This window comes from Sivoneniella epilithica UHCC 1019, assembly GCF_040830845.1.
Taxonomy (GTDB): Bacteria; Cyanobacteriota; Cyanobacteriia; order Leptolyngbyales; family Leptolyngbyaceae; genus ULC077BIN1.
On record NZ_JBFPDP010000001.1, the window covers coordinates 230,687 to 333,875 of the forward strand.

Here is a 103,189-nt window from a genome sequence, read left to right on the forward strand (position 1 = left end):
CAACACAATCCACACCCGCTAGCGTATATGCCAACGTCAGGTTACGAACAGCGGGAAGATGCTGGAAACTAGCTCCACAGATTAGTTTAAACCAGTGCCCTTCTCTTAAAGATTGCAGCGGATAGTTTTGTTCACTCACCCCTTAATGCTAATGCGCTATGAGAAAAATTAGGATCTTAAAGTAGAAATATTTTAAATTTCAGGTATGACGCAACGTCCGCAGCAACAGATCCGCAGCAACAAAAAAGACGCTCTGATGGAGCGCCTCTTAACATCACCAACCTTAAATCACAGACCTGAACACGCTACGCAGACATTACAGCTTGCTTCAAGGGTTGCCAACGGAAGTAGCGATCGCCGCCCAGTTCCACAGCAATTTTAACCCGTGGCTCTGTGGCAGGTAAGGTCGTCAAATATTCAATCTCCTGGCTAGTTAGGATATGTCCCTCAATAATCCATAACAGAAGCCCCTTAGAGCTAGCCGGCAGCTTTTCCAACTCATAGGGAATGATGGGTGGAATGTAATAGCGATACCCAACCATTGCCCCGGTAACCGTGCCGCTCTTTTTACCTAGATGAGGAGGACGAACTCCATGAACCTCGGTTAAGTAAGCTGCCACATCTCCTAATCCTCGCGCCGTAATCGTCAGAGAATGATATCCAGCAGCACGAATTCGTCGCTGATAACGTCCTTCAAAACCGCCTTCCAGCGGAACATGCAGACCCAATGAACCATATAGCTCTAGATCTCGAATCAACTTTTTGCCAGTTGTAATTAGCGGCATCGATTTCTCTCTAACTATCAAAAGTTGCTAAAACAGTGCAGTCAAAGGCAACACAAACGACAGTGCAATGCCTCGATCGCCTAACCCATACTCCAGCAATAGTCTCTCATACTCTATAAAAAAGCTCCAAGATCGGATGGATAGAGTTTTGCTATGGCTAGAATAGGAATAAGCAGGGATCTTTTTCAATCCACAAATTTTTCATTTGCAAAATAGGTTAGCCAGAAAGTCTACTCCCTTGCCTCAACAGGTTAACGGTTTGCGGCAACACTCCAACCATTAAAGCAAAAGCTTCATCAGGAATTTTAGCAACCGTGCTAGAACCAAAGTAATTGTCAAATTGATTTAAAATCATCTGCGCCCTTTGCGATGGAATGGGGTTATCCGTCAGTTGATGAGTCAATCGAATCCACTGTCGTCGGATGAGATAGGCTTTTTGTCGCTCTTCTTGATCTTCAGGGCAAATTAAAGACAGTTCTCCTACAGGCAGTACTTGATGGGAATCTACATCAAAAAAGCTGCCCACTGCCGCTCCAGGACCAGCAAATTCTGCGTAGAACTGCTTATAAATGATCAGTCCATTTCGCCGTCTACTATTGACCATCCAAAGCTGCCCACTCGTTAGCTGACCAAGAACAAGGCTGTTATCTTGCTCTCCAGCAGAATTAGGAAAGGATCTTAGACTTTCATTCGTCATATTGCTGTGATCAATCAACCAGTTACTCAGCCTGCTAGAAATGGTAACCCCTTAAATCTGAAAAATAAGCATTGAAAGAGTAAACAGCACGATTATTTCAGTAAATTCCGTCTTTACTTTTCAGGTAATTTATATTGTCTTACAATGCGCTTGGCGTATTCGGGAACGTGGGCTTCTAGCTTTTCGGGATAGTTGCGCTGGACATAGAGATAGTTGCGCGTGAAGTGTGAGTCGATCGAAAACCGGGCATATTCTAGTCCTTTGGGTCCAATACGCTCAATCACTACGCCCATTAGTTTAGCTGCCCACATGGGTAAGGTCACGCCCTTATCGTAAGCAGGAATACTTTGCTGAACGGCATTTTTGCGATCGCCTTGGGACTCCACAGGCTGAGTTTCAATTTGATCCTGAATCAGATCCAGCATTTCCTGACCGCGATCGTTTCTCACCGTGATCCATTGCCAGCCAAACGGCGCACCCATATAACCGACGACGATATCCGCCAAAGAATTCACATAGTCAAAACAACTCATGCAGGATGGCGCAAACACATCTTTGAGTTGATTGGTTTTTAAGCCAAAAAATGGAACCGTTTCAGTGGAACCATCTTCATGCTTAAAGTGAACGCGGAAATCTTGCATGAATTCGTAGGAAACGACGGTGGAGGGCGATCGGCTGGTGGTATCCAAAAACTTTTGCAGTCCAGCGCGAGTCACATTATCGACACAGGGAGTTCCCAACACATACAGCTTTTCTAAGCCCAATTGCTTTTCTACCGTCCGTAACGCTTGAATTTGACAGCCAACTCCAATCACTAGCAATCGCTTCATGCCCGATTGCTCAATTTGTTCTAAGACGGATAAATTAGGAGAAAGCGTGGGTTTGTTAACTCGCGCTGCCAAAATTTCTTCTGGGGTGCGGGCAATAATCGGTTGAGGCTGAAAGCGGTCTTCCTCGGTATTTTGCACACAGACGACCCCTTCCACCATGCCGCAAGTCAGCATTTCAATTGCAATACTACTGACTATCCCCGTCCATTGGGCACCGGCGATCGGCTCGGTTTTTCGGGCTGCGGTCATACTTTGATGCACGCCAAAGTACCACTCATCTTCGTTCTCCAAATTGCGGCTGCGATCGTGGGTTTCTTCTTCCAGTTCGCTAATGTGCTGAGTTAGAAAAGCGCAGGCTTCTTTGACGTAATGAATATAGTAGGTATCACAAAGCCCACATTCACTGCACAATTCCTTTGCAGGGCGGCGATTGGAGGGTTTTAGAGCTTTGGCTTTTTGGTGGGAAGGAGTGGCGGTCATGTTTAAAGCAGCGCGATGATAAAATTTTTGAAAATATGTAGAGCGTCTTCGCAAGTTATCGAGACGATTCATCGAATTTGCTAGATAGCCTGAATCCATTCTTTCACTTTATAGTCAGTCCAAATGCCGTTTTGCCAGTAGGGATCAGATTCAATCAGGTGGCGGACGACCGCTTCATCGTCCGCTTCATAAATGCCAAAACACTGGGTCAGGTCTTTCGTGGGTCCAATGGTGATTAGCACTCCGGCTGCTTTTTGCTGAGCGAGTCCATCTAAATGAGCTTGACGGTAAGGAGTGCGTTTTTCTATAACGTCGTCGCAGTAGGTGCCCCAGAGAATATATTTCGGCATATAAAGATGAAGGTAAACGTTAAAAGTGAAATAGGGTCAGGATGGTCTTGAGCGAACTATTGCTGAAGTGCAAAGATTTGATCAATGGTTAACTGCCAGGTTGGGATGAAGGGCGATCGCAATTGATTTTCTCCCACAAAAACCGTATCTTCATACTGACCTTCCACCCATTGATAAACCGTAATTTGCCAAGTTTCGGGATCAACAATCCAGTATTCCAAGATTTCTCTGGCGGCATATTCCGTGCGTTTATGGCGATAGTCACGGGTACGGTTGGTGCTGCCAGGACTGACGATTTCGATGACTAATGCAGGAGGCGGCAGATCGCGAGTCAGGATATTTCGCTTACTGTCAATTAAGGCGGCTCTTGATTCCTCTGTATGAACCACCAAGTCAGGTAAACGGCATTTTGCCCTGCGTCCAGTCACTTCAATTTCAAGGTCTTTGTAAGCTAAAAGAGGCAAGGGAAACAACTTTAGCAGTTCAATCAGCAAAAATCGTGCGAGGTCGCAATTTCCTTGACTTTCTGGCGGCATTTCAACGAGTTCTCCATTCACCAATTCGTAACGGGTATCGGTGCCATCGTCGTAGGCAAGATATTCCTCCATCGTCATTAGTTTTTGGGTGGTGGTTGCCGCCTGACTCATGGTGTTTTTCCCCCTTAAACTCGGTTAACTTCTCAAATCGACTCTAAATTTTTCCACTAGAGTTTCGCGAACTTTTTGCTGGATGGGATTGATATCATCTTCGGTGAGGGTGCGATCGCTCGATCTATAGACCAACCGAAATGCCAAACTACGCTGTCCTTCGGGCACGTTTTGACCGCGATATTCATCAAATAAGTTCATGGAATCTAGCAGGTTGCCGCCGGCAGTACGAATCGTGCGTTCAATATCTGCGACTGAAAATTGGATAGGAACGAAGAAAGCAATATCGCGATCGGAAGCTGGAAACGCAGAAAATGGCTTGAAGGTAGGAACCAGCAGTTCATCTTGATCAAGCTGGCTTAGCAGGACATCCAGATCTAGCTCAAAGGCATACACTTCATCGGGAAAGCCGCGCTCTAGCCGAAGCTGTGGATGCAGTTGCCCAAACGTGCCCAAGCGATTTCCACGTACCCAAAGTGAGGCAGTGCGTCCTGGATGAAGCCGCTGATCGCGTAAATCGGGCTGATATTCCACAGCGAGGTCGAGTCGGCAAAACACATTTTCCAATAGTCCTTTTGCTTCAAACCAGGTGATTGGTTTGTCACGTCCTGCCTGTACCCATTTCCCGTGAACAGGGTCGCCGCCAAAAATACCCGCGATCGCGTCTGCTTCTTGCAATCCTTCTTCTTCAGACCAAAAAATACGTCCATATTCAAACCCCTGAAGCGCCCCATTCCCCTGCTCTAGGTTGTACTGAAATGCATCAATTAATCCTGACAGCAAGTTCGTTCTGAGGGCTGAATAATCTGGAAAGAGGGGATTGGATAAAACGACTTGGCGCTCTTCGTTAGGTTTTACTAAAGAATAATGAGCAAGTTCAGTTAACCCGACAGCGCGAAAGGCTTCGCGAACTTTGCGAGTAAGCTGCTGCTCGATCGATAAATATCCGGCTTCTGTTTTCTCAGGTAAGGTTTCAGAGAAATTGTTGTAGCCATATAGACGGGCAATTTCTTCGATGAGATCAATTTCTCGTTCCAAATCACGATAGCGGTAAGGTGGCACGATAACGTTCCAAGCTCCTTCGGTGTTAAGAGCAGACACTTCACATCCTAACGCTCGTAAAATTCGCTCAATGTCCGCAGGTTGCAGTTCGCCTAGCTCATCGCCCAAGGTGATAGGACCTAAAATTTGGTTGACGCGCTCCAGCCGTAGCGCAATCGATCTCGTCATGCTGGACTGATTGCGCGTATCAACACTGCCTTGGGATGCGATCGCCCCACCTGCTAATTCTGTAATTAATGCCAACGCACGACGACAGGCAAATTCTAGCTCTGCCTGGTTGACTCCGCGTTCATAGCGGGCTGAAGCTTCGGTGCGTAAACCTTGAGAGCGAGCAGACCGCCGAATGGTTGCCGAGTCAAATAATGCCGCTTCCAGCATCAGGGTTTGAGTGCCCTCATACACCTCAGAGTCTTCGCCACCCATCACACCCGCCAGCGCTACCGGTTTGTCATTGGCAGTAATCAATAAAGCTTGCTCTACAAACGATCGCGTTTGCCCATCTAGGGTTTTTAGGGTTTCTCCGGCATTAGCAAACCGCACTCCCATTTGCAGAGGAGTTTCTGGAGGTTGATGGCTGCCTGAAAGCAAGCGATCGCGATCGAAGGCGTGTAGCGGTTGCCCCCACTCCAGCAGCACGTAGTTGGTAATATCCACCACGTTATTGATTGGACGAACCCCAGACGCTTGCAAACGCTGCTGAAGCCAAACAGGAGACGGGGCGATTGCAATTCCTGTCACTTCGGTTCCAATATAAGTCGGACACGCTTGAAGTTCAGAAATTTTGATCGATAAGGTGCCTGTATCGGCTGGCACTTTTAGCTCCGGCACTTGAGGTAACCGTAGATCAGCACCCGTCAACGCCACAATCTCCCGCGCAATTCCTACCAAGCTTAGGGCATCTGCTCGATTGGCTGTCGAAGTTAAATCCAAAATCACATCATCTAACCCTAACAACGGGCGCACATCTACCCCTGGCTTAAAAAAATCACCCTCAAACTGATGAATTCCCGTAGATTCTTTTGCCAAACCTAATTCCGCGAGAGAACAGATCATTCCTTCAGAAGCGACCCCGCGCAATTTAGCAGGTTTGATTTTGAGTCCCTTTTCTCCTACTTTCGGCAAAAAGGTGCCTAATGTAGCGACAGGCACATATAAATCCGCTTGAACATTGGCGGCTCCACAGACAATAGTGGAAGGATTTGCCTGACCAATGTCAACCGTACAAACGCTTAGCTTATCGGCATTGGGATGGGGTTCTCGCGTTAAAACTTTGCCAACGACCACCCCTTCAGCCCAAGTCCGGCGATCTTCAATATCCTCCACCTCAAAACCTGCCATCGTTAGCATTTCTGCCAACTCTGATGGAGTCATAGCAATATCAACTAGTTCTCGCAACCAGTTCAAAGAAATACGCATGGATGCTTCAACCTAACTACATCCGCTATTCTACCGCCTTACCTCCTTCCCCTTACCTCTGAAGCCTTCTCATTGGTCTAACATCTCTCTCTACGGAATCTTGTTTTTGGGGGAGGTATTATAAACATTCGCATGATTTCAATTTCTCAAAGGATGGTATTGATAGGATTGGGGATATGCTTTTGTTACAGAGTGTTCGATTGTGGGCATATTAAAAACAACGAAGCTACGTCCTGACAAATCATCACAGTCCACGAATACTGAATACTATAGATATCCATCACTGCTTGCAGTCAAAACGTCAAAGCTTAGTGCTTTTTTGTGAAACTACCGTAAGAATGCCAGCCCAATTTGGTGTTTGTGTTCGGATAATAGAAAGTAGCGTACCGAAATGTCCTCAGCAGTTGAAATTAGAGCGAGTGAAGCTGAATGAGCTACTGCTTGAATCCAGCCTGTCCTAGTCCTCAGAACCTTACTCACACTGAATTTTGTCAGGCTTGTGGTTCTAAGTTGTTGCTGCGCGATCGCTATCGCATCATTCAAGCCCTTGGACAAGGGGGTTTTGGGGCAACGTTTTTGGCATCCAATGAAAGTCTGCCTGGTAAGCCAAGCTGCGTGATCAAACAACTGCGCCCCAATGCCACCGCTCCCCATGTGATGGATATGGCACGAGAACTGTTTGCACGAGAAGCGACAACTTTGGGGCGGATTGGCAACCATCCCCAAATTCCTTCTTTGCTAGATTACTTTGAAGAAGATGCAATTTTTTATCTGATTCAAGAATATGTGAGTGGGCTAACGCTACAGCAAGAGATTAAAGCGTCTGGACCTCGCAGTGAGAATCAGGTAAAAATGTTTCTCAGTGAAATTCTGGTTATTTTGGAGCATGTTCATGGGAATCAGGTGATCCACCGGGATATTAAACCTGCCAACATGATTCGACGGAACCAGGATCAAAAGTTGGTGCTGATTGACTTTGGGGCGGTGAAGAACCAAAATACGCAGCAGCAAAGTAGCGCTTCTGATCAAACTGCATTGACCTCTTACGCGATCGGCACTCCTGGCTTTGCACCGCCAGAGCAAATGGCAATGCGTCCCGTTCCTGCCAGTGATATCTATGCTCTGGGTGTAACCTGCATTTACTTATTGACCGGGAAGTCGCCTAAAGATCTTGATTATGATCCCTCAACGGGTGAACTGCTCTGGCAAAAATACGTTGCTGTGAGTGATCATTTTCAAGCCGTGCTAACCAAGATGCTTGAAATTTCAGTCAAGCAACGCTATCGAACGGCAATGGAGGTGTTTCGGGCACTGGATTTGGAAGACCATTTGGAAATGTTGGAAAACAGCATGACTTCGGTTAAACCGGGTGGTGCTAATACTGGACGTAAAAATCCAGATTATCGAGGTGCAGATTCGACCGGAGCAAAAGTTTCGCCTCATGCTCGGATGGCAATGGCGATCCGGACCCGGCAACAGCCTCGCCAAGATTCGACTAATCTTCACTCTGGTTTTACCCGTGGACGATTGGCAGATTCAGACCGGTTAAATTCTGGCATTGCTTCTAGAGGTAAAAATTCTGCTGGGAAAGGGCGAGATAACTCAAACGATAAGAAACCACCTTTGCGGTTGGATGCGGAAGGACTTCAAAATTACTACGCCAAAGGTAAGCGAGATTTTGCTAGTCACGATCTGCGATCGCTTTCACTGGTAAAAGCAAACCTGGCAGGTGCAAACTTTCATCAAGCGAACCTCAGCAAAATCAACCTACAAGGTGCGAATTTGTTCAATGCCGATTTTGGCAAAGCAAACCTGAATCAAGCCAGTCTGCGCGATGCCAATCTGGGTAAAGCCTATATGAGTAACGCTGATTTGGAAGGGGCTGATCTGCGGGGAGCCGATCTAAGCGGGGCTTATTTGCTCAACGCAAATCTACGGGGTGCTAATTTATGCGGCACAAACCTATCAGGTGCCAAGGTGACCGAAGAACAGTTGGCAATGGCGCGGATTAATTGGATGACCACTCGACCCAATGGCAAGCGGGGTATTTGGTGATTTTTGAGTTCGGAGTTTGGAGTTGAGAGTGCGAAGGACTTGGGATGAACTTTAAAAGCAGAAAGGCTTGAACAGAGTTAAATTGTTCAAACCTTCCCGCTGGATGCTGTTGTTGTAAACTCTATCGCCTCAACTCCAGCGCTACCTCACTTGCACAGGATGCACTCTAGCACCGGGCACCCGAAAACCTGAACTCCTAGACCCGCACTGCCGACGAGTTAGCGGTCGTTGTGATCAGGCTGATCACTTGCGCCGGAGTCAGGGTTGGATTGGCGCTCAATATCAGGGCAGCCAAGCCTGATACATGGGGAGCCGCCATTGACGTACCAGATAGATAGCCAAAAGTGCCGCCTGGAAGGGTCGAGTAGACATCTCGCGACTCTTGCCCCCGGATTCCCGCCCCACCCGGTGCCACCACAAAGTTCAATGGAGTCGCTCCTGCCCGGTTGCTGTAGGAAGCTAGCCGTTGAGTATCCCCGACGGCACCGACTGCAATGCCTGCTTGAGTGGCATATCTGGCTGGATAACCGGGCTGAAATGAACCGTTGTTACCGGAAGAAAACACCACCACAGCGCCCCTCTGATTGGCATATTGCACGGCTGACAGAATTTCAGATGAGGGATAGGGACCACCTAAACTGAGGTTGATCACTTGTGCTCCATTATTAGCGGCATAGCGAATTCCGGCTGCAACATTTGAATTGCTGCCTCCATTTTGACCCAGTACTCTCACAGGCATGATTTGGGCGTTGTAGGCAACTCCGGTTGCACCGATGCCATTATTGTTGGCGGCGATCGTTCCTGCTACATGGGTGCCATGCCCATCAAAATCGAAGGGTCTGTTATCTCTGCCGACAAAGTCCCAACCGCGCACATCATCAATAAAGCCATTGCCATCATCATCTCTGCCATTATTGGGGATTTCTCTGGTGTTGACCCAAATGCGCCCAGCCAGATCAGGGTGGGTGTAGTCTACTCCCGAATCGATCACCGCCACAATCACCCCTTGCCCGGTGTAGCCTTGTGCCCAGGCTTCTGGAGCGTTGATCAGGTTTACGCCCCAGTCAGTGGCTCCGCCAAAGGTGGGCTGATTGGGGAAGGGTGAAAATTGCCCAGTTGCCCGTGCGACTGCTGCTGCTGCATCTGCCAAGCCATACCCATATTGGGAATTGAACGGATTGCTGGCGGCAGTGGCAGACAGGTTGAGAGTGTAGGTGGTGTTGCTGTCATCAAAAAATGGATAGACCCGGATGAAGTAGCTCCCTGCTCCTAAGTTGAGGTTGATGGACTCAGAGGACGTGCCTGGTAAGTCAGAGATTCGCAGCACTTCTCCAGCATCGACCAGACCATTTCCATTCAGGTCGCGGATCAGTTCTACGTCTGCGTCATCGGTTAACCCGCTCAGCAACAGGTTAAAGTTAGTGTTGCCTGTGAGCGCAAATCGGTAGTAGTCATTGCGATCGCTTTGTCCCACAAAATCCTGGAAAGTGACTGAGCCAGTCAGATTGCCGAGGTTGCGGGCGGTTGCTAGGGTGTTGCCTGCACCATCAAGGGCGATCGCGGTAGTCGTCAGGTTTAGACTATAGCGGGTGTTGGCATTATCCGAGGGCAAGACTCGCACAAAGTAGTTCCCTGGATTAAGCGTGGCAGCAAGAGACGAAGAGCCAATATCGCTAATATCGCGAGTGGTAGCTGCCAAAATCTCATTGCTGTCAATCAACCCGTTGCTATTCAAGTCTTGAATGATCTGAGCGTTGGCGTATGCATCCACTCCATCCAATTCCAGATTTAGCCGACTGCGGGTGTTGAGGCTAAAGCGATAGATGTCGCTGGGGTCGATCTCGCCGATGACATCATTCACCGTGCGGCTGCCGGATAGGGTGCCCAGATTGGCAGCGGTGCCCAAGGTGCTGCCTGCACCATCCACCAGCGGAGTCAGAGTGAGGGAATAATTGGTGTTGCCGCTAAATTGCAAAACTCGGACAAAATAGGTGCCTGCCGAGAGAGTGTTGAATATCGCTTCTGATGCAGATCCAGCGCGGATTGATTCCGCTAACACATCGCTACTATCGACAATGCCATTGTTATTGAAGTCTCGGATGAGTTGAATATCGGCATCGGCAGATAGCCCGTCGAGAAAGACACCAACGCTGCGATCGCTGCTGAGCGTAAACCGATAGAAATCATCAGCATCCGTATTGCCCACAAAGCCTGTCACCGTTCTGCTGGTGGTCAATCCGCCCAGATTGGTCGCCGTGGGCAGCGTATTGTCTCCTACGGCTATCGCACCCAGCGAGAGGCTGTAGTTCGTGTTGCTGCTTAAAAAAGGATAAACCCGCACATAGTAGCTGCCAGCCGCCAGCAGGCGACTCAGCGTTTCAGGGTTGGTGTCGCTATTGATCAAACTAGCCAGGATTTCTCCATTATCCACACTGCCGTTGTTGTTCAAGTCTTGAATTAACTCCACATCCGCATCGGCGGACAAGCCACTTAAATTGAGATTAAAGTTGCTGCCAGTGTTGAGATTGAAGCGGTAGAAATCATTGGTATCTGCCGCTCCGACAAAATCATTAAATGTGAGGGTGTTGGTCAGGGTGCCCACATTCCGCGCCGTGCTGAGGCTATTGCCAGCGCCATCAAAGGATGGGCTAGCCGACAGAGATAGGCGATAGTCGCTGCTACTGCCATTGAAGGGATACACCTGGACAAAATAGGTGCCTGCGGTCAGCGATCGCGCAATGTTTTCTGAGGTAGTGCCGCCTTCAATGGAAGAGGCGATCGTAGTGCCTGCACTATTCAATAGGCGAACATCCACATCTGCCTCTAAACCTGTTAAATCTAGGCGAAAGTTGCTGGTGGTGGGTAAAACAAATCGATAAAAGTCATTAGGGTCAACAATACCCACAAAATCGTTGAAGCTGCGATCGCCGACCAACGTTCCTACATCTCTCGCAGTTGCAGTCGAGTTACCTGCCCCGTCTTGTGGGCTTGCCGTGATGGTGATTTGATAGCTCGTAGCAGCATTACTAAACGGATAGACCTGAATAAAGTAAGTTCCAGCATTAAGTTGACCGGATAAGTTTTCAGGTAAGGTGCCAGAGCGAATTGAAGATGCGATCGCTTCACCAGCATCCACAATGCCATTGTTGTTCACATCCTGAATGATTCGTAGATCCACATCCGAACTCAACTGGGAAAGCCCAATGCTGTAGTTACTCTGGGTCAGCAGGGTGAAGCGATAAAAATCTTGCGGATCGCTCCCTCCTGCACCAGACACAAAGTCATTGAAAACCTGAGTTCCTGACAGCGTGGTATTCAAGCCGTTGAGTTTCCGAGCCGTTGCCAGGGTATTTCCAGCATTGTCGTCTAATGAAATATCTAAGTTCAGCCGATAGTCGATGGTGCCGCCATCAAAGGGCGTAATGCGGACAAAGTAAGTTCCGGCTGGAAGCGTGCTGGAAATTGAATCATCGGTAGTGCCAGAGCGATCGCTACTCGCCAACACCGCACCCAAATTATTCAAGATTTCCACATCCGCATCCGCCGTCAACTCCGTCAGCAGCAGATTGATATCACTGGTATCGTTTAGCTCAAATCGATATAAATCGGCTGGATCATTAAAGCGATTCACACTACCAACTTTGGAATGGGAAATGTAGTTATATCCTCCCAAATCAAACGCCGTGGCTAGGGTCGTCCCAGGTTCTGGAACCGTTCCTCCACTGCCTGCGATTCCGAGCGTGTAGTTGGTAATCGCATCGCCATAAGGGGTAACGCGAAGATAATAAACTCCGGCGGCTAACGGCGCGTTGATCGACTCAGCATCGGTGCCAAAATTTGCCGATGTTTGCAATACCTGTCCACTGCTGTTGAGCAACCGCAAATCTGCATCGGCTTGCAAATTTGTTAATGAAACGGTGAGATTGCTCGACGAGGACAGGCTAAACCGCAGATAGTCGCCCAGATCAGTGCCCCCGACAAAATTTGAAAACGTTCGATTGATCGAGCCGCTCTGGTCTCCTAGATTCAATGCAGTTGCTAGTGTGCTACCGGGATCAACTGGCATAGGGTAGTGCTCCTAAAAGTGGGACTAAGGCTTTATCAGTCGCAACTTTAAAGATTATGCAGGATCACTATTAACTTCTGTTGCTGATAACTAGCAACAGGAGGAAGAAAACAAATAAAATCTCTCCAAAGTTTTGTAACTCATGGAGAGACAGAAAAATGCTTGGTGAAATTATAGCGATTTATACCATCACCGATGACCTGCTCAAAGCGATCGCCCCTCACTCCTTCAATCCACTAGCAAATCACGCAAAAAGTAGAAGCGATCAGTCTGCAAACTGGTTCCTTGAACTCTACCCAAATAACCTGCTAAAGGTGAAGAAAGTTCTATCAAAAACTCATGAACAATTTGATTATCTAAACTGCTCCCATCATGCCTTGAGAAAGCAGCATTATATTGAGCGCGGATCTCTACGACCTCAAACTGTGTCCTATGTGGTTCTATCTCAACAAGCTGTTTAACGGCTTCAATAATGTGTGATCGAACTTTGATTCCGTTCCAAATTTTATCAACATATGCATTTACTTTTATATCAGCAGCTTCACCAAATGGTTCTGACTCCAAACAAGGCTTAAGTTCTACCAAATTAATAGAGCCGTGATGCATCGCTTTTAGTTCAACCAGTTTTTGTAAGGTTTCAGGACGAATGACATTCATTTTGTTTCCAACAGCGGTTTGTTTTGCATGAGCGTTCAACTCACCAGCAGCCATGATTATTTTGATGCACTTTTCATAGTCTTCCTGAAGATGCTTCAAACCTAACTTAACTAATTGTGCTGGTGTACCATCAGGTACGGATTCTGTTTTCGTTGCTTTACACTCACCTACTACGGGGTAAGGTTCTTCACAGTAGAAATCTAATCCTCCCGCTCCTCCACAGCCGCTAGGATCAAGGCTTGCCTGAGGATTAGTATTAGAGTTCTTGAAGCCTAGCTTTACGAAGCTTTTGCGTACCAGCTTCTCAAACAAATCTCCATCACTAGAGTTACCTACATTTGAGATCGAGATAATCCATGTCATATCAGAATCAGTTTGGATCTTCTTCGAGTCATTAACCCAACCTAAAAATACTCGAACTTCTTCTTCTAATAGTTTGGCTGCTGGGTTAATGCTGACAAATTGAGAAACTATACTTTGCAATTCTTCTAATTCGGGATGAACTGACGGGCGTAGTTCATCCAGCTTCCGAGTGTGTTTCGTGAACTCGTTTTCACTCAAAACAGGTGAGTATACCGAAACCATAGTTGGCTCCTTCAAAGGCAAAAACTCACCTTTTGCCTCTGTCACAACTTGAATCGGTTGGGGTATTTCATAAACACGCAGGTATGCTAAAAAGAAAAAGTCTCTTTCTAGCAATTTGCCTTCGAGTAGTTGCTTTTTCCAGATAGTGAGATTAGATAAAGCGTTTAGCAATTTCGGATTATCTATACTTTTACAAAGCTCGCATTTAGCCCAAAACCGCGCATGAGTAGTGTTTTCACCATGAGAGTAAAGAGCGAATGATTGCCCTGGAGAAAGAAAATTCCAAGGCATTGCTGTAATCATCTTCCCTTGTACTAAAGCCTGTAAATCAACCAAGGGAAGACAAAGCGCATTTGCAAGGAAAACAGTCTCAGTCATGCGCTTAATACCGTGAGGAGTTCATCCGCATCCATTAAACTTTCTGCTGAATCTGTTGTGGCTGTAGTGATCAATTGATCTTCATCAACTATACTGTCAGGAATTTGCCCAGATGGGTCGCTTAGAATCTCACGAATCAGATAGTTACTCTCAGCAATTTTTCTTTCTTGCATGAATTCAAAAATTTCCTCGTCAGTTACTTCATATTCCTCCTGAGAGTCGCATACAGCAAGGATTGCCAGCAGGGGTAGAAGATCTTTGCCTTTTAAGGACACCCATTCCCCATTCAGATCAGAAAGAAGAGTATTAAGATATTGACTACCTAACGTATTGGCTTTAACTGCCTTAGACCGTACTAAGCAACCACGAGTAAGATCAAATTTTTTGTAGTCGATCAGTCGTTTAAGACCAGCGCTAACATATTTTGCACCAGACTCTTGAAGAACTGAAACTCCTATCTTGACTTTCTTTTTGTTTTCCTTTCCGATTACTTTAAAGTTAATGTAGCCTTTATCAGCAGCCTTTGCTTCAATTTCTTCAACTTCTTGAACTTGAAATCCTTCAAGAGTTTCCCCGGTTAAGCTGGCAAAGCCGAGCCAAAGTGCGTTAGCGATTAATTCACTATCTTCTAGATAATCATTGACGTTGCTATCGAGAGCTAATAGTTGCTCATTGAATGCCACTTCAACTTGACGGAGGGGCTTGCTTTCGGAACTCGAATGAGTTGGCTGTTCGGAGTCTGCACTTGAAATTTCAGCTTGAATATTGCTTTGAGTTGACGCTCCTACTTCTTCAGGAATTTTCCAATTATCACGACACCACCCTAAGATTTTTCTGACAATTGGCTTCTCTTTGCCCAATTCCCTCAATTCAGATTCATCAAATGGATAGGTAGAAGTCGGTGGAGTCAAACCTTTCTGTTGATAAAAGTCTTGGAGCCAACTTGAAACAAGAGAAACTACATCATCAGAATTGAGATAGTTGAGGTCAAAGTCTTTCTCACCAATTCGATCTACGACTGAATCTGCTTGCGGCATAACTTTTACCTCAAAAGTCCAAGTTCGCGGAAAGATAGCCATCATGAGTACACCACGCTTAATCTTGCTGTACAGATCTTTCGCAAGAAGTGCAACAACTTGTGGAGTAGTTAGCCCTTTCGCATTGCTAGACTTTGGTTCAACTTCATCAAAGCAAATGACGATTGATCGATAATCTCCGATTAAGTCTAAAATTTGGCTTGCAGTCCCCAAAGCCCTAGATTCGCGATCGTCATCTTTGGCAACTGGTAATCCCATGACATCCGCTTGTACCTGCGTCAGTTCTTTTCCAGATAACCAGTGAATAGCATGGATTGCTTTGTCCTCTGCAAGTGTCCAGAAAATAGCTTGAACCACGTAGGGATCTGTGATGTGGGGGTTGCTCTTACAAATTTTTTCGGTCAGCTTGTTGACCAGCTTCGGATCTTTAGCAACTGACCCAGAAAATCGTTTTAGAAGATCTTGAGGAGATAGCTTAGAGTTACGAATTTGATTAATTAACTCAGTTCCTAATTCTTGCCACTGAGTTACGCCCTGACTCCCTTCCTGTTTCAAGCTCGATGAAAGAGTACTCAAAAATTGGGAGTTGATTTTATTCAGGTCGCCGTAGTCTGTTTCACTCATGTAAACAAAGAAACAACCACCCGCTGCTTTGAGATGATTGCGAATCCTGCTGATTAAATGACTTTTTCCTAGTCCTCTCTCCGCCTTGATTGTAATTCCAAGAACTGAACGCTGCCCCTTGCGGATTTGTTCGATTCCGTGAAATACAGCATCAGAAATATCTTTGTTAATAGAAGGAACATCAGGAAATTTTTGCTCCCATACATCATGGCTTCTGACAGTGAGAGATCGATCAAAAGGATTTTCGCTCTCAATCAATTTATGGAGATCTGAAATAGCAGACGTTGAGTTAATTATTGCTTCTGTAGACATGAGATACCTGCAAACTCGTAAATGTTTGATGAGACTTACAAAAGATGGGCTCGACCCTATAAACGTTTGGCATAGCAGCGCAAACCGCTAATTTTTGTAGTGATAGAATCTTCAATTTTGTCAGGGGCGCTATCTTCTACACTGCCCTCTAGAAGTTGGAAAACATCATTTGATTGCAGTTCCAATAACCATTCGTCAAAGTGAGAGCGAGAAACCTGATCGCCAATTTCGCGGCGGATACGATAAATCGGTACTAGGTTGTCCAGGTTGTAGTCACGGTTGAGGCGATCGTAAACTTCAAGTGCAACTGATTTAAATTCTTCGTAGGATGCGATCGCAGTTTTTGCAGCCTTACCATTCGTGGAAGCGATCGCGGTTACAGTCTCCATTTGTTGCAGCCACTTCAACAAACCTCTTGCAAGCCAAGCACCTGTTGTTCTACCGTCCAGTTTAAAATCAACCGTTTTAAGTCCTTCAGCTAGTAGCTCTTCACCTTTCTTTTCCAGCAAGTACGACTTTTGCTTCTCGCCGTTAATCTCTTTGAGCTTAATTGCTTTTTCTGTCACTAAGTAGTTGAAAACTTTTGTAGGTCTCTTCGCGCGATCGGGCAATTCTCGCTTTGTGAACGCTTTCTTATCTGCTCCCAACTCCCACAGCGCTAACAGTAGACGAGTTGTTTCCTGAGTCTTCGGTGGAGACTCCTTTTCTTCGGTAGAGATTTGAGCCGTCATAAAAGTTGATCCTGCATCCGCTAGGTGAAATGGCTTACGCCTTTTTCATAGTTCCCTGCTCAATCAGCAAGATCACGATCGCACGCCATAAACTTCATCAAATCACTACGCTTTGCCCTCAACGCTCAAGCCCCAGCATTGGCTCAATTTCTCTGGGATAAATCAGCCAAGCGCGTTCGTAGGGTTGGGTTAGGGTTTGGACGAGGGGTGAGAGGTCGCTAATTTGCTGTAATCCAGTGGGCATCTGAATTTTTATGCCCTTTTGGTATAGCGTATAGCCTCGGCTCAGGGAAATCCGAATGCCGCTGTAGTAAGGCGCATCAAACTCAGATTGAGTTAGCCAATGCTGTGTTTTGCTGAATAGCGTTTCTCGCTGCGTCTGATCAAGGTGGGTAATGTCCAAGCCTTTGAACAAATCGCGATCGCAAAAGCGACGGCAAAGATCGGACAATACTGGGTCTGGGTGCTGCTGCCAGCGTTGAAGATGATAAGTGAACACACCATCATCGGCGGCAAGATAGGCATTGAGCGAAATGCGATCGCAGTCGCCAGTCAACCATGCGGTCACGGTATCATCGGCGATCAGATTATCGGTAGATAAGAGCGATCGCGCCCGGTTAAATGCTTGCTCCAAAATCCAGGTGGCGGCAATATTTTTAGGATGGTTATAGACTTGGGCATACATAAAATACCGGACGATTAAGTAATGCTCAACCGCCGCCATGCCTTTTCGAGAAACCACTAACTGCTGTGAAACCGGGTCATAGCCCAATGCCATCAGAATCCGATCCAGGTCAATTTTGCCGTAGGATGCACCTGTGAAATAGCTATCTCGCATCAAGTAATCAAGGCGATCGCAATCCAACTGGCTAGATACCAACTGCCACACCAGCGGTACGGGATGGATATGACGATAAACCTGAAGCAGTTGCTCCAAAAGCGTTGGATGAAAGCCGATCAGCGCTTGCCGAATAGGGTCGGATTCCTGCAAAATCCGCTCTGTCCACTGTTCATGATCACAGCCAAAAATTTCTTCGGCGGTATGGCTAAAGGGACCATGCCCAATATCATGCAGCAATGCGCCACATAGCACCACAGGACGGTAGGGCTTCAGCTGGGGATAGGCTTTGGCAATCCGATCAAAAGCACGACGGGCGATCGCCATCACGCCAATCGAGTGAGTGAAGCGAGACGATTCGGCACCATGAAACGTGAGACTAGCGGGACCTAACTGGCGAATTCGGCGCAAGCGTTGAAAGGCTGGCGTGTCGATTAGCCGAATCATCAGCGCCTCGGTTGGATCGCTGCTATCTAACGCGATCGCCCCATGCAAAGGGTCGTGATAAGTTCGTCCAGAATTAGGTAGCACCAGCAACCATCGATGGGGTAGTCAAAAACTCCACTGCCGCCTCGTATTGGCGATCGCGCTGCGTTCCCAGTGGAGTAATGGCAAGCGGATCAAACGGCACGATTACATCCGGCTGAATTCCCTGTTTGTTGATATCAATATGATCCGGGGTTTCATACTTAGCAACCGTCACTGCCAAACCAGCCCCATCGGATAAATCAAACAGCGATTGAATCAACCCTTTGCCAAAGGTTCGCTCTCCTATGATTGTGGCACGCTGGTTATCTTTCAGGGCACCCGCTAAAATTTCGCTAGCGCTTGCCGTTCCCTGATTCACCAACACTACGAGGGGATCTTGAGTTAAGGCTTGCCCCGTTGCCTCAAAACTGCCTTCAATTCCTTGCCGATTGACGGTATAGACAATCGTGCCTTCATTCATCCATAGCCGCGCAATTTCAATCCCTGACAGCAGCAGTCCACCCGGATTACTGCGGAGATCCAACACGTAAGCTTCGGCTCCCTGTTTCTCTAAAAGATTAATCGCTCGACTTACCTCCGTCGTCGCGTTGGCGTTGAATTGAGCCAGTCGCACATAGCCGATTTTGGTTTTAGGCTGGTCTGCCGCTTGACTATCAGCCACTCGCAATTCAAACGAGACGGGGTTTAAAGCAATGCGATCGCGCACAATCTCTACAGTCGATGGTTCGCTGCCCGTTCGTTGCAGCGTCAGCACGACCCGACTCCCCGTCGCCCCTCGCATCCGTTCTGCTGCTTCATCTAAGCTTAAACCTGCTGTTGCAACCCCATCAATTTTCAAGATGGTGTCAGCAGGCTGCACCCCTGCGCGATCGGCGGGAGATCCTGCGATCGGGGCAATCACTTTCAATACTTTCGTTTCTGCATCCAGTGAGATTTGCAGCCCCACCCCCGTCAGTTCGCCAGACGTATTCGTTTGCAAACTGCGATATTGGTCGGGTTTCAGCAATCTAGTAAACGGATCTCCTAACCCCGCCAGCATATTTTGAATCTCTGAATAGGCAGACTCGTGATCGGGCATCGCATGTTTCAGTGCTTTTTGCCGCACGAGCCACCAGTTCTGATGATTAAAAGTGTCGTCTACATAAGCCCGATCCACGAGCCGCCATGCTTCTGACACGAAACGCTGCTCCTCAGTCAGAGCGATCGCGGGAGATGCCCAGCCTCCAATCGTGATCACTACGACTAGGAGTAGTAAAAGTAGGGGTCTCAGCCGAAATATTTTTTGTTTCATAAAAGCTAAATTCAAACTTGCTTAAGACTTTTTCGCTTTCAACGTTTTAGTAGGAGACTAACTAATTTAACGATTCATAAACAAACTTTATCTTAGCTTAAGAATTTTCTAGCGATGAAGCCACTAAAACCCAGTATTTCTGTTGTTAAGTCAGTGAATTTACAGAAATAGGGATGCTCATTATTGCCCCCTCAACTATAGAACGGCTGTTCCGGTTGAAAATTGGCTCGATGATCTTTTTCTACTCAATCAAATCTCATTTCAGATAGAAACCGCTTGGTGTCTGTGTTACATTCTTGTATGGACAGCAATACATTGTTAGGAATTCTTGCTTCATGTTCACTAAGCAGGTAACCAATTCTAAGGCTTACCAGTGGTTTAACGAGCGTCTCGAAATTGAGGCTCTCTCCGAAGATATCAGCAGCAAATATGTTCCTCCCCACGTCAATATTTTTTATTGCCTAGGCGGAATCACACTCGTTTGCTTTGTGATTCAGTTTGCCACTGGTTTTGCGATGACCTTTTACTATAGACCTACGGTCGCAGAAGCCTTCCAATCCGTTGAATACATCATGAATGATGTGAACTTTGGTTGGCTAATCCGCTCCATTCACCGCTGGTCAGCCAGCATGATGGTGCTGATGATGATTCTTCACGTTTTCCGAGTTTACCTGACAGGCGGCTTTAAAAAGCCCCGCGAATTGACCTGGGTGACTGGAGTTGTGTTAGCAGTGATTACCGTTTCTTTCGGTGTGACTGGCTACTCGCTCCCCTGGGATCAGGTAGGTTATTGGGCGGTGAAAATTGTGTCTGGAGTTCCAGAAGCAATTCCTGTAGTTGGCGTGTTAATTGCCGATCTGCTACGGGGTGGTTCTAGCGTTGGTCAAGCGACTTTGACCCGTTATTACAGTGCCCATACTTTCGTGTTGCCTTGGTTAATTGCGGTCTTCATGTTGCTGCACTTCCTGATGATTCGTAAGCAAGGTATTTCGGGACCGCTCTAATATCTATCTACAACAGATGTTGTGTATTCATCTCTGCTGTGTGATGTAGGGCGATCGCTTAAATTCCCACTCATTTTTCGCCGACCTTCTAGACTAAGGAGTGCCTTTAAATATGGCAACAATTAAGAAGCCGGATCTTTCTGATCCAGATTTACGCGCCAAACTAGCCCAAGGCATGGGTCACAATTACTACGGTGAGCCTGCTTGGCCAAATGACTTGCTCTATGTATTCCCCATTGTGATTTTGGGAACAATTACTCTCTGTGTAGGTTTAGCAGTGCTAGACCCTTCTATGACAGGTGAGCCTGCAAATCCTTTTGCCACTCCTCTGGAAATTTTGCCTGAGTGGTATTTATATCCTGTGTTTAACATTTTGCGCGTTGTGCCGAGCAAGCTTTTGGGTGTAGTACTCATGGCTTCAGTTCCGCTAGGTTTGATCATTGTTCCTTTTATCGAAAATGTGAACAAGTTTCAAAATCCTTTCCGCCGCCCTGTTGCAACTACAGTATTCCTATTCGGAACATTAGTGACTTTGTACTTGGGTATCGGTGCCACAATGCCAATTAGCAAAGCCTTAACCTTGGGTTTGTTTTAAGATTTATCATTGATTAGATAGCACCTGTCGAATCCTTGAGCAGCTTTAGCTTCTATGGATTTGATGGGTGTTTTCTATTTAGATGAAGACATTTTAAAGCAGGGCTATCTATAAGGAGGTTTTCCACCACTTGAATAGGGAAATCTCGCCATTAGATTCTTGGCGATCGCGATTACGATAGAATGATTAACTCAAAAGCAGATTAGGAGACGGCTGTGAATCAGAACAGCTTAAAAGATCTTCAACTTGGATTAGCAGATATTAGCCGCCTGCTGCTTCCGTTCATGATCATTTGGCTATTGGGTGCGATCGGGCTAGGTTGGTTAGTTAAATCACTATTATTTCTATTGGGTCTGCTGCTCATTGCTCCAGTCGTAGCTTTTTTGGGCTTTCGATGGTGGCTCAAGCGCAACGTGATTCAATCGGAATGTCCGGTCTGTAGTTTTGAGTCTGTGAACTTAAAAGGGGTAGAGTTTCGCTGTCCTAACTGCAATGAACCTCTCAAAGTCGAGGATAGACGCTTTGTACGGCTTGTTCCTTCCGGCACGATTGATGTCAGCGCTGTTGAAGTGGATACTAGTGCTGTTGAAGTTCCGATGAAACGCATTGAGGAACAATAAGCAGCAGAGTCGCGCAGACACTCTATCGCTTATGGTAGGAAGACAATTTAATGTTTGAAATTCAGATGAACACGGTTTTAATTTCGAGCAATCTGCAAAGTATAAGAATGTTGACCATTGGCGCGATCGCCGACAAAAACTGAGTAGGTTCCTCTACGCCAGCGTCCTGGAATTTCCACCTTACCGTTTGAGTAGCTATCTGCTGGAACGCAAAAATTTTGTCCACTTGAACTACGAATCAACAATGCGGGTTCTCCATTCCCTTGCAAAACGAACCTTAGATCCACATCCTCAGTGACTTGAATAACATGGTTAGGAGTGGCTGCAATGAATCCGGCGCAGCCCCCATCTTTTTGAGCACCACCCGATGTTCCATTCATTTGAATTGATGGAGAACTGGGGGTTACAGTCACCAATTGACTCAAAGCAATTTCAGCACTGCCGAATAACGCGATCGCTAGACCCATCGGCACCATGATGTAACGCTTCAAACCTTTCATTTTCATTTCTGTTACCGAAATTATATCTATCCTTAAAGTATGGCAGGTCTCTAAAAAATCGCTTTTTAGAGAGAGACTGTTCTCAAAGTGGCACTTTATTTAGCTGTCATAGTGTTTAGCTGGCAGTTGACTGTGCTTCTTAGAATTATCTGCTGCCTTATATACTCTAATCATGCCTAAACAACGACTAGATGTGCTTTTAGTAGAACGCAACCTGTGTGAGACACGACAGCAGGCGCAGCGGGTGATTCGGGCAGGTGAGGTGAAGGTCAATCAGCAGGTGGTGGATAAACCAGGAACAGAAATTGATCGCTCTGCTGTAGTGGAAGTCCGACAAAAACCGCCCTATGTTTCTAGAGGTGGGGAAAAACTGGCAAAAGCGATCGCCCATTTTCAGATCCCTATTGCCGATCGCATCTGTCTAGATGGCGGTATTTCCACAGGCGGCTTCACCGATTGTTTGCTACAAGCCGGAGCCGCTCATGTGTATGGCATTGATGTGGGTTATGGGCAAGTTGCCTGGACTGTGCGCCAAGATCCACGAGTTACCTTGCTAGAACGCACCAACCTACGGCATTTGAAACCTGAAGACTTGTATATCGGCGATCGCCCTGTTGCGGATTTAGGGGTTCTTGATGTGTCGTTTATTTCAATCACTAAAGTGCTGTATGCACTGTATTTCCTATTGCAACCGCCGCGAGAAGTGATGCTGTTGGTCAAGCCGCAGTTTGAAGTAGGGCGCGATCGCATTGGCAAAAATGGGGTTGTGCGTGACTCTAGTGATCAAGCTACTGCCATTCTGCAAGTGTTGCAAGCCGCCCAGTCATTAGGATGGATCTATCGTGGGTTAACCTGGTCGCCGCTGGTCGGTCCTGCCGGAAACATCGAGTATTTGCTGTGGCTGCGAGGGGAAAACACTGACTTAGAGAACGAAGGCAAGAGAGAAGACGCTACTTCACCAAAATCCTTGCCCGATCTTCCAGCTCTCAAACAGGTCACCCGCCAAGCTCAGCAAGAACTCACTAAACGCGCCCCCCAGACTAACTCTTAAACTACGTTAGCGTCGAGAGTGCAGAGTTGAAAGTGCAAAGTTAGGAGTGCGGAGTTCAAGATGTGGGCACTTTCTATTGAAATATCAAGCAGGTTTGACCAAAATTAGGATACAATCATAAATCCTTGCTTTGTAAGTAGCCGCTCAGCGAAAACTAGACTCTTGCCCTCAAAGGCAGCGCGATCGCTTTTTAGCGGGGTCTACTTATAGAAGCCGTCTAGTCCGTAAGGAGATTTCCATGCCTCAACTGTACGAAACAATGTATATCCTGCGCCCGGATGTAGGCGAAGAAGCGGTCGGTCAAGCGATCGAGAAATATCAAACAATTTTGAAAGATAATGGAGCCGAAATTATCGAAACCCAGCATCGCGGCAAGCGTCGTCTGGCATACGAAATTAATCGGCATCGAGAAGGCGTTTACATTCAGATGAACTATCACGGCAGTGGTAAGGAAATTGCGCCTCTAGAGAAGGCAATGCGTTTGAGTGAAGAGGTAATTCGTTATCTCACCGTGCGGCAAGAAACTCCAAAAGTAGAAGCGGTTGAAGAAGTAGAAGAATAACGGGTTGCAACCCAATTTTGCCCTACTGCGAGATTGTCCAATTGGGGACTATCCAGGCGGTAGGGCTTTTTAGTGAGGAAATTTTAGATTTCAAGCCTGAAATTCAAGCAGTGCTTAGCTTCCAAGTTTTTTTGGTGCCTTACTTACTGAAGCAGCGGCGATAGTTTAGACTTTTATTGTTAATTCTTTGTAATAGTTGATTGAAAAGAACGGATGAATCGGGTATCAATTGCGATTGCAGATGATACATTAGCTGCAACTAAAGTAGATAACACCGTTGATTGTTTCTTGGCTTCTTTTCTGAGAAACTAGGCGAATTATTCTCAAGCTATTAACACTGGAGTAATGAAGCTGTGACTGAATCGATTGGAATAAATGTAATTGATCCTCAAGCAGAGGTAGCTCGTCTACGGGAAGAGTTACAAATGCGAGACAGCCTGGTACAGCAGCTTTCCCAGGAGCTATTTCGTTTGGTGAAAGGGAATGCGGCTTTTATGCCAAGTCCAGAAGTATCTGAGCGGCATTTAGTGGAAGTGCGGGCGCTGCGAGAGCAATTGAAGGGAGTTGAGGAACAGGTTTCGTTTTATCAAGGACAAATTAGCGATCGCGACGGAGAAATTTATCAACTGCGCCAGTCTGTCCAAGAATTAAGCGATCGCTCACGGATGCTAGAACAGGTTGTAGAAGAACTGCCCAAAATTTACCGCCAAAAGTTTGCAGAACGACTTGCCCCAGTCAAAGAAAAGGTTGTGCAAATTCAGCGAGAAAACCGTCAACTGCACGCCGAACTGCAAAGCGTCAGCTATCGGTTAGCCGTGAGAAACCGTCGCCAAACTCACCTGGATCTGCCCAACTTCCCCCGTCCAGGAATTATAATGCCGAGTTTTGGGAATGCCTAATGTCCTGATTTTAGTCGATTCAAATCACGCGCAGTCTTCAGATTTCTCTGCGGCAACCCCCATGATTGCTGCAATACAAACGGCGATTAGAGATGGAACAACACCTAGCGCTCAGGCTTTAGGCAGCGCGTCTTGGCAAGTAGACGTTCAAGTTGCCGCCACCTTAACCCCCCGTCAGTTTAAGAGTGACAGTCTAGAAAATGCTATTTTTTGTCCTTTAACCCTAGCTCTGCCGAAATGGTTAGCATTTCCGGCACAAGCGGTTTATCAAGCTTGTCAAGATGTTGAAGGTCTGCGACAACGAGTTTCGCAGTGGAAGTATCAAACTGGCGAAGGCAATGGTTGGTTGCCGATTGTGTTGACAGATAAAGGTTCTTTATACGCGGAAGCGATCGGCGCTCAAGGGAAACCAGATGCGATCGCATCTGACCTTAACGCCTACCAATATTTTCAGCCGATTCATTTGGTGGATGTGCAACGACAGTCGCTTTATGGCTTAGCCCAACGATTGCTGCGATCGCTCATAGCTCCTCCTGCAGTTTATCTTCTGCAATTCGGTTTTCATGGAGAAACGCTCCAGTTTGATCGACTGATTCCTTTTCCAGCCGCCCCCGCGATCGCTAGCATCAACCTGCAAGAACCGAACCTTTTTGCTTGCCATTGGCGCTGCCTCACCCATCAGCCTATTCTAGATCTCACTATTTCTAGCGGATCAAGCGCTTAAAGCCCTAATGCAAACGGTGTAACCTCAATCCTTAGAAATATCGTTATGCCACAGCCAGTACTTTTGATTGAATTCGGCTGAACAAGCTAACGATTTCTTGAGAGCTTCTCGCGCCACTTTGGACGATTTCAAATACATGATCCAATCGAGCAATTTCAAGTACCAAACTCACGACTTGTGGAGGATTATGTAGAACAAAGCGACACTTGTGCCTGTCAGCAGAATTTAAACTAGAAACTAAAGCAACCAATCCAGCACTGTCCATTAACACCACCTGAGCAAGATCAATAATCCAGGTCGTATATTGGGTTGGTTCAATCGTTGCAATCTCTTGTTGAAGCAAGGAACCCTTCTTGAAATCTAGTATTCCTTCTAGCTTGAACAAAACATACTCATCTTGTTGGTACGTAATCATAAAGGCGAACTCGGTAGATAGTGACTTAGCTGAAAACTCCCCACTCTTTCAGGAATGCACTGACCCCAGGTAAAGGAGCGTCATAAAACTTTGGGATGTTTGAAATATAGAGATAACTCCGTGAAAGCCGCAGTATTCTGAGATGAACTTTACAAAAAAAATACAACAACCCCCAATCTGTAAGAACGTTTAGTAAAGTTTTCTTGTGAGTATATCAATTAGTATTAAGAAATACATCAAGTGGTTTGAATTGACAGAATTTGCTGCGACACGCCAGAATTGTGACATTAATGACTTTTTGTTAAGGCAGCATAATGTCCCTGGATTTCATCTCCCTTGAATCAATTGAAGACCTAGCTCAGCAGTATGGATATTGGGTTATCTTTTTTGGAATTCTGCTAGAGAATATTGGAATTCCACTTCCGGGCGAAACAGTAACCCTAGCAGGCGGCTTTTTAGCAGGGAGCGATCAGCTAAATTATTGGCTTGTTTTGGGGTATGCGGTGCTAGGTGCTACTTTAGGTGGCAATATTGGCTATTGGCTGGGTCGATATGGCGGATGGTCTTTGATGCTAGGTATTGGGCGGATTTTTCGAGTGCCAGAATCACGTCTAATCACCATGAAAAATCAGTTTGGTGAAAATTCAGCAAAAGCGGTGTTTCTGGGAAGGTTTGTCGCATTACTGCGCGTGTTTGCTAGTCCCTTAGCAGGGATCGCTGAAATGCCTTACCCACAGTTCATGCTATACAATACGCTAGGCGCTGCGACTTGGGCATCGGTCATGGTAACGCTGTCCTACTTTGCCGGTCAGTTTGTGCCCTTGGAAAAGGTAGCGGCTTTGGCAGGTCAATTTAGTATTGTGGTTTTTGTGATTGTGGCAGCCTGGATTGTAATTCCACTATGGCTAGAATCCCGCAAAGTTGCTCAGGAAGTGGCAGCAGCGACTCTTCCTGAAGAAGATTCTACAAAACCCCAGGAATCAGGCAGTTAGTTTAAACTGCTGTTGTTGGGGCAGATTTAGCTAGAAATTTAATAGTTCTGAGAGCAAATCCAATTACAAAATCTGCCCGTACAAGAGACCTCCTGCATAAATCATGAGGCATGTGCCAGTTCGTAGTTCAACAAGCCAGCGATGAGATTTAAGCGTAAGCCAAACCGCTTTCTACGATTACGATAACGTCCCGAAAAGATGCGGAAGATTTTGAAGCGGCGAATCACATGTTCAATTCGCACCCGCAATCGTGCTTTTTCTTCCTTTAGCAACGACTGCTTACGAGGCTTTTTGGTTGGAGTACAAGCGCCGGCATTTTGAACTCAGCACCCGAAAGAGACTCTAACGCCCTATACGCCATGGCTATTCCTCCTAGACTTGATCTTTGCCTGCTTCTCTATCCTTGTCTAACGACACGATCGCTAACTGGCACACTGTTTTACTATTCGTGCAGGAGGTCTAATATCTCTACAGTTTTGAGGTGGAGGATTCGACTATTATTGCGATTTACAAAAAGGGAGAACAGCATTACTATCTCAAACTGCCAAAAACGGCTCCAGATGCAACGCCAGAAAAAATTCCTAGTTTCAATTTTAGACCCGCTCGATCGCCACGCATTTATCAGGCATAAGCGATCGCTTTTCTCACGTGTCTGCAATTCCTCCCCAGAATATAAAACCTAACTTATGTCAAAATCGCGCCACCCATTAAGCGTTGATAGCGATAATCTAGTTCTTGCTGCATGAGTGCCCATTGGCAAAGGGTTTCGTCCTCAGCAATCACTTTTTCAGCCGCTTCTCGTGCTAGTTCCAGTACCGCTTGATCGTCGATCAGACTGGCTAGCGCAAAATCTGGCAACCCTGACTGGCGTGTACCTAACACCTGACCTGGACCTCGAAAGCGCATATCCATCTCTGAAATGAAAAATCCATCCTGAGACTGCTCCAGCACTTTCAACCGTTGACGAGCCGTTTCACTGCGAGAGCTACTCATGAGCAGACAAAATGCTTGATCGGCACCCCGACCCACCCGACCCCGCAACTGATGCAGTTGGGATAGCCCAAACCGTTCGGCGTGTTCAATCAGCATAACGGAGGCATTGGGCACATCTACGCCCACCTCAACGACTGTTGTGGAAACAAGAATTTGAGTTTCATTGTTGCGAAAGAGACTGATGGCAGTATCTTTTTCAGCAGAACTCATGCGTCCGTGCAGCAAGCCCACTTGAAATTCGGGAAAAACAACTTCTTGAAGTTCTTGGTGTTCTGCGATCGCCGATTTCAAATCTAGCTTCTCCGACTCCTCCACTAGCGGCAACACGACATACACCTGTCGTCCCTGGGCAATTTCTCGCCGCATCAATTCATAGGCTTGCATCCGCTCTTTTCCAGTCAGCGCCGTAGTTTGAATCGGTTTGCGTCCCGGTGGCAGTTCATCAATTTGGCTAACATCCAAGTCGCCGTGCAGTGTGAGAGCTAGGGTGCGCGGAATCGGCGTAGCGGTCATGGTTAACGTGTGGGGATGCTCGCCTTTTTGTTGCAGTCGCGCCCGCTGCTGCACTCCAAACCGATGCTGCTCGTCGATTACGACCAACCCCAATCGCTGAAAAGTCACGGAGTCCTGAATCAAGGCATGGGTTCCCACCAGCACCGATAGTTCGCCCGTTTGTAGCTGAGCATGAATTTCTCGGCGTTTAGCGGCTTTGGTCGAACCGGTCAACAGTTCCACAGGCAGATGCAGCAGGTTAAACCAACCGACCAACTTGCGATAGTGTTGCTCGGAAAGCACTTCGGTCGGAGCCATCATTGCGGTTTGATATCCTGCTTGAATGGCTGCCAGCATAGCCACTACCGCCACCACTGTTTTGCCCGACCCAACATCCCCCTGAATCAGACGATTCATAGCGGTCGTTTTTTGTAGATCGTTCAAAATATCGTTGACAACGCGCTGCTGAGCATTAGTGAATTTGAACGGCAGCATTGCATAAAATTCGTTAATCAACTTGCCAGTGGGCGCAAGAACGGCGCTTGCTTGGATCTGTTGTTGAGTTTTGCGGCGTTTAAGCAAGCCTAGTTGTAGGTAAAAGAATTCGTCGAATACTAGCCGATGACGAGCCGCGTCGAGAGCAGCATGGTCAGGAGGAAAGTGAATATGGGCGATCGCTTCATGAATGCCCGCTAATTTATACTGCGATCGCACAGAATCCGGTAACGCTTCTTGAAGTTGCAAAATGGCAGGCAAAGCCGCCACCACTGTCCGCCGGACTAAATCTGCGCCCACTCCTTCAGTTAGCGGATAGACGGGCACTAACCGCCCCACTTTTAAGGAACCAATCTCATCGCCAGAATGATCCAACACTTCAATTTCGGGGTCTTCAATCGTGATGCCTTCCTTGCCGCGTTTGACCAATCCTGAAACTGCGATCGCTGCTCCAGGCGGATATTGCCGTTTTTGTTGCTCCTGCCAACCACGATTGCCATACCGACTCCCCGCATAAAATCGGCTCAGTTTCAGTTGCCCCGTTCGGTCTTTCACTACCAAATTGAAAATCGTTAATTTTGGATTACGCGGACTGCTAAAACAAGTGCATTGCTTCACAAACGCGATCAACGTTACCGTTTCGCCTTCTTTTAACTCGCGAATATTGACCTGACGGGCATAGTCAAGATGATCACGTGGGTAATAATAGAGCAAATCTCGCACCGTCAAAAGTCCCAGTTTTGCTAGCTTTTCGGCATTTTTAGACCCTACCCCTGCTAAATAAGTCAGCGCTTGATCTAGGCTCAGAAGTGGGGAAGAGTTTTGAGTTTTGAGTTTTGAGTTTTGAGTTTTGAGTTTTGAGTTTTGAGTTTTGAGTTTTGTCTGCGTTGTGTTGCCTCCGCCCCCTGCGCCTCCTGCTCTGCCGATTTTTTCGCTGCTTTGCTCCCAGTTTTGCCGTGCCTGATGCAAAAAACGGCGCGTATCTGCCACAAGGTGCTGCCGCTGGGCGAAGCTCATTTCAGAATAGGTTGTGAACTGGCTACTGAGCGTCTGCCAACGACGCTGATCATCGGCAGAAAGCGGGTCAGGGGGCTGATTCAGGGAAAGGCAAAGAAATTCACTGAACCGATGTTCTTTGCCTTGCAGATCATTAAATCCGCGATCGGCTTCAACTGACAGTGCTTTTTGCAAACGCAGCCAGTCGGGTGGATAGGAAGGAACATGCGGGGAAGCGACACCTTTGTTATCGTGATTCATGCAAAAGGCGATCGTGCAACAAGATTACGATGAAACCATCCATCAGTAATCTATCCTACATAATTCAAATTAACTCTCTGGGTCATTGGAATTCATTAACAAGTTTTCTACCCAATCAACGTCCGCTTAAAACGACTTTTAGGCTAACTTAGCCTATATTAGGATCTTAGCTATTTCTTTTAGAAATTCTTTTGAAAAGTTAAGAGGATAAAGCTTTCACAAGATTCTAGTGGTAGTAGAAAATTTCTAAGTACAGGACAAAAGTTGTAGGGATTGCACAAAGTCAGACTCATTGGACAGGGATGGATTGAGCACCAAATGGCGCAAATAATCGAACCCTAAGCGAAACAGGCTTTTGGCGCGACGACCATGTTTTTTAATCTCAATGGGCTGCCATTGATGCAACCATAACCCAGTTTGCATCGCCCAATATAAGGCTAAAGTCAACAAAGCAAACAATTTACTCAACCGTTCATCATCGGTAAAGTGGGTCGCTTCCAGACAGAACCCACGAGTTTTGAAAATACCAAACAGCGTTTCCATCCCCCAGCGCAAGGCATAGTCTTTGACCAAATCTTGCGCCTTGACGGGAGCAATCACCACGAGTGACTCCCCATCATCAAGTCGTAGCGCTTCAACGGCAACTGGGTAGCCCCAGACTCGGCAGGTGCCTGTGAGTTGTTGGGATTGACCGGGTTGCAGATGGGCAAAGACGACCCGCGCCGCCAGCACCCTGCCATCATGCTCAATCTGGTCACTGCTGCGAATCCTTAAGCGAAAGGCGAGGGCAGGTTCGAGTAGAAGATAGCGCACCCAGGCTTGCCCAATGAACTCGCGGTCGGCACACAAGTAGTTCACTCTAGCGGTGGGGAACCGTTTGGCAAAGGTCTCCATTAACCGCATTCGCTCGTCACTGTTGGAATTCCCCCGCTTGTCCAACAGCCACCACAGTATCGGGAAGGCAACTCCTTCATGCACTATGCCCAAAGTCAAAATGTTGTACCAGTGAGTGCCAAATTTCTAGGTGGTGCGATCCACGCTCAACACCCAGTCCCCCGGAATCTGCATCCAACTCACCACGACGCTAGCCAGTTGAGCTTCGCCCTCGCGCAAACCCTCGGAAAAATCGCTGCGATCGCTTGTAGCTCGATTGGGGCAATGCCCTACCACCAAAGCCTAAACACAGTTCGCTCAAGTTCACTGTCTTGACTTTCAGCAAAGCTAACAAGAACAATGCCAGAAATGAAATCCTCGCTCCGTGCCAGTTCAATTGTGCTTGGAGGACTTGCTTTAATTCGCTATTTCGCTATATTGACTCATAGGGTTTCTCATGGGTGTGGTAATTCTGATGAAACCCTACCCTGCTCATCCTTTCAAGCTTTTTGCCCCGTACTGAGAGAAAATTTATGTCGATACTACTGATCTAATTTGCCGCAACCTCAAAAAACAACTAAAAAATAACCACCAACTGGGTTTCTACAGATTGTTTCATGGGTAAATTCATAAAGCGATTTGTGAGAGTTTTTACTTAGGTAAAGGTACTGTAAAGAGTTTTGCAAGACCTTTGCAGTAGACAATCTCTGCATATATATTCTAATCAATGTATAAACAAATCGAGAATAAGCATTTAGGAGGAAAGCAAGTGCAAGCATTTACATAGGGCATTGATAAATATTTATAGATGCAACTGAGATACGCATAAGTTAGCACTTTAATATTTTTAGAAATTGCTAAAAATTGATTATTTATCAAAGTTCTATGTAGACTGAAAGCAGCTTTTTCCTAATATCAAAGTTTCTGAAATCAAAGCTTGATTGCTGAAATTGCGTTACTACTTTTTGCGATCGCAGCTAGTTGGTCAAGCATTTAACTGATTTATACATTTTGTCGTTTATATAAATTACCCATGTCCAATACAAATATACCTTTTTCTCGACTGCATACTACTGGCAATGAGCTAGATTACATTCAAAAAGCTATTTCTAGTGGACAGATTGCGGGTGATGGTACATTTACTAAACGGTGTCAAACATGGTTAAACCAGCACCTCGGCAGTCAAAAAGTATTATTAACAAATTCTTGTACAACGGCATTAGAAATGGCTGTCATTTTGGCTGATATTCAGCCTGGTGATGAAGTGATTATGCCCTCTTATACGTTTGTTTCAACAGCAAATGCAGTCGTTTTAAGAGGCGGTATTCCCGTTTTCGTTGATATTCGTCCAGATACTTTTAACTTGGATGAAGCCAAAGTTGAAGCCGCTATTACCTCTAAAACGAAAGCTATTGCTCCCGTCCATTATGCTGGCGTTGGGTGTGAAATGGACTCCATTTTAGAGATTGCTAATCAGCATGGACTTTATGTGATCGAAGACACGGCTCAAGGCTCATTTGCAAGCTACAAGGATAAACCGCTGGGCACTTTTGGGAACATGGCAGCGTTTAGCTTTCATGCAACCAAAAATATTGTTTCAGGAGAAGGGGGCGCACTAGTCATTAATGATCCTAAGTTAGTTGAACGAGCAGAAATCGTTTGGGAGAAAGGCACTAATCGCAGCCAGTTTTTTCGAGGAGAAGTTGATAAATATACTTGGGTTGATGTGGGGTCTTCTTTTCTTCCCAGTGAATTAATGGCTGCTTTTTTATGGTCTCAGCTAGAACAGGGTGAGCAAATTACGCAGCAACGCTTGGAATTTTGGTCGCGCTATCAGTCGGCATTTACGCGGCTAGAGTTTGAACAGGTCGCACGGTGTCCCCTGATTCCGGCTCATTGTCAACATAATGGTCATATTTATCATTTGTTGCTCGATAGTTTGGCAACTCGGACGGTAATCTTAAAGCACCTTAAGGACAACGGTATACAGGCAACGTTCCACTATGTTCCATTGCATAGTTCGCCGGCTGGTTTGAAGTACTGTCGTAACTCTGGAGAGTTGAGTGTGACCGATGATATTAGCGATCGCATTCTGCGTCTACCCATGTCTACTAATATGACAATGGCAGACTGCGATCGCATTATTTCCTTGGTGTTTGAAGCACTGGGTTCGCATTACAGCATCGAAAAAATGTTTTATCAGTCCTATCCAACATCTACGCTTGACAGAAAACCTTGCTCACAGGTAGCAACTGGAATTAAAGCGAATTGAGTGTGACGTTGGATTGAGACCCAAGTAACATTTCAAAGTTTCAAGTCTGTTGTTCATATTTCTTGGAAAGAATTGAGCAACTCGCTTGGATGAGGTGAGAGATATGGAGAGAAGAAACCTTCTCTCCACTTTTTTGTTTTCCACTTTTTTAGAGTAAAGACTTGCCAAGCAGCAGGGTTAGACGTTCAATAACAGCTAGACCTTTTTTGATTATGACCCTATGCCCTGTCAAGCAACCCTAGCTCAGCTTGTTAGTTTGCTCAACGCTACTCTATTGAATTCATTAGATGCTGCTGCGCTAAAAACTCTAGCAACGGGGATCGCCACCGATACTCGCTCTATTAAGCCTGGAGAAATGTTTGTGGCATTGCGTGGTGAGCAATCTGATGGGCATCAATTTGTGACGACTGCGTTTGAGAAGGGCGCGATCGCAGCGATTGTAGATAGCCAATTTTTGAGCGCATTTAACTTTCAGCAGGCTGAACGCCCATTTTTCTTGATTCAAGTGAAGGATACATTAGCGGCATATCAGGCGATCGCCCATTGGTGGCGGACTCAGTTCACAATTCCAGTCATTGCGGTGACGGGTTCGGTTGGTAAAACTACCACCAAAGAGTTAATTGCTGCCGTTCTTTCATATTCCAGCCTCGGTTCACGCAAAGCTTTAAAAACTCAGGCAAATTACAACAACGAGATTGGAGTTCCCAAAACCTTGTTAGAACTGAATGCTAGTCATGATTACGCGATCGTGGAAATGGGAATGCGCGGACGGGGGGAGATTGCACTTCTGTGCAACATTGCTCAACCCGATATTGCAGTAATTACGAACGTTGGCACCGCGCATATTGAGCGGTTGGGGTCAGAAGAAGCGATCGCCGAGGCAAAATGCGAACTCCTCGCTGAACTTCCGGCTGACAATATCGCCATTCTTAATCACGATAATGCTTTACTCCTGAAAACCGCCGCCGCTGTGTGGCAAGGCAAAACCATCACCTTTGGGCTAGAAGGGGGAGATATTCACGGGCACTTGATTGATCAAAATACGCTGCGAGTTGATGGTATCGAGCTACCCCTACCCTTGCCCGGTCGCCACAATGCCCTAAATTATCTAGCAGCCTTAACTGTAGCGAAAGTTGTGGGTTTAGACTGGTCATCACTGACGCAAGGAATCACCGTAGATCTTCCGGGGGGGCGCGCCAAATGCTATGACTTGCCGAATGACATTGTGGTGTTGGATGAAACCTATAATGCGGGGCTGGAATCCATGTTGGCATCACTCCATTTGCTGATGCAAACCCCTGGAAAACGCCATATTGCGGTGTTGGGCACGATGAAAGAATTGGGGGAGCGATCGCTGGAGTTTCATCAAAAAGTGGGGATGACGACGCAACAACTCCAAGTCGATCACCTGCTAATCCTCGCCGATCCAGCCGAAGCAGCAGCCATGAAAGCGGGCGCTGTGGGAATTCCGGTTGAATGCTTTACCAGCCAGTCCACCTTAGTAGACCGATTGAAAGTGCTGGCGAAAGAGGGCGATCGCGTTCTCTTCAAAGCATCCCGCGCCGTTCAACTTGATCAGGTCGTGAATCAATTCTGTCGCGACCTTGGCAAATAATTTTGGACATCCCAACTCAAAACTTCCTACTGGGTGCGTTTCGCTGCACTCAAAACACCCTACTCGGTTTGGAAACTCAACATTCAAAACTCAACGCTCAAAACTCTCTTCTCAACTCTCTCCTCCTCACTACCGTCTTCCTTTGCCTAACCGACTGCCAACCATGATATTACGAGAACCCCCTCGATTGGGATAGTCGCTTTCATCGTAAATTTCGCCCACCAATTCTTCCAAAATATCTTCTAATGTGACTAGCCCAACCGTACCGCCGTATTCATCCACCACGATCGCAATATGCAACCGTCCTTGCAGCATTTCCTTGAGTAAATCCGTCAAACGCTTGGTATCAGGCACATAAACGGGCGGGTCCATTGCTTCTGTCACCAATCCATCTTGCTGCCCTTCCTTGCGCCGAAGATTTAGCTGTTGCAGTGCCCGCTTTAGGTTCACAACTCCCACAATTTCATCCTTCGACTCTTCTTGCACGGGCACCCGCGAATAGCCAGTTTCCAGGCATAAATCAATCAATTCTTGCAGAGTTGCCTCTCGCGAAATGGTTCGCATATCCACACGCGGCTTCACAATATCTCTGGCGCTAAGCTCGTCCAGCATGAACGTTTTATTCAAAATATTGTGTTTATTCAAATCAAGATGCCCTTTACCACCCAAAATCTCAATCATTAATTGCAGATCTTTAACAGACTCGCCTTCTTGAACAACACCGCCTTGAAAAGTCCGAATAGCAGACTGAGTAATGGTTTCAAATAACCAAATAATGCCTAAAACAGATAATATCTGCGACATCCAATAAATGGGTCGCACCACTACTCTAAATAGGGGAATGACGTTATTAATTGCCAAGGACTTTGGCACAATTTCACCAAAGGTGAGCGTCAAAAAAGTAACGACAAAGGTAGCGATCCCGATCGCCTGATTGCCTAACCACAGCGTAAACAGGTTGCTAGTCAGAATGGCAGTCGTATTATTGACCAAGGTATTGCCGACTAGCAGCGTGGTAATGAAGCGTCGCCGTTTGTGAAGCACCAGGGTAAACAGTCGATCGGGATCGCCCTGCTCTTTAATCAGCGATCGCAGTTTGAGATTATCCAGTGCCGTAATCACCGTTTCGGAGCCAGAAAAAAAAGCAGACAGCAGCAGGGTTAATAGGACAACCGCCACATCAACGCGAATGTCTCCTAAGAGAGGAGCGCTATCAGAAATTGCTAAGAGCGGGGACACAATGGATAAAATCACAGGCTGCCATAAGGCGACATCAACTCAACCAGGTAGATTGTTCTTCTGTGATGATAGCTCCCTTATCTCTACCCATTCATCAGACTTTCTGAACAATTTGGATTTTGACTCGATTGGCTCTAATTTTTTGCCCATGCATATTTTGTAAATAGTCCATCGTAGTAATGAATGAAATGCAGAAACGCGATCGCCTCACTCAAAATCGGGTGGGGACAAACGGGGCGGTGAACTACAGTAGTTTTACAGTCCATCAATAATTTGTGACGGGTGATCTCCCTATGCCATTGGAACAGATGTTTTTCTCGGCGGCAGCCTTAACGATTGGCTCTATTTGTAGCCGTGTGTTATGTGAAGGGGGCATCCGGTTTGCCAGTTGGGTCGAAGCACAAAGCAGTGACGATGCCGCACAGATTATTCAAAAAGCATCGGAGCAATATGCTTGGAACTACGCTAAACGTCACGGCATGATGAAAGTGCTGGGAATGCGAGAACCAGTCCCTTTGGAGTCGGTTTATACGGCGGTGCGATTTTTGGATCGAGAGAGCATTAGTCGATTTGACTCGATTGAAGAGCTAGAAAAAGCATTTCGCGAACAGGGCGATCGCCGTTTTCAGAAAAAGACCAAAAAAATCGATGGGCTACGAGTTGCCAACGACAAACAATATTTGATGGTGTTGGGTGGTCCGGGTGCCGGCAAATCGACTTTTTTGCGCAAAATGGGTTTGGAAGCACTGAAGGGTAATAGTCTCGAAAATGGCTATGTGCATGAGTGCATCCCCGTGTTGATTGAGTTGAAAAATTTTGCCGCAAATGAGATTGCGATTGAGCAGGCGATCGCCCAAGAATTTCGCATTTGCGGCATTCCATCGCCAGAGATTGTCACCACCAAACTGCTAGAAGCAGGCAACCTGCTGATTTTGCTAGATGGGCTAGATGAAGTGCCCAGCAAACAGATGACCCATGCTATTCAACAGATCCAAAATTTTGTGGATCGATACGACAAAAATCGGTTTGTGGCATCCTGTCGCCTTGCTGCCTATCGCAACAACTTTTATCGATTTACCGATGTGGCAATGGCAGACTTTGACCACGAGCAGGTGAAGCAATTTATTCATCGATGGTTTCAGTCGGAAGAAGACCTGAAATTGAATACGGCGCAGCGCTGTTGGCAATTATTGCAGCAGCCAGAATATGCCGCCACCAAGGAACTTGCTCACACGCCCTTACTCCTCACCTTGCTGTGTTTGGTGTTTGATGATTCCCAAACCTTTCCCAAAAATCGAGCCGTGCTATATGGCGAAGCGCTCGATGTGTTGTTGAAAAAGTGGGCATCGGAACGGCGAATTCAGCGCGACCCGATTTACCAAGATCTCAGCATTGCTTTGGAAGAGATGATGTTGGCAGAGATTGCCTACAAACACTTTGAGGCAAATCGATTATTTTTTACGAAGCGTGAGGTGGTGGAGCAAATTCGGTCTTTTCTGGCAGAAAACCTGAATGCACCAAAGCATTTGGATGGAGAAGCGGTGTTGGAGGCGATCGCCATTCAGCAAGGCATCATCGTGGAACGGGCGCAGGAAGTTTACTCGTTTTCTCATCTGACCTTACAGGAATATCTGGCAGCACAATACATTGACGATCACCAACTTACCCAAACTTTAGTAGAGGAACACTTGACTCACGAGCGCTGGCAGGAAGTGTTTTTGCTGGTGGCAGGCGTGATGCGAGGGGGCGCAGATGCGCTGCTGCTGGCAATGGAGGCACAGGCAAACACGTTTATCAATACGCCCAAGTTGAAAGCGTTGCTGCAATGGACTGAAGAGATCACCACAAAATCGATGGGAAGTCTTTCGCCTGCGGCTAAACGCACGACTGCTCTATTTTTGGCGTTGGTGAACCATCGTGCTTTGAATCTAGCGCGGGTGCTTGATCCCAATCTAGCAAGTACGCTGGAACTGGCGCGTACCTTGGCAAATATTCGCACTTTAGAATCAGCGCATACTGAAGATAATACTCCCGCTCGATCCGCGATCCCCACCCGTGCGTTGGCGATCGCCCTAACGCGATCGCTGCCCACTCGCTCCATGGGGCAAGCAATCACCAAAACCTTTACCAAAACCTTTACTGATGAACTTGCCAAGCTCCAGACATTTCAAGAAGCAACCCTTCAGCAATTGGTGACGCAGTTAAAAGCATTGAATCTGCGATCGCCCGATATCCGCCAATCGGCAACCGTGCTACAAGACTTCCACACGCAAGTATTTCACACTTGGTTTAGCATTCTCAAACTGAATCCCACCTGGATCAGCCTTTCCACGGAAGAACTGCGAAAACTCGATCGCTATCTCTACGCCAATTGGCTGCTGGTGCGCTGCAAACAAGCGGCTGTCAGGGTTTCTCCCCGCGCTTGGGCAGGCATTGAAGAACGCCTTTTGCGAGTATCGCCCTAAGGGAGTTTTGAGTTTTAAGTTTTGAGTTTTAAGCAAGTAGGCGTATTTCGGTTGTATGGCTAGCAAGTTTACAATAAGAGGCAATAGTTTACTCTTACGGAAGCCAGCAAGCTAATCTGTTATGCCCAATTGCATTACTCAAATAATTGAATCGGAAGTGAAAGATTTGGGTGGCTTTGAAGTGCGGCGCATCCTCCCTAACGGCGATCGCCAGATGATTGGTCCCTTTATCTTTTTTGACCATTTGGGACCCGCTGTTTTTCCCCCCGATCATGGAGTGGATGTCAGACCGCACCCCCACATTAATTTAGCCACCGTCACCTATTTGTTTGAAGGAGTTTTGCTACATCGTGATAGTTTGAACAGCGTTCAAGAAATTCATCCTGGAGCAGTCAACTGGATGACAGCGGGTCGTGGGATTGTGCATTCTGAGCGCACACCTGCAACAGTTCGGAGTCAGGAGGCAAGGCTGCATGGCATTCAAACTTGGGTGGCTCTTCCCCAAGAAGATGAAGAAACCGAGCCTGCGTTCTATCACTATCCAGCCGCCGATTTACCCACATGGCAAGACAACGGCGTATCGTTTAAGCTGATTGCCGGACAAGCCTACGGCTACACATCGCCCGTTAAAACCTTCTCACCGATTGTCTATCTGGATGTGCAGCTAGCCTCTGGAACGCAATTCATATTGCCCGATGGTTATAGAGATCGCGCTATCTACAGCGTTACAGCAGGTCTAAAGGTCGATGATCAGCCACTTGAACAGTATCGCTTAGCAGTTTTGGCGGCTGACACCCCAATTGAAATCTCTGCCGAAGTAGAAGCCCGCTGCATCATTATTGGCGGGGAACCTGTAGGCGATCGACACAAATGGTGGAACTTTGTTTCTAGCCGACCAGAGCGCATTGAACAGGCAAAGCAAGATTGGCAGACAAATCGATTTGCCAAAGTACCCCAAGAGACAGAATTCATCCCGCTTCCAGAAAATGCCTCTTAGCAATGTCTTCAAGGATTCTCTTACTCCACCACAATACGCCATTCATATAGCTTGTAATGAACACATGCATTGATCACCAGCGGATCTTGCGCCACGATCGCCTGCGCCTCATCCATCGAAGATGCCTCAAACAACAACATACCGCCACCCCGACAGCCCCAGTAGCCAGTTTTTGCCTGATGTCCCTTCGCAATTAGCCTTTGCACAAATTCCTTATGGGCAGGAACATAGTGATCAAAAATTGCCTTATCAACAATCCCTTCCTCGATCTTCACAAACCAGGGCATGACAATGATTCCTTTCCTCACAAGGCATTTATTACAAGTAGTCTGCTTATTTATTCTGCCTCTAAGTTAACGCTCAAAAAGTTCAAGACATATTTCCTCATACGTCATCCTTTCGTGACTTAACGGTTCAGCAATTTCGCGATCGCCCACAAATCAGCTTATTTATTTTTTAGACTATTACCCACAAGCAAAAATATTCAAAATTTCCCCCTCATATTCCGTACCCAGAACTCCACTCTCCACCCTCCATACTCCCCAATATTTTAGAAAGTATCAGAGCTTACAAAAACTTCTGTTAATGGTAGAATTTTTTTGGATAACTAGGAGCCAGCACCATCATGTCGCTTACGCTGACCGCTGACCAAGCCAAAGCTCAAAACGGACTTCGCATCGGGCGAATTTTAGTGGTTGAAGACGAAGAACTCATCCGTGAAACCATTACCCTTGCCTTAACTGAAGAAGGATACGACGTGGTTGCAGCAGCAGATGGACGGGCTGCGCTTGACTTATTGCATCAGGAAGACGGGGGTGACTTCCGCTCTGGAAAATCCTTTGGTTCAGGACAACTCAACCCTGAATTTGATGTAGTTATTCTTGATTTAATGTTGCCCTATGTGAACGGGCTAGATTTATGTCGCGTTGTGCGGCGTGAAGGCAACAACGTTCCCATTTTAATGCTCAGCGCTAAGGGCAGTGAAACCGATCGCGTCGTTGGGTTAGAAGTGGGCGCAGATGACTATCTGACCAAACCCTTTGGCATGAGAGAATTGATTGCTCGGTGTCGGGCGTTGCTGCGTCGTCACTATCACTTTCAGGCAGAACCAGAGCAACCCCTGCTGAAGTTCGACGAAATTATTCTGTATCCTCAAGAATGCCGCGTCATAGTCCGGGGTGAAGAGGTCAACTTCTCGCCCAAAGAATTCAAAATTTTAGAATTGTTTATGAGCTATCCGCGTCGGGTTTGGTCGCGGGAGCAACTGCTAGAACGCATTTGGGGACCTGACTTCATTGGTGATAGCAAAACCGTTGATGTCCACATTCGTTGGCTGCGTGAAAAGTTAGAGCGCGATCCCAGCAATCCAGACTATTTAGTCACCGTTCGAGGGTTTGGCTATCGCTTTGGTTAAAGCATTTGGCGCTGCTGAATGCAAGTATGATTTCTGACTGTAGGGGTAGGTCTTGTGCCTACCCTGGCGTAGGTGGAGGGCAGCCACAAGGCATTGCCCCTACACATTTCATCCCCAGATTCAGTAATGCCAAGCATTCGTATATGACAAATAACTCCACTGGATTGACCCACTAGATTGATCACTATGCCTAGAGCAAAATCGATCGCCGAGTAAAGTTCAACAATCGCCAGCGATCGCCTAAGATTAGCAGCTTAGAATAACGGTAACCCTAATGCAGGGATAGTCTAGCTGTACTCTATTCGGTCGCCATGGAAATATGGGTTTTGATTGGGCTACTGATGAGTTTGGCATTTTTGGAATGGCGATGGCTGCGGCTTAACGCCAAGCTGTGGCGTATTGTGCAAAAATGGCGACCAGATGCTCCCGTGGCATTTTCGTCTACTTCTCGGCTCACACGGGCGATCGCGGCTTACCAAGAAGCCCACTTTTCTCTCCAAACTGAGTTGCAAAGTCTGCAAGCCCTGTTTCAAGTTGCACCTATTGGATTTTTGCAGGTCGATGAAGATAATCAGCTACTTGCTTGCAATAGTAAAGCGTGTGAACTGCTGAGTATGCAGACTTATTTTCCTGGAAGACCGCGTTTGCTCCTAGAACTCGTGCGCTCCTACGAACTAGATGCCTTGATTGAGGAAACCCGTGACGCTCAACAACCCTGCCAAAGCGAATGGGTTTTTCATCCGGTTGATCCCGACTACGCCAAACTATCGCAAAAACAGCCTCGTCCGCTTAAAGGGCACGGCATTCCTCTACCCGATGGCTGTATCGCAGTCTTTATTGAAAGCCGCGAACAGGTGGTGAGGTTGACCCAACAGCGCGATCGCTGGATTTCGGATGTCGCCCATGAGCTAAAAACTCCCCTAACGTCCATTCGGCTCGTCGCTGAAACGCTGCAATCTCGTTTAGAACCGCCCACTCGCGATTGGGTTGATCGGTTGTTAAATGAAACAATTCGCCTCAGCGGTTTAGTCCAAGATCTGCTTGACCTTAACCAGCTTGGAATGCAACCCTCTGCTCGTTTAACGCTGAAAACTATCGATCTTCCTCGCTTGATCCAGTCGGCTTGGCTAAGCCTAGAACCCTTAGCGCGGGAAAAGCAACTCCAGTTAGAGTATGTGGGCTGCGATCGCCTACTAATTTTGGCAGATGAAGCACGACTACACCGAGTTTTATTAAACCTGTTGGATAACAGCATCAAATATAGCCCCACTCAGCAACATATTCGAGTGCAAGTTTCATTGACTCAAGACAATCAAATAGGTGTAGCCAATAATACAAAACAACAGGTTCATCTAGAAGTAATCGATGCAGGTTCAGGCTTTCCAGAAGCCGCTTTGTCTCAGGTATTCGATCGCTTTTATCGAGTTGATCCCTCCCGCACCCGCCAAACTGGAACGAAAGCACTCGCAACCGATGGAATACTGACCTTATCGACCCTTTCCGGCAGCGCTGCCCCAACCCTCAATCCCCCAACCCTCAATCCCCAGCCCTCTGCAAAAAATTGGAAGCAAGACTTTTTCCAAGCAAACAGCGGCACGGGACTCGGTCTGGCGATCGTTCGGCAAATTGTGGAAGCTCATCAAGGCTCAGTAAAAGCCAGCAACCATCCTGAAACCGGCGGAGCTTGGATAGAAGTATTTTTACCCCTAAAAACCGGGGCTGGAGAGGTGGAATAAAATGCTGACCTTTTAATGCTGAGAATTGTTAAGGTGACAGTGTACTATTTAAGTGTGAATACTTATCGCTTGTCTTAAAAAACAAGAAAACAAGGCATTTGTTAAGACTAAACGCCTAATTTGCAAACGCAAGGCTACGCCAACGCATGGATGAACGGGTTCAAAAAGTACTTTCGCGATGGGGCATTGCTGCCCGTCGTCAAGTTGAGCAATTGATTCAACAAGGACGAGTTGAGATCGATGGCACGATCGCATACCTGGGTCAAAAAGTTGATCCAACGGCTGTCCAAATCTCTATAGATGGTGCTGTTGTCAACCCGGTCGCGTGTCCCCAACGCATTTATCTATTGATGAATAAACCAAGGACGGTCGTTTCTACCTGTGATGACCCCCAAAAAAGACAGACTGTTTTGGATCTACTCCCCCCTGCACTCCGTCATGGACAAGGAATTCACCCCGTTGGACGCTTGGATGCAGACTCAACTGGGGCGCTGCTGCTCACTAATGATGGAGATTTGACTTTTTATCTGACTCATCCCCGCCATCACATTCCCAAAACTTACCAGGTGTGGGTTGAGGGCTGTCCGTCTGCTTCTGTTTTAAAGCAATGGCAACAGGGAGTATGGTTAGAAGGACAAAGAACTCTTCCCGCAGACATTTCTATCCTGAAATCGCACTCTGATCGCCGAACATTATTAGAGATTGTTTTGAAAGAAGGACGTAATCGCCAAATTAGGCGAGTCGCAGAGCAATTAGGGCATCCTGTCCAAACGTTGCACCGAACTACCATTGGATGCATTCGGCTGAAAACGAGCAGCCAATCTCAGCTTGAAAGCGGTCAGTATCGCTCTTTGACAAGCACTGAGATTTGTTTTTTGAGATCCCAGATTGATTTAACATCGAAGAGAACGCTTAGCGTGGGTGAGGAGTGCCGAGCATGAGAGATAAAGCGCTTCAATTGAATACAGAACAAACGCAATTGTTGGCTGAAATTGGTAATTATTTGCGTTGCCTTCGACAAGATCGAAAGTTGTCTTTAGAGGCGATCGCGTCTACAACGCTAATTCCCGTGAAAACTTTAATGGCGATTGAAGAAGCAAATGTGGCTCAACTGCCTGAACCCGTGTATGTTCAGGGGTTTATTCGCCGATATGCTGACGCGATCGGCGCGGATGGCACTGAGATTGCCACTGCATTTCCTGCCCAATCTGATCTCAGATCTCCCAAGCCAACCTGGAGTAGTGCTGCCGAAGCGCAGTTACGCCCCCTGCATTTGTATTTGGTTTACATGCTCCTAGTCATGGGTGCCATCAGCGGCTTGTCCTATGTGCTAAACCGCTCTTCTCCCCAAGCGCTTCGCTATGCTAACTTGCCTCAACAGCCTGGAGCAGGGCAATCGACCACCCAAAAAGTTGAATTGTATGGTCCGCCTTTACCCAGTCAAAAACCGACGGGTGCTGGAGTTGGCATTGTGGGCAAAAAAGCGATCCCCTCCACGGCTGCAATTTCTGATAAGCCAGTTCGGATTGGTTTAGCGTTCAAGGCTCAATCCTGGATTCGGATTGTTGCCGATGGAAAAACTGAATTTGAGGGCGTACTATCGGAAGGCGCTCAACAAGCGTGGGCAGCGAAACAGCAGATCACGGTGCGGGCTGGCAATGCTGGAGGAGTCTTAGTGACCTACAACGAGAGTCCACCAAAACTACTCGGCGAACCGGGTACGGTTGAAGAAAAAACGTTCGAGGCGGAGTCTCAAGCGAGAACAACTCTCTCTGAAAGCCCCATTGTTGCAGTGTCTAATTTGCCTAATTTTTAGCCGTTTGGGTTGGAACGAAGGCTGGAGTGTCTAATGAATGTTCCGCAACCAGTTTTTTGCTCCTCACCTACACTGGAGTTATGGCTGGCATTTACCCCTTACCCACTGAGGTTGTTCATCTAATCGCCGCTGGAGAGGTAATCGACTCCCTGGCGGCGGCGGTTCGCGAACTGGTGGAAAATGCTTTAGATAGTGGTGCCACTCGAATTACTGTATCGGTTTGGGTGGAGCAGTGGCGGCTGCGAGTGGCAGATAATGGCATTGGGATGGATCGCCAAAATTTGGAGATGGCGGCAAGTCCTCACAGTACTAGCAAAATCCGCGATCGCCAAGATTTGTGGAACATCACCAGTCTAGGGTTTCGGGGTGAAGCACTGCATAGTTTGGCACAGTTAGCCCAATTACAGATCGCCAGCCGTTTATCCTCACGATCGCCGTCTAGTGATGTTGATCCCAAAGAGAATGAAGGCTGGCAAATTACCTATGATGCTCAAGGATTGCCGATTGCAATGGAACCTGTGGCGATCTCGACCGGCACCATCGTTACGGTTGATCATCTGTTTGCCAGCTTGCCCACTCGTCGTCAAGGCTTGCCTTCTGTTGCCCATCAACTTAAAGCAATCCAAGCCACAATTCATCAAATTGCCCTGTGTCATCCCCAAGTAACCTGGCAAGTGCAGCGGGGCGATCGCGATTGGTTCACCCTTTTTCCTGGCAACACCGCCCGTCAAATTGTGCCCCAGCTTTTACGAGAAGTGGAAGTCAGCGATTTGCAAGAGGGTGAGCAGGTGTTGAGCGTTGGGAATCAGGGGACAGGAGACAGGGGCAAGGGAAGAGAGAACAGGGAACAGGGAACAGAGGATCAAAACTTAGAACTCAAAACTCAAAATATCTCCTACGGAGACGCTACGCGAACAAAACTCAAAACTCAAAACTCAAAACTCAAAACTCAAAACTCCGTACCTTCTCTTTATCTTTTGCTTGGCTTACCTGATCGCTGTCATCGTCGTCGTCCCGATTGGGTACGGGTTGCGGTGAATGGGCGATTAGTCAACTTGCCAGAAATTGAACAGACGATTTTGGCGGCATTTCGGCGAACGTTGCCCCGCGATCGCTATCCGGTGTGCTTTGTGCATTTGCAGGTGCCTCCAGCGCAAATTGACTGGAACCGTCATCCTGCTAAATCGGAAATCTATCTGCATCATCTAGATAAGTGGCGCGAACAAATTACAGCGGCGATCGCTCAAACTTTGCACCTTAATCCTGACACGCTGCCGGAAACGCTCTACTCTGATCGCGTCGGTCAATTGGTCAAAGCTGCCGAAACTGGCGGCGTATGGAACACCTTGCAACCGTCACGAAATATAGAAGGCGATCAAGATAAATTTCTAGCCCCTACCCCCCCGCCCCTCGTCTTTACGCTCAAAGCCCTTGCTCAAGTTCACAACACCTACATTCTGGCGGAACACCCCACGGGCTTGTGGTTGATTGAACAACACATTGCCCATGAGCGGGTGTTATATGAGCAACTGTGCGATCGCTGGCAGATAGTGCCGCTCGAAACCCCAATCATTCTCAATGGATTGACTACTGCTCAAGTGGAGCAATTGCAGCGGATTGATATCGATGTGGAACCCTTTGGTGATCAGTCGTGGGTGGCGCGATCGGCTCCTGTCTTACTAGTGGCGCGATCTGACTGTGCCGAAGCGTTGCTAGAACTTAGCTTGGGTGGTGATTTGCAAACCGCCCAAGTCGCAACTGCCTGCCGCAGCGCGATTCGCAATGGCACAGTCCTATCTGCTTTAGCCATGCAAACCCTGTTAACTCAATGGCAACAAACCCGTAATCCTCGCACTTGTCCCCATGGTCGCCCTATTTGCCTAACGCTAGAGGAGTCTTCCCTATCACGCTTTTTCCGGCGACACTGGGTGATTGGCAAAAGTCATGGAATTCAATGAGTGCGGTAAATTTGCAGCCAAATTGCAGAATGTGGGCTGCAAAACACTACACTAGGCATTGGAACGATTACCTTTAAAGCATTGAGTTTTAGCCTTGTGCGCGATCGCTGCTTGTGGGTCAAGGCTGCCAAAACATTGACTGCTCCGTTCTCCTCCACTGCTCTGTATAGGAAAAATCACGTTATGACAGCAACATCTGTTCGCTTTCCCATTGATCTGAGTGCTTACCAATCGATAGCGCTAGACCCGACTAAACCGACCTTAACCGATGACGAGCGGGAGGCACTAAAAGCGAATATTCAACTCTGCCGTGATGCCATAATTTTCTTTACAGCGACGGGTGCAGCGCGGGGCGTAGGCGGTCATACAGGCGGACCTTACGATACTGTGCCAGAAGTGGTAATTTTGGATGCACTGTTTCGGGGAGCCGCTGACCAGTTTGTGCCAATTTTCTTTGATGAAGCAGGACACCGAGTTGGCACTCAATATCTGATGGCGGCGCTGCATGGAGAGTTGCCCGCTGAACAACTGATGCACTACCGGGAAGCAAATTCCAAGTTGCCTGGGCACCCCGAACTAGGCTTGACTCCCGGCGTAAAATTTAGCTCCGGTCGGCTAGGGCATATGTGGCCATACGTGAATGGGGTGGCATTGGCAAATCCAGGAAAAGCGGTGTTCTGCTTGGGTTCCGATGGTTCGCAGCAGGAAGGAAATGACGCAGAAGCAGCGCGGCTAGCCGTGGCGCAACACCTGAATGTGAAGCTGATTATTGACGATAACGATGTGACGATCGCGGGGCATCCCTCCAAATATCTCCCCGGTTTCACCGTTGCAAAAACCCTGGAAGGGCACGGAGTGAAAGTGCTAGAAGGCGATGGCGAAGATTTAGACAGCTTGTATAGCCGGATTCACGAAGCGATTAACACCCCTGGACCCGTGGCAGTGATCAACAAACGTCCGATGTGCGTTGGCATTGAAGGGCTGGAAGGCTCGACCCACGGACATGATGTGATTTCGGTGGAAAAAGCGATCGCCTATCTCGAAAAACGTGGACATAGCGACGCGGTTGCCGTCCTGAAAGAGATTAAAACCCCTAAAAATCCTTACAAATTCCTCGGTATTGGCGATAAATGGGATTCTAACCGCAACGTGTTTGGGGATGCGGTGGTTGCTGTTTTAGGTCGCATGAGTGAAGCCAAGCGGAAAGAGAAAGTGCTAGTCATCGACAGTGATCTCGAAGGTTCCTGCGGGTTGAAAAAAATCCACGATGCCCATCCTGAAGTCTTTCTGCCTTCTGGCATTATGGAGCGCGGCAACCTTTCTGCCGCCGCTGGATTTGGCATGGAAAAAGGCAAGCAAGGCATCTTCGCCACCTTTGCCGCCTTCTTGGAAATGTGCATTTCTGAAATCACCATGGCGCGGTTGAACTATTCCAACCTACTTTGCCACTTCTCTCACTCTGGCATCGACGACATGGCGGACAACACCTGCCACTTTGGGATCAACAACTTTTTTGCCGACAACGGTTTGGATGATGGCTACGATACCAAGCTCTATTTTCCTGCCGATGCCAACCAGATGAAAGCCTGCGTCGAGGCGGTTTTCTTTGATCCAGGGCTACGGTTTATTTTCTCGACCCGCTCCAAAACGCCAATTTTGCTGAATGCTGAATGCGGCGAACTATATGGCGAGGGCTACACCTTCACCCCCGGCAAAGATGAAGTGATTCGGGAAGGCACCGCTGGCTATATCGTTGCGGTGGGGGATGCGGTGTATCGGGCATTGGATGCGGTAGAACGCTTGAAGCAAGAAGGGATTGACGTGGGGCTGATCAATAAATCGACCTTGAATGTGGTGGATGAAGCCGCGATCGCTAAAATCGGCACATCTCCTTTTGTCATCGTCGTGGAAGCCTTTAACCGCAAAACTGGTTTAGGCAGTCGCTTTGGTAGCTGGTTGCTAGAGCGCGGCTTCACCCCAAAATATGCCTATCTCGGCACCCACGAAGAAGGCTGCGGCGGTCTGTGGGAGCAGTTCCCCCATCAAGGCATCGATCCAGTGGGCATCATGGCAAAGGTGAAACAGCTTGTAGGTTAGTGACAGTAGGGGCGTAGCATTTGGGCAATTACTTAGCGACTCAACCGCAGATCAACTACCGAATGCCACGCCCTTACTTACGCAAAATGTTACGCGATCGCACGTTGATAAAACCCCTGCATCTCGCCAAACCACTGCTGGCGAGATGCTTCCCAGGTATAGAACATATGCCCACCGGAGTAATGCTTCAGGGTTAAATTGGGGCGCACTTCTGGATTCAGCTTCATCAAATCTGCCAAATAGTTTGAGGCAAAATAGGGCGTGACCAGATCAAAAAAGCCGTGATTGATTGCCACCTGCATGTAAGGGTTCAGCGTCATGCCCACCCGCAAATCATCCACAGCACCCGCGAAGCCCTGTTTCAATTCGCCCTTGGAATCAAACGTCCAGGCTTTAAATACTTCAATATTCAGCAGGTGATAGGTGAGGTTAGTTTCCACACCCAAGGTATCACGCAGATGGCTGTTGATCGCTCCCGTAAACAGGCGATCGACTCCATCTAGCGTTGGATCACAGCCTTCATACAGCAAGCGATCGGGAAAGGGGTCGATCGCCGTCATCGCTGCATCATATAAACCCACTATTTTTTGCTGGTCGCGCAGTAGCTCTCTGGCAAAAGCTTCAATCCCGATGCGTCCGGCTTGGCGCTCTACCAAGGAAACGGGCAAGCCAATCAAATCAGCAAGCTGTTGATAGGTACTTTGGCGTTCATCCGGTGGCACCGTGTCGCCCATCGCCAGCATAGGAATGAAGGTCTTGCGGGAAAACTGCTCTGCGGCACTGATATGAGCTTGCAGATCGCCTGGGTTGCCTGCCCACTGAGCGCGATTGTGATGTGCCGCCGTTGCCGCAAAAGAGGGGATCAGGGTTGCCCAGCCCGTTAGGTTGTAATCATTTGCACCAAATAAACTGAACTCCAACGCTGGCGAAATCAAGATTGCTCCTGAAAGCCCTACCCCAAAATCCTGTTGCAGTTTGCGGGCAAGTTTCGCCACCCGAAAGCCACCGTAGCTTTCCCCCGCAATGAAAATGGGAGACAGCCAGCGCTTTTGCCGCGACAAAAATCCTTGAATGAATTCTCCCAAGGATTTCAAATCGCGCTCAACATCCCAAAAGGCTGCTTCTTTCGGCTTGTCGTTCTTCTCGCCTTCTGGCTTCTCACTCAATTTTTCAGGGTTCTCTTTCTCGGTTGGCAGACTGCGGCTGAATCCAGTGCCAATTGGATCAATGAACACCAAATCGGTGAAGCTCAGCCAGCTTTCCAGGTTATCTATCATGCGGACGGGTGGCTTGGGTAAACTGCCATGGGTGCCAAATACGATGCGTTTGGGTCCCATGGCTCCCATGTGCAGATAAGCAGAGGCAGCACCGGGTCCGCCATTGAAGACAAAAGTGAGCGATCGCCGCGACGCAGAATCCGTTTTTGCCAAATACGCCACATGAAACATCTCGGCGATCGGCTTCTCATTTTCATTCAGCGTTTGCCATTCAGCCGTTGCCGTATAGGGAATCTGGCGATCGCCCAGGGAAAGCGTATGTTCGGTGGTTTTACCTTGACGGGCGATCGGTGAGTTAGGAAGGTCGGGCATAGGAAAAAGGTGCTGGATACTGCAACGATTCTAATATCCTTATCAAGGTATGAATCAGTGAAAAAGCACACCTCAATTAAGGATGTAGAATTTACGGCATTGCTGAATGCAGACATGATTTTCATTTGTAGGGGGAACGCCTTGTGCATAACCTTGCTGGGATCAGGGCAACCACAAGGGATTACCCCTACGAATTTCATATCTAGATTCAGCAACGCCAAATTTACTTCTGGTATTCATATACTTAACGCACTCACCCGGCTGACCCCTTCCCCTACTCCCATAGCAAGTGAAAGGGCGCAAGAGTTTTTCAAAGTCTCCCCCGCTCTGGGAGAGGGATTTAGGATGAGGGCAAGTGGAGCCATGCCGAGTCGTAGAATGAAGGTTTCTAGAGCCTTTTCAAAAAATGTCCAGACTATTTTTAAAGCAGCAGGATTTTTAAGGGAATTTTATAAACTCTTATTGCTTTTTTGCAGGCATTCCAATAGGACATGAGGCTTAGTTGAGCGATTTCTATTTCTATGATGCTGAGAGAGTCGGGCAGATTTCTAGAATGTAAAGATACAATGAGTGTCTCTCTTTGTCTGGTTTTGCAGAGTTTATGGCGCTGTCTTCGATTACTCGTGCTTTAGGGCGATCGCCCCTCACCTCCGAACTGTTAAGCAAACTGAAGCAGCAGCAATGTTTGCAGCTTACAGGAGCATCACGGCTACCCAAAGGATTAGTCAGTTCTGCCCTTGCACAAGCAGATTCTCGCCCGTTGCTAGTCGTTACCGCCACGCTAGAAGAAGCCGGACGGTGGACAGCCCAGCTAGAGGCAATGGGTTGGCAAACCGTCAACTTTTATCCCACCTCCGAATCTTCTCCCTATGAGCCGTTTGACTCAGAAGCAGAAATTGTTTGGGGTCAAATGCAAGTATTGGCGGATTTGGTGGGGAAGGGAACAGGGGATAGGGAACAGGGAACAGAGAATGGTCGGATTCAGGCTCCTCTTTATGCGATCGTTGCTACTGAACGCGCCCTTCAACCTCACTTGCCGCCGGTGGATGTCTTCCAATCGTTTTGTTTGACGTTGCAAAAAGGGACAGAGTTAAATCTTGGAAAACTAGCGGATGAGTTGGCGCGATTGGGCTACGATCGCGTGAATTTGGTGGAAACCGAAGGACAGTGGAGCCGTCGGGGAGACATTGTAGACGTGTTTCCGGTGGCATCGGAGTTACCTGTGCGATTGGAATTGTTCGGCGATGAATTGGATCAACTGCGCGAGTTTGACCCAGTAACTCAGCGATCAAGCGTTGGCGAAGGAACTGTGCTAGATCGCGTAGATCACATCGTAATTACGCCGACTAAATTTGCCCCCATTATCCAGGCTAACCTTTCGCCCGAAAGCACAGAAGCCGTCAAAAATCACTTATCCGACCAAGAGCGAGAAGCGTTTGAGGAAGGGCAACTTTTGGAAGGCTCCCGTCGCTTTTTGGGCTATGCCTTTGACCATCCCGCTTCCCTGCTGGATTATCTGCCTGACAATGTGGTGATTGCTCTGGATGAACTCGATCAATGTGAGGCACACAGCGATCGCTGGTTTGAACACGTTGAAGAGAGTTGGCAGGAGACTATTCCAAAAACACACCGCATCTTTGCTGAATCTTTGGCTGAAGTAGAACAGTTCGATCGCCTCTACCTTTCCGAACTCGCCGAAGAAGTCAATCCAAACTCGCCACTCGCCACTCGCCATTCTGCCATTAATCTTGCCAGCCGTCCGGTTCCCGCCATTCCCAACCAGTTTGGTCGGTTGGCAGAAACCCTGCGGGATGAGCGCGATCGCGGCTTTTCGGTGTGGCTGATGTCGGCGCAACCCTCGCGATCTGTGTCACTGCTGCAAGAACACGACTGTCCGGCGCAGTTTGTGCCCAATCCACGAGATTATCTGGCGATCGATAAGCTGCAAACTCAGCATGTGCCAGTGGCGGTGAAGTATTCGGGGTTGGCAGAACTGGAAGGGTTTATCTTGCCGACGTTTCGGCTAGTGTTGGTCACCGATCGCGAGTTTTTTGGGCAGCATACCCTGACCACGCCCAACTATGTCCGCAAACGACGCAGAGCCGCTTCTAAGCAGGTTGATCCCAACAAACTCCAGCCAGGAGATTACGTCGTGCATCGCAGTCACGGCGTTGGCAAGTTTCTCAAGCTGGAAAGCCTAGTGATTAACCATGAAACTCGTGAATATCTGGTGATTCAGTATGCCGATGGGTTGCTGCGGGTTGCTGCGGATCAGTTGAATTCCCTGTCGCGTTTTCGGGCGGTGGGCGATCGCGCTCCAGAACTGAACAAAATGTCGGGCAAAGCCTGGGAGCGCACCACCAGCAAAGTTCGCAAAGCCATCAAAAAAGTGGCAGTGGATTTGCTCCAGCTTTATGCCCATCGTGCCCAGCAAGTCGGCTTCACGTTCCCAGAAGATATGCCTTGGCAACAGGAAATGGAAGACTCCTTTCCCTACCAGCCTACACCTGACCAACTGAAAGCGGTGCAGGATGTGAAGCAGGATATGCAGAGCGATCGCCCCATGGATCGGCTCGTCTGCGGCGATGTTGGCTTCGGCAAAACCGAGGTCGCCATCCGCGCCATTTTCAAAGCGGTGACGGCGGGTAAACAGGTGGCGCTGTTGGCTCCTACCACCATTCTGACCCAGCAGCACTACCACACGTTTAAGGAACGATTTGCCCCCTATCCTGTCCAGGTCGGCTTGCTCAACCGCTTTCGCTCTGCCCAGGAGCGCAAAGAAATTTTGCAGCGTTTGAAAACGGGTGAACTGGATATTGTGGTGGGAACGCATCAGCTTTTGGGTAAAGGCGTAGAGTTCCGGGATTTGGGACTGCTCGTCGTGGATGAAGAACAGCGGTTTGGCGTAAATCAGAAGGAAAAGATTAAGTCCCTGCGAACGCAAGTCGATGTACTGACCCTGAGCGCCACGCCGATTCCTCGGACGCTCTATATGGCGATGTCGGGGGTGCGTGAGATGAGCTTGATTACTACGCCGCCGCCTTCTCGTCGCCCGATCAAAACCCACCTGTCGCCCTACGATGAGGACGTGATGCGATCGGCGATTCGGCAAGAACTCGATCGCGGGGGGCAGGTGTTTTATGTGGTACCGCGCGTCGAAGGCATTGAGGAAATCTCGGCGCGAATTCGCGAGATGGTTCCCGGTGCTAGGTTGGCGATCGCCCACGGTCAAATGCCGGAAGCGGAACTAGAATCCACCATGCTCACCTTCAGCGAAGGCGAAGCCGAAATTCTGCTCTGCACCACCATTATTGAGTCGGGTCTGGATATTCCCCGCGTCAACACAATTTTGATCGAAGATGCCCAGCGGTTCGGCTTATCCCAGTTGTATCAGCTTCGGGGACGGGTCGGCAGAGCCGGGATTCAAGCACATGCTTGGCTGTTTTATCCTAAAGGCTCTCAATTATCTGACACCGCCCGTCAACGGCTACGCGCCATTCAAGAATTCGCTCAACTGGGTTCTGGCTATCAACTGGCGATGCGCGACATGGAAATTCGCGGGGTCGGAAACTTGCTCGGTGCGGAACAATCGGGACAAATGGATGCGATCGGCTTTGACCTATACGTTGAGATGCTGCAAGAAGCGATTCAGGAAATTCGAGGTCAAGCAATTCCTAAAGTCGATGACACCCAAATTGATCTGAATTTGACGGCATTCATCCCCGCTGATTACATTCCTGATTTAGACCAAAAGATGAGCGCCTATCGTGCCGTTGCTTCCGCCAGTTCCCGCCAAGAACTTACCCAAATTGCCGCCGACTGGAGCGATCGCTATGGTTCCATCCCCGTTGCCGCCCAACAACTCATCCGCGTTGTGGAACTCAAACAACTGGGCAAAAAACTCGGCTTCTCGCGCATCAAACCCGAAGGCACCCAGCACATCGTCATGGAAACGCCGATGGAAGAACCTGCCTGGAACTTGCTGAAAGCTAACCTGCCCGATCACCTCCACTCCCGCTTTGTCTACACCCCCGGAAAAGTCACCGTTCGCGGGTTAGCCATCCTCAACGCCGACCAGCAACTCGAAAACCTGATCACCTGGCTCGGTCGAATGCAAGGCGCAATCCCAGAAGCGATCGCGGTTTAGCTTGGCAAAAAGAAGAGAAGAGCGATCGCCCATTACCCCAAATCAATGCCTAGGAAGCGATCGAGGAAGCGACTGCGCCAGATTGCCCGTAGAATCAGGCACCACTCAAATGCCACAAATGCTAGAAATAGGTAGCTCAAAGGGCTAAGTGGCTGTAGTTCAAAGAAATTGCGAAAGGGCGGCACTGCCAAAATCAGGAAGTAGATACCGAGCAGCGCGATCGCAACGATGGTATAGCGCCAATCGCCGCTCAACGGTTCACCACCTACCCAAAACTGTGTGGGCGGTTTGAGAAACGGGATTAGCAACAGTTCGCCCATAATCAAAATGGTGACTAAGGCGCTGCGCGGTGTGGCGTAATCGACTTGGGCTAAGTTGAGATTGGGCTGCAAGTCGAGAATGGCAACAACTAGATAGAACAGGTAGACCAATAGCGCCACTAGCGTTAGGGTCAGCGTTGCGGGAATCACAAAATGGAGAATTCCGCGTACCATGCTACGACGGGGAATGGCTCCGGCTTTTGCCCACACGGGAATAAACATCGTAGGGAAGCCAACCCCCACCAGCGCCACGATCGCGCTTTGTTTGTTTTGTAGCGGAAAGCTATCGGCGACGATCGCCGTCGCAAACACCAGCAGCGTCACACAAAACGTTCTCACCAAAAACAGTTTCATCACATCTTGAATGCCGTTGCGAATCCGCTGACCCTCCAAAAAGGTGTGAGGCAATGCGGCAAAAGAATCTTTCAGCAAGACGATATCGGCAACGCTGCGGGTGGCTTTACTGCCGCTTTCCATGGCGATCGCCAAATTTGCCTGCTTCAACGCCAGCACATCATTCACCCCATCGCCAATCATGGCAACGTATTTTCCCCGGCGGCGCAACCCCCGCACCAGATCTGCTTTTTGGTCTGGCGTAATCCGCCCAAACACCGTACTCGTCAATGCCGTTTGGATAAATTGCGATTCATCCATTAGCGCCAACTCTTGCCCGGAAACCACCTCAATATCTTCTCCCAACCCGGCTTGCCTCGCTAATGCCGCAACCGTTGTCGGGTTATCTCCAGAAATAATTTTGACCTCAATTCCAGCTTCGGCAAATCCATCCAATGTTTGCTTGGCTTCGGGTCGCAGTTGGTCGCTAAATCGCAACAGTCCGAGTGGCAATAGATCATCAGGTAATTCCGGGGTTGAGTTTTCTTTGGGGATTAAACTCTGCGGAGTGTGGGCAAACATCACCACCCGTAACCCTTGTTGAATGCCCTCTTCGAGGTGGTCAACTACATCTAAACTTAAGACAGCCAAGGATATAAGAAATTCTGGGGCACCTAAAACGTAGGTGCCAGGTGTTAGGTGCTGGGTGTCGGGTGTGGAAATAGAAACATCGAAGCTTAAGGCGCTCCACTTGCGGGCAGAGGAGAAAGGGACTTCCGTGATCGCCTCCATGACAATGCCGGGACAGGTGTTGGCGATCGCATCATTGGTTTTGTTGCCTGCGGTGGTGCTGGCGGCGTAGGTTCCCAGGAGCGATCGCAGTTCCTCCTCGCTCACGCCGATTGGATAAATCTCTTGCAGTTCAATTTGGTTCGTGGTCAGGGTGCCCGTTTTGTCTAGACACAAAATATCTACATTGCTCAACGATTCCACCGCGTTTGCCTGTTGGATCAATACATCTTCCCCAATCATTCTGACCGCGCCCAGTCCATACGCTAAGGTGATCGCTAGCAAAAGCCCCGCCGGAACCAGCCCCGCAATCACTGCCGATCGCTGAATCACATCATTTAACGAATAGGAACGGCTTAAAAAACTAATTGCCACTAAAATCCACAAAAAGCAGGCAATCAGCAGAAACACCCGAATCACCACATTGATCTCATGCTGCACGGGAGTTAGCACTTGGCGAAAGGCTCGTGCGCCTGTCATTAGCTTGTGCGCTACTGTATCAGTGCCGACTTTTTCGGCTTGATAACAAGCCGTGCCGCTGACGCAGAAACTGCCCGAATAAACTGGAGCGCCCGCCATTTTGGGAATCGAATCAGATTCGCCGGTGAGTAACGATTCATCGACTTCAATTTTTCCATCGCCGACGATCGCCCCATCCACCACAATTTGATCGCCGGGACGCAGCACCAGCAAATCTCCTAGCACAAGCTCACTGGGGTCAACGTTTTGCTCTGTGCCGTCACGAATGGCGATCGCCTTTGGACGATACAACAGCGCGATTTCATCCAGTTTGCGTTTTGCCCAAATTTCTTGACCAATGTTGACCAATACGCCGCCAAAAATCACAACCGCGACCAAAATGCCATCACCGACTCGCCCTAGCAAAAACATCACCAAACTAATGGTGAAGAACGCCGCATTGATAAAAGTGAATAGGTTCTCATTAAAAATTTGGCGGTAAGGGCGGCTGCTACTGCGAGGAATATTGTTGCCCTTGCCATCCGCCCGCCGAGCAATAACTTCGCGATCGCTCAAGCCCTGCAATTCACCCGTCTGCTCAGTTTCCGTATCACTCATGAGTCAATTTACTTAGCCAGATTTTACTGAGCTAGATTCCAACAGTAGTGTCGATCTTAACCAGGATAGCCCCCTTCCGCTTTCCCTCCGCACAACTTCAAAAAAGTAAAGTAGGATGAGGCAAAAAGAACAGTGGCAATCAAGGTTTGGCTATGGATGACTCTGCATTTACGTTATTTATTGGGTTTGGCGTTCTGTGGACGGTAATGGGCATTATTGCCGTGATCGCCTTGTTTAAAGCCGATGGGCAAAAAATTCGCTTTGGCAAATGGGGCTTAGTGGTCGCAGTGCCAATTATTTTGCCGTTGCTGGCTGCTTTTGCCTTTGCGATCGCCCAACGAAACGCTTAGCCAAATGCAGAGTGCAGAGTACGAAGTGCTAAGTATGAAACTATAAGCTTGGGGCAAGTTTGATCAGCATTGATCGATGAACGTGCGGCTAAACGTCGTGAATGATGCCTGAATAAAACTGGGTCGCCAGTTCGCGAATGAAGTTCAGTTCTTCTGGGGTCGGCGGCTCCAAAGTATCGCGATAGCGCCAACCTCGCTCATAGACATTCAGCATTTCCACTGGAGTCAAAACCGCGATCGCGCCGTTCGTTTGCCAAAGCAGCGATCGCAGGAATGGTAGGTTGCTTGGTAATGTAACCCCATTTTCCATCATTCTGACTCCGAACTCCGAACACACTAATCTCCTATCCCAGCTTGATTGAGTCTCGCTCAATGATACCGCCGCCCAGCAAAATTTCATTGTCATACCAAACAGCCGCTTGCCCTGGAGTGATGCTGGCTTGGGGTTGATCAAACACCACCCGCACCCGATCGCCCTCCAAAGGAATCACCGTCGCAGGAACCGCAGGCGATCGATAGCGAATTTGCACCTCTGCTCGAATGGGTGACTCTGGTGCCGCGATCGAAACCCAGTTGAGCCGCTGCACTGTGCATTCAGAAGCCAAAACAGTGGTGCGATCGCCCACAATCACCCGATTTTGCACCGCATCTAACGCCACCACATACAGCGGTTCACTGTGGGCAATTCCCAACCCTTTTCGTTGCCCAATCGTGTAGTGATGTACGCCCTCATGATGCCCTAGCACTCTGCCGACTTGATCGACAATTTCCCCCTGGTGGGGCGTGATGTATTTGTCCAAAAACGCTTGCATCGAGCCATTCGCTTCCACCAGACACAAATCCTGACTTTCGGGTTTATCCGCCGTATGCAACCCAAACTCTGCGGCAATGCGGCGAGTTTCAGATTTAGGATATTCACCCAGGGGAAAAATAACGTGTGCTAAAACGTCTTGCTCCAGGTCATATAAAAAATAGGATTGATCTTTGGAGAGATCGATCGCCCGCAGCAGTTGATAGCGATCGGTTTCTGGGTCGTGACGGATGCGGGCATAATGACCTGTGGCAATGCGATCGCAGCCCAACTCAGCACGGGAATACGCTAGCATCGGAGTAAACTTCACCGCTTTGTTGCATTGAGAACAGGGCAGCGGCGTAATCCCATCGCCATACCCTGCCACTAAATAATTCACAATATATTTTTCAAACGCTTCTCGGCTATCCACAATATGATGCGGAATGTCCAACTGCTCACACAACTGAGCCGCATCTACCATGCCTTCCGAGCAGCATTGTCCTTTGCCTTTCATGAGCCACAGAGTCAGCCCAATCACTTCATAGCCCTGCTGATGAAGCATTGCCGCCGCTGTTGAGCTATCAACCCCACCCGAAAGCCCGACTACAACCTTATTCATGGTTAATGGACAAAAATATTAAGAATCGCTGTATTTCTAGGCTAACATCCCCACAGAAGATAGGCGCGAAAGACGCAGAGAGACGATGGAGAAATAGGACTGGCATACTTGAAATACATTGATAGCTTGCATAAACCGAAGCGTTTTGTCGTAGTAGCTAAATAGCGGAATGCGGGAAAATAAACTTCCTCAGAGCGTTTGTAGGAGCGGTGGTGGTGGGAAAGCTGGTTGTTTTGAAGCTAGGAAAAGGTGACTTTGATCAGGGTTTTCCTGTGACGCTTCAGATTGGCGAAGAAGGTGCCCCGCCTGCGATCGAACTTACAGGTGAACTGCCGCCAGCGCCAGAGATTCCGGTGTGTCATACCCAATGGCAGCAGATTTATCGCCGATTGGATCTGTCGGGTCGTCCGATTGGCTTACCGAAAGTCGCCACTCCGATCGCAACGATCGCCGACTGTGAAACGGCGGCGGATCAGTTACGCGATCGCTTGAATGACTGGCTAGAGGCGCGATCGTTTCGTCAAATTCGCGAAAAGTGGTTAGAGCAACTTGATCCAAGCGAAATCATTCGGCTGGTGGTGCAAACCGATGATGCCCAACTGCGCCGTTTGCCTTGGCATCTGTGGGACTTGATGGAACGCTATCCCCGGACTGAAATTGCTCTTAGCCCGTTGGAGTTTAGTAAACGTCCGGCTCGTCCGCTGATCCTGAGTCCACATGTTCGGATTCTGGCGATTTTAGGCAATAGCCAAAACATTGATGTTCAAACAGATCGCGCCATTTTGGAGCAGCTAACCGATGCCAAAGTCACGTTTTTGGTAGAGCCAGCCCGACAGGATTTGAGCGATCGCCTGTGGGAACAATCCTGGGAAATTTTGTTTTTTGCCGGACACAGCACCAGCCAACGTGAAGACAACTCAGGACTGATTCACCTGAATCAAACTGAAACTTTGACCATTAGCCAACTAAAACATGGTCTGGAAAAAGCAATGGAGCGGGGCTTAAAGCTAGCAATTTTCAACTCCTGCGATGGGTTAGGTCTGGCGCGAGAACTCGCCTATCTCCAAATTCCGCAACTGATTGTCATGCGCGAACCCGTGCCCGATCGTGTTGCCCAGGAATTTTTGAAATACTTTCTCGCTGCCTACTCCCAAGGAGAGCCGCTTTATTTAGCAGTCCGATCCGCGCGATCGCGCCTTCAAGGGCTAGAAGGAGAATTTCCCTGCGCTACTTGGCTTCCAGTCATCTGCCAACATCCTGCCGAAATCCCCCCAACTTGGCAACAGTTGAAAGAAGAGCATAGGGGACAGGGAATAGGGCATAGGGAACAGTCAAAACTAAAAGCTAAAAACTTAAAACTCAAAACTCAAAACTCAAAACTCAAAACTTCCCCATTCCCTGGCGATCGCTCTCTTGGCTATTTGCCAGCAGCGTGTTGATCACTAGCTTAGTCACCGGGGCACGATTTGCTGGTGTATTGCAGCCATTGGAGCTAAAAGCCTTGGATTTAGTGTTGCAGATGCGCCCCAAGGAGCCACGGGATGCGCGAATTTTGGTGGTGGAGGTGACAGAAAAAGATATTAAAGCGCAAGCAAAACAAGATCCGAGTAAACCTGCCGATGTGTCGCTGTCTGGGCGATCGCTGGCGCAATTGTTAGACAAACTGGAGCCACTTCAGCCGAGTGTGATTGGGCTAGATTTGTATCGCGATCCCGTTGGTAAAGAGTATCCGCAACTGGCAGAACGCCTGAAAAACAGCGATCGCCTGATTGCTGTCTGCTTTACCGCCGATCCAAACTCCAACCGACCTGATGTTGCCCCACCGCCCGAAATTCCCACAGAGCAAGCGATCGCTCGATTAGGCTTTAGCAACGTGCTGACCGATCAAGATGGCATTGTCCGTCGTCACCTGCTGTCGATGGATGGCACCGAGGGGTGTCCTGCTCCCTACGCCTTCAGTACACAAGTAGCACTGCATTACCTAGCACAACAGAACATTAACCTGGAGTTTCAGCCGGATGGCACCTGGAAACTGGGCAAAGCCTTAATTCACCCGCTTGGGTTTCCAACGGGCGGCTATTTCAACCTGGATGGGCGAGGGCACCAGATTTTGCTAAACTATCGCTCTCCCGAAAATGGCAGTTCGTTTAGCTCGCTGGCAGAGGTGGCAGATCGGATTAGTTTAGGGGCGCTGCTAGCTGGAACTTTACCCCCAGAAAGCGTCAAAGATCGGATTGTGTTGATTGGCACGACTGCCCGCACCGCTACTTTCCAGGATTATTTCACCACGCCCTACACCCATCAACCGGGTGGACAAGACATTCCAGGAGTCATGCTTCATGCCCAAATGGTGAGTCAACTGCTGAGCGCTGCATTAGATAATCGTCCGTTGCTATGGACAAGCGCTCTCTGGATAGAAACCTTGTGGATTGCAGCTTGGTCGCTTTTGGGTGGATTGCTAGCGCTGTATCTGCGTCACGTTGCAGTTCTCAGTTTGGCGAGTGGAATGGCGATCGCCACTCTGTTTGGCATCTGCCTAGTGTTATTGGTTCAATTTGGCGGATGGTTGCCGCTGGTGCCCACGGCGATCGCCACCGTTAGCAGCACCAGTATTGTATTCATCAGCCGCCGTTGGATTGTCCGATAGTTCCCAATCTATTGATTTGTAGGAGTCGCCCCCATGAAAGCCCTGATTTATTTTTTGATGTCTGTCTCAGGCGCGATCGCCCTTAGCGTTCCCTCCAGCCATGCTAGCCATCCCACTTGGCAACAACCCACTCTCCTATCCCGCTATAGCCCACCCCGTCCTCCTAGCAAAGGCGCACCCGGCACCAACCGAGGAGCCGCTTCCCGTGGTTGCCTGATGCTGGCAAAAATTACCAAAGATGCAGTGTTAGATAACTTAGGGGCACTGGTTCCGGCTTATCAAGAAAAAGCGACGACTCATGTTTGGGCACGCACCACCGCTGAACGTCCCAAAATCTGGTTTTACAATCCCTACAAGCCAGAGTCCATTGAGTCTATTGAGTTTGTTCTCCAAGATGATCAGGAAACTGATATTTATCGAGGTGCTGTTTCGTTACCGCAAACCGCCGGAGTTATTGGAGTGCAGGTGCCCAAAACTGCATCTTTACAACCGGGAAAACTCTACCACTGGTACTTAAACGTTAAAGGGAAATCTGCTTGCGCCTCACGCACTTCTTCCCGCAACACATCGACTCTAGCCGATGCTCAGACTAATCCCCCGATCGCCGACTCCATGGCTGCTATGGTCTATGTCGATGGCTGGATAGAACGTGTTCTTGTAAATCCAGACTTGAGCGATCGCCTCAAACAAGCAACTCCACAACAACAAAGCGCTCTTTATGGGGAACACGGATTTTGGTATGACGCAGTAACAATTTTGGCAGAAACCCAACTTGCAAAGCTCAACGATGCTGCTCTCAAAACTGATTGGCAAACTTTACTACAGGATGGCGGCTTAGAAATGCTCTCTGCCCAGCCCCTTGTCAACTGTTGCAGTCCTCGATAGTGAGGCTTTAGGTTTCGGGAACTGAAAGTTTTGAATTTTGAATTTTGAATTTTGAGTTTTGAATTTTGAGTTTTGAATTCAACATTCGCCATTCGCCATTCAACATTTGCCATTCGCCATTCAACATTTGCCATTCGCCATTCGTCATTCGCCATTCGCCATTCGTCATTCAACATTCGCCATTCGCTATTCCCTTACCCCCGATACTGAATCCGATAAATTCGTCCATTCGCTTCTTCGGTTAGCAACAAACTCCCATCCGGGAGAGTCAGCAAGCCGACAGGTCTACCCCACACATCAGGACCAGCAGGATTGCTCAGAAACCCTGTCAGGAAGTCTTCGTAATATCCTTGAGGTCGCCCAGTAGCGTTAAATGGAACGAACACAACCTTGTAGCCTGTTCCCTGATCTCGGTTCCAAGATCCCCGAAAGGCGACAAAAGCCCCATTGCGATATTTTGCTGGGAAGGTTTGACCGTTATAAAACTGAAGTCCCAACGCTGCCGAGTGTGCTTGAAACAGCACGTCTGGAGTTTGCGTTTTGGCAACCAAATCAGGACGGACACTCTTGCCATTTTGAACATGGTTAGGATCGAGGCGATCGCGGGTCAAATAAGCATAGGGCCAACCGTAAAACTGCCCTGCCTGAATTTGGGTGAGGTAGTCGGGCACCAAGTCATCGCCCAAAGTATCGCGCTCGTTGACGGTGGTATACAATCCGCCAGTGGTAGGGTGAAACGCCATGCCTACCGGGTTTCGCAAACCGAATGCAAACGTTTGGCGATCGGAACCATCTAATCGCATTACCTGCACCGACGCACGCGGTAACGGTTCTTCACTCAGGTTTGACTCTGACCCAATCGACACATACAGCTTCGTCTGATCCGGCGAAACGATCACATTGCGTGTCCAGTGCTGGTTATAGCCGCCGCCTGGCAAGTCTGTAATTTTTGTGCCGCGTCCGGTCAACTGCTCTTGACCTTTGGCATAAGGAAACCGCAACACCTCAGCACTGTTTCCTAGAAAAAAGGCATTGTTGCTAAACGACATTCCGAAGGGAATATCTAGCCCATTTTGGGACGTGGCAAAGGTTTTTTTGACCTCTGCAACCCCGTCTTTGTTGGCATCTCGCAGGAGTTGAATTCGGTTTTGACGGGTTTCAGTCACCAGCACATCGCCTGATGGTGTTAGCGCTAACCAACGAGGGCGATCGAGTCCTTCCGCAAACACATTGACGACAAAACCCGCTGGCACCTGTAATGTTGGATTCGCGGGAATCGGCAGTACGTTGGGAGATTTAGAGGCGCTGTTGCTGGCATTGGGCTGAGGCAAACTTTCAGGTGTAATTTTGATGGGTTGAGGCGACAGTGTTTGGGTTTTAATTAGGCTTTCTGTAGGAACTTGAGCAACCTTTGGGGCAGGGCTTGCTTCAGTCTGGGCTAAGGTGGGTGCTGTTGGAGAAGACGCTGTTGGAGAAGACAATGTGGCGCTAGAAGTGTCAGCGGTGCGACAGGCAACAAGAATGCACCCTAAAAGCAAAAACGATAAGCGGTACATAGGCAGTGGGTTAACAACTCTATATCACGCTAGCGAATGTTCTTTCAACTTGACACGCTATAGGTGAATACTATGTCTTTAGATAGACTGTCTTTTGCCATCGGGTAGGCGCGATCGCGAATCTCGCTCTTAAAGTAATTCAAGCAACATCAACTTTCCTTATCTTTTAAGAGCTAACTGATAATTAATTTAAGTTTGCTTACTTGAATAAAAGTAAAGAGACACCCCTAGTTTCTTCACAATGTTCTGCATCTATGAATATCCGGGCTATCTCTCTACTCTTAAGCTCTCTAGTCCTTATAGAAGGGCGGAAACAAAATTAACGTTTTGCTAACCGCTTCTCTTTCGACATTTTCCGTAAGCGAATTGATTCTGGAGTAATTTCCAGCAGTTCATCAGGACCAATGTACTCTAAAGCCCGTTCTAGACTCATGTCCATGGGAGCTTGCAGTTGCACGAGTTCTTCGCCGCCCGATGCTCGGTGGTTCGTCAACTGTTTTGTTTTACAAATGTTGATTTCCAGATCTTGAGAGCGATTATTTTCACCCACGATCATGCCTTTATAGACTTTAACCCCAGGCGTAATAAAGAATGTGCCGCGATCTTCTGCGTTTTTCATAGCGTAGAAAGTTGCAACGCCCTCATCAAAGGAAATCAAAACCCCGTTGCGGCGAGACTCAATATCTCCACCTAAGGGGCGATAATCCAAAAAGCTATGGTTCATGATGCCATCCCCACGGGTTAGCCGCATGAATTCTCCCCGGAAGCCAATGAGTCCACGAGCAGGCACAATAAACTCTAGTTGGGTGCGTCCGTTGCCGCCTACTTGCATGTCTTGCATCTCAGCTTTGCGTTGCCCCAATCGTTCAATACAGCTTCCTGAGGCTCCATCGGGCACATCTAGTACGAGAGTTTCAAAAGGTTCGCAGGGGCGACCGCTGACTTCCCGATAGATGACTTGTGGTTGAGAAACCTGAAATTCGTAACCTTCCCGCCGCATGGTTTCAATCAAAATGCCAAGATGAAGTTCACCCCGACCCGAAACCAGGAGTTTATCTGGGGAATCCGTTTCTTCAACCCGTAGCGCTACGTTGGTTTCAAGCTCACGCATTAAGCGATCGCGCACTTGGCGAGAGGTGACAAACTGTCCTTCTTGACCGGCAAAAGGCGAATCATTCACAGAGAACGACATTTGCAGGGTTGGTTCGTCTACTTTGATCAGCGGTAGTGCTTGGGGTTCATTGGGGCAAGTGACCGTTTCACCAATGTTGGCATCGGCAAACCCGGAGATCGCCACAATGTTGCCAGCAGATGCTTCCTCAATATCAATCCGCTTCAAGCCATCAAACCCCATCAGCTTACTGATTTTAGATTTGACGATCGCGCCAGTTTCCGTCACTAGCGCCGCCTGTTGTCCCATGCGGATCACGCCATTGTGAATTTTGCCAATAATAATCCGACCCACATATTCGGAATAGTCCAATGTGGTGACTTGAAGCTGAAGCGGAGCCGTGGGATCACCGATTGGAGGCGGAACATGACGCAGGAATGCTTCAAACAAAGGCTTCATGTCAACGGGTTCATCGTCTAAATGGTCGATCGCAAAACCCGACATGCCCGATGCAAATAAGTATGGAAACTCGCATTGGGCATCATCTGCACCCAATTCTAAAAATAAATCCAACACCTTATCCACTGCTCCATGGGGATCAGCCTGAGGACGGTCAATTTTATTAATTAGAACAATGGGGCGCAATCCCTTTTCCAGCGCTTTCTTCAGCACAAAACGAGTCTGAGGCATAGGACCTTCATTAGCATCCACAATCAAGATGCAGCCGTCTACCATGCCCAGCACCCGCTCTACTTCGCCGCCAAAGTCTGCGTGTCCAGGGGTATCAACAATGTTGACTAAAGTATCCTTGTAGCGAACAGCCGTATTTTTCGACAAGATTGTAATACCGCGCTCACGCTCCAAGTCATTGGAATCCATGACGCAAATTGGCACATCTTCGCCCTCTCGAAACGTGCCCGACTGTCTCAGTAGGGCATCAACAAGAGTTGTTTTGCCATGGTCAACGTGAGCAATGATGGCAACATTGCGAATTGGCAGAGTCATAAAACCGTTCCGCTAAGAGTGAGGAGTCTAAAACTGGCTTCTTAAGAAATTTTTAACAAATTCAAGGTGAATCTTGGTAAAGAAGCCTTAATAATTCTATCTTAGTTACTTGCGATCGTGGAGCAATCAGCAGAATTAACTAGGCGATCGCGATGGGTAATAACACCTCAAAAGTGGTGCCGTTGCTTGAATCGGAGGCAAGGTTAAGGTATCCAGCATGTTTCTCTACAATAATTTGGCGACTGATTGCTAAACCCAGCCCTGTTCCTTTACCAATGGGCTTTGTGGTAAAAAAGGTTTCAAAAATACAAGATTGCAGTTCGGCTGGAATACCAGAACCATTGTCGTGAATGGCGATCGCGACCCATTGCGTTCTGCGATCGCCGGGAATCTCTCGTTTTAGAAGACTGGTCGAGATTTCAATACAGGGTTTCCAATTGGGTTTGGGTGGAAAGTTAGATTCCGATAAAGCATCTACAGCATTTCCAATTAAGTTTGTAAAAACCTGACTTAGTTGCCCTGCATAACAATTGATTGGGGGTAAATCTTCATAGTGTTTAACTACTTCAACGAAATTTCTGATACGGCTCCCTAGAATGAGCAAGGTGTTATCTAAACACTCATGAATATCTGCTGGACGCTGAATGGCTTCATCTACATGAGAAAAATTTCTTAAGGCTGAAATAATCTTTTTCAGCCGTCCCGCACCAATTTTAATACTGGTAACAATTTGAGGCAGATCTTGAATCAAAAAATCAAACTCAAGTTCCTCTTTTAATTCTGCGATCGCTGGAATCAATTGAGGATACTCTTGCTCATAGACTGAAAGTACTTGCAAAATATCATTAATATAATTCTGCAAATATTCAATGTTTCCCCAGATGAAGTTCACAGGATTTAGTAGTTCATGGGCAATTCCTGCCACCATCTCTCCTAAACTTGCCATTTTCTCAGTTTGAATCAATTTAGCTTCAGTTTGTTCATTTAGCAGCTTAATTGTTAGCTCATGGATCTTAGAATGTGCCCACAAAAGATGATGAATCTCTAATAAAAAATAGGAATCGGCAGAAGTTTGAACTATAAGTGGCTCATAGAGTAGAGCAGGTGATCTTAACAATGCCTGATGGATAGCCTCAGCAATTTGGGTATCTCCCGGCAGCACCAGCACAGTGTGTTGGGCGGATTCATATAACGTTTTAATTGATCGCTTTAAAAATAATTCAGGACCATAGGGGCGGCTCAGTAGCTCTAAAAAATGCCGCCGAGAAAGCATTCCAAAAAAAACACCCCTGTTCACTAAAATCACACCAGGGAGAATTGATTTTTCCTTAAGAATATTTGAAATATCAATTCCTAACTTCTCGATCTCAATTGAACAATCATGGAGATGAAGATCTTTAATCTGAGATTGTATCGTTAAACTAACTTCAACTAAATTATCTGAACTCTTTTGAATTTCAAGGATGCTCATATCAAAGATAAAATCGCTAATTAAAGGCTAATTGTTTAATAACAATCTGTGCAGTACAGCATCTAATTGTCCAGGTTTCTTACGGGCTGATAATCCTTTCTTAACCGCAAAATAATCAACCTAAATGATTGGCTTAATCAGTTATCTATTGAGCGGTCATCTAATGATTAAACGTAACATCTCTACGCAATTCAAAACAATGATATGCGTTAATAACGTAATTTCATTTTGAATAAAATTTTGTATGAATCAGGCTAACCCTAACCTGAACTATATTTCGGGAGCCGTTATTACGATATAAATTGAGATAAATGAATGTAGATCTGTCTGTCAGCGCCCAATTTTTGCTCATGGGAAGGGGGACAAATGCGTGCAGCATTTATCTGAACTATCGTCCGAAATCTTGATTGATTACCTTGCAGTACGCTTAGCTCTCATGGGATTAAGCAGTGTTCAGTCGCATGTTGCGTTAACTCCCTCTCAACTTTGCTTGGGTGGGCGGGGAAAAGCAGTTTTCATGGGGAATAGGATTTGGTTGAGCAGGCGAATTTGATCAGCGGTGCCCATGCAGATAAGGTGATCTCCTTGCATGAGAATAGTGTCGGCGTTGGGTCCAACAATGGGGGTGCCATCTAAGCGACGGATGGCAAGGACTAACGCTCCGGATTGAGATCGCAACTTGGCTTCCCTTAGGGTTTGACCCACATAGGGATTGTTTGGGGTAGTTAGCTCAAACTCTTCCATATAAAAGGTGCGATCGCCACTGGACAGAATGCCATCTACAAAATCCATCACTTGGGGACGCAGTGCTGCCGCTGCCATCCGTTTGCCGCCCGTGATATAGGGAGATACTACCGAATCGGCTCCGGCGCGTTGCAGTTTGACTAAAGCTTCTTCAGTGCTGGCACGGGCGATCGCTCGCACTGTTGGGTTTAATGTTTTGGCAGACAAAACGGTATACAGGTTTTCCGCATCGGATGGGAGCGCGGCGATTAAACAAGTTGCCTGTTCAATTTGTAACCGCATTAAGGTTTCATCCAGGGTAGCATCGCCTTGAATGGCGGTATAGCCAAGCTGCTCCGCCATCATGACCGGATCATGCCCAAAATCGGCAATCACAAAGTTGATGCCCTCTGCTTGAAACTCGGCGGCAATCTGCTGTCCCATGCGCCCAAAGCCACAAATAATATAGTGATCAGACAGTTTTTCCATTTGTTGTTGCAATCGCCGCAGTCGCAATCCTTCTTGAAAATACCCCTGGATTAAGGCATCGGTAAACCGATTGACGATGTAACCGATGCTAATTACGCCTAGCAAAATTAGGATGATGGTGAATATCCGACCGCGATCGCCTAAGGGATTCACCTCCAGAAATCCCACTGTTGCCAGCGTAATCACCGTCATGTAAGCGGCATCTAGCCATCGCCACCCTTCCACCAGGTGATACCAACTACTACCCAACAAAAATACACCGACAAGCGACAGCGCCCCTCCGATTAACTCCTGTTGAATTCGGCGAAACTGCTGTTCAACGCGAATTTGAGGATTGGAAAGTTTTCCCGTACTCATCTGAAAAACCATCCAAAAAAGTTAAAGGTAACAACCTATTTTGAGTTGTATAGATTCATATCACTTTTAACACAATGTAATAAATAGATTTTCTCTAAAAAACAGTCTGAAACTCCTTTCTATCCAGGGTTTTCCCTGTAGAAACAAGAACTAGAGCCGCAGGAAAAAGAATTAATAAAGTTCTAACAATTGTAATAAAACTAATTTTCATTAGGTCGCTTTTGTGAGAAAACCTTGCTGAGAAAAGGCTGTAGCTCGTGTGCTTTGTAAAGTAATTCTAGATGGTAGATTGATAAAAGTTTACCTACGATTGTCAAAAATAAAAATAGTTTTCAATATGATGAACTTGGGTAAAACAAAGCCCAGCATTTATTTATTCCGACCTTTTTTAGGTCAATCTGTCCATTTAGCAATTATTAAATCATGGCAACAACTATTCAACGGCGCGAAAGCGGCAATGCGTGGGATCAGTTTTGCGAGTGGGTTACTAGCGTTAATAACCGGATTTATGTCGGTTGGTTTGGCGTATTGATGATTCCAACTCTGCTAACTGCCACTATTTGCTTCATCATTGCATTCATTGCTGCACCTCCAGTCGATATTGATGGTATCCGTGAGCCTGTTGCAGGTTCCTTAATGTTTGGCAACAACATTATTTCTGGCGCAGTTGTGCCTTCTAGCAACGCGATCGGGTTGCATTTTTACCCTATCTGGGAAGCTGCATCCTTAGATGAATGGCTCTACAATGGCGGTCCCTATGAGCTAATCGTTTGCCACTTCTTAATTGGTATTGCGTGCTACATGGGTCGTCAATGGGAACTCTCCTACCGTTTGGGAATGCGTCCCTGGATTTGCGTGGCTTACAGCGCTCCTCTAGCGGCTGCAACCTCAGTGTTCTTGATCTACCCAATTGGACAAGGCTCCTTCTCTGATGGAATGCCGCTTGGTATCTCTGGCACTTTCAATTTCATGTTTGTATTCCAAGCTGAACACAACATTTTGATGCATCCTTTCCACATGTTGGGTGTGGCGGGTGTTTTTGGTGGTTCGCTCTTCTCCGCTATGCATGGCTCCTTGGTTACATCTTCTTTGGTTCGTGAAACCACTGAATCTGAATCGCAAAACTACGGCTACAAGTTCGGTCAAGAAGAAGAAACCTACAATATCGTTGCAGCACACGGCTATTTCGGTCGATTGATCTTCCAATATGCCAGCTTTAACAACTCCCGCGCCTTACATTTCTTCTTGGGTGCATGGCCAGTGGTAGGAATCTGGCTCACCGCAATGGGCATCAGCACCATGGCATTTAATCTAAATGGTTTCAACTTTAACCAGTCTGTATTAGATTCTCAGGGTCGCGTGATTAACACTTGGGCAGATGTGCTTAACCGCGCTAACCTAGGTATGGAAGTAATGCACGAGCGCAATGCTCACAACTTCCCTCTAGACTTAGCTTCTGGCGATTCGGCTCCCGTTGCAATGCAGGCTCCTGCAATCAACGGTTAGGCTGCTAGTTTAATAGCCTGGAAAAGCGCTTCCTTGGTGGAGGCGCTTTTTTGGGTTTGATTCGTATCTTGTTTCTCAGGTCGTGCAAACAATTCGGACGATTTCCTGTTACGGTGAAGTCATGCTGATAGACGCAGAGCAGCTAATTAATTATCAACGCTGTCGTCGAAGGGCTTACTTGGACGTATATGGGAATCTTGACCAACGAGATTCTGCGAATGAGTATGTCTTAAAACTGGTGCAGGACAGCCAAGCAAATCAGCGAACAGTATTATCTAATCAGGCAATTGTGCAGCCGGATCACCCTGCTAGAGATTGGCAGGCGGCGACAGTGGCAACCTTGGATTTGATGCGCCAGGGAGTCGATCGCATTCATCAAGGAATCCTACTAACCAAGACAGAGAACGGAATTACGCTCAAAAGCAATCCTGATCTGCTGGTAAAGCATCCAGGCATTTCTGATTTTGGCGATTGGCTGTATGTGCCAACGGAAATCAAATTAGGCAAGCGTCCCAAACTGGAATATCAAGTAGCAGTCGCGTTTCATGCCATGGTGCTAGCAGAAGTGCAGGGAGCGTGGGCAGAGACGGCATGGTTAATGCTCCGCGATCGCGGGGCTTACTCGGTGGATCTATGGGAAGTGCTGCCCCGAATGCAAGAGATTTTGGCTGAGTGCATTCAAATGCTGGTGCAGCAGCAAGAACCAGAAGTATTTATTGCGCGCAGTCGCTGTAGCTTGTGTCATTGGTTAAGTGCTTGCCACGCGATCGCCAAAACCGATTATCACCTTTCTTTGTTGCCCGGTGTCACCCCGACTCGGTATGTGCAGTTACAAGCTTTGAACTTGCTGACGGTGAAGGCGCTAGCAGAAACCCACCCCAGCCATTTAGAACCCCTGCCTGGATTTGGCAAAGAAGCGGCTCACAAATTAGTGCGTCAAGCGTTCTCCGTCATGCACGATCGCGCGCTCCTGATTGAGGAAGGTCTTCAACCTAGCGATAATAAGGCAGCAAATCATTATTTAGAATTGCCTATCCATCAGGCTTACACTGTCTTAGCAGAATTGCTGCCAACGGCTCCAATTGAACTTTATTTTGATATAGAAGCCGAGCCAACCTTAAATTTAATTTATTTGCATGGAGTGCTAGTTGTTGATCGCTCTGCCAATAGACAAACCTTTCATGCCTTGTTAGCAGAACGCCCTGAAGACGAAGCGATCGTCTGGCAACAGCTATTGGAGTTGTTTAGTCGCTATCCAACGGCACCTATTTTCCATTTTTGCCCGTTTGAAGTGCAAACTGTAGAACGCCTCGCCAAATTGTATGGGACTCCCCATTCTCATATCAAACCTCTCCTGTCACGCTTTGTAGATGTGCATGAACGGATCACGCGATTAGTGACGTTGCCAGTAGAAAGCTATGCCCTAAAGCAGATTGCCCGGTGGCTGGGGTTTGACTGGCGCGATCCCTCTGCCAATGGCGCGCAGTCGATCTGTTGGTATGCTCAATGGCTAAGTACGGGCGATCGCGCTCACCTTAATGCCATCCTCACTTACAACGAAGACGACTGCCTTGCAACCCACCACATCAAAGAATGGCTGGTGGGTTTTTTGATGAAAACCATCGCTGAGCAATCCGCAGAGTTAGCGTGAGCGGGAAGGGGTGGAGTAAAGAAGTAGAGGGATGGAGGAGTGGAGGAGTGATTTATTAAATATTTCTTCAGTGATTGAGGATGAGAGGAGTTTTTTATAAATTTCCTTTCATAGATTGCGCTATCGTACTGTTTACTAGCATTTAGAGTTTTAATGCCGCAAGCAAGGCTGTTGCAGATTTCTCAGGAGCGCAAAAGATCTATGAAGGGTTTGGATTCCACTCAGGTAGAGCAGTTGAAAGAAATTGCTGAGTATTTGTATCAGCAACGTCAATATCAAGAGATTTCCCTTGAAAAGATTGCCAAACAAACCTATATTCCTCAACGTATTTTGCAGGCGATCGAATCAGCACAGCTAGACATCTTGCCAGAACCGGTTTACATCAAAGGGTTCATTCGTCGATATGCTGATGCCTTGAGTTTAGATGGCATGATGATTGCCGATGCTTTTGATGTTGAACCTGCTTCGTTGGCTCATACTGCGCCTGAGATGCAACCTGAGCTTAGTGCAGCGGCTCCACGCCCTACCCCGATGCCAGTAGAGTCGCAAGCCGAACCGCCAGCCGAACGACCCATAGATCGCTCTGATCGCCCATTACGCCAGTCAGAGCGATCGCCCAGCCCCAATCTATCCTTCTTACCTTGGCTAGGCGGAGGAATTGCAGCCCTTGCCTTGGGTGCATTGGCGCTCAGCTTATTGAATCAGCCTCAAAAAAGCGCTATGACCACTCCAACTGCAACAAACGTTCCAGCCACAAGTTCGTCAGCCTCTTCGCCTAACAAGGTTCCATCGTCTGCTCCTACTGTATCTGCTGTACCGGGGGCTAAAAACGAAACCTCAATCGCCGGGACACCGTTGCAAGTAGACCTAAATTTAACCGATCGCTCTTGGGTCGAAGTGACAGTCGATGGCAACGTTGACTATGAGGGATCTTTAGACAAAGGGGAACAGCGAACTTGGAAAGCGAAAAAAAGTATTGTAGTCGTGGCAGGTAACGCAGGTGCAGTGGTCGCTTCTTTCAACCAGGGTGAAGCAAAAGCGCTGGGCAAGACAGGTGATGTGGTAACAGTCGCGTTTCCCACTGAGGAAAAACAACCCTAATTCCTTACACAAAGCACTCAGATGTGAAACTGCCATGGAGTCCGTAGGGAACATGGTGCTTTAAATGTAGACGGGCAACTTGACTCAGATCGCAGGCATCCAGAATCACCACATCAGAGCGATCGCGGGTGGAATCAAATGCCATCACCAGCACCCAGCCATCATCTTCAGCATCAAGTTGTCGGTTATAGGGATTGCGAGGCACAAAAATTGGTTCGCCCACATAGCCCCAAGGTGCCGCACTCCAAAAAGCGCGATTGCCAGATTGAGTGTCTACCTTCATGACCGCTTGCAGCGGCGCATTTCCGGTTGAGGCATGAGCAGCACCCAGATAAGCATAGCGGTACGATCGACCCACCTTGACGGGATGCACCACTGGAAACTCACAGCAGCGATCTTCTAATAATTGGCGATCGACCGTTCCCGTTTGTAAATTGACTCGAAAACGCCACAGATGCCCCGGCGCGATCGCGTCAAAATTTGTCTGGCGAAAATCCCTCTCCGGCTCCACCGTCGGTAAATCTGCGTAGCACACCGAATCAATCACTACGTCGTCACCCTCCTCAAAAGCATTGACATGATGAAAAACGAAGCCAGAAAGGGTTTCAAATGTGCGGAGTTTGGAGTTCGGCGCTGTTTGTTCAGATTTCCTGGCTCCTGCACCTTTCCGGGGAATTACTAGAATCTTGGTGGGTTTGTCTGGCTGAAACTGAATACACTCCGCTGCCGAACGGGTTCCTGCCAAAAAGTTTAGGGGATTGAAGGTAACCGGATTTTGAAAAAAGATGCAGTAATGTGGCGTAATTGCAAAATCGTGGATAAAGGCAAAACCGGGAGCCGAGTGAGCATACTTCCGCAGCAGTTGTCCATCCGTCGCAAATTCATACAGGGTAATGGTGGAAGACAAACCGGGCTTAATCGAGAAGTTGACCAGGCAAGCATCGCCTTCTTTTCCACTAGTCGGATCGATTCGGGGATGGGCGGCAAAGGCATCACCCGGTTTCAACACGCCATCCAAATAATCTAAACCCAAGGTGTTGAGCGTATGGGGATCGAGGGCATGAGGTTCAGCCGCTTCCCACAGTGCTCGCAGTTTGCCACCCCAATACACAATGTTGGTGTTTGCAATATTTTTTAGCCGAAAATCGAGCAGGTTTGCCAACCAGCCACCGGGCTTAGCAGTGCCAAACACGCCGCGATACAAAATCTTTCCGGCTGCTTGTTCTGCGAGATAGCCTTCAGTTTTGACAAAGCGATTGCGGAAGTGGGCGCGTCCATTTTGAAAGGCGATCGCGCAAATCATGCCATCACCATCAAACGGGTGATGAATTTGCTCTCCATTCACTTCCAGCAATCCGGGACCATTGCGAAACAGCGTTCCTTGCAACTCGGCTGGAATTTCTCCATCAATCTCGTCAATCCAATACTCCAACTCTTGCGCCAGAGAATTGTAGCCCCGCTGCCAATCTTCCCGTTGATAGGACTTTTCCAAAACAGACGGGTTCAGTTCAATGCTGGTCATATTATTCCTCTACAGGTTCCGGTTCGCGTGACTGAACAACTAACTCTGTCATTAGGTCAGGCAGAAAGGGTTGGGCGAGATGCTTAGAAGCACCTGAATCTAGCTCTAAGGTTGCCGGAGGTTGGTGATCATAAGAGCCTTCGGGCATATCTTCGCTAGAAGGCAGCCAACCCAAAAGCGGCAATGGTAATAACGTGGTGAGATTGGCAATCACAATCAGGAGCGCCAAATTCGTAAAGTTGCTTTCAGTAATCCCTAATCGGTGCATCAGAAATGCGCCTGATTCATAGGAAACCAGCCCTGCCAAATTCACGACCGACATTAGCAACGCAAACAAAGTCGCTTCTACACCCGGCGGACAAAGACGTGCTGCCAAGACCAAAACGGGCATAAACGCAATTTGCCCCATAACCGTCAAAATCAGGTTGTCTCCAAGGCTAAACCATTGATCGCTAATTCCTAAACTGCGGTTGGCGTGGGTCACTAACAGTAGAGTTGTCATTCCTAAAGCGGCTGAAATCACGGTTGACCAGCCAAAAATGGTGCGAAACGGCACATTTTTGAGAAAGCGCTGAAAGACCCACACGCCTATCAGTGATGCCAAACTAGTCACCAATCGCACTCGTCCTAAAAATTCTGGCGCAAACTTAAGTTCGTTGGTGGTAAAGAAAAAGAAAGCAGATTCTGCGGTGGGCATTGCTTGCCACACAAATAGAAATGCGGTGGGCATCCAAATCGATTTTTGACTCAATGCCTGCCGCAACTGGTGAACCTGATGTTTGACGGCTCCCCAATCCATCCGTTCGGTGACTGGCGTTTCGCTGATGATCCAGGCGACACAGGAGACAATTAGCGGGAAGACCGCTGTAATCGCAAAAACAGTGCGTGTGGTGAAATGCTCTAACAGATAGCCGCTTAAGTAAGCAGTCATTAAGCCACCGGCAGCAGCAGCGCCCCAAGAGAGCGATTGCAGCGATCCGGCTTTACCCATAGTTTCTTTGCGCGCCCGCTCGACTACTAGAGAATCGACAATCACATCGCTAAAGGCAACGGAAAGAGAACTTGCCGCGATCGCTGCAACAGCGGCGATCGGCGTATTCACCACCGTTGCCATTGCCACCCAAGCGAAAGTTCCCAATAGCCCAGACAAAATTAGGTAAGGGCGACGACGATAGCCAAAAATCGGCAATCCATCTGAGATAAAACCAAATAGCGGCTTAATCATCCAGGGCAGGGCAGCCACCCCAACCAGGGCAGACACTTCAACCGGACCTAAACCCAAATCATCTTTAAGAAAAAAGCTCACTGCCAACCGCGCCAAGCCCAAAATGCCCTGCACAAAGTAGACCAGCAAGATCGCAACGAGTTCAGGAGTCGGCTCGTGACCAAAGAAAACCTTCTCTGTCACTGAAGCTTTGAGTTTGGCAAAACCAGAGGAAGAAACAATCATTGATAATTTGTTACAAGTTTTATCAATAGCTTTTATGATAGCGCTTTGATTGCACTACGGTATCTGAGGTCTGCAATTGCCTTTTGAGTAAGAGTAGACTTTCTTCCTAATAAGCTGATATGCATTCAAGTTGCATGGGAAAGGGGCTTAAGCCTCTTGTTGAAAAAGCTTTCCGAGTTTTTAGGACGGCAAACTAAAAAGCAATTAGCTTATGATCTTTTTTTCAAAAACGATTAACCAAGTTTGACAGGTGTATTGGGGAAAACTTGTATTTTATCGAATGTTTTATAGACCAGGGATAGAGAGATATTGATGAATGCCTATCTTGTTAATGAGCGTAGTCAGGCGATCGCCCAAAAGATCCAAGTTTTCTCTCTGGTCATTCCTTCAATTTCTGGCAGAATAATAGCTTCTTAATTCGATTCAGTTCAGTAGGACGTTGCAATTCCTATGGCGAAAATCTTAATTGTTGAAGATGAATCCGCTACGGCTCAAATGATTTGCAACTTTTTAGTGCAGTTAGATCACCAAGTTGCTTTGATTGTGGACGATGGACTGCAATCGATTCAAATCGCCTTTGAAACTCATCCTGATCTGATTTTGATGGATATTCATTTGCCAGGGGAGATTGACGGCATCACTGCTGCCGATCGCATCTATCAACAATTTCAAATTCCAATTATTTACATCAGTGCAACTACGGACGCTGAAATCTTACAACGCGCGATCGCCCCTTCTGCATTCGGCTATCTTGTTAAGCCCTTCAGTCAGCTACAGCTACAGGCAGCCATCCACGTTGCTTTACAACGCCATCGCCTAGAGACGCAATTGGAGCAAACAAAACAATGGCTTGCCACAACCCTCGCTAGCATTGGAGATGGCGCGATCTCCACGGATCAAGCCGGGTTAATCACGTTTATGAATCCGGTTGCCGAAAGTCTCACGGGCTGGCAACTGACCGATGCATTGGGATCATCCGTTAGCCAAATCCTCAACCTGATTCATCCAGAGACGCAAGAGGCGATCGAAAACCCAGTGATTCAAGCCATACAAGCAGGAAGGCGGGTGAATATGCCAGAACAGTGCCTTTTGCGAGGCAAAGATGGATTAGACCGCAGAGTGGGTGATTCAGCCACTCCCATTCGCAACAGCAATGGGGATATTACCGGTGGGGTGTTGGTGTTTCAAGATATTACCCAACGTCACCTAATCGCCCAAAACCTGCGGCTAGAAGCAGAACGAGAACAGTTGTTAGGGGCGATCGCGGAACGCATTCGTCAATCACTTGACCTCAATGACATTCTCAATACCGCCGTCCACGAAATTCATCAGTTTTTGCAAACAGATCGAGTCATCATCTATCGGTTTGAAACCAATTGGAGTGGATTTGTCATTGTTGAAGCCCTCAATCCAGGCTGGGTTTCCATGTTAGGGCTTGAAATATTTGACTCCTATTTTGCCGCTGAAACCTGCCTGCTGCCTTTTACTCGCGGCGCAGTTAGCCGGATTGACAATATTGATGCGGCTGGTTTAGAGCCATGCCATTTAAAGTTATTAGAGCAATTCCAAATTCAAGCAAACTTAGTCATTCCCATCTTGCAAGGAGACGCTCTTTGGGGATTGCTAGGGGTGCAGCAATGCGCGGCTCCTCGACACTGGCAAGAGTGGGAAGTGGGTTTTCTCAAACGCCTTGCCACCAGTTTGGCGATCGCCCTGCAACAAAGTCAGCTTTATCAGCAAACCCAACTTCAAGCCCAACGCGAAAAAGCGCTTTGCAAAATAATTCAAGCCGTTCGAGATTCTTTTAATCTCCAAAACACTCTTAACGCCATCGCCTCTGAAATCGGTACATTGATTCAGTCCGATCAGGCAAACATCCTGCAATATTTACCCCTAGAAAATAGCTGGGTTTACTTAGCCTCTCATTGCCTTGATTCCGATCTTGTGCAGCCTCAGGTTGGGGCAAGAATTTCGGATATAGATCATCCTCATATGGTCTCGCTCAAGCAGTTTGAGATTGTGCGCCTAGATGATAGCACCCGCCTAGAGACTGCATTCAACCAAACGCTGGCTGAAACGTTTTCAGGAGCTTGGTTAGCTATCCCGATTCGGATTGGCGATCGCCTTTGGGGCAACATTGGGCTGGTCAATCACGACCCTACATTTGTTTGGCAAGATTGGCAGGTTGAATTAGCTTGCACCATTGCCGACCAACTCGCGATCGCGATCCAGCAATCAGAACTATACACCGAGGTGCAGCGGCTTAACTTTGAGCTAGAAAGTCAGGTTCTAGAACGCACCACTGCTCTCCATCGCGCCCTCAGCTTTGAAGCCTTGCTCAAACGCATCACCGATCAAGTACGCGATTCTTTAGACGAAAACCAGATTTTGCAAACGGCTGTAGATGCACTAGGTCAAGGCTTAGGGGTTAAATGCTGTAGCGCTGGACTCTATAACTCAACCCTCACCACCTTTACCATTACTCATGAACATCTGGTTGATTTCCCTTCTGCACAAGCACAAACCTTTGTCATGGCAGACCTATCTGGCAATGACTTTTACCATCAGCTTTTTCGGCAGCAGTGCATTCAATTTTGCTTTAGCACCCACAATCCGGCAAGACCCAGAGCAGAACGGCAGAGCATTTTGGCATGTCCAATGTTTGATGATCAAGGAGTGCTAGGGGATTTGTGGTTATTTCGACCGAGCCAACAGGTGTTTAGTGAGCCAGAAATTCGCCTCGTGCAGCTTGTGGCAAATCAATGCGCGATCGCCCTACGCCAGTCTCGGTTATATCAAGCTGCCCAAGCTCAAGTGCATGAACTAGAACGCCTCAACCACCTGAAAGATGATTTTCTGAGTACCATCTCTCATGAACTCAGAACTCCCATGGCTAGCATCAAAATGGCGATCCAAATGGTAGAGATTGCGCTCAAACCGTTGGGCATCCTGGACGGTGAAACGAACAACGCCAGCCGCTATTTTCAAATTTTGCAAACTGAATGTCAGCGAGAAATTAATCTCATTGATGACTTGCTTAATCTCTCTCGCCTTGATGCGGAAACAGAGCCTTTGATTCTATCCACCATTGCGGTGCAACCCTGGATTAATCATGCTCTAGAGCCATTTTACGAAAGAATTGAGACTCAAGAGCAAACCCTTCAAGTAGAAACCTCTGAAAACCTACCCGCCCTCATAACCGATCTGTCTTGCTTAGGGCGCATTCTCTCCGAACTAGTCGATAATGCTTGTAAATACACCTGTAGCGGTGGGATCATCCAAGTTTCTGCCTATCGGGCGATCGCGGGTCTATGTATTGAAGTTGGGAATACTGGAGTCATTGCTGCTGAAGAACTACCCCGGATTTTCGACAAGTTTTATCGCATTCCCAGCAGCGACCCGTGGCGGTATGGCGGAGTTGGTTTAGGATTAGCATTAGTCAAAAAGCTAGTCGCCCATATTGGCGCTGACATTAAGGTGGAAAGCCACTTAGACCAAACGACCTTTACAGTCACATTTCCACCGAGTAGTCTAATCTCTAGCTCTTAGCGTTTGGTTGCTTATGCTCGTAATCGGTTTAATTAGCGGCACCTCAGTGGATGGGATCGACGCAGCACTGGTTGATATTTTTGGCTCCACCACAGACTTGCAAGTCACCCTGATAGCTGGAGAAACGATCGCCTATCCACCAACCCTACGCCAACAAATTTTGGCAGTTTGTGCAGGGGCAGCACTGTCGATCGCCGAATTGGCAGCCCTAGATGACGCGATCGCTCACCAGTTTGCCCAAGCCGCCCTCACCCTCCAAACCAAACACCCCACTGCCGAACTGATCGGCTCCCACGGACAAACCGTCTTTCATCGACCCGCAGGAAATGGCGAATGGCGAGTTGCGAATGACAAAAGTTCCTCTTTGCTCTCCCCTGTTCCCCTCGGCTACAGTTTGCAATTGGGGCGCGGAGACGCGATCGCCCGTCATACAGGCATCACCACCATCAGCAACTTTCGGGCAGCCGATATTGCAGCAGGGGGACACGGTGCGCCCATGGTTCCCAAAATTGATGCTTACTTGTTTGGGCAACCCCATCAAGCCAACTGTGTGCAAAATATTGGTGGCATTGGCAACCTTGCCTATCTGCCTGCAATGAACTCTCAAAAAGATTGGCAAGCACACATTTTGGGCTGGGATACGGGACCGGGCAACAGCTTGTTAGACCTAGCAGTGCAGCATCTCAGTCAGGGAACCAAAACCTACGACCATAACGGCAACTGGGCGGCAACTGGGCAAATTCGCCACTCGTTGGTAGAGCACTGGCTCCAGCATCCCTTTTTCCATCAATCGCCGCCCAAATCAACCGGGCGAGAACTGTTTGGAGAGGAATATCTGCATCAATGCTTGGCAGACTGCGATACAAACGGCATGACTGACGCGGCGGATATTTTGGCAACTTTAACCGAATTAACCGCTGCTTCCATTACCCATAGTTACCAAACTTTTTTACCTTGCCTACCCGATCGCGTGTTGCTCTGTGGCGGCGGCAGCAAAAACCAGCACCTCAAACAGCGAATCCAAACCCGACTCAACCCCATTCCCGTATTAACCACCGATGAGGTAGGGGTCAATGCCGACTTTAAAGAAGCGATCGCTTTTGCAGTGCTAGCCTATTGGCGACTCCAGCAAATCCCCGGCAACCTCCCCGCTGTCACCGGAGCCATTCAACCCGTCCTCCTCGGCGAAATTTATCAGAGTTTTGAGTTTTGAGTTTTGAGTTCACCACTCGCCATTCGCCATCCGCCTATCTACCTGCTAGTGTTGTAGATGCGTGATAGCATTGGTTACCAATTGAATCAGTACTGCATTTGCTGTCGAGTCGAAGGATAACGTTGTGGCTCATACCTTTTTAATACAGCCAGGACGCTGGACAATGCGGGGGCACTGGCTAGAGCGAAACGGTATGCCAATTTCAGTACTCGGTAAAACCTTGGTGGGTTGGAGCCGAGATGATTACTGGTTTACGATGGTGACAAAGTTGACTTTCCCCAATAGTGAACGCGAAGAAATTTCACTCCAGTATCGGGGACGGCTAGATGCAGGAGAGCGGCAATATACCTTTGTTTTGCAACATAGTTTGTTGGGGCGGGTGGAAGGAGAAGGGTGGGTTGCTCAAGAATCTATCGTGCAGCGCTATTGGGTATTGGGCGATCGCCAGCGACGAAGTGGGTTTGAAACGATGTATCGGGTTGAAGAAAATAAATATTATCTCTCCAGCGGCATTATGGCAGGGCATTACTTAACCAGTACGATGGAAGTAACCTTGGAACAGCAGCTAGAGTAAAGACTCAAAGTAATTTAGGAAACAGGCGATCGCTAAAAACTGTCAAAATGAAGCATCAAGCTTGCTTTACGGGATTACTAGCAAATAGAGTGCATTTCAATTCTTAATTGCTTCAATTTTTAGCCAGGTAGTTACTAAATCACTCTATAGCTAGAAGATTATTTTATAAGTTGGCTACACTAAAGCTATTTTGCTCACATTGATCATTTTTATAGGGCGAGGCTTTCATCGTTGGCTGCTCGTATGACAACAGACCCACACATCGGACACTTACTTTCCAACCGCTACCAATTGGTTGAACTGGTAGGCAAAGGAGCTATGGGAAGGGTATATCGTGCTGAAGATGTTTTACTAGGCGGAGTGATTGCCGTTAAGTTTTTGTCTCAAGCATTGATCGTCAACGATAAGTTACGCGATCGCTTCAAATTTGAAGCTCGTACCTGCGCCCAGCTAGGGCAAAAGAGTATTCATATCGTTCGAGTGACCGACTACGGCATTAACGAAGACGACGTGCCGTTTTATGTCATGGAATATCTTCAAGGCTCAAGCCTCAGCGAAATCATTAGCACACAAACTCTGTTGTTGCCTCGGTTTCTGAGTCTTGCCCGTCAAATTTGCCTAGGGTTACAATGCGCCCATCAAGGCATTTTGATGGATGGTCAACTGTGCCCGATCATTCACCGGGATATTAAACCCAGCAATATCTTGGTGAGCCAAAACGCACTCTTAGGTGAACTGGTCAAAATTTTGGACTTTGGCATTGCCAAATTACTGCAAGAAGATAGCGGACAAACTAGTTCTTTTATGGGAACTCTGCCGTATTCTTCTCCAGAGCAAATGGAGGGGCAAGATCTGGATTCTCGCTCGGATGTCTATAGCCTCGGCATCATGATGTTTGAGATGCTGACGGGCAAAATGCCATTGCAAGCTGAAACTCACACGTTTGGCGCTTGGTACAAAGCGCATCACTCCAAATCGCCGCGCACCTTTAAATCAGTGAATCCCAGCTTAAAGGTGCCCAATGCTCTCGAAACTTTGGTAATGGGATGTTTAGAGAAAAAATCAGCGGATCGTCCCCAATCGATCGCCGAAGTTTTGAAAGCCCTTGAACCGCTAGAACAGCGATATAGTGCTAACCAGCAAATTGGGACTCGGATTAGCGAAGCACTGGCGAAGAAAACCCTACCTGAAGGGCGATCTCAACCTGCCACGCCCTCTCCATCCGGCGATATTGTCTCTCAGGCAATTTGGCCCAAAAATAAACCTGTCGCTCAAATTGTATTTCCGCAAATTTTTTCGACTGGCAATGAAAATTTGCCAACGATTTGGGTGATGCTGCCCCAAAAGGAAATTCGTAGCCTGCAAGTGAATCGAATCTATAATCGCATCTACAAAAATTTTCTGTGTTCCATGTCGCCTCATCCCATGGTGTTGTGGCTGACGGCAATTTATAACCGCTTTCATAGCCAAGAACAGGGACCTCGATGGCTGCGTTGTTACCTAGACGTTAAAACTCCATTTGGGCGAGAAATGCTCCGTTTAATGGGTGAAAAAGAACAATATCAAGTGTTACTGTTTGCCTTGGAAGATCCATCTCAGTCTGCCCATGCAATGACGATTACCATTCATCCTTCTCAATGTTCTTTGCTGAAGCAGTGGGCGATCGTTAGTCAATCTTCCCCGTCCGTTGGACACCCCAGCATGACCAAAAATTTGCTTCAAGCAGAATTTGAGAAGCTCAAGCCTAAAATTGTTGAGGATTTAGAAAACACTTCTAATGCTTCACCATGGACATAAAGGAACTTTAAAAGACTTGTGGACAGCCTCATGGCTATCCACAAAAAATGTTTTCAAATTGAAGGTATGGACTGCGTTACTGACAAACTTTTAGCAATTAGGCTGTGCGCTTACGCAGTGCCAATTTCTTACGGTATGCCACAGCTAATCCAGCTAGCGCCATTCCAGCCATTGTTGTAGGCTCAGGAGCAGCTTCGGCAGAAGAAGCAACACCGACATTGTCAATATAAGCGCCTAAGGTGTCGCGAGTTCCTTCGTAATTAAACTGTAGGCGAGTCAGCGCACTGGTCGCCGTCACACTAGTGGTGAAGTTGTTCCAAAGCGTTTGATTTCCGCCTTGGCTTCCTTGAATCGTTTGCTTGAAGCTATCGCCAAACAAGACGCTGAAATTATTTTGAGCCGCAGCGGTGCCAGGACGAGCAGAGTAAGCAAAGGATAAAGTGTATGTCTTACCGATTTCGGTCACCAAGTCTTGGAAGACACCCAGAACCGAGGCATTTTTGTTGTAGTGGTGGCTATCTAGCTCAAGCAAGTTGCTACCATCAAAGGCTTTGCCCGCAGCACCCCGTTGAATTTCAATTTTGCCGCCATCGGTTGCTTTCCAGCCTTCGATCGCGTTATAGGTTGACCAACCCCCATTACTGAGTGGGGTAGGAGTGCTTTCAAAGCTACCGTTTTTAACCAGTTCACCCGCAGACGCAGACTGAGCCACGCTGATGCCAGCGATCGCAGAAATAGTCAGAGCAGTGGCGATAGAAAGTTTTTGGATGTTCATGGTGAGTTCTCGTGAATGGATGAGGTGAAAGGGTGCCAATCAGGTCTACAGGTTGCTTGAGGGCGGTAATGCATTCATGATTGTTATCCTAGCTTTGTCCACTGAGACGTGTCTATCGTATCAACTGATACTTACTGAAGTTCAACACAACACTGGATTTAGATGAATCTTTTATCTATGATGGTGAGTCTCTTCCGGATTTGGGAATTCTAAACCTGTTTATGGTTATCACTATTGCTGATCCGTCAGGATGCCGGTTTCCAGGTGCCGTGGAAGCCGATCGGCACGATCGCGGGTAGTGCCAAGCGACACACGGGTTCATGATCTAAATGGGCTGCATCAAAGATCCACACTTCACTTGTGTTACTAGCAGCGTCATAGACAACCGTTAAAATCCAGCCCTGCTCAGAGTTGTGAGCATCCGGCGCATAAATTGGCTCCATCGGATAGCGCTGGTCGCCCAAATTTGCCTCGGTTAATGTGCCAGTTTGGGAATCAAATCGAGCGATCGCATCATAAACCTCACACTGCATATCGGTTGTTTGCCGATGCACTGAGAGATAGGTGTAGCGCGAGGGTTGCCCTACGTCTTGCGGTTGAGTAACCGGAAACTCACAGCTTCGATCTAGCACTTGCTGATTTTCAAGCACCTTACCGGAGATGGGATCAAGCCGTAAGTGCCATAGGGTCGCCACGGCTGCCGTTTGAACCGAACCCGTAGAGATTTCCTTTAAGCGCTGATTGGTTTGAAAGTCTGGATAGCGGCAAATTTCGATCGCAATAGAGCCATCAGAACATTCCCAGCCATTGCCAAAATGCCACTGATACCAGGGTTCTGTAGTGTTTCTGCTGACGACTTCCAGCGTTTCTTGATCCACGACTAGGATCTCAGTCCCTTTGTCAGCCTGCCACAAGAGCGCATCGCTATAGCTTTTGATCCGGGCAATCAGCGGCAACACATCTAGGCGGACAGGGGGAATGCAGAAGATTAAGTATTTTCCAGCGATCGCGAAATCATGGATCATCGGTAGCCCATTCAGCGGAATTGCATTTTGTCGCTGAATTTTGCCAGTTGCATCACTGCGATACACATTCAAAAAACTTTTTGCACCCGTGCTGATCCCAAAGTTAAAAATTGCCCCCGTTTTTGGATCACGTTTAGGATGAGCCGAGTAAGGGTGCTGTGCCAATCCGCCTAAATCATCCAACCCAATGGTTTCCAGGGTATCCAGCGTCAGCGCATGGGGTTTTCCGCCTTCCCACAGCGCCAGCAGTTTATCGGGCAGAGCTAGCACAGACGTATTGGCTACATTTTTCACATCCTTATTAAACCGCTGCCAAAGTGGACCCGCTGGCACCATGCCATAGCTAGCCAGAATCAGTCGCCCCGCCTTTTCTTCCCGTTGATAGCCAGCGGTTTGCACATAGCGATAGACCCCCGTTGCACCCCCATCAGTAAAGTGAACGCCCAAAATGCCCCCATCTCCATCAAACCAATGCCCCATACGCTGCCCACCCCGTTCTAGCGTAGCGGGACCATTGCGGTAAAGGGAGCCCCGCAGTCCTGCCGGAATGGCACCCGATCGCACTGTTAGGGATGTTGGAGCAAATTCTTGGGCAGATTGCAAAACCGCAGGTGCCCACGCGGGAGTTTGAACAGGTCGAAGGGTCGTGGTCATGGTGAGAATCCTACTGTTAAAGAACCAGGGAGCAGCTATAGGAGTTACGCGCGATCGCGCTGACAAGATCTATTCAATCAAGATCAGTCGATCGCTGTATAGCCCGTACAATATGCAATTAGTTGCTCTACCTGATCTGATAATATGCGATCATTTGCATATGTCAACAGTTGCATATAAATTTGTAATTAGCTCAAACTGATGGCACTTGCTCACGCAATTCTCGCGCTTTTACTGGATTGTCCCTTCACCGGGTATGACTTGACTAAAACCTTTGCTGGCTCCATTGGTAGCTTTTGGAAGGCGACTCACCAACAAATTTATCGAGAACTCGCCAAGCTAGAAGAACAAGCCTGGGTCAGCGTTGAAACCATTCCCCAATCAGGTCGCCCCGATCGCAAGCTGTATAGCATTACCGATTTGGGGCGGCAGGCGTTTGTGGCATGGGCAAACCAACCTTGTGATGTGAGCATTGTGAAAGAAGAGATTTTGGTAAAAGTGTTTGCTGGGGCAACTGTGGGTGCAGAACCCATTTATCAAGAAATTGAGCGCCATCGCCAGCTTCATGCAGCAACCTTGACAAACTATCGCCAAATTGAACAGCAGTTTTTTACCCATCGAGATCGCCCATCCAAAGACCAAATCTTTCCCTATCTCACCCTGCGGCGCGGCATTCGCTACGAAATCGACTGGATAGAATGGTGCGACGAAGCCCTTGAATGCTTGGCGAATGGCGAATGGCGAATGGCGAATGACGAATGACGAATGACGAATGATCAACTCCGAACTCCGAACTCAAAACTCAAAACTCAAAACTAAATCATGACCCAGCCTTTTTACATTGTGGATGTATTTGCAGAAACGAAGTATGCCGGGAATCAACTGGCGGTTTTTTTGCCAGTGGGCGATCGCTCTACGGCGGAGATGCAGCAGATTGCGAAGGAGATTAATTTTTCGGAAACCACGTTTATCACCTCGTTGGAGCCAGAAGCGGCAGGCTATCCGGTGCGGATTTTTACGCCCGTGCAGGAACTCCCGTTTGCCGGACATCCAACCTTGGGAACGGCATTTATTTTGCAGCAAAAAGTGATTCAGCAAGCCGTGGAAACAGTGATTTTGAATCTCGCTGTCGGGCAAATTCCGGTACGGATTTTCTATAAAAATGATTCGCCGGATGTGCTGTGGATGAAACAAAATCCGCCTGTGTTTGGTAAAAAAGTCTCGCCTGACGCGATCGCCCCCATTCTCAGCCTAAAAACCACCGACATCGATCTGCGCTTCCCGATTCAAGAAGTATCTACAGGGGTTCCGTTTATCATTGTGCCGCTGAAAACCTTGGAGGCGTTGCAGCGGATTCAGGTGAAAAGCGATCGCCTGCCTGCCTTGCTCGATCCGCTGGAAGCGAAGATGATTTTTTGTTTTTGTCCAGAGGTTCGCCATGCCGCTAATCACTTTAGCGCCCGGATGTTTGCCCACGCTCTCGGCATTCCTGAAGATCCGGCAACCGGGAGCGCCAATGGCTGCTTTGCTGGCTATCTGGCGCAGTATGAGTATTTAGGAACGCCAACTGTTACGGCACAAGTGGAGCAAGGCTACGAAATTGGCAGACCGTCTTTAATTTTGCTGAAGGCAGAAAAAACAGAGGCTAGGATTGAGGTATCGGTGGGCGGTCAAGTGATTTTGGTTGCCCAGGGTGAATTTGTGTAAGGGCAAATGGCATGGCGGAAAGGACTGACTTGAAAGATCGAGTGCGATCGCACCTGCTAGAAATCGTGCGAGAGCGTGATCCTTACCTAGCAACAGCGGGACATTTTTATGTGCAGCAATATATTCACGATCAGCTTCAGCAATGGGGCACCGTTGAAAACCACACCTTCAGAGATCGTGGGCTTACCCATACCAATTTCGTCTTGAATCTGCCAGCCCAGCCACAATTTGCCCACCAGCCGCCGATAATTATCGGTGCCCACTATGACGCAGTGCCCGGAACCGTTGGGGCAGATGACAACGCCAGCGGAGTCGCTGCTTTGCTGGAACTGGCGCGATTATTGACTGCCAATCCTGCCCGCCATCCAGTGCGCCTGATTGCCTTTGACCTAGAAGAATATGGCATGGTCGGCAGCAGCCACTACGCCAAAGCAATGCAGCAACAAGCCGAACCCTTGCGACTGATGCTCTCTCTAGAAATGCTAGGGTATTGCAGCAAAGCACCGAATTCTCAAACCTATCCGCCCGGTTTAAAGTATTTTTATCCCGATCGCGGCGATTTTATTGCCCTAATTGGCAACGCATCTACCATTTCCGATTTGATGCATCTACACCATGCTATTTGCACTGTGGGAACTCCGGCTCAGTGGCTTCCCGCAGGCATCGCAGGACAATTCATTCCCTCTACGCGCCTGAGTGATCATTCCCCCTTTTGGGATTGTGGCTATCGTGCGATTATGGTCACCGATACGGCTTTTATGCGAAATCCCCACTATCATCAACCCAGCGATCGCCTAGAAACGCTAGATCTAGACTTTCTCTCAGGCGTGTGTTGGGGGTTATTTCAAGGATTGCAAACCCTGTAAGACACAATTGAGAAAAATCGGGTAAGTCTGCATAAGTCATCTTTATTTAGCTTCAAACTCGTCACTTATCCAAGGCAACCGCATGACAGAAATCAATGGTGTGATGATGCAGTACTTCCAAGCAAATAGTTCCAGCGATGGAACCCACTGGGATACCCTGAAAAATCAGGTCAAGGATCTAGCGGATGCAGGATTTACGACCCTTTGGCTCCCGCCTGCCTTCAAGGGCAACGAGGGCGTTCAAGATATGGGCTACACTGCCTATGATTTATTTGACCTAGGCGAGTTTGATCAAAAAGGCACCGTTCGCACGAAGTATGGCACTCGTGAGCAATACCTGGCAGCGATTCAAGCAGCGCAGCAGCATGGGATGCAGGTATACGGGGATGCAGTGCTGAGCCATAAAACTGGGGGAGATGGCGCAGAAGTGGTGGAGGCGATCGCCGGACGGACGGACGATCGCCAGTGGGCATTGCGCGAAACGATTCCTATCGGCACAACCCCCAGTCAAACCATCAAAATTCTCAGCCAGTTTTCGTTTCCGGGTCGGAACGGCAAATATTCAGACATGACCTGGCACAAACGACATTTTGACAGTGTGCATCACAACCTGGAAAAAGCAGGCGATCGCACGTTTTATCGGCTTAAAGACAAGGAATTTGAAACAGACGTTGATCCGCGTTATGGGCTGAATGCCTTTTCAACCTCCTGCGCGATCGACACGACCTATCCCAAAGTGCAAGAAGAATTGAAGTACTGGGGTGAATGGATTTTAGACACTACGGGCGTAAATGGATTTCGGCTGGATGCGATCGCTCACCTACGGGCTGCCTTCTGTGTGGAATGGCTAACCCATATTCGCCACTTTGCCAATCGCGAAATATTCGCCGTTGGAGATTACTGGGCGGATGATGTGGAATCGCTCCATGAATTTATTCACCAGACCAACGGGCAACTTTCCCTGTTTGATGTGCCGCTACACTACAACTTTCACCGCGCCAGTCGCGCCAGCGGCAATTTTGATATGCGTCGTATTTTGAACGGGAGCTTAATGCGCGAACAGCCTAGTTTGGCGGTTACTTTTGTTGAAAACCATGTCTCGCAACCCTTACAACTGCAAGAATCCGTGGTGGAACCCTGGTTTAAACCCCTTGCCTATGCGCTGATTTTGCTGCGACGGGAAGGCTACCCTTGCGTGTTTTATGCCGATTACTACGGGGCACATTATTATGATCAAGGGCAAGACGGCAAGCAGCATGAAGTGTGGCTGAATTCCCATCGCTGGCTGATTGATAAGTTCCTCTATGCCCGTCATCGTTTTGCTTATGGTGCCCAATATGATTATTTTGATCATCCCGATTGCATTGGCTGGACACGTTTGGGCAATTCTCACGAATCTCAGGCAATGGCAGTGATCATGAGCGATGGTGCTGGGGGCAGCAAGTGGATGGAAGTCGGCAGAGCGAATGCTGTTTTTCGTGACATTACTGAACATGTGGCTGAACCCGTGCGCACGAATGAACACGGCTGGGGAGATTTTTGCTGTAATGGTGGCTCAGTATCAGTTTGGGTGGAAGGAGAATCATAGGATGCAGGGCACCGATCGCGGATTGACGGAGTTGGGTTAGCTGAGATATGGCTGAATAATTGTGAAATCTAGAGTGGTTCAAGGCTACCTGGATTGGCTTCAAGAATGGCGATCTGAAGTTCTGGGATGTCCTGCCCCTGTCCCTGCCTGATTCATCCAGCTATTCAGCGACACCCCCTTTCCATCAGCGTCATAAGTCTATGAATTGCCTTGCATCCGACCTGCATCTGAAAGGGCTGACCAAACGTTGAATATACTCTCTCAGGAAGTTAAGGGCTAACAATTGTTTTCAAAAATTCTGACCATTGGTCTACCGAACAAGTGAAACTAAAGATACAGTTAGCCCGATCTTCAGCAACACTTAATGATTTTGGAACACGATCGCATTCTTACGGCAATCGATGTGGGAACCAATTCCATTCACATGGTAGTGGTTCACATTCAGCCCACACTACCTGCGTTTACTATTATCACTAGCGAAAAAGATACGGTTCGGCTGGGGGAACGATGTCACCAAACAGGGCAACTCACTGAATCAGCCATGGAGCGAGCGATTAAAGCGCTCAAACGCTGTCAGGAAATTTCTCAAAGTCTGGGTTCAGAGCAGATTATCGCCGTTGCCACTAGCGCGGTTCGTGAAGCTCCCAATGGACGAGAGTTTTTGCAGCGAGTGGAGGCAGAAGTTGGGCTTTGGATTAACCTAATTTCGGGAGTAGAAGAAGCCCGCCGCATTTATTTAGGCGTGTTGTCAGCCATTGAGTTCAACAATACGCCCCACATTGTGATCGATATCGGCGGCGGTTCCACAGAACTGATTTTGGGTGACGGTCATGATCCCCGCAGCTTGAGCAGCACTAAAATTGGTGCGGTTCGGCTGACCAATGAATATGTGACGACCGATCCCGTCAGCCCCAAAGAATTTGAGGCGCTGCAAGCTTATATTCGGGGAATGTTAGAGCGCCCAACGGAGGAATTGCGAACCCATCTTAAACCGGGTGAAATTCCTCGATTAATTGGCACCTCTGGCACCATTGAAACCTTGGCAATGCTACACGCACGGGAGCATTTGGGCATTGTACCAACGCCGCTTCAAGGCTACAGTTTTATGCTGAGTGATTTGCAGGAGATGACCCAGCGATTGCGGCGGATGAGTATTGCGGAGCGATCGCAAATTCCCGGCATGAACGATCGCCGTGCTGAGATCATTCTGGCAGGATCACTGATTTTGCAACAAGCAATGACCCTGCTCAATCTTGAAGCGATTACCATTTGCCAGCGATCGCTCAGAGAAGGGGTGATTGTCGATTGGATGGTAACCCACGGACTGATTGAAGATCGGTTACGCTACCAAAGTTCTATTCGTCAACGCAGCATTCTAAAAACAGCCCAGAAATACCGGGTAAACTTGCACCACAGCGAACGGGTAGCAGCATTTGCGCTCAGCCTATTTGACCAAACTCAAAAAGTCTTGCATGACTGGGGCACCGAAGAACGAGAACTGCTGTGGGCAGCCGCCATTTTGCATAACTGTGGGCATTTCATCAGCCACTCCTCCCATCACAAGCATTCCTACTACCTGATTCGCTATGGAGAGCTTTTAGGCTACACCGAAACGGAAATAGAAACGATCGCAAACCTAGCGCGCTATCACCGCAAAAACAATCCCAAGAAAAAACACGACACCTACCGCAATCTCACCAGCAAGCAGCATCGTCGTGTTGTTGATCAACTGAGTCCTTTATTGCGGCTGGCAGTTGCCCTCGATCGCCGTCAGATTGGAGCAATTCAAACTATCACCTGTGAGGTTTCATCCATCACTCGCGAACTGCGGCTACATCTTCAAGCTGCCAAACCCTTTGACGAATGCGCTTTAGAGTTGTGGAGCCTGGAAACTAAAAAGAGTAGTTTTGAAAGCGAATTTAGACTCAAGTTAGTTCCCCTCTTAGAAACTAAAATGGTGAATCCGACCTGAATAGCATTTTCAACCTGACCCCTACTTAAAAGTTGAAACCCGACAGATGATTCTCTGAAAATGCCAATGCTTTTTAGCTTAAAACTCAACCCTCATACCAATTTAAATGATGTAAGTGACAGATAAGGCATGGAGGATAAAGGGGTGACTCGTGATGGAAGCAAAAGCAATCACTCATGATTTTACGCAGACAGAAAGGGTTCAAAGCCTTTAAATTGAATCAGTGAGCTAATCTGTTTAATATTCAAAGCCCTACTCCTTCGGGGAGAGGGATTTAGGATGAGGGCAGATTATGGCTTGTTACAGTTGCTTAGCTTAATTTACTGCCTAATGGTGTGAGGAGAATTTTTCCATGACAGCGACTTTACCACCTGTTGAATCATCTCCAGATTCAGCGATTCCGCACAGTAGATCCCTTGAGGGAATCGCGCCTGGTTTGCGCTGTCACAGAACTGCCTATATTCCTAAAAACAAGCGCCGGATTCTCTGTGTTTTCCCCAAATACGCGCGATCGTTTGGCACCTTTCACCACGCCTACCCGCTGATGAAAGGCGTGAAAGCCTTTATGCCGCCCCAAGGGTTGCTGCTGGTCTGTGCCTATTTGCCTGAAACCTGGGACGTTCGCTTTGTGGATGAAAACATTCAGCCCGCCCAGAAAAAAGATTACCAATGGGCGGATGTGGTGATCACCAGCGGGATGCACATTCAAAAGCCACAAATCAACCAAATCAACCAACTAGCGCATCGGTACGGCAAGCTAACGGCGGTGGGCGGTCCATCCCCATCAGGCTGCCCAGAATATTACCCTGATTTTGATATTTTGCATCTGGGTGAACTGGGCGATGCCACGGATCAGATGATCGAATATTTCGATACTTTTACAGAACGTCCCACTGAGCAAATTCAGTTTAAAACCGTTGAGCGCCTGCCCCTGGATGAATTTCCGCTGCCCGCTTATCATTTGACCAATCTGAACCAGTACTTTATCGCCAACGTGCAGTTTTCTAGCGGCTGCCCCTATCACTGCGAGTTTTGCGATATTCCTGAACTGTATGGCAACAATCCGCGTTTAAAAACGCCGCCGCAACTCCTCGCCGAATTGGATGCCATGCTGGAATCAGGCAATCCTGGCGCAGTGTACTTTGTGGATGATAATTTTATTGGTAATCGGCGAGCCGTGACGCAACTGTTACCCCATTTGATCGACTGGCAAAAGGCAAATGGCTATCCGGTGCAGTTTGCCTGCGAAGCGACGCTGAATATTGCTCAAAGCCCAAAGCTGCTGGAAATGATGCGGGAAGCTTATTTTGGCACGGTGTTTTGTGGGATTGAAACGCCAGAGCCAGCAGCACTGAAATCGATGGCAAAAGATCAAAACCTCAGCATTCCTATTCTGGACGCGATCGCCACAATGAACTCCTACGGGATTGAAGTGGTATCGGGAATTATCTTAGGATTGGATACGGACACTGCGGATACCTGCGATCGCATTTTAGAATTCATTCGCCTGTCTAATATTCCTATCCTCACGATCAATCTGCTGTATGCCTTGCCCAAAACTCCTCTCTGGCGCAGACTAGAGGCAGCCGGACGGCTTAACTTTGAAGAAGGACGTGAATCGAATGTCGAGTTTCTGATGCCCTATGACGAGGTGCTGGAAATGTGGCGACGCTGCATCACCACTGCCTATGAGCCAGAATTTCTTTATGAGCGGTTTGCTTACCAATCTGAGCATACCTACCCCAACCGAATTAAGCCACCCCGCAGCGCGGCACGGGTGAATAAGGAAAACGTGCGACGTGGCTTGGTGATGATGGCAAATTTGTTCTTTCGAGTTGGCGTGCTGAGCAGCTACCGCGACACCTTCTGGAAAATGGCAAAACCTGCCCTGGAAAAAGGCAAAGTGGAACGGGTGATCAGCATCGCGCTACAAGCCCATCATTTGATTGAGTTCACAAAGGAATGCTCAAAAGGGATTGAATCTGCCTCGTTTTATTCCCAGCGAGTCAGAAAACAGTGATCAGGAGACATCATCTTGTGTAAGGGCGCGGCATTCGGCAGTTGATCTGCGGTTGAGTCGTCAAGATATTGCCCGTAGTTCGCTTCCCGCAGGGTATGCCACGCCCCTACAGTCATCTGCAAATCCACAAACCCTTGAACCTGAAATCTGTCCTTTAATTCCTTTGTTATGTCTCCACCGATCGCGCCTTTCCCTAGTTTTTCCATTATTTTGGAAACAGAAAATTTGGCAAATGCTGACCTGAAAGGGTTGGTCAATTCGTTGACATCGTTGGTGAATCAAACGGTGTCGCCGACGGAGGCAAACGAGGTGCTGGTGATTGACAGTGGGGATGCACCGCCAGAGTTGTTGCAGCAGTTGTGCGATCGCTATTCGTGGATCAAGGTGCATCTGGCTCCACCCTCAACGGGCTATTACAAAGCTAAAATGCTGGGCGCACATCTGGCAACGGGGGAGATTATTGTCTATGCCGACTCTGACTGTGTGTATGAACCGCACTGGCTGGAAACAATCTTGACGACATTTAGCCACAATCAGCAAATCCAAATTGTGGCAGGAGAAACCACGACTCGCGGCGCAGGTGCCTATGGTACGGCAATGGCGCTGGTGTATATCTTTCCGCAATACTCCGGCAAAACAGAGTTAGCCCAAACGCACCAATATTTTCTAAACAATGTGGCGTTTCGGCGATCGCTTTTGTTGGCGCATCCCATCCCAATGGAACTGCCGCTCTATCGGGGAAATTGCGTGATCCATGGCGAAACTCTGCGACAAGCGGGAGAGATTATTTGGCTGAATCCAAACACCCGTGCCACCCATGCACCACCTGATGGACTGGCTCATTTCTTTTGGCGGTTTCTGCTGATTGGGCATGATTATTACTGGCAACAGCAGTTAGTTGAACAGAAAAATCAGGGCGATCGCGATCCTACGGCAACCGGATTTGGAGAAAAGCTGAAGATTTTTCGCGATCGCCTCAGCCGCCTGTTTCATAACAACCCACGACACGCGCTCTACCTGCCTTTCGCGATCCCGATTGTGTTAGTGGCGGCACTGCTGATCTATATCGGTTACTGGATCACCCGCCTCAAACCCGATTATCTGCTTAAAACCTACGATCGCATTTTAGAGCAAGGCTAATCCCAAAACATTAAGGGGACTAGGGGATGGATCTCGTTTTGCCGCATTAGCGATTACTATTACTATTGACGATTTGTCTATTACCAAATTTTGGGTATGAATCGCGATCGCTTGATGGTTCCACCTGGCTCCAAAATATCCCTGAAGAAAGACTTTGATCCGGCTGATACGGAGGGCTATAAAAATGAGGAAGCAGCCCAAGGGAAGTTGCAGAAAGGCAAGGAGCGGCTAGCAAAGTATCAAGATACGCTCTACGCCCATGATTGTTACGCACTGCTGATCATCTTTCAGGCGATCGATGCTGCTGGAAAAGACAGCACTATCAAGCACGTCATGTCAGGAGTCAATCCCCAGGGCTGCCAGGTTTTTAGTTTTAAGGCACCTTCCGCCGAAGAACTCGATCACGATTACCTGTGGCGATCCTCAAAAGCCCTGCCAGAACGAGGGCGAATTGGCATTTTTAATCGCTCTTATTACGAAGAAGTATTGATCGCACGAGTGCATCCTGAAATCTTGGCAAATCAAAAATTACCCTCAGAGTCTAAAGGGAAAGACATCTGGAAGCGACGGTTTGAAGAAATTAATAATTTTGAGAAGTATCTGGTGAACAACGGCATCATCGTGCTGAAGTTTTTTCTGAATGTTTCTAAAGAGGAGCAGAAGCAGCGATTTTTAGACCGGATTAACCGACCTGAGAAAAACTGGAAATTCGATCTGGGCGATGTCAGAGAGCGAGGATTTTGGAATGATTATATGACTGCCTATGAAGATGTTTTTAACCATACCAGCACTACTTGGGCACCCTGGTACATTATTCCTGCGGACAACAAGTGGTTTACACGGCTTGCCGTGGCTGACATTATTTGCAATACCTTAAAGGATTTGAAATTGTCCTATCCGACGGTGAGCGAGGCTCATCGGCAAGAGCTTTTAAAGGCTAAAGAACTGCTTGAAAACGAGGATAGACCAGCATGACGATTAATATTGTTTCCACCACGCCTTTTCCCGACCAAAAACCTGGCACATCGGGTCTGCGGAAATCGGTAACTGTCTTTCAAACAGATCACTACTTAGAAAATTTCATTCAATCGATTTTTGATGCCTTTGATACCTGTACTGGCAAAACTTTAGCGTTGGGTGGAGATGGGCGTTTTTATAATCGTCACGCCATTCAAGTGATTCTCAAAATGGCGGCGGCGAATGGATTTGCCTCTATCAAGGTGGGTCATCGCGGCATTTTATCGACCCCGGCAACTTCTTGTGTGATTCGTAAATATCACACTGACGGCGGCATTATTCTATCTGCCAGCCATAACCCCGGTGGACCTGATGGCGATTTTGGCGTGAAGTTCAACACGGCAAACGGTGGACCCGCGCCCGAAAAAATCACTGAGGCGATGTTTGTTCGCAGCAAAGAAATTGACACTTACAAGATTTTGGATGCGCCTGATGTGGATATTGACACGGTGGGCGAGTCGAAACTGGGTGAGATGAGCGTGGAGGTGATTGATTCTGTCACGGATTATCAAGCGCTGATGGAGTCGCTGTTTGATTTCGATCGCATCCATCATTTGCTGACTTCCGATAACTTCCGTCTCTGCATCGATTCCATGCACGCGGTCACGGGTCCCTATGCCCACGCTATGTTTGAGCAGCGGTTGGGTGCCAGCGCTGGCACGGTGATTGGCGGCACTCCCTTAGAAGATTTTGGCGGCGGACACCCCGATCCCAACCTGGTATATGCTCACGATTTAGTTGAGATTTTGTTTAAAGACGATGGTCCCGATTTTGGCGCGGCTTCTGATGGCGACGGCGATCGCAACATGATTTTGGGTCGCAACTTCTTTGTCACCCCCAGCGATAGCCTTGCCATTCTGACCGCCAATGCAACCCTAGTTCCAGGCTACAAAGACGGCATTGCGGGAGTTGCCCGTTCCATGCCCACCAGCCAAGCCTGCGATCGCGTTGCCGCCAAGCTCGGCATCGACTGCTACGAAACTCCCACAGGCTGGAAATTTTTCGGTAACCTGATGGATGCCGATAAAGTCACCCTTTGCGGTGAAGAAAGCTTTGGCACAGGTTCCAACCATATTCGTGAAAAAGATGGCTTGTGGGCAGTGCTGTTCTGGCTCGACATTGTTGCCGCTCGAAAACAATCCGTTGAAGCAATTGTGCATGATCACTGGCACACCTATGGACGCAACTACTATTCTCGCCATGACTACGAAAACGTAGACAGCGATCGCGCCCATGCCATGGTCGATCGCCTCCGTACTCTCGTGCCCACCCTCAAAGGCACAAAATATGGCTCCTACGAAGTGGATTACGGCGACGACTTTGCCTACACCGATCCCGTGGATGGGAGCGTCAGCCAACACCAAGGCATTCGGCTCGGCTTTACCGATGGCTCCCGCATTGTGCTACGGCTCTCCGGCACTGGCACCCAAGGAGCTACCCTGCGCGCCTACTTCGAGAGCTACGAATCCAATCCGGATCAGCAAAATCAAGATACCCAAAAAGCCTTGGGCGAACTGATTGCGATCGCGGAAACCATCGCCGAGATTCGCGAGACTACCCAAATGGATCAGCCCACCGTCATAACGTAAGAAGTGCGAATGACGAAGTACGAATGACGAAGTACGGAGTGTGCGACTATCCCAAACCCCCTCACCCTAAATCCCTCTCCCAGAGCGGGAGAGGGACTTTGAGCTATTCTTGCTCCCCTTCTCCTGCCTTGGGAGAAGGGGCTGGGGGATGAGGGCTGACTTTAGTTGCACATCAGGTTACTTATTTGCATTCGCCATTCTGCATTCGCCATTCTGCATTCGCCATTCTGCATTCGCCATTGTATAGGGAGCTATTGTCATGACTATCAAAGTTGGGATCAATGGATTCGGTCGGATCGGGCGGCTTGTGACCCGGATTGCTACCGATCATCCTGAAGTAGAAATTGTGGGGATCAATGACCTCGTTCCTGCCGACAATCTCGCCTATTTGTTCAAATATGATTCCACCCACGGCAGTTTCAAAGGCACGGTTGAAGCTAAAGAAGACGGTATTATTATCAACGATCGCTTGATTCCCTGTCTGGCAGAACGCGATCCCAGCAATTTGCCCTGGGGAAAACTGGGTGCCAATTATGTGGTCGAGTCTACGGGACACTTCACGGATTTTGCCGGAGCCGAAAATCATCTCAAAGCCGGGGCAAAACGGGTGATTATTTCTGCGCCTACCAAAGACCCCGATCGCGTGAAAACCCTGGTATTGGGAGTGAATGACGACGAGTACGATCCCGCAACAGATGTGGTCGTCTCGAATGCAAGCTGTACGACGAACTGCCTCGCCCCGATCGCCAAAGTACTCCATCAACACTTTGGGATCACTGAAGGCTTAATGACTACGGTTCACGCCATGACCGCTACCCAGCCCACGGTCGATGGTCCCAGCAAAAAAGATTGGCGCGGCGGACGCGGTGCTTCCCAAAACATCATCCCATCTTCCACCGGTGCCGCCAAAGCTGTCGCCCTCGTTTTGCCCGACCTCAAAGGCAAGCTCACGGGCATGGCATTTCGGGTCGGCACTCCGGATGTCTCCGTCGTTGATCTCACCTTCAAAACTGCCCAAGCTACCAGCCTCAAAGACATTTGTGCGGCGATGAAAGCCGCTGCGGACGGGGAACTGAAAGGCATCTTGGGTTATACCGACGAGGAAGTCGTCTCCATGGATTTCCGTACCGATCCCCGCTCCAGCATTTTTGATGCGAAAGCTAGTATTGAACTTAACCCTAACTTTTTCAAAGTGATTGCCTGGTATGACAATGAGTGGGGCTATTCCTGTCGCGTCGTTGACCTGATGGTAGACATGGCGAAAAAAGAAGGGCTTGTGTAGGATGTTCTAGGTGAAAATGTCCTCATTGCGGCTCATGGTAATTCCTTACGCTCGATTATTATGAAGTTAGAGAATCTCACCCCTGAACAAGTGCCGGGAGTTGAGTTAGAAACAGCAGTGCCACTGGTGTATGAAATCAATTCGGCAGATCAAGTCACTAGCAAAAAAATTCTGAAGTAACAGTAAAGACCGTTTGGCATCAAGTCTTGTGAATAAAATCTGGTATTCATGAAGACAAACGATTCAACAGACTTTTGCAACTCTTGTTCACTAGCTTTTGAAGGAGTATTAACATGGCGAAGACTTTACTAGAACAACTGCGAGACATGACGGTTGTCGTCGCTGACACAGGCGATATTCAAGCGATCGAAAAATTCAAGCCGCGCGATGCAACGACCAATCCTTCATTGATCACAGCAGCGGCTCAAATGCCTGAGTATCAGAGCATTGTGGACGAAACCTTGCTCAAAGCTAGAAAGGATGCTGGTGCAAATGTGAGCAATGCTGATGTGGTTTTGCTGGCGTTCGATCGCCTCGCAGTAGAATTTGGCAAAAAAATTCTGGAAATTGTGCCCAAGCGGGTTTCCACCGAAGTGGATGCGCGGTTGTCCTATGACACAGAAGCCACCGTTGCCAAAGGTCGATACCTCATTTCGGAATACGAAGCAGCAGGCGTGTCCCGCGATCGCATTTTGATTAAAATCGCCTCCACTTGGGAAGGAATCAAAGCCGCAGAAATATTGGAGAAAGAAGGGATTCACTGCAACTTGACGCTGCTGTTTGGGTTGCATCAGGCGATCGCCTGTGCTGAAGCCGGAGCCACCTTAATTTCACCTTTTGTCGGTCGCATTCTCGATTGGCATGTGAAAGAAACAGGTAAGGAATACTCCGCGACTGAAGATCCCGGTGTGCAATCGGTTACGCAAATCTATAACTACTACAAAAAGTTTGGCTATGACACCGAAGTCATGGGCGCTAGCTTCCGCAACGTAGGCGAAATTACAGAACTGGCAGGCTGTGATCTGCTGACCATTTCTCCAAAACTTCTGGCAGAACTAGATTCTACCGAAGCCGAATTGACCCGTCGGCTCGATCCTGCCAAAGCCGCCACCCTGGATATTGAGAAAATTGCGATCGACGAAGACACCTTTGACAAAATGCACGCCAGCGATCGCATGGCAACCGACAAACTCGATGAAGGCATTAAAGGCTTTACCAAAGCCCTAGAAGCCTTGGAGCAACTGCTAGAATCTCGCCTCTCTCAGCTTGAAGCCGGTGGCTCACTCAGCCACGTCGCAGACGATATCTTCCACGCTTATGACTTGGATGGCGATGGCTTCATCACTCGTGAAGAATGGCTCGGCACCGATGCGGTTTTCGATGCGCTGGATGAAGACCACGACGGGAAAATTTCTCCCAAGGAAATGGGTGCAGGCTTAGGCACAGCAGCCTTACAACTTGCACAGGTATAAAAATCAGGTTTCAGGATTGAGTAGGGGCGGGTTTGTCTAGCGATCGCGGTTCAAACGCTGATTTGTTGGCAAACTCGCCCTTTCATTTGCGAGTTTTATTTCTTGAAATTTTTAGCTGATGATGCGTGGCAGGAAAGGAGCGATCGCTTACATAGGTAGGACATTCAGAAGATTACAGGTTAGTATTATGAGCAATATAAGGAAACTTTCTATCTTATTTCCCCTCAGGATATCCATATAGAAAGTTTCTCTTTAATAATAGTTATGCCACCCTGTTTTAGCTGAAGACCCATATCAAAATGGCTTAGGCTGTACAGATCTGGAAAGCAAGAAAAAATTATGCCTCTATTTGAAATTCCCTCTTCAGATGGATACCATTCAGATGTAGTCTTTGTCAGAGATCCAAACAACGGTTCAGATAGGTTTTTCACACATTACTCCTATACAAGAGGTGCTACAGCAAATATTAACGAAATAACAGATCGTCGTGGAATACCTAGCAATAACTTCCGTTCATGGTCTTGGTATGAAGCAGAATTTCCAGAGGTTATGCAACGAATCTATAATTCGCAAGAATATTACGCTGGAGAAAGCGTTTTGGGAGTCTCAAAAATCGATCAGGATTTTTATGTAAACACTGCTATGCGTCTTGGAGCATTAGAGATCTTAGCCAATATTTTCTCTGGACGTATTACAGCAAACGATAAAGATCCATTTCCCCACCAGTTAGCTTTGCAGCAATACATGAAGGATAATGGTAATAGAGTTAATCGTCTATTAATTGCAGATGAAGTTGGACTTGGGAAAACTATTGAGATTGGTTTGGTTCTTAGAGATTTATTAATTGCTAAAGGTAGTTTTGAAAGATTTAGATGTTTGTATCTCACCAAAGCAGGACTTGTTGAAGACGCTTCTCTAAAATTGCAATCTGTAATGAAGGGTGCATTGACAGTAGATGGTCAAAGCCAAAATATTGTTCAAGTAGTTGACTCTTTTAGAAGCTATGGCAATAACAATATTAATGGAATCCAAGTTGCAAGTATTGATGCAGTGCGTCTGTATGTTGAGCAAGATGATAAGAATGTTTTGCCTCAAGGTGTTCGCCCTGAAATTTTAATTATTGACGAATGCCATCACTGCGGAAGCAGCGAGGAATTAAGCCAAGTTGAACGAATTAATTTAGCGACTCAAACTTATAAAGCAGCATATCAACTCATCAGTGGGGAATACTGGCAAGATTCGGAACCACCCAAACTTGTAGTATTAATGAGCGCAACTCCTTTTCGATCCAGTACTCAATTTATTAATTTACTACGTCTGATTTCTCACCAAACTGTATTTGAAAATGCTTATTCAAATGAGGTTCGTGAAAATAACCTTATAGCAGAGTTAAAGAAAGAAGAATCTCCTGCTACAGTCATTTGGAGACAACAGAATGATGTTTTCAGTTGGACTGGTCAGCCACTATTTCCAAGGCTAACTATAGATCGAGTTAAACTTGAAACAACACCAGAATATCTAGAAATTATGAGGGAAATTCGTGAGTCAGTTCAAAGAATTTGCCTAGATAACGGTGAAAGTTTTGGCGGTTTTGCTACAAGGCAACTTGAAATGAGGCTAACTAGTAGTTCTATTGCGGGAGCTATTTGGCTATTTCGTTGGTGTATCCGACATAAAACTTGGAAGACTCAAGCAATCTATAGACAAGATGTTTCCGAAAGTACAGAAAGCTTGCGTAAGTTAATCATCCAAATTTCCCAAAGAATTGCCGAATTTGATTTAGGTAGCTCTAATAAATATGCAGATGTATCTTTTCCTAGTGACAGCTTTCATTTTAGGCTTGCAAGTCTTGCAGGCGGCGGAAAGGTAGATGACATCTATAGATTTAGTGAGGTTTTGAGAAAAAAGGATGATGAAGGAAAATATTTTAGTGCTACACCTGATGAAATTCTCGAATTAACTAGTTTAGCGACTAGATTGCTTAACTTCTCAACCTCAACCCAGGATAATGGAGTAGAAAATGCCAAACTAAATTGGCTGAAAAAAATGCTTGAAGAATATCCTGATTCACGATTTCTTGTTTTTACAGAAATTTTACAAACTTGTGAAATTATAACTAAAGCTCTTCCTAGAGTTTCCGATAAGTTAACTGGAAGCATGGGTAATAGTGAAAGAGAGAAGGTAGTTCGTAGATTTCGTGGTGAAGAAAAACCCTCAATTCGAGTTTTAGTTGCTACATCTGCGGCTGATGAGGGTTTTGACTTTCAGGTTGCAAATCGTGTTGTTCATTGGGACTTAAGTTCTTCTCCAGCCGTTCTTATGCAAAGAAATGGCAGAGTTGCAAGACTTGGACAAGTATCTGATGTCGTTGCCTATTACTTAATGATGACAGAGACTCATGAAGCTAGAAGAGAAGGAATTCTACACGAAAAGTTTAATCAATTGGGCATAGCAGATGAACAACTAAGATTAAGAATTCTTGGCTCACTAGATGAAGATGAAGTAGAAAAAGCAGTTGAAGAGAATCAGCCAGTAATTATTGATGTACTCCTGAAAAAAGCAGATGAACAGAATCAAAGAATGAATGAAAGTCTTGGTAAAATTCAAAAAGATTTAACGGCAAAAGCAGTAGTCGATAGGTCAATGCTTGCTCAAAGATTAAACTACTGGGTGAAATTAGGGTTGCCACTGCGGGATCAAGCAGAATTTAGACTTGATTTCGATACAGTAGAATGGCAACGCCCAATATTTTCAGTTAATCAAGCTACTGTTAGCGAGTCGGCACAAGCAAAAGTTGCCACCATTAAACGAAAGGATGAGAACTGGAAAGTTCGTAAAATTACATTTGATCCAGAATTTAATCTTTTCGGTGGTGGTAGTGATACTTATTCATTAGCAGGGTTACGTCCTTGGGTTAAAGATGAAAGAAGAAATTCAGGTGGAAATGACATTTGGAAACATCGTCCTCTTAGAGGATGTCTTAAAAGCCCAGATGTAGCGCTGAGATAGGAAAAGGAAACTCTCACCTCGTAAGCTGTCAAAAGAAA

Annotated in this window: 77 protein-coding genes and 2 pseudogenes (1 of these 79 only partly in view); 44 read left to right on the plus strand and 35 right to left on the minus strand. The window is 47.7% G+C overall.

The window, feature by feature from the left end:
• The 7 genes from ldpA to pheT form a co-directional block, all read right to left on the minus strand.
• On the minus strand, window positions 1-139 hold the 5' end (the start) of the coding sequence (ldpA, locus tag AB3R30_RS01150; protein ID WP_458647295.1) for a circadian clock protein LdpA. The gene continues 1,109 nt to the left of window position 1, outside the view; 139 of the gene's 1,248 nt are visible here — the first part of the coding sequence; its start codon is at window positions 137-139; the stop codon falls past the left edge of the window.
• 166 nt (window positions 140-305) lie between these two features.
• Window positions 306-785 carry an NAD(P)H-quinone oxidoreductase subunit N gene (gene ndhN, locus AB3R30_RS01155; protein ID WP_458647296.1) on the minus strand — a complete coding sequence of 160 codons (480 nt, stop codon included), beginning with the start codon at window positions 783-785 and terminating at the stop codon, window positions 306-308.
• Between the two features lie 217 nt (window positions 786-1,002).
• A complete protein-coding gene (locus AB3R30_RS01160; RefSeq protein WP_458647297.1) occupies window positions 1,003-1,482 on the minus strand; it encodes a hypothetical protein in 480 nt (159 codons plus the stop codon).
• Between the two features lie 113 nt (window positions 1,483-1,595).
• Window positions 1,596-2,891, minus strand: a complete 1,296-nt coding sequence (locus AB3R30_RS01165; RefSeq protein ID WP_458647298.1) for a Coenzyme F420 hydrogenase/dehydrogenase, beta subunit C-terminal domain — start codon at window positions 2,889-2,891, stop codon at window positions 1,596-1,598.
• Window positions 2,873-3,142: a YciI family protein gene (locus AB3R30_RS01170; protein WP_458647299.1), complete on the minus strand. Its 270-nt coding sequence runs from the start codon at window positions 3,140-3,142 to the stop codon at window positions 2,873-2,875. Before AB3R30_RS01170 ends, AB3R30_RS01165 begins: the two co-directional genes overlap by 19 nt.
• 56 nt (window positions 3,143-3,198) lie before the next feature.
• A complete protein-coding gene (locus AB3R30_RS01175) occupies window positions 3,199-3,789 on the minus strand; it encodes a Uma2 family endonuclease (protein ID WP_458647300.1) in 591 nt (196 codons plus the stop codon).
• A 24-nt stretch (window positions 3,790-3,813) separates the two neighbouring features.
• Window positions 3,814-6,267: a phenylalanine--tRNA ligase subunit beta gene (gene pheT / locus AB3R30_RS01180; RefSeq protein ID WP_458647301.1), complete on the minus strand. Its 2,454-nt coding sequence runs from the start codon at window positions 6,265-6,267 to the stop codon at window positions 3,814-3,816.
• A 429-nt stretch (window positions 6,268-6,696) separates the two neighbouring features.
• Between pheT and AB3R30_RS01185 the strand changes: the two genes are divergently transcribed.
• The gene (locus tag AB3R30_RS01185) at window positions 6,697-8,322 is read left to right on the plus strand and encodes a protein kinase domain-containing protein (protein WP_458647302.1); all 1,626 of its coding nucleotides are present in this window, start codon (window positions 6,697-6,699) and stop codon (window positions 8,320-8,322) included.
• A 196-nt stretch (window positions 8,323-8,518) separates the two neighbouring features.
• Here AB3R30_RS01185 and AB3R30_RS01190 read toward each other — a convergent pair whose 3' ends face one another.
• From AB3R30_RS01190 to ctpA, 6 genes are all read right to left on the minus strand, one after another.
• Window positions 8,519-12,388, minus strand: a complete 3,870-nt coding sequence (locus AB3R30_RS01190; RefSeq protein ID WP_458647303.1) for a S8 family serine peptidase — start codon at window positions 12,386-12,388, stop codon at window positions 8,519-8,521.
• Window positions 12,389-12,616: 228 nt separating this feature from the next.
• The gene (locus tag AB3R30_RS01195) at window positions 12,617-14,008 is read right to left on the minus strand and encodes a DUF1802 family protein (protein ID WP_458647304.1); all 1,392 of its coding nucleotides are present in this window, start codon (window positions 14,006-14,008) and stop codon (window positions 12,617-12,619) included.
• Window positions 14,005-15,981 (minus strand): P-loop NTPase fold protein, encoded by a 1,977-nt coding sequence (locus AB3R30_RS01200; protein WP_458647305.1) that lies wholly within the window; start codon window positions 15,979-15,981, stop codon window positions 14,005-14,007. Before AB3R30_RS01200 ends, AB3R30_RS01195 begins: the two co-directional genes overlap by 4 nt.
• Window positions 15,982-16,037: 56 nt before the next feature.
• Window positions 16,038-16,712, minus strand: a complete 675-nt coding sequence (locus tag AB3R30_RS01205; RefSeq protein ID WP_458647306.1) for a hypothetical protein — start codon at window positions 16,710-16,712, stop codon at window positions 16,038-16,040.
• 118 nt (window positions 16,713-16,830) lie between these two features.
• Window positions 16,831-18,081 carry an HD domain-containing protein gene (locus AB3R30_RS01210; protein ID WP_458647307.1) on the minus strand — a complete coding sequence of 417 codons (1,251 nt, stop codon included), beginning with the start codon at window positions 18,079-18,081 and terminating at the stop codon, window positions 16,831-16,833.
• The gene (gene ctpA, locus AB3R30_RS01215; protein ID WP_458647308.1) at window positions 18,071-19,330 is read right to left on the minus strand and encodes a carboxyl-terminal processing protease CtpA; all 1,260 of its coding nucleotides are present in this window, start codon (window positions 19,328-19,330) and stop codon (window positions 18,071-18,073) included. The genes AB3R30_RS01210 and ctpA overlap by 11 nt, the downstream gene beginning before the upstream one ends.
• A 335-nt stretch (window positions 19,331-19,665) precedes the next feature.
• On the opposite strand from ctpA, the gene petB reads away from it, so the two are divergent.
• From petB to AB3R30_RS01230, 3 genes are all read left to right on the plus strand, one after another.
• Entirely contained in the window at window positions 19,666-20,334 is a 669-nt protein-coding gene (gene petB / locus AB3R30_RS01220; RefSeq protein WP_171572260.1) for a cytochrome b6, read from the plus strand.
• A gap of 112 nt (window positions 20,335-20,446) precedes the next feature.
• Window positions 20,447-20,929 carry a cytochrome b6-f complex subunit IV gene (gene petD / locus AB3R30_RS01225; protein WP_458647309.1) on the plus strand — a complete coding sequence of 161 codons (483 nt, stop codon included), beginning with the start codon at window positions 20,447-20,449 and terminating at the stop codon, window positions 20,927-20,929.
• Between the two features lie 215 nt (window positions 20,930-21,144).
• On the plus strand, window positions 21,145-21,549 hold the full coding sequence (locus tag AB3R30_RS01230) for a DUF2614 family zinc ribbon-containing protein (RefSeq protein ID WP_458647310.1): 405 nt from the start codon (window positions 21,145-21,147) through the stop codon (window positions 21,547-21,549).
• A 77-nt stretch (window positions 21,550-21,626) separates the two neighbouring features.
• Here AB3R30_RS01230 and AB3R30_RS01235 read toward each other — a convergent pair whose 3' ends face one another.
• The gene (locus AB3R30_RS01235) at window positions 21,627-22,055 is read right to left on the minus strand and encodes a hypothetical protein (RefSeq protein WP_458647311.1); all 429 of its coding nucleotides are present in this window, start codon (window positions 22,053-22,055) and stop codon (window positions 21,627-21,629) included.
• Between the two features lie 166 nt (window positions 22,056-22,221).
• Here AB3R30_RS01235 and AB3R30_RS01240 point away from each other — a divergent pair, with 166 nt between their 5' ends.
• The 4 genes from AB3R30_RS01240 (at window position 22,222) to AB3R30_RS01255 (ending at window position 25,285) form a co-directional block, all read left to right on the plus strand.
• On the plus strand, window positions 22,222-23,100 hold the full coding sequence (locus AB3R30_RS01240; protein WP_458647312.1) for a TlyA family RNA methyltransferase: 879 nt from the start codon (window positions 22,222-22,224) through the stop codon (window positions 23,098-23,100).
• 238 nt (window positions 23,101-23,338) lie between these two features.
• Complete coding sequence (gene rpsF, locus AB3R30_RS01245; RefSeq protein WP_458647313.1) at window positions 23,339-23,662, plus strand: 30S ribosomal protein S6; 324 nt, start codon at window positions 23,339-23,341, stop codon at window positions 23,660-23,662.
• Between the two features lie 353 nt (window positions 23,663-24,015).
• On the plus strand, window positions 24,016-24,561 hold the full coding sequence (locus AB3R30_RS01250; RefSeq protein WP_458647314.1) for an Npun_F5560 family protein: 546 nt from the start codon (window positions 24,016-24,018) through the stop codon (window positions 24,559-24,561).
• Entirely contained in the window at window positions 24,554-25,285 is a 732-nt protein-coding gene (locus AB3R30_RS01255) for a hypothetical protein (protein WP_458647315.1), read from the plus strand. Before AB3R30_RS01250 ends, AB3R30_RS01255 begins: the two co-directional genes overlap by 8 nt.
• A 43-nt stretch (window positions 25,286-25,328) precedes the next feature.
• Here AB3R30_RS01255 and AB3R30_RS01260 read toward each other — a convergent pair whose 3' ends face one another.
• Window positions 25,329-25,700 carry an STAS domain-containing protein gene (locus tag AB3R30_RS01260; protein WP_458647316.1) on the minus strand — a complete coding sequence of 124 codons (372 nt, stop codon included), beginning with the start codon at window positions 25,698-25,700 and terminating at the stop codon, window positions 25,329-25,331.
• Window positions 25,701-26,014: 314 nt separating this feature from the next.
• On the opposite strand from AB3R30_RS01260, the gene AB3R30_RS01265 reads away from it, so the two are divergent.
• On the plus strand, window positions 26,015-26,692 hold the full coding sequence (locus AB3R30_RS01265) for a DedA family protein (RefSeq protein ID WP_458647317.1): 678 nt from the start codon (window positions 26,015-26,017) through the stop codon (window positions 26,690-26,692).
• A 101-nt stretch (window positions 26,693-26,793) separates the two neighbouring features.
• Here the strand turns inward: AB3R30_RS01265 and AB3R30_RS01270 are convergent.
• Window positions 26,794-26,994: pseudogene (locus tag AB3R30_RS01270) on the minus strand (IS5/IS1182 family transposase); the annotation flags it as partial.
• A gap of 179 nt (window positions 26,995-27,173) precedes the next feature.
• On the opposite strand from AB3R30_RS01270, the gene AB3R30_RS01275 reads away from it, so the two are divergent.
• Complete coding sequence (locus AB3R30_RS01275; protein ID WP_458647318.1) at window positions 27,174-27,323, plus strand: hypothetical protein; 150 nt, start codon at window positions 27,174-27,176, stop codon at window positions 27,321-27,323.
• 53 nt (window positions 27,324-27,376) lie between these two features.
• Here AB3R30_RS01275 and recG read toward each other — a convergent pair whose 3' ends face one another.
• Together recG and AB3R30_RS01285 are read right to left on the minus strand one after the other, a co-directional pair.
• Window positions 27,377-29,929, minus strand: coding sequence for an ATP-dependent DNA helicase RecG (gene recG, locus AB3R30_RS01280; RefSeq protein WP_458647319.1), 2,553 nt, complete (start codon window positions 29,927-29,929; stop codon window positions 27,377-27,379).
• 246 nt (window positions 29,930-30,175) lie between these two features.
• A pseudogene (locus AB3R30_RS01285) lies at window positions 30,176-31,199 on the minus strand (IS4 family transposase).
• Between the two features lie 636 nt (window positions 31,200-31,835).
• On the opposite strand from AB3R30_RS01285, the gene rffA reads away from it, so the two are divergent.
• Window positions 31,836-33,074, plus strand: a complete 1,239-nt coding sequence (gene rffA, locus AB3R30_RS01290) for a dTDP-4-amino-4,6-dideoxygalactose transaminase (RefSeq protein ID WP_458647320.1) — start codon at window positions 31,836-31,838, stop codon at window positions 33,072-33,074.
• Window positions 33,075-33,294: 220 nt separating this feature from the next.
• Window positions 33,295-34,689 (plus strand): UDP-N-acetylmuramoyl-tripeptide--D-alanyl-D-alanine ligase, encoded by a 1,395-nt coding sequence (locus tag AB3R30_RS01295; RefSeq protein ID WP_458647321.1) that lies wholly within the window; start codon window positions 33,295-33,297, stop codon window positions 34,687-34,689.
• Between the two features lie 129 nt (window positions 34,690-34,818).
• On the opposite strand, the gene AB3R30_RS01300 is transcribed toward AB3R30_RS01295, so the two are convergent.
• Together AB3R30_RS01300 and AB3R30_RS01305 are read right to left on the minus strand one after the other, a co-directional pair.
• On the minus strand, window positions 34,819-35,943 hold the full coding sequence (locus tag AB3R30_RS01300) for a hemolysin family protein (RefSeq protein ID WP_458647322.1): 1,125 nt from the start codon (window positions 35,941-35,943) through the stop codon (window positions 34,819-34,821).
• 119 nt (window positions 35,944-36,062) lie between these two features.
• Window positions 36,063-36,194, minus strand: a complete 132-nt coding sequence (locus AB3R30_RS01305) for a hypothetical protein (protein ID WP_458647323.1) — start codon at window positions 36,192-36,194, stop codon at window positions 36,063-36,065.
• A gap of 27 nt (window positions 36,195-36,221) precedes the next feature.
• On the opposite strand from AB3R30_RS01305, the gene AB3R30_RS01310 reads away from it, so the two are divergent.
• Together AB3R30_RS01310 and AB3R30_RS01315 are read left to right on the plus strand one after the other, a co-directional pair.
• Window positions 36,222-38,393: an NACHT domain-containing protein gene (locus tag AB3R30_RS01310; protein ID WP_458647324.1), complete on the plus strand. Its 2,172-nt coding sequence runs from the start codon at window positions 36,222-36,224 to the stop codon at window positions 38,391-38,393.
• 121 nt (window positions 38,394-38,514) lie between these two features.
• On the plus strand, window positions 38,515-39,390 hold the full coding sequence (locus tag AB3R30_RS01315) for a pirin family protein (protein ID WP_458647325.1): 876 nt from the start codon (window positions 38,515-38,517) through the stop codon (window positions 39,388-39,390).
• A gap of 20 nt (window positions 39,391-39,410) precedes the next feature.
• Here the strand turns inward: AB3R30_RS01315 and AB3R30_RS01320 are convergent, their stop codons facing one another.
• Window positions 39,411-39,677: a YciI family protein gene (locus tag AB3R30_RS01320; protein ID WP_458647326.1), complete on the minus strand. Its 267-nt coding sequence runs from the start codon at window positions 39,675-39,677 to the stop codon at window positions 39,411-39,413.
• A gap of 338 nt (window positions 39,678-40,015) precedes the next feature.
• On the opposite strand from AB3R30_RS01320, the gene AB3R30_RS01325 reads away from it, so the two are divergent.
• The 6 genes from AB3R30_RS01325 to AB3R30_RS01350 all read left to right on the plus strand — a co-directional run bounded on the left by AB3R30_RS01325 (window position 40,016) and on the right by AB3R30_RS01350 (window position 48,411).
• Window positions 40,016-40,804: a response regulator transcription factor gene (locus AB3R30_RS01325; RefSeq protein WP_458647327.1), complete on the plus strand. Its 789-nt coding sequence runs from the start codon at window positions 40,016-40,018 to the stop codon at window positions 40,802-40,804.
• Between the two features lie 311 nt (window positions 40,805-41,115).
• The gene (locus tag AB3R30_RS01330; protein WP_458647328.1) at window positions 41,116-42,540 is read left to right on the plus strand and encodes an ATP-binding protein; all 1,425 of its coding nucleotides are present in this window, start codon (window positions 41,116-41,118) and stop codon (window positions 42,538-42,540) included.
• 146 nt (window positions 42,541-42,686) lie between these two features.
• Window positions 42,687-43,481, plus strand: a complete 795-nt coding sequence (locus AB3R30_RS01335; RefSeq protein WP_458647329.1) for a pseudouridine synthase — start codon at window positions 42,687-42,689, stop codon at window positions 43,479-43,481.
• The gene (locus AB3R30_RS01340) at window positions 43,478-44,356 is read left to right on the plus strand and encodes a helix-turn-helix domain-containing protein (RefSeq protein ID WP_458647330.1); all 879 of its coding nucleotides are present in this window, start codon (window positions 43,478-43,480) and stop codon (window positions 44,354-44,356) included. The genes AB3R30_RS01335 and AB3R30_RS01340 overlap by 4 nt, the downstream gene beginning before the upstream one ends.
• Window positions 44,357-44,436: 80 nt before the next feature.
• Window positions 44,437-46,314, plus strand: a complete 1,878-nt coding sequence (gene mutL, locus AB3R30_RS01345; RefSeq protein WP_458647373.1) for a DNA mismatch repair endonuclease MutL — start codon at window positions 44,437-44,439, stop codon at window positions 46,312-46,314.
• A gap of 183 nt (window positions 46,315-46,497) precedes the next feature.
• Window positions 46,498-48,411 (plus strand): transketolase C-terminal domain-containing protein, encoded by a 1,914-nt coding sequence (locus tag AB3R30_RS01350; RefSeq protein ID WP_458647331.1) that lies wholly within the window; start codon window positions 46,498-46,500, stop codon window positions 48,409-48,411.
• 89 nt (window positions 48,412-48,500) lie between these two features.
• Here AB3R30_RS01350 and AB3R30_RS01355 read toward each other — a convergent pair whose 3' ends face one another.
• Window positions 48,501-50,000, minus strand: coding sequence for a S10 family peptidase (locus AB3R30_RS01355; RefSeq protein ID WP_458647332.1), 1,500 nt, complete (start codon window positions 49,998-50,000; stop codon window positions 48,501-48,503).
• 601 nt (window positions 50,001-50,601) lie between these two features.
• On the opposite strand from AB3R30_RS01355, the gene mfd reads away from it, so the two are divergent.
• Window positions 50,602-54,147, plus strand: a complete 3,546-nt coding sequence (mfd, locus tag AB3R30_RS01360; protein ID WP_458647333.1) for a transcription-repair coupling factor — start codon at window positions 50,602-50,604, stop codon at window positions 54,145-54,147.
• A 32-nt stretch (window positions 54,148-54,179) separates the two neighbouring features.
• On the opposite strand, the gene AB3R30_RS01365 is transcribed toward mfd, so the two are convergent.
• Entirely contained in the window at window positions 54,180-56,666 is a 2,487-nt protein-coding gene (locus AB3R30_RS01365; protein ID WP_458647334.1) for an HAD-IC family P-type ATPase, read from the minus strand.
• Between the two features lie 152 nt (window positions 56,667-56,818).
• On the opposite strand from AB3R30_RS01365, the gene AB3R30_RS01370 reads away from it, so the two are divergent.
• Entirely contained in the window at window positions 56,819-57,016 is a 198-nt protein-coding gene (locus tag AB3R30_RS01370; RefSeq protein ID WP_458647335.1) for a hypothetical protein, read from the plus strand.
• A gap of 88 nt (window positions 57,017-57,104) precedes the next feature.
• On the opposite strand, the gene AB3R30_RS01375 is transcribed toward AB3R30_RS01370, so the two are convergent.
• Window positions 57,105-57,329, minus strand: a complete 225-nt coding sequence (locus AB3R30_RS01375; protein WP_458647336.1) for a hypothetical protein — start codon at window positions 57,327-57,329, stop codon at window positions 57,105-57,107.
• A 31-nt stretch (window positions 57,330-57,360) separates the two neighbouring features.
• Window positions 57,361-58,428, minus strand: coding sequence for a tRNA 2-thiouridine(34) synthase MnmA (mnmA, locus tag AB3R30_RS01380; protein WP_458647337.1), 1,068 nt, complete (start codon window positions 58,426-58,428; stop codon window positions 57,361-57,363).
• Window positions 58,429-58,643: 215 nt separating this feature from the next.
• Here mnmA and AB3R30_RS01385 point away from each other — a divergent pair, with 215 nt between their 5' ends.
• Genes AB3R30_RS01385 through AB3R30_RS01395 form a run of 3 tightly spaced genes read left to right on the plus strand, consistent with a single transcriptional unit; the run spans window position 58,644 to window position 61,960 of the window.
• Entirely contained in the window at window positions 58,644-59,867 is a 1,224-nt protein-coding gene (locus AB3R30_RS01385) for a CHAT domain-containing protein (RefSeq protein ID WP_458647338.1), read from the plus strand.
• Entirely contained in the window at window positions 59,861-61,075 is a 1,215-nt protein-coding gene (locus AB3R30_RS01390; RefSeq protein WP_458647339.1) for a CHASE2 domain-containing protein, read from the plus strand. Before AB3R30_RS01385 ends, AB3R30_RS01390 begins: the two co-directional genes overlap by 7 nt.
• Before the next feature lie 33 nt (window positions 61,076-61,108).
• Window positions 61,109-61,960, plus strand: coding sequence for a DUF928 domain-containing protein (locus AB3R30_RS01395; protein WP_458647340.1), 852 nt, complete (start codon window positions 61,109-61,111; stop codon window positions 61,958-61,960).
• Window positions 61,961-61,967: 7 nt separating this feature from the next.
• On the opposite strand, the gene AB3R30_RS01400 is transcribed toward AB3R30_RS01395, so the two are convergent.
• The 5 genes from AB3R30_RS01400 to AB3R30_RS01420 all read right to left on the minus strand — a co-directional run bounded on the left by AB3R30_RS01400 (window position 61,968) and on the right by AB3R30_RS01420 (window position 68,672).
• Window positions 61,968-62,129, minus strand: a complete 162-nt coding sequence (locus tag AB3R30_RS01400; RefSeq protein ID WP_458647341.1) for a hypothetical protein — start codon at window positions 62,127-62,129, stop codon at window positions 61,968-61,970.
• Between the two features lie 25 nt (window positions 62,130-62,154).
• Complete coding sequence (locus AB3R30_RS01405) at window positions 62,155-63,516, minus strand: PQQ-dependent sugar dehydrogenase (RefSeq protein WP_458647342.1); 1,362 nt, start codon at window positions 63,514-63,516, stop codon at window positions 62,155-62,157.
• Window positions 63,517-63,835: 319 nt separating this feature from the next.
• The gene (gene typA / locus AB3R30_RS01410) at window positions 63,836-65,632 is read right to left on the minus strand and encodes a translational GTPase TypA (protein WP_458647343.1); all 1,797 of its coding nucleotides are present in this window, start codon (window positions 65,630-65,632) and stop codon (window positions 63,836-63,838) included.
• Window positions 65,633-65,771: 139 nt separating this feature from the next.
• On the minus strand, window positions 65,772-66,905 hold the full coding sequence (locus AB3R30_RS01415; protein WP_458647344.1) for a sensor histidine kinase: 1,134 nt from the start codon (window positions 66,903-66,905) through the stop codon (window positions 65,772-65,774).
• Window positions 66,906-67,583: 678 nt separating this feature from the next.
• On the minus strand, window positions 67,584-68,672 hold the full coding sequence (locus AB3R30_RS01420) for a potassium channel family protein (protein ID WP_458647345.1): 1,089 nt from the start codon (window positions 68,670-68,672) through the stop codon (window positions 67,584-67,586).
• Window positions 68,673-69,095: 423 nt separating this feature from the next.
• Here AB3R30_RS01420 and psbA point away from each other — a divergent pair, with 423 nt between their 5' ends.
• The 3 genes from psbA to AB3R30_RS01435 all read left to right on the plus strand — a co-directional run bounded on the left by psbA (window position 69,096) and on the right by AB3R30_RS01435 (window position 72,930).
• Window positions 69,096-70,178: a photosystem II q(b) protein gene (gene psbA, locus AB3R30_RS01425; protein ID WP_458647346.1), complete on the plus strand. Its 1,083-nt coding sequence runs from the start codon at window positions 69,096-69,098 to the stop codon at window positions 70,176-70,178.
• Between the two features lie 82 nt (window positions 70,179-70,260).
• Window positions 70,261-71,829, plus strand: a complete 1,569-nt coding sequence (locus AB3R30_RS01430) for a TM0106 family RecB-like putative nuclease (protein ID WP_458647347.1) — start codon at window positions 70,261-70,263, stop codon at window positions 71,827-71,829.
• Between the two features lie 201 nt (window positions 71,830-72,030).
• Entirely contained in the window at window positions 72,031-72,930 is a 900-nt protein-coding gene (locus tag AB3R30_RS01435; RefSeq protein WP_458647348.1) for a helix-turn-helix domain-containing protein, read from the plus strand.
• A gap of 4 nt (window positions 72,931-72,934) precedes the next feature.
• Here AB3R30_RS01435 and AB3R30_RS01440 read toward each other — a convergent pair whose 3' ends face one another.
• Window positions 72,935-74,452 (minus strand): carotenoid oxygenase family protein, encoded by a 1,518-nt coding sequence (locus AB3R30_RS01440; RefSeq protein WP_458647349.1) that lies wholly within the window; start codon window positions 74,450-74,452, stop codon window positions 72,935-72,937.
• Window position 74,453: 1 nt separating this feature from the next.
• Window positions 74,454-75,902, minus strand: coding sequence for a folate/biopterin family MFS transporter (locus AB3R30_RS01445; protein WP_458647350.1), 1,449 nt, complete (start codon window positions 75,900-75,902; stop codon window positions 74,454-74,456).
• 450 nt (window positions 75,903-76,352) lie between these two features.
• Between AB3R30_RS01445 and AB3R30_RS01450 the strand changes: the two genes are divergently transcribed.
• From AB3R30_RS01450 to AB3R30_RS01465, 4 genes are all read left to right on the plus strand, one after another.
• On the plus strand, window positions 76,353-79,451 hold the full coding sequence (locus tag AB3R30_RS01450; protein WP_458647351.1) for a GAF domain-containing protein: 3,099 nt from the start codon (window positions 76,353-76,355) through the stop codon (window positions 79,449-79,451).
• Between the two features lie 13 nt (window positions 79,452-79,464).
• The gene (locus tag AB3R30_RS01455) at window positions 79,465-80,664 is read left to right on the plus strand and encodes an anhydro-N-acetylmuramic acid kinase (protein ID WP_458647352.1); all 1,200 of its coding nucleotides are present in this window, start codon (window positions 79,465-79,467) and stop codon (window positions 80,662-80,664) included.
• A gap of 124 nt (window positions 80,665-80,788) precedes the next feature.
• The gene (locus tag AB3R30_RS01460) at window positions 80,789-81,238 is read left to right on the plus strand and encodes a hypothetical protein (protein ID WP_458647353.1); all 450 of its coding nucleotides are present in this window, start codon (window positions 80,789-80,791) and stop codon (window positions 81,236-81,238) included.
• Window positions 81,239-81,481: 243 nt separating this feature from the next.
• Entirely contained in the window at window positions 81,482-83,035 is a 1,554-nt protein-coding gene (locus tag AB3R30_RS01465; protein ID WP_458647354.1) for a serine/threonine protein kinase, read from the plus strand.
• Window positions 83,036-83,132: 97 nt separating this feature from the next.
• Here AB3R30_RS01465 and AB3R30_RS01470 read toward each other — a convergent pair whose 3' ends face one another.
• The gene (locus AB3R30_RS01470; RefSeq protein WP_458647355.1) at window positions 83,133-83,810 is read right to left on the minus strand and encodes a DUF642 domain-containing protein; all 678 of its coding nucleotides are present in this window, start codon (window positions 83,808-83,810) and stop codon (window positions 83,133-83,135) included.
• A 245-nt stretch (window positions 83,811-84,055) separates the two neighbouring features.
• Window positions 84,056-85,489, minus strand: coding sequence for a carotenoid oxygenase family protein (locus tag AB3R30_RS01475; protein ID WP_458647356.1), 1,434 nt, complete (start codon window positions 85,487-85,489; stop codon window positions 84,056-84,058).
• A gap of 201 nt (window positions 85,490-85,690) precedes the next feature.
• Here AB3R30_RS01475 and AB3R30_RS01480 point away from each other — a divergent pair, with 201 nt between their 5' ends.
• From AB3R30_RS01480 to AB3R30_RS01505, 6 genes are all read left to right on the plus strand, one after another.
• Complete coding sequence (locus tag AB3R30_RS01480; protein ID WP_458647357.1) at window positions 85,691-86,251, plus strand: PadR family transcriptional regulator; 561 nt, start codon at window positions 85,691-85,693, stop codon at window positions 86,249-86,251.
• A 60-nt stretch (window positions 86,252-86,311) separates the two neighbouring features.
• Window positions 86,312-87,196 carry a PhzF family phenazine biosynthesis protein gene (locus tag AB3R30_RS01485; protein WP_458647358.1) on the plus strand — a complete coding sequence of 295 codons (885 nt, stop codon included), beginning with the start codon at window positions 86,312-86,314 and terminating at the stop codon, window positions 87,194-87,196.
• Window positions 87,197-87,207: 11 nt separating this feature from the next.
• The gene (locus AB3R30_RS01490; protein ID WP_458647359.1) at window positions 87,208-88,062 is read left to right on the plus strand and encodes a M20/M25/M40 family metallo-hydrolase; all 855 of its coding nucleotides are present in this window, start codon (window positions 87,208-87,210) and stop codon (window positions 88,060-88,062) included.
• Between the two features lie 82 nt (window positions 88,063-88,144).
• Entirely contained in the window at window positions 88,145-89,650 is a 1,506-nt protein-coding gene (locus AB3R30_RS01495; RefSeq protein WP_458647360.1) for an alpha-amylase, read from the plus strand.
• 364 nt (window positions 89,651-90,014) lie between these two features.
• Window positions 90,015-91,622, plus strand: a complete 1,608-nt coding sequence (locus AB3R30_RS01500) for a Ppx/GppA phosphatase family protein (protein ID WP_458647361.1) — start codon at window positions 90,015-90,017, stop codon at window positions 91,620-91,622.
• A 352-nt stretch (window positions 91,623-91,974) separates the two neighbouring features.
• Window positions 91,975-93,642: a B12-binding domain-containing radical SAM protein gene (locus AB3R30_RS01505; RefSeq protein WP_458647362.1), complete on the plus strand. Its 1,668-nt coding sequence runs from the start codon at window positions 91,975-91,977 to the stop codon at window positions 93,640-93,642.
• On the opposite strand, the gene AB3R30_RS01510 is transcribed toward AB3R30_RS01505, so the two are convergent.
• Entirely contained in the window at window positions 93,615-93,848 is a 234-nt protein-coding gene (locus tag AB3R30_RS01510; protein ID WP_458647363.1) for a hypothetical protein, read from the minus strand. The genes AB3R30_RS01505 and AB3R30_RS01510 overlap by 28 nt on opposite strands.
• Before the next feature lie 4 nt (window positions 93,849-93,852).
• Here AB3R30_RS01510 and AB3R30_RS01515 point away from each other — a divergent pair, with 4 nt between their 5' ends.
• From AB3R30_RS01515 to AB3R30_RS01540, 6 genes are all read left to right on the plus strand, one after another.
• Complete coding sequence (locus tag AB3R30_RS01515) at window positions 93,853-94,782, plus strand: glycosyltransferase family 2 protein (RefSeq protein ID WP_458647364.1); 930 nt, start codon at window positions 93,853-93,855, stop codon at window positions 94,780-94,782.
• A gap of 96 nt (window positions 94,783-94,878) precedes the next feature.
• On the plus strand, window positions 94,879-95,757 hold the full coding sequence (locus AB3R30_RS01520) for a polyphosphate kinase 2 family protein (RefSeq protein ID WP_458647365.1): 879 nt from the start codon (window positions 94,879-94,881) through the stop codon (window positions 95,755-95,757).
• Window positions 95,754-97,388 carry an alpha-D-glucose phosphate-specific phosphoglucomutase gene (locus tag AB3R30_RS01525; protein ID WP_458647366.1) on the plus strand — a complete coding sequence of 545 codons (1,635 nt, stop codon included), beginning with the start codon at window positions 95,754-95,756 and terminating at the stop codon, window positions 97,386-97,388. The genes AB3R30_RS01520 and AB3R30_RS01525 overlap by 4 nt, the downstream gene beginning before the upstream one ends.
• Window positions 97,389-97,647: 259 nt before the next feature.
• Window positions 97,648-98,670 carry a type I glyceraldehyde-3-phosphate dehydrogenase gene (gene gap, locus AB3R30_RS01530; protein WP_458647367.1) on the plus strand — a complete coding sequence of 341 codons (1,023 nt, stop codon included), beginning with the start codon at window positions 97,648-97,650 and terminating at the stop codon, window positions 98,668-98,670.
• Between the two features lie 293 nt (window positions 98,671-98,963).
• A complete protein-coding gene (locus AB3R30_RS01535; RefSeq protein ID WP_458647368.1) occupies window positions 98,964-100,142 on the plus strand; it encodes a transaldolase in 1,179 nt (392 codons plus the stop codon).
• Between the two features lie 339 nt (window positions 100,143-100,481).
• The gene (locus AB3R30_RS01540; protein WP_458647369.1) at window positions 100,482-103,151 is read left to right on the plus strand and encodes a helicase-related protein; all 2,670 of its coding nucleotides are present in this window, start codon (window positions 100,482-100,484) and stop codon (window positions 103,149-103,151) included.
• Window positions 103,152-103,189: the final 38 nt, after the last annotated feature.

Excerpts from the sequence above, each read along its gene's own strand:
- ndhN (WP_458647296.1), bottom strand. The coding sequence starts at position 785 with ATGCCGCTAATTACAACTGGCAAAAAGTTGATTCGAGATCTAGAGCTA.
- AB3R30_RS01160 (WP_458647297.1), bottom strand. The coding sequence starts at position 1,482 with ATGACGAATGAAAGTCTAAGATCCTTTCCTAATTCTGCTGGAGAGCAA.
- AB3R30_RS01165 (WP_458647298.1), bottom strand. The coding sequence starts at position 2,891 with ATGGATTCAGGCTATCTAGCAAATTCGATGAATCGTCTCGATAACTTG.
- AB3R30_RS01170 (WP_458647299.1), bottom strand. The coding sequence starts at position 3,142 with ATGCCGAAATATATTCTCTGGGGCACCTACTGCGACGACGTTATAGAA.
- AB3R30_RS01175 (WP_458647300.1), bottom strand. The coding sequence starts at position 3,789 with ATGAGTCAGGCGGCAACCACCACCCAAAAACTAATGACGATGGAGGAA.
- pheT (WP_458647301.1), bottom strand. The coding sequence starts at position 6,267 with ATGCGTATTTCTTTGAACTGGTTGCGAGAACTAGTTGATATTGCTATG.
- AB3R30_RS01185 (WP_458647302.1), top strand. The coding sequence starts at position 6,697 with ATGAGCTACTGCTTGAATCCAGCCTGTCCTAGTCCTCAGAACCTTACT.
- AB3R30_RS01190 (WP_458647303.1), bottom strand. The coding sequence starts at position 12,388 with ATGCCAGTTGATCCCGGTAGCACACTAGCAACTGCATTGAATCTAGGA.
- AB3R30_RS01195 (WP_458647304.1), bottom strand. The coding sequence starts at position 14,008 with ATGACTGAGACTGTTTTCCTTGCAAATGCGCTTTGTCTTCCCTTGGTT.
- AB3R30_RS01200 (WP_458647305.1), bottom strand. The coding sequence starts at position 15,981 with ATGTCTACAGAAGCAATAATTAACTCAACGTCTGCTATTTCAGATCTC.
- AB3R30_RS01205 (WP_458647306.1), bottom strand. The coding sequence starts at position 16,712 with ATGACGGCTCAAATCTCTACCGAAGAAAAGGAGTCTCCACCGAAGACT.
- ctpA (WP_458647308.1), bottom strand. The coding sequence starts at position 19,330 with ATGAAACAAAAAATATTTCGGCTGAGACCCCTACTTTTACTACTCCTA.
- petB (WP_171572260.1), top strand. The coding sequence starts at position 19,666 with ATGTTCACTAAGCAGGTAACCAATTCTAAGGCTTACCAGTGGTTTAAC.
- petD (WP_458647309.1), top strand. The coding sequence starts at position 20,447 with ATGGCAACAATTAAGAAGCCGGATCTTTCTGATCCAGATTTACGCGCC.
- AB3R30_RS01235 (WP_458647311.1), bottom strand. The coding sequence starts at position 22,055 with ATGAAAATGAAAGGTTTGAAGCGTTACATCATGGTGCCGATGGGTCTA.
- AB3R30_RS01240 (WP_458647312.1), top strand. The coding sequence starts at position 22,222 with ATGCCTAAACAACGACTAGATGTGCTTTTAGTAGAACGCAACCTGTGT.
- rpsF (WP_458647313.1), top strand. The coding sequence starts at position 23,339 with ATGCCTCAACTGTACGAAACAATGTATATCCTGCGCCCGGATGTAGGC.
- AB3R30_RS01255 (WP_458647315.1), top strand. The coding sequence starts at position 24,554 with ATGCCTAATGTCCTGATTTTAGTCGATTCAAATCACGCGCAGTCTTCA.
- AB3R30_RS01260 (WP_458647316.1), bottom strand. The coding sequence starts at position 25,700 with ATGATTACGTACCAACAAGATGAGTATGTTTTGTTCAAGCTAGAAGGA.
- AB3R30_RS01265 (WP_458647317.1), top strand. The coding sequence starts at position 26,015 with ATGTCCCTGGATTTCATCTCCCTTGAATCAATTGAAGACCTAGCTCAG.
- recG (WP_458647319.1), bottom strand. The coding sequence starts at position 29,929 with ATGAATCACGATAACAAAGGTGTCGCTTCCCCGCATGTTCCTTCCTAT.
- rffA (WP_458647320.1), top strand. The coding sequence starts at position 31,836 with ATGTCCAATACAAATATACCTTTTTCTCGACTGCATACTACTGGCAAT.
- AB3R30_RS01295 (WP_458647321.1), top strand. The coding sequence starts at position 33,295 with ATGCCCTGTCAAGCAACCCTAGCTCAGCTTGTTAGTTTGCTCAACGCT.
- AB3R30_RS01305 (WP_458647323.1), bottom strand. The coding sequence starts at position 36,194 with ATGGACTGTAAAACTACTGTAGTTCACCGCCCCGTTTGTCCCCACCCG.
- AB3R30_RS01310 (WP_458647324.1), top strand. The coding sequence starts at position 36,222 with ATGCCATTGGAACAGATGTTTTTCTCGGCGGCAGCCTTAACGATTGGC.
- AB3R30_RS01315 (WP_458647325.1), top strand. The coding sequence starts at position 38,515 with ATGCCCAATTGCATTACTCAAATAATTGAATCGGAAGTGAAAGATTTG.
- AB3R30_RS01320 (WP_458647326.1), bottom strand. The coding sequence starts at position 39,677 with ATGCCCTGGTTTGTGAAGATCGAGGAAGGGATTGTTGATAAGGCAATT.
- AB3R30_RS01325 (WP_458647327.1), top strand. The coding sequence starts at position 40,016 with ATGTCGCTTACGCTGACCGCTGACCAAGCCAAAGCTCAAAACGGACTT.
- AB3R30_RS01330 (WP_458647328.1), top strand. The coding sequence starts at position 41,116 with ATGGAAATATGGGTTTTGATTGGGCTACTGATGAGTTTGGCATTTTTG.
- AB3R30_RS01335 (WP_458647329.1), top strand. The coding sequence starts at position 42,687 with ATGGATGAACGGGTTCAAAAAGTACTTTCGCGATGGGGCATTGCTGCC.
- AB3R30_RS01340 (WP_458647330.1), top strand. The coding sequence starts at position 43,478 with ATGAGAGATAAAGCGCTTCAATTGAATACAGAACAAACGCAATTGTTG.
- mutL (WP_458647373.1), top strand. The coding sequence starts at position 44,437 with ATGGCTGGCATTTACCCCTTACCCACTGAGGTTGTTCATCTAATCGCC.
- AB3R30_RS01350 (WP_458647331.1), top strand. The coding sequence starts at position 46,498 with ATGACAGCAACATCTGTTCGCTTTCCCATTGATCTGAGTGCTTACCAA.
- AB3R30_RS01355 (WP_458647332.1), bottom strand. The coding sequence starts at position 50,000 with ATGCCCGACCTTCCTAACTCACCGATCGCCCGTCAAGGTAAAACCACC.
- mfd (WP_458647333.1), top strand. The coding sequence starts at position 50,602 with ATGGCGCTGTCTTCGATTACTCGTGCTTTAGGGCGATCGCCCCTCACC.
- AB3R30_RS01365 (WP_458647334.1), bottom strand. The coding sequence starts at position 56,666 with ATGAGTGATACGGAAACTGAGCAGACGGGTGAATTGCAGGGCTTGAGC.
- AB3R30_RS01370 (WP_458647335.1), top strand. The coding sequence starts at position 56,819 with ATGGATGACTCTGCATTTACGTTATTTATTGGGTTTGGCGTTCTGTGG.
- AB3R30_RS01375 (WP_458647336.1), bottom strand. The coding sequence starts at position 57,329 with ATGATGGAAAATGGGGTTACATTACCAAGCAACCTACCATTCCTGCGA.
- mnmA (WP_458647337.1), bottom strand. The coding sequence starts at position 58,428 with ATGAATAAGGTTGTAGTCGGGCTTTCGGGTGGGGTTGATAGCTCAACA.
- AB3R30_RS01395 (WP_458647340.1), top strand. The coding sequence starts at position 61,109 with ATGAAAGCCCTGATTTATTTTTTGATGTCTGTCTCAGGCGCGATCGCC.
- AB3R30_RS01400 (WP_458647341.1), bottom strand. The coding sequence starts at position 62,129 with ATGACGAATGGCGAATGGCGAATGACGAATGGCGAATGGCAAATGTTG.
- AB3R30_RS01405 (WP_458647342.1), bottom strand. The coding sequence starts at position 63,516 with ATGTACCGCTTATCGTTTTTGCTTTTAGGGTGCATTCTTGTTGCCTGT.
- typA (WP_458647343.1), bottom strand. The coding sequence starts at position 65,632 with ATGACTCTGCCAATTCGCAATGTTGCCATCATTGCTCACGTTGACCAT.
- AB3R30_RS01415 (WP_458647344.1), bottom strand. The coding sequence starts at position 66,905 with ATGCTTTCTCGGCGGCATTTTTTAGAGCTACTGAGCCGCCCCTATGGT.
- AB3R30_RS01420 (WP_458647345.1), bottom strand. The coding sequence starts at position 68,672 with ATGAGTACGGGAAAACTTTCCAATCCTCAAATTCGCGTTGAACAGCAG.
- psbA (WP_458647346.1), top strand. The coding sequence starts at position 69,096 with ATGGCAACAACTATTCAACGGCGCGAAAGCGGCAATGCGTGGGATCAG.
- AB3R30_RS01435 (WP_458647348.1), top strand. The coding sequence starts at position 72,031 with ATGAAGGGTTTGGATTCCACTCAGGTAGAGCAGTTGAAAGAAATTGCT.
- AB3R30_RS01440 (WP_458647349.1), bottom strand. The coding sequence starts at position 74,452 with ATGACCAGCATTGAACTGAACCCGTCTGTTTTGGAAAAGTCCTATCAA.
- AB3R30_RS01445 (WP_458647350.1), bottom strand. The coding sequence starts at position 75,902 with ATGATTGTTTCTTCCTCTGGTTTTGCCAAACTCAAAGCTTCAGTGACA.
- AB3R30_RS01450 (WP_458647351.1), top strand. The coding sequence starts at position 76,353 with ATGGCGAAAATCTTAATTGTTGAAGATGAATCCGCTACGGCTCAAATG.
- AB3R30_RS01455 (WP_458647352.1), top strand. The coding sequence starts at position 79,465 with ATGCTCGTAATCGGTTTAATTAGCGGCACCTCAGTGGATGGGATCGAC.
- AB3R30_RS01465 (WP_458647354.1), top strand. The coding sequence starts at position 81,482 with ATGACAACAGACCCACACATCGGACACTTACTTTCCAACCGCTACCAA.
- AB3R30_RS01470 (WP_458647355.1), bottom strand. The coding sequence starts at position 83,810 with ATGAACATCCAAAAACTTTCTATCGCCACTGCTCTGACTATTTCTGCG.
- AB3R30_RS01475 (WP_458647356.1), bottom strand. The coding sequence starts at position 85,489 with ATGACCACGACCCTTCGACCTGTTCAAACTCCCGCGTGGGCACCTGCG.
- AB3R30_RS01480 (WP_458647357.1), top strand. The coding sequence starts at position 85,691 with ATGGCACTTGCTCACGCAATTCTCGCGCTTTTACTGGATTGTCCCTTC.
- AB3R30_RS01485 (WP_458647358.1), top strand. The coding sequence starts at position 86,312 with ATGACCCAGCCTTTTTACATTGTGGATGTATTTGCAGAAACGAAGTAT.
- AB3R30_RS01490 (WP_458647359.1), top strand. The coding sequence starts at position 87,208 with ATGGCGGAAAGGACTGACTTGAAAGATCGAGTGCGATCGCACCTGCTA.
- AB3R30_RS01495 (WP_458647360.1), top strand. The coding sequence starts at position 88,145 with ATGACAGAAATCAATGGTGTGATGATGCAGTACTTCCAAGCAAATAGT.
- AB3R30_RS01500 (WP_458647361.1), top strand. The coding sequence starts at position 90,015 with ATGATTTTGGAACACGATCGCATTCTTACGGCAATCGATGTGGGAACC.
- AB3R30_RS01505 (WP_458647362.1), top strand. The coding sequence starts at position 91,975 with ATGACAGCGACTTTACCACCTGTTGAATCATCTCCAGATTCAGCGATT.
- AB3R30_RS01510 (WP_458647363.1), bottom strand. The coding sequence starts at position 93,848 with ATGGAAAAACTAGGGAAAGGCGCGATCGGTGGAGACATAACAAAGGAA.
- AB3R30_RS01520 (WP_458647365.1), top strand. The coding sequence starts at position 94,879 with ATGAATCGCGATCGCTTGATGGTTCCACCTGGCTCCAAAATATCCCTG.
- AB3R30_RS01525 (WP_458647366.1), top strand. The coding sequence starts at position 95,754 with ATGACGATTAATATTGTTTCCACCACGCCTTTTCCCGACCAAAAACCT.
- gap (WP_458647367.1), top strand. The coding sequence starts at position 97,648 with ATGACTATCAAAGTTGGGATCAATGGATTCGGTCGGATCGGGCGGCTT.
- AB3R30_RS01535 (WP_458647368.1), top strand. The coding sequence starts at position 98,964 with ATGGCGAAGACTTTACTAGAACAACTGCGAGACATGACGGTTGTCGTC.
- AB3R30_RS01540 (WP_458647369.1), top strand. The coding sequence starts at position 100,482 with ATGCCTCTATTTGAAATTCCCTCTTCAGATGGATACCATTCAGATGTA.